The sequence below is a fragment of the Blastococcus colisei genome (assembly GCF_006717095.1).
Taxonomy (GTDB): Bacteria; Actinomycetota; Actinomycetes; order Mycobacteriales; family Geodermatophilaceae; genus Blastococcus_B; species Blastococcus_B colisei.
On record NZ_VFQE01000001.1, the window covers coordinates 3,600,161 to 3,714,344 of the forward strand.

A 114,184-nucleotide genomic window follows, 5' to 3' on the forward strand; every position below is an offset into this window, starting at 1 on the left:
CGAGCCACACGCTGCAGCGGCGGATGGAGACCGACGACGGCGAGTGGCTGGTCGAGATCGCCTCGCCGGTGCTCGGCGAGCTCTCCCAGCGGCTGCAGTGGCCGTCGGTCATCTCGGTGCCGCGGCTGGACTACATGGAGACGCTGGAGACCAACAGCTCGCGCACCTACTTCGACGCCCTCCCGCCTCGGCCGCACGGATTCCGGGTGAACATGCTCGGGTCGGCGTCCGGCCGGGCCTACCTGGCCTTCTGCCCCCAGCAGGAACTGGAGGCGGTGCTGGCCCGGCTGCGCCTGAAGAAGGACCCCGCGTACCGGCTGGCACAGGACGACGCCGCCGTCCGCCGGATGGTCGAGACCACGCGGCGGCGGGGCTACAGCGTCCGGGCGCCCGACTTCGGCGGGGACCACGACCGGCCGCGGTCGGAGGTCGACGACGGCCGGGAGTCGATCGCGATGCCCGTCCGGGTCGACGGTCGGGTCGTCGGGTGCATCAACCTCACCTGGCGCCGGCAAGCCCTGTCGTTGCCGACGGCGGTGCAGCGCCACCTCGAGGACCTGCGCACCGCCGTCCGGACGGTCGAGGAGCGGGCCCGGGAGGCAGGCCTCGGACACGGCTAACCTCCGGCGGTGGGGTACTTCGGAAAGCTCGCCTACAGCGACGGCCGGTGGAGCGCAGGCGGTCCGACCGCGGTGCCCTTCCTGCTGGTCGACGTGCACGACAGCGACATCGCGACCGTCGACTACCGCGCGGCCGACGCCTCGGGCGGACGCTTCTACCTGGGCTACGAGCCGCGGATCTACTTCGAGGAGCCCGACGCCGGCGACCCGGTGGACACGGCGGCCGAGGCGGCGGGGTTCGCCCGCTGGGCCCGGGAGGCGGCCGGTACGGACGTCGCCCCGGACGACGTGCAGCGGCTCATGGCCGCACCGGACGGCTCCCCACCCGCCGACGACGTCGTGGAGGAGACGGTCGAGCGGCTCCTGGCCCTGGTGGGGCTCCCGGCACCGGACTGGCCTACCGACGACGACGCGCCCGCCGGCTAGGAGGTAGGAAGGGACCCGTGCGCGCCATCTCCTACACGCAGCCCGGTGGTCCCGACGTCCTCCAGCTATCCGAGCACCCGATCCCCGAACCCGGCCCCGGCGAGGTCCGCGTCCGCGTCGCCTTCTCCGGGGTCAACCCGACCGACTGGAAGTCGCGCAGCAAGACCCCGCCCGGCCCGGAGGGGCAGATCCCGAACCAGGACGGCTCCGGCACCGTCGACGCCGTCGGCCAGGGCGTCGACCCGGTGCTGGTCGGTGAGCGGGTGTGGATCTGGGAGGCGGCCTGGCAACGGCCGTACGGCACGGCGGCCGAGTTCACCGTCGTCCCCGTTCGGCAGACCGTGCTCCTCGGACCGGACGGGACCTTCGAGCTGGGCGCGGCGCTCGGCATCCCGTTCCTCACCGCGCACCGCTGCCTGACCGTCGCGGAGTCGCTGCCCGATCGCATCGGCCCCGGCACGCTGACCGGCCGCACGGTGCTCGTGCAGGGCGGGGCCGGCGCGGTCGGCAACGCCGCCATCCAGCTGGCCCGCTGGGCCGACGCCACGGTCGTCGCGACGGTGAGCAGCCCGGAGAAGGCACAGCTGGCCGCCGCGGCCGGCGCCGACCACGTCGTGGACTACCGCCGGCAGGACGTCGTCACCGAGGTCCGCAAGATCGCGCCGAAGGGCATCGACACGATCGTCGAGGTCTCGGCCGCCGTGAACGCAGGCGTCGACGCACAGGTCATCGGCATGCACGGGGCCGTCGCCATGTACGCCGACGACGGCGGGGCCGAGGTGACCGTGCCGGTGCGGCTGCAGATGGGCCCGAACGCCCGCTGGCAGTTCGTCCTCGTCTACACCGAGCCGGCCCGGGCCAAGGAGATCGGCGTCGAGGACGTGAACGCCGCCGTCCTCGACGGCGCGATCCGCGTCGGCCGGGAGGCCGGGCTGCCGCTGCACGTCTTCCCGCTGGAGCACACCGCGCAGGCGCACCAGGCGGTGCAGGACGGCGCCGTCGGGAAGGTGCTGATCGACGTCACGGCGTGACGGGCGCCCCTAGGCTCCGCCCATGAGCACCGTGGACGTGCGCCAGCTCTCCGCCGAACTGATCGACCGCGCCGCCCGGGGGTCGGCGCACCGCGCGGCCAGCACCCTGCCGCACCCGGTGGACGGGCTGCGGCAGACGCTGATCGCGCTGCTGGCCGGCGCCGAGCTCGGCGAGCACGAGAGCCCCGGCCCGGCCAGCCTGCTGGTGCTCCGCGGCCGGGTGCGGCTGCTCGCCGGGGACGAGACCGTCGAGGTGGCCGCGCACGAGTTCAGCCCGATCCCCGACCGGCGGCACAGCCTGCACGCCGACGAGGACAGCGTGGTCCTGCTCAGCGTCGCCATCCCCGACCGCGCTCCGCTGACCGACTGAGCGAGGCGCAGTGCGCCCGAGCCGGCATCGCCGCCGGGCGCCTCACCCCACCGCGACCACGCTGACGCCGCTGCGCGCGAAATCGGCGACGGTCTCGGCGTCGACACCCGCATCGGTGAGGACGGTCCACGAGGTACCGATGGTCGTCCAGGCGGGGGCGTTGGCCGGGACGAACTTGGACGAGTCGGCGAGCAGGACCACCTGGCCGGACCGCCCCGCGACCAGTTCCTTGACGTAGGTCTCCTCGACGGTGGGTTCTCCCAGGCCCTTGCCCGCGTCGAGGGTGTCGGCGCCGAGGAATGCGACGTCGAACGCGAGGCGCGCCAGCGCGACCTCCGAGAGCGCCCCGGCGACGCCGTGGCTCAGCGACTGCACCTGCCCGCCGATGATGATCACCCGCACGTCGGGGGCCCGGGCGAGCAGGAGGGCCGTCTCGAGGCCGCGGGTCACCACGGTCAGCGGTCCCCGATCGGCGAGGACCCGCGCGAGTGCCAGGCACGTCGTCCCGGCGTCGAGGAAGACGCTGCCCTCGGCCGGCACCAATTCTGCCGCGGCCATGGCGATCGCCGCCTTCGCCTCGGCGTGCAACCGGGCACTCTCGCCGAACGATCGCTCGTGGAAGACGTCGCGCACCAGCGCACCGCCGTAGGTGCGGGCGATGCGCCCCTCCCGCTGCAGCCGGGTCAGGTCACGACGCACCGTGGACGGGGAGACGCCGGCCCGCTCGGCCAGCGTCTCCACCGCGTCGATGCCGCTGCGCAGCAGCGTCACCAGCGCCTCGTGCCGCTCCTCCGTCGCCCGCCGCCTCCGCGCCCCGCTCATGGACGCCGTGTTCTCAGGATCCGTAGGTGCGTCGGATGTTGTCGACGAAGGGCGCGTAGTCGACGGCGGCGAGGTAGGCCGACAGCATCGTCCCGTGCCCGGCCTTGCCGGTGCCGGCGATGTCGAACGCCGTGCCGTGGTCGACCGAGGTCCGCAGGATCGGCAGGCCGACCGTGACGGAGATCGTGCCGTCGAAGTCGAACGTCTTCGCCGGGATGTGCCCCTGGTCGTGGTACTGGGAGAGCACGCCGTCGAACCGGCCGACCAGGCCCTGGTGGAAGACGGAATCGGCGGGGATCGGTCCGCTCACGTCCAGGCCCTCGGCCCGCGCCGCCTCGCAGGCGGGCGCGATGTGCACGATCTCCTCGTCCCCGAAGTTGCCGTTCTCACCCCCGTGCGGGTTCAGCGCGGCGACGGCCAACCGGGGCTGGTCCACGCCGAAGACCTGCAGCGCGGTGTGCGCCTTGCGGATCGAGTCCTGGATCCGCTCCTTGGTCAGCTGGTCGATCGCCTTGCGCAGCGAGACGTGCCGCGTCGCGAAGAAGATCCGCAGGTGGTGACCGGCCGCCGCGGAGTTGCGGACGACGAACATCGTGTCCTGCTGGGTGACCCCCGTCAGCTCGCCCAGCATCTCGGTGTGGCCCAGGTGCTCGGAGCCGGCGGCCCAGATGGCCTCCTTGTTGATCGGTCCGGTGACGATCCCGGCCACCTTGCGCTCCATGGCGGCACGGGTCGCGGTCTCGATCGCGGCGACCGCGGCCCGGCCGGCGCGCTCGTCGACCTTGCCCCACTCGGGCACGTCGTCGCCGAGCACCCCGGTGTCGACGATGTCGATGACCCCGTCGGCCGGTTCGGTGTCGAAGCCGTCGACGGTGCGCACCTCGACGTCCAGGCCCATCGCCTCGACCCCGCGCCGCAGCGCCGCGGCATCACCGACGGCGACGCCGTGGTGGTCGGTCGCCCCGGCCTGCTCGGCCAGCGTGCGCGCCGTGATCTCGGGCCCGATCCCCACCGGGTCGCCGAGGGTCAGTGCGAGTACGTGTCGGGTCATGTGCGTCTCCCTTGATTCTGGTGAGCGTCGGTCAGGGGGATTGCCGCGTCTGGGCCGAGGCGACGTGGCGGCGCTCGAGCTCGACGGTCTGGCGGAGGTGGTCGAGGCAGGCGACGGTCGTGCCCACGTCACCGACGAGGCCTCCCTTGGTGGCGATGTGCAGCCCGTCCCACGGCCCGCCGACGAGGGTGCCTGCGACGGCCAGGGGGACGACTTCCCCGGAGATCTCCAGCCCGTGCGAGCCGAGTTCACTCAGGACGGCCGCCGTGACGTCACCTCCGGTGGTGAACAACCCTTCCACGACATGGTTCTCCATCGCGCGGCGCACCGCGGCCGCCAGTTCACGGGGGATCCGATCGGCGTCCTCCGCCGATGTCGGCCGCACGTCGGAGTCCTCGATCACCGTCGCGAAGACGACGATGTCGTCGGCGCCGGCGGCGGCCAGGGCTCCGTCGAGCACGGCCGTGGCTGCCTCGAGGTCGGGCACCGCGCTGTGGGGAAGGGGCGGCACCCGGTGCACCGTGGCACCTCGCTCGGCGGCCAGTTGCTGGAGCTGCTTGCGGGTGAGCTCCGTCGCCGAGCCCGAGACGACCAGCAGCGGCGCGCCACGCGTCGTGCGGTTCAGCCCGAGCGCCCGGGCCATGGCCACCGATCCCGGTCCCGGGTCGCTGGTCACCCAGACGAGGTCCAGACCCTCCGACGCCGTCACGGCGGCGGCGGTGATCCGGTCCAGGTGCTCCTCCGTGGTGGCGTCCGCGACGAGCAGGGCGACGCCCGCCTCGAGCGCCGCCCTGATCTCGGCCACCAGCGCCTCCGGGCGGCCGGTCACCGTGGCCATGGGCAGCAGATGGGTGGTCAGCCCGGTCTGCTGACGGAGGATCTCGACGACCTCCGAGGTGTGCATCGGCGTGCGGGCGTCCCGGGCGACCTCCGTCTCCTCCAGCCGGCGCCCGTCCAGCAACTGGGTGCCGCCGATGGTGTGCCGTCCTGCCGCCGGGTGCGCGGGGGCGCACAGTCCCACGACCCGGGCGCCCGCGAGGGTGTGGACCTCGTCGACCAGGGCTTCCGTCGTCGCCCCGACGTTGCCGCGCAGCGTGGTGTCGATCCGGTTGCAGACCAGCCGGGCCGGCCAGCCGGCCCGGACGACGGAGCGGACCCGGGCAGCAGCGACGTCCGGCGGGAGGTGCCGGCTGTCCGTCGTCGCCACCACCACGTCGAAGCGGGAGACCATCCCGGTGATCACCTCGGCCCCGGAGGCGGCGCTCGCCGTCGCCGCCCGGAGACCGGCGGCGGCGAACCCCGCGGCGGTGGCGTTCGCCCCGGTCAGGTCGTCGGCGACGACGAGCACCTCAGCCATGATCCCGGCCCAGCGATCCGGCGCCGGATCAGAGGAAGAGGCTGGCGATCAGCAGCAGCGGCAGCGAGGCCGCCCAGACCGCCGTCGTGATGCCCGACCAGCCCTTGAGCGCGGCGGTGCCCTCCAGCCCGGTGAAGCGGGTGACGACCCAGAAGTAGGAGTCGTTGAAGTAGCTGAAGACCATCGACCCCGCGGTGCAGGCCAGGGCCGCCAGCAGCGCCGACAGCCCGAGGGTGTCCACCAGCGGAGCCGTGACCGACGCGGCGGTGATCATGGCCACCGTGCCCGAGCCCTGCGCGATGCGGACCAGCGAGGCGATCAGGAAGGGCACCAGGACGCTGGGCAGCGACACGGCGGCGATCGCCTCGGCCAGCGCGTCGCCGACACCGGTGTCGCGCAGCACCTGGCCGAGGGCACCACCGGCACCGGTGATCAGGATGATCAGTCCGGCGGAGGCCGCGGCGTCGGCGAGCCAGCCGTGCACCCGGTTGCGCGGCGTCCAGCGGGGCAGCAGCAGGTAGACCGCCAGGACGATGCCGATGATCAGCGCGACGACCGGGTTGCCGATGAACGACATGACGCCGGCGAAGGCGGAGGGCGTGTACTCGTCGGTCGGCGAGAGAACGCCCTGGGCGTTCCGGTCGATCGCCGTCGTCACCGTGTTGAGGACGATCAGCAGCAGCGGCACGAGCAGCGGCACGGCGGCCAACCCGAAGCCGACCTTGTGCGGCTCGGCCCCGGCGGGTGCCTCGCCCAGCTCGGAGGCGGGCTCCTCCCGCAGCGGCTCACCGAGGTCGTCGGTCCCCGCGCCGACGCTGCCGGTTCCGCCGACGCCCGTGCTGGCCGGCACGCCGTGGTAGACGGCCTCCCGGACCTGCGGGGTGATCTCGCTCTCCAGCTTCGGGCCGATCCAGACCGCATAGCCGATGACGACCGGGAGGAGCAACAGGGTGAAGACCAGACCGGCGAGGATGAGCGCGCCGAGATCGGCACCCAGGATGCCGGCGACCCCCAGCGGGCCGGGGGTGGGCGGGACCAGGTGGTGGGTCAGGGTCATGCCACAGCCGAGGGCCAGGGCGAGCGTCACGTAGCGGCCGCGGATCCGGCGCGCGATCGACCGCGCGAGCGGGTTCATGATCACGTAGCCGGAGTCGCAGAACACCGGGATGGAGACGACCGCACCGGTTCCCGCCATCGCCCAGTGCTCGCGGCCCTTGCCGAGGAGCTTGACGAACTTCTGGGCCAGCGCGTCGGCCGCACCGGAGACCTCGAGGATCTTGCCGATGGCCACGCCCAGCCCGATGACGATGCCGATCGAGGCGAGCGTGTTCCCGAAGCCCGTCGTGATCGAGGAGATGATCTCGCCGGCCGGGGCGCCGGCGACGAAGCCGGTGACCAGGGCCGCGATCAGGAGCGCCACGAACGCGTCGAGGCGGGTGCTCAGCACGAGCACGACGATCGTCGCGATGCCGAGCACGAGTGCGAGGAGCAGCTGTACGTCCACCCGGAACCTCCCTGCCACTCCCCCACCGCTGGGGGAGAACCAAGGGAATCGTGAGGTAGGCAACTGCGCAAAGCAAGCGCAACCGAGCGGTAACTTGCGCAAAACGCGCAACTAGGCCGCCGACGGCTCGCCCCTCGACCGGAGCCGGGTCCCGCGGGCGGACGGCGGCACGCTCAGGGTGCGCCTCCGTCGCGCCGCCCGCCCGTCGGTGCACCGTGCGGACGTAGGCGGTGCTCCCCAGGCCTCTGGCCGCTTCAGCGAACGTTCAGCCGCACCGTGGCGCGGCTTCACGTCAGGCGAGGCGGTCAGACCGCAGGGAGGGTGCGGCTCTCAGCCGACGCCGAGGTCGCGGGCGATGAGCATCCGCTGCACCTCGCTGGTGCCCTCGCCGATCTCGAGGATTTTCGCGTCGCGGTAGAAGCGGCCCACCGGGAACTCGTTCATGAACCCGTACCCACCGTGCACCTGGGTGGCGTAGCGCGCGTTGTCCATCGCGACCTCGGAGCTGTACAGCTTCGCGATCGAGGCCTCGCGCTTGAACGGCTCACCCCGCAGCATCTTCTCCGCCGCCCGGTAGTAGGCCAGCCGCGCGGTCGAGGCGCGCACCTCCATGTCGGCGATCATGAACTGGATGGCCTGGTTCTTCCCGATCGGCTGCCCGAACGCCTCGCGCTCACCGGCGTACTTCACCGACTCGTCCACGCACCCCTGGGCCAGCCCCACCGACAGCGCCGAGATCGCGATCCGCCCCTCGTCGAGGATGGAGAGGAACTGCGCGTAGCCGCGGCCCCGCTCCCCCACCAGGTTCTCCTCGGGCACGCGGACGTCGGTGAACGACAGCTCGCGGGTGTCGGAGGCGTTCCAGCCGACCTTCGAGTACCGCTGCCCGACGACGAAGCCCGGCGTCCCGGACGGCACGATGATCGCCGAGATCTCCTTGCCGCCGTCGGGGCGCGTGCCGGTGACGGCGGTGACGGTGACCAGCTGGGTGAGGTCGGTACCGGCGTTGGTGATGAACGCCTTCGACCCGTTGATCACCCAGTGCCCGTCCTCCAGCCGCGCGGTCGTGCGGGTCGCCCCGGCGTCGGAGCCGCCGCCGGGCTCGGTCAGCCCGAACGCACCGAGCGCCTCGCCGGCGCACAGCCGCGGCAGCCACTCCTTCTTCTGCTCGTCTGTGCCGAACCGGTAGATCGGCATGGCTCCGAGAGAGACGCCGGCCTCGACGGTGATCGCCATCGACGAGTCGACCCGCGCCAGCTCCTCGAGGGCGACGCAGAGGTCGAAATAGGTGCCGCCCGCCCCGCCGTACTCCTCGGGGAACGGCAGCCCGAACAGCCCGAGCTCGCCCATCTGGCGCACGATCTCCGTCGGGAACTCGTCCCGCTCGTAGAACTCGCCGATCTGCGGGGCGATCACCTCTCGCGCGAACTCCCGCACGGTCGTGCGGAGGGCCTCGGTCTCGGTGTCGAGCCGGTAGTCCAGCATCAGTTCTCCTGCTCCTCGGGAGCGGCGGCGGCCGGGGTCACCAGCGCCACCCGCTCGTCCAGCGCGACCGTCTGGCCGGCTGTCACACCGAGCTCGGTGACCGTCCCCGCGACGGGGGCGGTCAGCACGTGCTCCATCTTCATCGCCTCGACGACCAGCAGCGGGGTCCCCGCCGCCACCTCGTCACCGACCGCGGCCTGCACCACGGTCACGGTCCCCGGCATGGGCGCGGTCACCACGCCGTCGGCGCCGGCGCCCTCGGCGTGCGCCGTCAGCCGCTCCTGCTCGCGCAGCGCCGTCACCCGCCCCTCGGCGGCCAGCCACACCGTGCCGCCCTCGTGGACGACGGTGTAGGAGGTGGTGCGGTCGCCGACGGTCACGGTCAGCCGGTCGCCGGCCCGCGAGGCCCGGGCCGGCACCCGTTCGCCGTCCCCGAGGCGCACCTCGGCGGCGGCCGCCCGGCCCCGGACGGCCACCTCCACCGGCTCCCCGCCGGCCGCCTGCAGCCGGCGGACCGTCCAGGCCGGCTCACCCAGCCGCCAGCCGTCCGGCACGTCCCAGCGGTCGACCACCGGCCCGGCCGGCTCGGTCTCCAGCAGCAGGGCCAGCGCCGCGGCCGCGTACACGGGAAACGGCACCTCGCCCACCGCGGTCAGGGCGTCCCCGCGGCGCTCGATCAACCCCGTGTCCAGCTTCCCGGCGACGACGTCGGGGTCGGTGAGCAGCGCCCGCAGGAACGCGGCGTTCGTCGTCACCCCGAGGACGGCGCTGTGCCCGAGCGCGCCGACCAGCCGGGCGCGCGCGGTCTCCCGGGTCGGCGCCCAGGCGACGACCTTGGCCAGCATCGGGTCGTAGTCGGAGCCGACGACGGTGCCGACGGCCAGCGAGCTGTCGAACCGGATGCCGGGGCCCGACGGCTCGACCAGGCCCAGCACCGTGCCCGCCTGCGGGAGGAAACCGCGCGAGGGGTCCTCGGCGTAGAGCCGGGCCTCGATCGCGTGCCCGTCCAGCGTCACGTCGCTCTGGTCGATCGGCAGCCGCTCCCCCGCCGCGACTCGGATCTGCTGCTCGACGAGGTCCAGGCCGGTGATGCACTCGGTCACCGGGTGCTCCACCTGCAGGCGGGTGTTCATCTCCAGGAAGAAGAAGTCGCGGGGCCGGTCGGCGTCGACGATGAACTCGACCGTGCCGGCACCGGTGTAGCCGACCGCCCTGGCGGCCTCCACGGCCGCCCGGCCCATGGAGGCGCGCATCGACGTGTCCAGGAGCGGGGACGGCGCCTCCTCGATCACCTTCTGGTGCCGGCGCTGCAGGCTGCACTCGCGCTCGCCGAGGTGGATGACGGTGCCGTGCGCGTCGCCGAGGACCTGCACCTCGATGTGCCGGGAGTTCCCGACGTACCGCTCGACCAGCAGGGTGTCGTCGCCGAATGAACTGGCCGCCTCGCGCCGGGCTCCCGCGATGGCCTCGGGCAGCTCCTCCGTCGAGCGCACCACCCGCATGCCCTTGCCTCCGCCACCGGCGCTGGGCTTGAGCAGCACCGGGAAGCCGACGGCGACGGCGGCGTCGGTGACCTGGTCGTCGGTCATGCCGGGCTCGGTCCGGCCCGGGACGACGGGGACGCCGGCGGCCATCACGGTCTGCTTGGCGCGGATCTTGTCGCCCATGGCCTCGATCGCCGCCACCGGTGGGCCGATGAAGACGATGCCGGCCTTCTCGCACGCCCGGGCGAACTCGACGTTCTCCGAGAGGAACCCGTAGCCGGGGTGGATCGCCTGGGCGCCGGTGCCGACGGCCGCCTCGAGCACCCGCTCGATCGACAGGTAGCTCTGGGCGGCGGGCGCGGGGCCGATCGGGACGGCGACGTCGGCCAACCGGGTGTGCAGGGCGCCGGCGTCCGCGTCGCTGTAGACGGCGACGGAGCGGATGCCCATCTCGCGGAGCGTGCGGATCACCCGGACGGCGATCTCACCCCGGTTCGCCACGAGCACGGTGCCGAACATCCCGCTCACCGCCGTCCCCCGACCCGGCCCGCGCGGCATTTATGGCCATAACTGCCGCTCTTCCCCGAGCCCGCGCGGCGTTTATGGCCATAACTGCCGGTCTCACATGCGGAAGACGCCATAGCCGACCTCCTCGAGTGGCGCGTTGGCACAGGCGGAGAGGGCCAGGCCGAGGACGGTGCGGGTGTGCGCGGGGTCGATGACGCCGTCGTCCCAGAGGCGGGCCGTGGCGTAGTAGGGGTGACCCTGAGCCTCGTACTGCTCGCGGATGGGCGCCTTGAACGCCTCTTCCTCCTCCGCCGGCCACTCCTCGCCACGGGCCTCCAGGCCGTCGCGGCGGACCTGCGCCAGCACCGACGCCGCCTGCTCACCGCCCATCACCGAGATGCGGGCGTTGGGCCAGGTGAAGAGGAAGCGGGGCGAGTAGGCCCGGCCGCACATCGAGTAGTTGCCGGCCCCGAACGAGCCACCGATGACCACGGTCAGCTTCGGTACCCGGGCGCAGGCGACCGCAGTGACCATCTTGGCGCCGTGCTTGGCGATGCCACCGGCCTCGTAGTCGCGGCCGACCATGAACCCGGAGATGTTCTGCAGGAACAGCAGCGGGATCTTGCGGCGGTCGCAGAGCTCGATGAAGTGCGCGCCCTTGAGCGCCGACTCGGCGAACAGCACGCCGTTGTTGGCGACGATCCCCACCGGGTGGCCGTGCAACCGGGCGAAGCCGGTGACCAGGGTCGGGCCGTACAGCGGCTTGAACTCGGCGAAACGGCTCCCGTCGACCAGCCGGGCGATCACCTCGCGGACGTCGTAGGGCGTGCGCGGATCCGGCGGCACGACGTCGTACATCGACTCCGGCGCGTGCACCGGCTCCTCGACCGGCTCGACGCCCCAGGGCCGGGGCTCGCGCGGACCCAGCGTCCCGATGATCTGCCGGACGAGCTGCAGGGCATGCGCGTCGTCGTCGGCCAGGTGGTCGGTGACCCCGCTGACCCGGCTGTGCAGGTCTCCCCCGCCGAGGTCCTCGGCGGTGACCACCTCACCGGTCGCGGCCTTCACCAGGGGCGGCCCACCCAGGAAGATCGTGCCCTGCTCCCGGACGATCACGGCCTCGTCGCTCATCGCCGGCACGTACGCGCCACCGGCGGTGCACGAGCCGAGGACGGCGGCGATCTGCGGGATGCCCGCCTTCGACATCGTCGCCTGGTTGAAGAAGATGCGGCCGAAGTGCTCGCGGTCGGGGAAGACCTCGTCCTGCATCGGCAGGAACGCCCCGCCGGAGTCGACCAGGTAGACGCAGGGCAGCCGGTTGTGCAGCGCCACCTCCTGGGCGCGCAGGTGCTTCTTCACCGTCATGGGGTAGTAGGTGCCGCCCTTGACGGTGGCGTCGTTGGCGACGACCACGCACTCGCGGCCGGCGATCCGGCCGATGCCGGTGATGATCCCGGCGGCCGGCGCGTCGCCGTCGTAGAGGCCGTGCGCGGCCAGCGGGGAGAGCTCGAGGAACGGGCTGCCCGGGTCGAGCAGTGTGTCCACCCGCTCCCGGGGCAGCAGCTTGCCGCGGTCGACGTGCCGCTGCCGGGCCCGTTCACCCCCGCCGAGCGCCACCCTGCTCAGCTGGGTGGCGAGATCGGCCGCGAGTTCGGCGTGCGCGGCGGCGTTGCGGGCGACGCTCGCCGCGTCCGCCGCGACGACTGGGGAGAGCACGGGCGCGTCCACGCCAGTGAGGTTAACCGCCGTTCACTCCGACGGTCCACCTCACACCCCGGAGCGGTTAACGCCGGTTCACTGCGGCGCTAGCATCGGGCTCGTGACCTCGACGCGCCCGGCACGAGACGCGGCGTTGCACGCCGACGTCGACCGCCCCTCGCGTCGTGAGCAGATCCTGCAGGCCGCGGCGCAGCTGTTCGCGGAGCGGGGCTCACGGGCCGTGGGGGTGGACGACGTCGGCGCGGCCGTCGGCGTCACCGGGCCGGCGATCTACCGGCACTTCGCCAGCAAGGACGCGATGCTCGCCGAGATGCTGCTGCGCATCAGCGAGCGGCTGCTGGCCGGCGGCAGCGAGGTCGTGGCGCGGGCCGGCGACGACGTCCACGGCCAGCTCCGCGCGCTGATCGCCTTCCAGGTCGACTTCGCCCTGGACAACCCGGCGCTGATCACGGTGCAGGACCGCGACTTGGGCACGCTCGCCGACGCCGACGCCGCCCAGGTGCGCCGGCTGCAGCGCCGTTACGTCGAGGTGTGGGTGGCCGTGCTGGCACGGCTGCATCCCGCCGCCGATGCGGCCGCCTGCCGCGCCCGGGCGCACGCCGTCTTCGGGCTGATCAACTCCACTCCGCACAGCGCCGGCCGGCTGAGCCGTCCGGCGATGGCGGCGCTGCTGAGCGACATGGCCTGGGCCGCCGCCACCGCCTGAGGCCCCGGAAAGGACCCCCGCAAGGTCCCCGGCCGGGGACGGGGTCCTCTCTCACTCGGCCGGGAACGGCGGGACCGGGAGTGCCAGTCCGGCGTCGGCGATCGCGTCGATGGCCGGGGAGCCGCCCGGGGCGTCCTCGTCGACCCAGTCGCTCTCCACGATCGTCACCGCCGATCCCGATACCGCGCTGGCGTACTCGGCCCCGGAGAGCTCCGCGGGGCTGCCCGGGTACCGGACCCCCTCGCGCAACAGGTCGCTGACGTTGCCGCTCCCGTTGCGGTCGGTCAGCGTCTGGAGCTCCCGCGCCACCCCCGTGTCGGGCATCCGCACGCGGACGACCGAGACCACCACCGGGGCCCCCTCGACCTCCGCGGAGTACAGGGCGCGGGACAGCCCGGTGCAGTCGGTGGCGGCGAGGAAGGCCGCGGTGTCGCCGTAGGCGTGACCGGCGCAGGTGTCGTCGACCTGCACCGCCTCGACGGTGAACGACGTTCCGCCCACCAGCTGGGTGTCACCGACCTCCGGCCCGGCCTCCTGTGTCTGCGCCGTGGACGGCGCGGCGTCGGTACCCGATCCGCCGCCGTCCCCGTCCCGCAGGAGCAGCCAGCCACCCACGCCGAGGAGGGCGAGGACCAGCACGCCGACCAGGGTCACGAGGGCGACCCTGCCGCGCGGCCCGCTCCGTTCCTCGGGTTCTTCGGGTTGCTGGGTCTGGTTCCAGTAGAGCGGAGGCATCGCCGGGGGCGCCGCCGGAGGGGGCTGCTGGAACACCGAGGTGGCGGGGGGCGCAGCGGTCCGCGGGGGGACGACGGTTCCCCTCGGCGCCTGATCCGGCTGGGCGCCGGCGAACAGCCCGCCGATGCCGTCACCGTCGTCGGGCGCCGGGGCGGGATCGTCGATGGCGACCGTGTCGCGCGGCGGCGTCGATGTGGCTGCCTCCTGCGCGACGGCGGCGTGCGCGGCCGCCGCGGAGGCTGCGACGGCCTGGGCGATCGCGTCCGGGCTCGGCTGGTCGCGGACCGGCGGCTCGGAACCCTCGGGCGCCTGGGCGGCGGGCCCGGCGGTAGGCCCCGCGGCGGCCGGGGAGGCCGCCATCGCCGCCGGGGTCAGGAGTTCCGGGCGGCGCAGGACGTACGGCGAGTACGGGAAGCCCTCACCGTTGAGCTCCTCGACGGACGGCCCGCGCCCGGAGAGCTCGAGCGCCTCCAGAGCGGCCCGCACGTCGGCCGTCGTCCAGAGCCGGGGGTTGTCGACGCCGGCGTACCTGCTGGACCGCGCGATCCCGAGCAGCAGCGACCGCGGCTCGAGCCGGGCGACCAGGTCGCCCTCGCCGAGGTCGCCGTCACTGGGGATCAGCCCGGTGACGTCGCCGACCAGCACCGTCAGCCGCGCGATCCGGCCGGGCTCCAGCCCGGCCCGCCGCAGTTTCATGGCGACGTCCATGCCCGCCCGCATCAGCCCGTCCAGCGGGGTGGATCCGCCGCCGGAGAGCTGCAGGGCCTGCCCCGGCCCGGACTCGGGGGCGATCGTCCACGCCCCCTCGGGAACGGCCTTCACGACGCCGGACTGCCGCAGCACCTCGGCGATGCGGATGACGGCGATGCCCTCGGGCACGAACAGGACCGCGTCGGAGATGCGGCGCCCCAGGGGGCCGTCGATCATCGGGATGCTGGCGACGACGGCGGCACGGACGGACCCCCCGGTGTCCCAGCGGGTCAGCTCACCGAAGAGCGCTCTCTCCCCCGCGGTCTGCAGCGGCGCCGGGGTCAGGGCCAGCACGTCGGGTGTCCTCCGGGGCGGTCGGTGGGGCTCTGTGGGCGCAGCGGACGCCGTGGGATCGAGAGCAGGGCGCCCCCCGGCGCGCACTGCCCGTGGGCGATCGGCCCGGCGCCGGCAGCTACCCCCGACGCTACGTCATCGGGAGGAACGCAGCGTGCGCCCGCGCCGAGGGCAGGCCTCAGACGCGGACGGGCTCCTCGGCGGCGACGGCCTCCTCGGCCGTCGTCCACCCGACCAGCCATCGACTGCGATCCAGCGCGTCCACGCCGGCCCACAGCAGCGCGAAGCCGACCGCGACGGGCAGCACCGACCACCAGTTCCACGGCGGGAGCAGCCCCACCGCGTCTTGACCGACGGCGACGGCGTACACGGCCCCGACGACGACCGGAGCGGCGAGCCAGCCGGGCACGCGGCGGGTGACGGCGACGTCGACCAGCACCGCCCCGACGAGGAGCACGAAGGGCAGCACCGAGGGCGGGAAGTCCATGCCGACCAGGAGCAGCCACATGACCGCCCGGTAGGCGAGGTAGGTCGCGGCGATGACGGTCGCCGTCCAGCGCAGGCCGATGATCTTGCGGGCCAGCACGAGGGACAGCAGCCCGGCGCAGATCAGCCAGGCCGGGTGCACCCAGGAGGGCACGGGCAGCATGAACATCGCCGGGGTCTGCCCCTGGGAGGCGGCGAAGTCCAGCAGCTGCGGCTCGGCCGTCGTCCGCCCGGCGTCGTAGGCCTCCAGGGACAGAACGCCGTACTCCTGGTGCTGGTTCGGGAAGAGCACGTTCTCGACGAAGAACAGCCACAGGCCCAGGGCGACGAGGTCTCGGACCCGACCGGGTGCGGCGTAGAGCCACCACCCGCGGATGGCGCCGGCCAGCATGATGGCCGTGCCGATGTAGAGCAGCGCGTGGCTCGGGCTCCAGCTGGTGATGTCCAGGCCGTTGATGCGGTGGTTGAGGATGTCGATCGGGACGGCGATCAGGAACGCGCCGATGCCCCACTGCATGAGCCGCAGGGCGCGCCGGTCGACGCCGTAGCCGCTGTAGCTGTGGAAGACGACCAGGGCCACGACGACGACGGTGCCCGCGGAGTTCAGCAGGTGCGGGGGCGCCAGGTCGTCGCGCAGCCAGCGGAAGTGCCAGGAGACGTCCCACGACGAGCCGAGCATCTTGAGCAGGAACGCACCCAGCCAGGCGGTGTAGATCCAGCGCAGCTCGGACTGGGTCGTGGCCCGGCCCGGCTGCCCGGGGGTCATGTAGGCCAGCCAGAGCCAGCGGAGCGTGGCGATCGGGTGGGCGATCCCGGCGCGCAGCGTTCCCGGCGCCGGCGGGACCGCCGGACGGACGGGGGCGGGTGCAGCAGGAGGGGGCACGGAACTTCCTCGGCTCGGTGGACTGGCCCCGACCCTAACGGCGCGGGACGACGATTCCGAGGCTCCGATTGGCGCGGTCGCAACACGTGCGCTATTGCCCGGACGGACGGGGCGGGCGATGCGCACGGTGCGTACTGTCGGGCGACGTGGCAGACAGCGCAGGGCACCTGGTCTGGATCGACTGCGAGATGACCGGGCTCGACATCGTCAAGGACAAGCTGATCGAGGTCGCCGTCGTCGTGACCGACTCCGAGCTCAACGTACTCGACCCGGGTCTGGACCTGATCATCACTGCGGACGACGCCGACCTCGACGGCATGGACGAGGTCGTCGTCGAGATGCACCGGAAGTCCGGCCTCACCGACGCCGTCCGCGCCTCGACGCTGACCGTGGCCGAGGCCGAGCAGCAGCTGCTCGCCTACATCAAGCGCTGGGTGCCGGAGCGCCGGACCGCCCCGCTGTGCGGCAACTCGATCGGCACCGACCGGGGATTCCTGGCCCGCGACATGCCCGAGCTCGACGACCACCTGCACTACCGGATGGTCGACGTCTCCTCGATCAAGGAACTCGCCCGCCGATGGTTCCCGCGGGTGTACTTCGCCCAGCCTCCGAAGGGCCTCGCTCACCGGGCACTGGCCGACATCATCGAGTCGATCCGCGAGCTGGCCTACTACCGCCGGACGCTGTTCGTGCCCGCTCCCGGACCGAGCAGCGACCAGGCCAAGGGCGCTGCCGACGACGTCGTGGGCTCGTTCGCCGCAGTCCTGGCGGCCGGCGACGCGACCCCTCGGGTCGGTGTCGACGACAGCCTGGACGACGAGGCACCCCCGGCCGCGTCGGGGAGCTGACCGGCTCCGGTATCGTTGCTCCGGTTCCCCTCCTGGCGCGTGCGCCCGCCGGGGAGCGACGGTGGGTGTAGCTCAGTTGGTAGAGCACCAGGTTGTGATCCTGGGTGTCGCGGGTTCGAGCCCCGTCACTCACCCCACGTGGAGAGGCCCTGGTCAGTTCGCTGACCAGGGCCTTCATCCGTTCCGGCGCTGCCAACGGCGGCCATCGGATCCCGCCGCCCCCTCATCTGGGCGGCAGATCGGTAGGCGGTGACGGGGCGACTGCGCAGCGCAGGCAAGCCCCGATGTCTGTGTCGCCTCCAGGCCGAGCGCCGCAGGACCTCCGTCGACTCCTGAACCCTTTCGACCGCCCAGGTGTCGTGGGGACCGCCCATGACGGGAGCGCCCTCGCGGCGACGGACCCGACCTCCTACGTCGCCGTCGACCTGCACGCCGTGAGAAGCCGGCCGCCGCGTCAGGTGGCAGACCCGATCGGTTTCGGAGCCTCGGCGGCGGCCTCCTGGCCTGAGCCTCGGCTTCTCGCCAGCCCACAGCCGTAGGGCAGTCGCCGCGCGGCCTCGCTGGGCGCACTGGCGAGGTAGGTGGCGCACTCCCCGGTGCCTTCGATGTAGGCCGCGGTCCGCTCGCCCCATTCGGACGCATCCGGCCGAGCCCGCAACCTGCGAGCGGTGTCGGCATGAACAGCAGCGACATCCGCCCACCGCGACCACCTCGCGGCAACCCCGTCCACCTCCGGGTCGCGGTCCTCACCTCGGTGGCCACGCCGACGTGGTGCCCCCAGCCCCCGACACGCTGACGATCGATGGAGAAGCGCGGCCTCCAGCACCGCGTCTACGTCATGTCTCCTTGCCGTCGCGGCCGCCTGGCCGCCCTGGGTCGATCATGGACGCATGCCTCGCGGGATCCTGCGCATCTACCTCGGCGCCGCGCCTGGTGTCGGGAAGACCTACGCCATGCTCGGTGAGGCGCACCGTCGACTGTCCCGGGGTGCCGACGTCGTGGTCGGACTGGCCGAAACCCACGGCCGCGCCCACACCGCCGAGCAGCTAGCCGGGCTGGAGGTCCTCTCCCGCAGCGAGGTCACCGACGGCTCAACGTCCGTGGCGGAGCTCGATGTCGACGGGGTGCTCGCGCGCCGCCCGGAAGTGGTCGTCATCGACGAGCTCGCCCACACCAACGCTCCCGGTTGCTGCCACGCCAAGCGCTGGCAGGACGTCGAGCAGGTGCTGGACGCGGGCATCAGCGTGCTCACCACGGTGAACGTGCAGCAGGTGGAAAGCCTCATCGACGTGGCTGAACAGATCACGGGCGTTCCACAGCTGGAAACGGTGCCCGACGCGGTCGTACGCCGAGCCGACCAGATCGAACTGGTCGACATGTCCCCCGAGGCGCTGCGCCGCCGCTTAGCCCACGGCAACGTCTACCCGGCCGAGATGATCGACGCCGCAATGGGCAACTACTTCCGGATCGGCAACCTCACCGCCCTGCGGGAGCTGGCGCTGCTGTGGCTGGCCGACCGCGTCGATGAAGGCCTGCGGCGGTACAAGACCGAGCACGCCATCGACCACGTGTGGGAGGCACGCGAGCGGGTCGTGGTCGCCCTGACCGGCGGACCGGAGGACGAGACTCTCATTCGGCGCGCCGCCAGGATCGCCGCTCGTTCCGCGCGGGGCAGCGAGATCGACCTCCTGGCGGTGCACGTCCTCACCGGCGGAGAGCGGGATGAGACGGCGACTTCCGGTCTGCAAGGGCAGAGGCAGCTGGTGGAGGATCTCGGGGGCAGCTACCACCAGGTAGTCGGGAACGACGTCCCGAAGGCGCTGTTGGAGTTCGCGAGCAGCGCAGAGGCCACCCAGCTGGTCATCGGCACCAGCCGCCGCTCTCGCTGGGCCCGGGCGCTCCGCTCAGGGATCGGCGCGGAGGTTGTGGCGCAGTCCGGCGAGATCGACGTCCACCTCGTCACCCACCCTGCGGCCGGCGGGCACGGGTTCCGGTTGCCGCCCCTGACGGGCGCGCTCGATTCCCGTCGCCGATGGTGGGGACTGGCCCTGACCGTGGTGGGCGTCCCGGTGTTGACCAAAGGCGGCCTGGCCGCCTCCGCCGCCCTCTCGCTGGCCAGCGTCATGCTCGTGTTCCTGCTGCTGGTGATCGCCGTCGCGTTGATCGGCGGTCTGTGGCCTGGGCTGCCCGCCGCGGTCGTGAGCGCGACGGCCGTGAACTGGTTCTTCACGCCACCCACCGGTCGGCTGCACGTCGACCGATTCGAGAACCTGCTGGCCCTCGGCGTCTACCTGATTACCGCGATCGCGGTCGCCACCGTCGTGGACCGGTCGGCTCGCCGCGCCGCTGACGCCGCTCGGTCGCGCGCCGAGACGGCGATGCTCGCATCCCTGTCCCGGTCCGTGCTGGCCGGCGACCAGGGCCTGCCCCGACTGCTGGAGCAGATCCGGGAGGCGTTCGGCCTGGTGTCGGTGACGATGGTGGAGTGCACACACGGCGAGGAGCGCACGGTCGGCTCCTGCGGTGAGCCGGCCGCGCAGGTCACCGACGAGGTCGCCGTCACCGATGCCCTTGCCCTGCGGCTGTGGGGGCGGCCCCTGTCCACGAGCGACCGCCGGGTGCTCGTCTCCTTCGCCGAACAGGCCGCGGTAGCGCTCCAGCAGGGCCGGTTGGCCGCGCAGGCCGCCGAGGCCGCACGGCTCGCCGCCGCCAACAGCATGCGAACCGCGCTGCTCGCCGCGGTGAGCCACGACCTGCGCACCCCCCTGGCGGGGATCAAGGCGGCGTCCTCGGCGCTGCGCTCGACGGAGCTGCGCCTCTCCGTGGCCGACCGGACGGAACTGGTGGAGACGGTGGACACGTCCGCCGACCGGCTGTCCGCACTGGTGGACAACCTGCTGGACATGAGCCGGTTGCAGGCCGGCGCAGTCACCCCGGCGCTGAACCCCTCGGACCTGCCCGATGTCGTCGCCCGGGCGCTGTCCTGGCTGGACGCCGACGATCAGCACCGTGTGCGGCTCAACTGGCCGAACGAACTGCCTGCGGTCGTTGCCGACCCCGGCCTCCTCGAACGCGTGGTCGCCAACCTGCTCAGCAACGCCGCCCGGCATGCCCCGAACGTGCCGATCCTCCTGTCCGCCGGCGCCGTCGGCGGAACGATGGAGCTGCGGGTGGCCGACCGTGGCCCGGGGATCCCTACCGCTGACCGCGAGCGGGTGTTCGTCGCCTTCCAACGACTGGGCGACTCCCCGTCCGGCCAGGGGGTCGGGCTGGGGCTGGCTGTCGCCCGAGGCCTGACCGAGGCGATGGGCGGCACACTCACCGCCGAGGACACCCCCGGCGGCGGGCTCACGATGGTGGTGTCCCTGGCAGTGGCCACCACCGCTCCCCCGACCACCGTGCCGGCGCCGGCGCCGGTCCCGGCCACAGCCCCATGAGCCGAGTCCTGGTGGTCGACGACGATCCGCAGCTGTTGCGGGCGCTGCGGATAACCCTGCGCGCGGCTGGCCACGACGTCGACACCGCGCCCGACGGGCGGACAGCACTGCAGCGCGCCGCCGCGGCCCCCGATGTCATCGTGCTGGACCTGGGCCTGCCCGATCTCGACGGCACAGAGGTGCTCGCCGGCCTCCGTCCCTCGTACTCCGGCCCGGTACTCGTGCTCTCCGCTCGCACGGACAGCCAGGACAAGGTGCGCGCGTTGGACGCCGGTGCCGACGACTACGTGACCAAGCCCTTCGACATGAGCGAGCTGCTCGCCCGACTCCGCGCCGCACTGCGCCGCGGACCCGGCGAACCCGTCGACCGCGTCGTCACCACCGAGCACTTCACCGTCGACCTGACCGACCGCCAGGTCACGGTCGACGGCGCCCCGGTGCGCCTGACCCCGACCGAATGGGGACTGCTGGAGACGCTCGTCCGCCAGCCCGGCAGATTGGTCGGCCAGCGTCAGCTGCTGCAGTCGGTGTGGGGTCCCGCCTACGCCAAGGAGACCAACTACCTGCGCGTCTACATGGCGCAGCTCCGGCGCAAGCTGGAGCCCGACCCCGCCCACCCGCGCTACCTGCAGACCGAACCCGGGATGGGCTACCGGTTCACTCCCTGACGCGGCATGGGATGACCGGCGGCCCGCGGACTCCTCGGGGTTCCGGGCCACTGAGCCGACCATCTCTCTGAGCGCCCGGTCGGTCATGCCCGGGAAACCTGACGGCTGGCCATAGAGCAAGTGTTGGGCGCTAAGAAACCGTCAAGATCCGGCCTGGCGCCAGCGCCGACGTCCTCTGCGGCGCATCGTGGGCAGGCCGTCCGCTTCTGACGCCTCGCGCTCCCTGCGGGGACACGTGCGGACGTCCAGGCGGTCTGACATTCGACCGGCGGAGTGGTCGGCCATCGAGGTGAGAAGGGACGGTTGCCGTGGGCTCGCTCGGAGCGGTCGCCGACGCGGGCCCTCTTTCGTGCGGCGAGGGGGGTCGGGAGCCGACGCCTGCAGTGCCCGCCATCCATGCGCCCGGCCCAGGTACCGGAGGCCAAGCACACTCGACTCGCTGGCCGGAGGACGAGCTCGGGTGACGAGCACCGTCCGCGACACAGCCAGCCGCTCGAGTGCGACCAAGGGCTTTCGGCATCCTGGTCGGGTCATCGCAGCCGCCTTCGCCACGGCGATCGTCGTCGGCACCGCGCTGCTGTCCTTGCCGATCGCCACTGCCGGGGAGGGCCGCGCCTCCCTTCTGCAAGCTCTGTTCCACGCGACCTCGGCCGTCTGCGTGACGGGGCTGGTGACCGTCGACACCGGCACGTACTGGTCCGGGTTCGGCCAGGCGGTCATCCTGCTGCTGATCCAGGCCGGCGGCCTGGGCATCATGACGCTGGCCACCCTGGTCGCGTTGTTGCTGTCCCGGCGCCTGGGCCTACGGGCACGCCTGATCGCGCAGACCGAGACGAAGGCGATTTCGGCCGCAGACGTCCGCCGTGTGGTCCGCGCCGTCGTCGTCTTCAGCCTGGCCAGCGAGGCCGTGATCGCGACCGTGCTGACGATCCGGTTCGCCACCGGCTACGACCAGCCGCCGTCGTCGGCGCTCTACAGCGGCGTGTTCCACGCGATCTCGGCGTTCAACAACGCCGGGTTCGGCCTGCACCCCGACAGCCTGATGCGCTACGTCGCCGACCCGTGGATCAGCCTCACCGTCGCCGCCGCGGTCATCGTCGGCGGTTTGGGCTTCCCGGTGGTGTTCGAACTGGCCCGAGAGTGGCGGGCACCGAAGACCTGGTCGGTGCTCACCCGGATCACCGTCATCGTCACCGCCGCGCTGCTGGCCGCCGGCACGATCGGCTACCTCATCGCCGAGGCCGACAACCCCGACACCCTCGGTCCGCTGGGGCCGGGTACCACGGTGATGGCCGCGTTCGTCGCAGCGGCCATGCCGCGCACCGCCGGGTTCAACAACCTCGACATCGCCGCCCTGGACCCCGAGACGTTGTTCCTCACCGACGTGCTCATGTTCATCGGCGGCGGGTCCGCCGGCACCGCCGGCGGGATCAAGGTCACCACCTTCGGCCTGCTGGCCTACGTCCTGTGGGCCGAGATGCGCGGCGACCCCGACGTCGAGGTCGGCCGCCGCCGGGTCCCGGGCGCCAACCAGCGCCAGGCGCTGGCGATCGCGCTGCTCGCCATCGGGGTCATCGCCGTCTCCACCTTCGTGCTGGAGGCGCTGACCGACTTCAGCTTCGACCAGGTGCTGTTCGAGGTCATCTCCGCCTTCTCGACCGTGGGCCTGTCCACCGGCATCACCGCCGACGTCCCGGCGGCCGGGCAGGTGCTGCTCGTGCTGCTCATGTACATCGGCCGGATCGGGCCGCTCACCCTGGCGTCGGGGCTGGCGCTACGCGAGCGCGCCCGCCGCCATCAGCTCCCCGAGGAGAGGACCATCGTTGGCTAGCCACAAGGATCCCGTCGCCGTCATCGGCCTGGGCCGGTTCGGCACCGCACTCGCCCTGGAACTGGCCCGCGGCGGCACCGAGGTGCTCGCCGTGGACAACCGGCCCGACATCGTGCAGCGCCTGTCCGGCCAGCTGGGCCAGGTCGTCATCGCCGACTCCACCGACCTCGACGCGCTGACCGAGATCGGCATCGCCGACTTCAGCCGCGTCGTGGTCGCGATCGGCAACGACCTGGAGGCCAGCATCCTCACCACCGCCCTGCTGTCCGAGCTGGAGATCCGCGACATCTGGGCCAAGGCCATCAACCGGCAGCAGGCCACCATTCTCAGCCGCATCGGCGCCCACCACGTCGTTTTCCCCGAGCAGGACATGGGCGAACGGATCGCCCACCTGGTGGCCGGCCGGCTGCTGGACTGGGTGGAGCTGGACCCGCAGTGGGTGTTCGCCAAGACCAAGCCGCCGAAGGAGATCGTCGGCGTCCCGCTCGGCGACACCGGACTGCGCAAGAAGCACCACGTCACCGTGGTGTCGGTCAAGCCGGAGAACACGACCACCTACACCCACGCCGACTACGACACCGTGCTGACCTACGGCGCCGAGATCGTCATCGCCGGCCGCCCCGACGATGTCGAGCGCTTCGTGGACGTGCAGTGAACCGCGGCCCGCGGAGCAGTCGCCATGGGTGAGAGCCTGCGCGCCGCCCTCCCGATGGTGATGTTGATCGGCGGCATTGCGCTGATCGTCTACGCCGCCTACCTGCACTACGCCGCCCTGCCCGAGGAACACACCACGAGGCATGTCGCCACCAGGGCAGCCATCGCAGTTGTCGGGCTCGCTCTCATCTTGCTGGGAGCCGGGTCCTTCCACTGAGCCCGCTGCCGTCGCCAGGGCAGTCGTGCCGCTCATCCCGCCATGTGGAGTCGCATGAACCTCGAAAGGGTCGTCTTCGGATTCTTCGTGCTGCTCGCCGCGACGTTGAACTTCGGCTTCTTCGTCGGTGACATCTCCGACCCCGCTATCCACAATGAATACGAACTGTTCGCGGCCGTGTTGATCAACCTGATCGCCACAGTGCTCAAGTTCGGTGACCGAACTCATCTCGGTGCAGTGCACCTGGCGACCAGCCTTGTGGCGGACCTTCAGTTGATCGCGGCCACCTGCGTATGGCTGTACGCCTCACAGATCTCGTCCGAGGGACTCACCGGCGGCGCCACGGCCAGCGTCGTGTCGCTCTCCGGAGGGGCACTGCTCGCCAATCTCATCTCCGTGGGGCTGCTGGTGACCGAAACCGTGTCCTTTCGCGCCTCCCGGCCGGGGCACAGTCGGGAGCAGAGCGGCATGACTGATGGTCCGGCACCGGGCGAGGAGAGTGGAAGTCGCGACTCCTGTGGCCGTGATGCGGATGGCCCCGGTCAGGAAACCTGACCGGGCCTCGTCGGCCTGTGGCTCGAGCCGCTCGACGTCGCCGCCGCAGCCGGCCTCGTCAGCTACTTCCTCGGCGCGGTCGGCGGCCACCTGCGCGTCCGCGACACCAAGAACCTCGCGATGCCGCTGCCGCCGCTCCTGCTCGCCATCGCCGTGCTCGCCCCTACGCCTTCTGACCCTCTGATGAGAACGGCGTCGTCCCCCACGGCTACCAAGCAGCTCGGGCTCATCTCGGTGCGGGCGGGCTTGGGGGGCAGATTGGGGGGGCAACTGCCAGCCACAGGAGGGCTCGTGAAGGCTCAGGGACGCAGAAGGACGCTCATCAACCGGCTAACCTGGGCATTCGCCGGGCCACCAGGCCCGGGACCAGCCTTCGTCGCGGTTCGAGCCCCGTCACTCACCCCACCCAGAAGGGCTCTGGTCACTTCGCTGATCAGAGCCCTTCTCGTTATCAGGCCAGCACTGAGGGGCGATCGGCCCGCACTGCGAGCTGCCCGCGGGCCGTTGAGCGCGATGTCGGTGCCGGCGTCGCACCGCTCGAACTCCGCGTGCAGGTCACCGGCACGCATCAGACGCGTAGGACCTGAGCTGGCTCCGTGCGATGGCGAGCGCATTGCGCATGGGGCGTACGTCGCGCTTCGTCGAGGAGAGCAGGTATCCGCCCTGCAGTACGGCGATCGTCGTCTCAGCGAGGGTGTCGGGGTCGGCGTCGTCGCGTAGCAGCCCGCTGGACTGCATGGCCTGCAGTCCGTCGCTCAGGACGGACTCCCAGTGGGCGAAGGCGTCGGCGGCCTGGGTGCGGAGCAGGTCACCGTGGTCCAGCAGCTGGCTGGTGATCGAGCCGAGTGGGCAGCCGCGGTAGTCGCGCTGGTTCTGCTGCATGTCGACCATGGCTCCGAACCAGGCGGAGATGCCCTCCCAGGTGTCGAGCGGGAACCGGCTCTGCTCCCGCAGGACCTGCTGGAGCTGGTGGCGGAGCACCTCGGCGACGAGCTGCTCCTTGCTGGAGAAGTAGTGATAGAACTGGCTCTTGCCCGTCCCGGAGGCGGCCAGGATGTCCTCGATGCTGGTGGAGCTGACGCCCCGCTCGTACATCAGCGCGGCCGCCGACTCGACGATCCGGCCCTTGGTGTCTTTTCCGCGGCGGGTGGTCGGTTCCGGCATCGGCTGCGGCCTCGGTCGGCAGGTGGCGGCGGGGTGTTCGGTCAGCGCGGGTCCTACCCGATGTGGGCGTTCCACATGTGAGACGTCACCCACGCGCAACCCGGAGCCGTGAGGGGCGGGCCGGATAGAGGGCCGGCCGCGGTGAGCGGGGTGCCACGGAACCCCGGGAACGGCGTGATCGCCGGGCGTCTGGGCGGATTCGGACTGTACCGAGGGGTACAGGCGCTGCGGTCGGGTAGAGCCCCAGCGGCGGCCAGTTCATGTCGCCGGCGGACGCACCGGGTCCCGTTCCGCACCGATCGGTCGAGGAGGCCAGATGAGGGCACTGACATGGCAGGGCACGCAGAAGGTGTCGGTGGAGACGGTTCCGGACCCGCGGATCCAGGAGCCGACGGACGCGATCGTGCGGATGACCTCGACGGCGATCTGCGGGTCGGACCTGCACCTCTACGACGTGCTGGGGATGTACCTCGAGCCCGGCGACATCATCGGTCACGAGCCCATGGGCATCGTGGAGGAGGTCGGGCCGGAGGTCAGCCACATCCAGCCCGGAGACCGGGTGGTCGTGCCGTTCAACATCTCGTGCGGGCACTGCTGGATGTGCACCCGCGGCTTCTTCGCGCAGTGCGAGACCACCCAGGTCACCGAGCAGGGCAAGGGCGCGCGGCTGTTCGGCTACACCGCCCTGTACGGGTCGATGCCCGGCGCGCAGGCCGAGTTCCTGCGGGTGCCGCAGGCCCAGTTCGGGCCGATCAAGGTTCCCCACGAGCACCCCGACGAACGGTTCCTGTTCCTCTCCGACGTGCTCACCACGTCCTGGCAAGCGGTGAAGTACGCCGACATCGAGGCCGGCAGCACCTGCGCGGTCATCGGGCTGGGACCGATCGGGCAGATGTGCGCCCGCGTCGCCAAGTACCTCGGCGCGGAGCAGGTCATCGCCGTCGACAGCGTCCCCGAGCGGCTGGAACTCGCCCGACGCCACGGCATCGAGGTCATCGACCAGAGCACGGTCGACGACGTCCCCGGCGCGATCATGGAGATGACTCACGGGCGGGGTGTCGACGGCGTCGTGGACGCGGTCGGGATGGAAGCCCACGGCTCCCCCGTCCAGGCAGCCCTGCTCGGGGCCGCCGGCAAGCTGCCCGGCCCACTGGCCCGCAAGGCGGCCGAGACGATCGGTGTGGACCGGATGGCTGCCATGCGCACCGCGTTCGGGTCGGTCCGCCGGGCCGGGACGATCTCGCTGATCGGGGTGTACGGCGGGCAGGCCGACCCGCTCCCGATGATGGACCTGTTCGACAAGGGCGTGACCATCCGCATGGGACAGGCGCACGTCAAGCGCTGGGTCGAGGAGATCATGCCCGCGCTCACCGGTGACGGCGACCCGCTGGGCACCGAAGACCTCACCACCCACGCGCTGCCGCTGGAGCAGGCGCCGCACGGCTACGAGATCTTCCAGAAGAAGCAGGACGGCTGCATCAAGGTCGTCCTCAAGCCCTGAGAACCCCTGCCGGCCACCACCCCTGGCGCCGGCCGAGCACGCCCAGCCGCAACCACCTCGGAGGAACAGACATGCAGCAGACCAACGAACCGTCGACCGGGGCCGTGCTGGCCCGAGGGGTGCTCGCCGGACTGGCCGGAACCGTGGTGATGACCGCTTTCCAGAAGCTCGTCGAGATGCCCCTCACCCAGCGCCAGGAGAGCTACGCCCCGGCGGACTTCGCCGAGAAGGTCCTGCCCGTGCACCCGACGACCCCCGAGGGGCGCCGGCGGCTGAACTACACCACCCACTTCGCCCTCGGCGGCATGTGGGGCACCGCGTACGGCGTCGCGGCCGCCAACGGGCTGCGCGGGCAGAAGGCGGTCAACACCGTGTTCGCGGTCGTCTACACCGGCGACGTCCTGCTCAACACCGCGCTCGGGCTCTACCAGCCGAGCAAGTGGACGGCCCAGGACTGGGCGGTCGACATCGTGGACAAGTACGTGCAGGCCCAGGCCACCGGCGCCGTCTTCGATCACGTGCTGGACCCGGCCCGCCCGTCCTGACCGTGCCACCGGAGCCGCCGCATCCCATGCCGTGCGAGCAGAGGAGGCCAGGCGTGGACGCGACCAGCCAGCGGGTCGTGGTGATCACCGGGGCGTCGTCGGGCATCGCTCGGGAGACCGCCCGGCAGTTCGCCACCCAGGGCGCAGCGGTCGTGCCGGCCGCCCGCGGCGAGCCGGCGCTGCACGCCACCGCCGAGGAGGTCACCCAGGCCGGCGGCACGGCGCTGGTCGCGCCCACCGACGTCGCGGGTGTGCCGCAGGTGCAGCACCTCGCGCAGCGCGCCCGGCAGCGTTTCGGCCGGATCGACGTCTGGGTGAACAACGCCGCGGCCTCCGGCTACGGGGAGCTCAACACGCTGCCCGTCGAGGCGATCGACCGAATTCTGGACGTCGACCTGCGCGGTCAGGTGTACGGGGTCAAGGCGGTCCTCCCGATCATGCGCGAGCAGGGGCACGGGACGATCATCGGCGTCAGCTCCGGGGGTCACCGGGCCGCCGGGATCGGCGACTCGCCTCCCTCGAGGTCGCCCTCGGTGTCCAGGTACGCCTGCTGGAGCTCGGCCAGCAGCGCCGGATCGGGCTCCGCCCACATCTTCCGGTCCACCGCCTCCAGCAGCCGCTCGGCGATGCCGTGGAGCGCCCACGGGTTCGACCTCTCCATGAACTCGCGGTTCTCCGCGTCGAGCACGTACGTCTGCGCGAGCTTCTCGTACATCCAGTCGGCGACGACGCCGGTGGTGGCGTCGTAGCCGAACAGGTAGTCGACGGTCGCGGCGAGCTCGAAGGCGCCTTTGTAGCCGTGCCTGCGCATCGCCGCCAGCCACTTCGGGTTGACCACCCGGGCGCGGAACACCCGAGCGGTTTCCTCGCTCAGCGAGCGGGTCCGCACGGACTCGGGCCGGGTCGAGTCGCCGATGTAGGCCGCCGGGGCACGACCGGTCAAGGCGCGGACACTCGCGACCATCCCGCCGTGGTACTGGAAGTAGTCATCGGAGTCGGCGATGTCGTGCTCGCGGGTGTCGACGTTCTTGGCCGCCACCGCGATCCGCTTGTAGGCGGCCTCCATGTCGGGCCTGGCCTGCACCCCGTCCAGGTCACGGCCGTAGGCGTAGCCGCCCCAGACCGCGTAGACCTCGGCGAGGTCGGCGTCCCCGCGCCAGTTGCGGCTGTCGATCAGCGGCAGCAACCCGGCCCCGTAGGCGCCCGGCTTCGATCCGAACACACGGGTCGTGGCCCGTCGCCGGTCGCCGTGGGTCGCCTCGTCGGCGTCCACGTGCGCCTTCACGTAGTTCTGCTCGCGCGGCTCGTCCAGCGCGGCCACCACCGTCACTGCGTCGTCCAGCATCGTGACCACGTGCGGGAAGGCATCCCGGAAGAACCCGCTGATGCGCACGGTGACGTCGATCCGCGGTCGGCCGAGCTCGGCGAGGGGGATCGGTTCCAGGCCGGTGACCCGTCGGGAGGCGTCGTCCCACAGCGGGCGGACGCCGAGCAGGGCGAGCACCTCGGCGATGTCGTCGCCCGAGGTCCGCATCGCCGAGGTACCCCACACCGAGAGGCCGACCGAGCGCGGGTACTCCCCGGTGTCGGCCCGATAGCGGTCGACCAAGGACTCGGCCATCGCCTGCCCGGTCCCCCAGGCCAGCCGCGAGGGCACCGCACGAGGGTCGACGGAGTAGAAGTTGCGGCCCGTGGGCAGCACGTTGACCAGCCCGCGGAGCGGCGAACCCGACGGCCCGGCCGGCACGTAGCCGCCCTCGAGCGCGTGCAGCGTGGCGTCGAGCTCGTCGGTGGTGCGCGCCAGCCGGGGCACGATCTCGTCGACGGCGAAGCGCAGGACGGCGACGACGGCGTCGTCGTCCCGGCCGAGCACCTCCGCCACCACCTCGGCGACGGCGACGGCGGTCCAACCGCGCTCCTCCATGGCTGCGACGAGGGCCTCCGCCTGCGCCTCCACGGCGTCGGTTGCGGTCAACCCGGCCGTGCCGTCCTCGGTCAGCCCGAGCGCTTCGCGCAGCCCGGGGAGCGCGACCGAGCCGCCCCAGATCTGCCGGGCGCGCAGCATGGCGAGCACCAGGTCGACCCGGTCCTGTCCGCTGGGCGGTGTTCCCAGCACGTGCAGGCCGTCGCGGATCTGCGAGTCCTTGATCTCGCAGAGCCAGCCGTCGACGTGCAGGATCATCTCGTCGAAGTGGTCGTCCTCCGGCCGGTCCTTCAGGCCCAGGTCGTGGTCGAGCTTGGCGGCCTGCAGCAGGGTCCAGATCTGCGCGCGGACGGCGGGCAGCTTGGCCGGGTCCATCGCGGCGACGTTGGCGTGCTCGTCGAGCAGCTGCTCCAGCCGGGCGATGTCGCCGTAGGAGTCGGCTCGCGCCATCGGCGGCACCATGTGGTCGACCAGGGTTGCGTGCGCGCGGCGCTTGGCCTGGCTCCCCTCCCCCGGGTCGTTGACCAGGAAGGGGTAGACCAGCGGCAGGTCGCCGAGCGCGGCGTCGGGCCCGCACGAGGCCGACATGCCGACCGTCTTGCCGGGCAGCCACTCCAGGTTGCCGTGCTTGCCCACGTGGACCAGCGCGTGCGCCCCGAAGACCGCTCGCAGCCACCAGTAGGCCGCCAGGTAGTGATGGGACGGTGGCAGGTCGGGGTCGTGGTAGATCGCGATCGGGTTCTCCCCGAAGCCGCGGGGCGGCTGGACCATCACGACGACGTTGCCAGCCCGCAGCGCCGCGAAGACGATGGCACCGTCGGCCTCGTCGACGAACAGCGAGCCCGGTGCCGGTCCCCAGTGCTCCTCCATCGCCTGCCGCAGGTCGGCCGGGAGAGTGTCGAAGAAGGCGCGGTACTCGGCGGCGGGGATGCGGACCGGATTGCCGCTCAGCTGCTCCTCGGTGAGCCAGTCGGCGTCCTGCCCGCCCGCGGCGATCAGCGCGTGCACCAGGGTGTCGCCGTCGAGGTCTGCGACGCCGGGCAACGCGTCCGGCCCGTCGAACGGGCCGATGTCGTACCCCTGCCCCGCCATCGCGGCCAGCAGCCGGACGACCGACGCCGGAGTGTCCAGGCCGACGGCGTTCCCGATCCGCGCGTGCTTGGTCGGATAGGCGCTGAGCATCACCACGACGCGGCGCTCCTCCGGCGGCGTGTGCCGCAGCCGGGCATGGGCGACGGCGGTGCCGGCGACGCGGGCCGCGCGTTCGGGGTCGGCGACGTAGGAGGTCAGCCCGTCGGCGTCGGTCTCCTTGAAGGAGAACGGCACGCTGATCAGCCGGCCGTCGAACTCCGGGATGGCGACCTGGTTGCCGACGTCGAGAGGCGAGAGCCCGTCGTCGTCGGCGGCCCACTCCTCCCGCGACCGTGTGAGGCACAGGCCCTGGATCACCGGGATGTCGAGCGCCGCGAGCTCGCCGACGTCCCAGGCGCCGTCGTCACCACCGGCCTGCGCCGTCGCCGGCCGTGAGCCGCCGGCAGCGAGGACCGTGACGACCATCGCGTCTGCGCCTCGAAGGGTCTCCAGCAGTCCTGGGTCGACCGACCGCAGGGACGAGGTGAACACCGGCAGCGCGCGGCCACCGGCGTCCTCGATCGCCCGGCAGAGGGACTCGACGAAGTCGGTGTTGCCGGCCAGGTGGTGGGCCCGGTAGTAGAGGACGGCGACCGTCGGGCCGCTCGTCGTCCTGACCGCGCGGTCGAGCCGTCCCCAGTCGGGTGCGACCGCCGGCGGGTCGAACCCCTCACCGGTCAGCAGCACGGTGTCGGACAGGAACCGGCGCAGCTGGACCAGGTTCTCCGGCCCGCCCTGTGCGAGGTAGCCGTGCGCCTCGGTGGCCACCCCCATCGGCACCGTCGAGAGCTCCATCAGCTCGGCGTCGGGGACCTGCTCCCCGCCGAGGATCACGACCGGCGCCGGACCGGCCAGCAGCGGGGCGAGCATCTCCTCGTACTGCCGCCGCACGCCCAGGATGCGGACGACCACCAGCGCGCTGCCCTCGACCAGCGCGGCGATGCCGGCGTCCCCCAGGCGGGCCGGGTTGCCCAGGCGCCATCCCGCACCGCTGGCGCGGGCGGAGAGCAGGTCGGTGTCGCTGGTGGACAGCAAGGTGAAGCCGGGGACGCTCACAGCGCTACCTCACTCGGGGTCCGCGCCCCGGGTCGTCGGGCACGGCAGCCGGAGTGTCTGGCTCCCCCGGTCTCCCGGGCTCACAGTGGCGGGACCGCGCCGGATTCTCACCGGCTTCCTCGCTGACTGACGTGATGACGCCGACCGTACCCGGCGACTGCGATCACCGGAGCCCGGGCCCGAGCTGCCCTCGGCGCGAGGCAGTAACCTCGCCGGCGCGATGACATCCGGACCGGCCGAGGATCGCCCTCCCCGCGCTCGCCCCGACGCCTGCCCCGGTGCCCTGCAGGTGCACCGGGCGGCCGACGGCGGCCTGGCCCGGATTCGCGTCCCGGGCGGGGTTCTGACCGCGGTGCAGCTCCGGGTGCTCGGCGCTGCTGCCCGGGATCTCGGCGACGGCGCCCTGGAACTCACCAGCCGCGGCAATCTGCAGCTGCGCGGGCTGCCCCCGGGCGCGGAGCGCGAGCTGGGTGGCCGCCTCGCCGCCGCGGGTCTGCTCCCCAGCGAGACGCACGAGCGGGTGCGCAACGTGCTGGCCAGCGTGCTGAGCGGCCGCACCGGCGGGCTGCTCGACGTCCGCCCCTGGGTTTCCGACTTCGATGCCCGGCTGTGCGCCGATCCAGAACTCGCCGAGCTGCCCGGCCGGTACCTCGCCGCCTTCGACGACGGCCGCGGGGACGTCGCCGGGCTCGGCGCCGACGTCGGCCTGCTGGGCCTGGACGACAGCACCGTGGCCCTGCTCCTGGCCGGCGTCGACAGCGGGGTGCGCACGACACCGGACGGCGCCGTCGGTCTCGCGCTCGCCGCGACCCGTGCCTTCCACCGCGAGCGCGCTGTCCAGGGCGCCACCGCGTGGCGCCTGGTGGAACTGGCCGAGGGGCCGGTGCGGGTCGCCGCCACCCTCGGTGACTCGACGAGCGCTCGGGTGGCGGTCGCGCCGGCGCCTCCGACCGGCCCGGCCGGTGCCGTTCCCCAGGACGACGGGCGCACCGCGCTCGTCGCCGTCGTCCCGCTCGGCCGGCTCACCGCACACCAGGCGGAACTGCTCGCCGACACGGCCGTCACGGAACTACAGGTGACGCCGTGGCGCAGCGTCGTCGTGCCGGACCTGACCGGTGCCGCAGCGGCCGCCAGCTTGTCGGCCGCCGGTCTCGTCCTCGACCCCGCCAGCCCGTGGCTCGCGGTGACCGCGTGCGCCGGGCGACCCGGATGCGCGAAGTCGCTGGCCGACGTCCGCGGTGACGCGGCGCGGGCCGTCGCGACCGGCACGCTGCCTCTACGGGACGTGCGCCAGCACTGGTCGGGGTGCGAGCGGCGCTGCGGGCGCCCGCAGAGGGACGTCGTGGACGTCGTCGCGACGGGTGACGGGTACCGGATCGCCGCGACGTAGCCTCGCCCCGCACGGCGCTCCTCCGCGCCGCCACCGAGTCGACGGAGACGCGCGCACGTGATCCACGAGTACGAGAAGGACGGCGCCGAGATCTACCGGCAGTCGTTCGCCACCATCCGCGCCGAGGCGGACCTCGCCGGGCTGCCCGACGACGTCACCCGGGTCGCCGTCCGGATGATCCATGCCTGCGGGCAGGTCGACCTGGTACGGGACCTGGCCTTCTCCCCCGACGTGGTGCACCGCGGGCGCCAGGCCCTGGACGCCGGTGCCCCGGTGCTGTGCGACGCCGAGATGGTCGCCTCGGGGGTCACCCGCCGCCGGCTGCCCCGGGACAACGACGTCGTCTGCACGCTGAACGACCCACGAACACCCGGACTCGCTGCCGAGCTGGGCACCACCCGGACCGCTGCGGCCCTGGAGCTGTGGCGCGACCGGCTCGACGGCGCCGTCGTCGCCATCGGCAACGCCCCCACCGCGCTGTTCCACCTCCTGGAGATGGTCGCGGCGGGCGCGCCCCGACCGGCCGCCGTCCTGGGCATCCCGGTCGGCTTCATCGGCGCCGCCGAATCCAAGGACGCCCTCGCCGCCTCGGACCTCGAGTTCCTCGTCGTCCGCGGGCGTCGGGGCGGCAGCGCCATCACGGCGGCGGCGGTCAACGCGATCGCGAGCGACGCCGAATGAGCACCGGCCGGCTGTACGGCGTGGGGCTGGGCCCCGGCGACCCTGAGCTGCTCACGATCAGAGCCGCCCGGTTGATCGGCGCAGCCGACGTAGTGGCGTTCCACGCCGCGCAGCACGGACGGTCGGTCGCGCGCGGCGTGGCAGCGCCCTACCTCCGCGAGGGCCAGATCGAGGAGCTCCTCGTCTACCCGGTGACCACCGAGACCACCGACCACCCCGGGGGCTATCAGGGCGCCATCGACGAGTTCTACGAGTCCGCGGCCGCACGGCTGGCCGCCCACCTGGACGCCGGACGGGACGTCGTCGTCCTGGCCGAGGGCGACCCGTTCTTCTACGGCTCGTACATGCACATGCACAAGCGACTCGCGCACCGCTACCCCACCGAGGTCGTGCCCGGCGTGACCAGCGTGAGCGGCGCCGCGGCGGCGGTCGGCCGGCCCCTGGTCGAGCGAGACGAGGTGCTCACCGTGCTCCCCGGCACCCTGGGTGCCGATGCGCTGGCCGAGCGGCTGGCCGCCACGGACTCCGCAGCGGTGCTGAAGCTCGGCCGGACCTTCCCCGAGGTCCGCGAGGCCTTCGACCGCGCCGGGTTGCTCGACCGCGCCCTCTACGTCGAGCGGGCCACGACCGGCCGGCAGCGCACGATGCCGCTCGCCGACGTCGATCCGGCGAGCGTGCCGTACTTCTCCCTCGCGCTGCTGCCCAGTCCGCTGACCTCCGGCGCTCCGCCTCTCTACCGACCGGGGGCGGGTGACGGCCACGGCGGCGAGGTGGTCGTCGTCGGGCTCGGCCCCGGCTCGCGCAACTGGACCACGCCGGAGGCGGCCGACGCCCTCGCCGCCGCCGACGTGCTCGTCGGATACGGCCCCTACCTGGACCGGGTGCCCCCGAACCCCCGGCAGGAGCGCCACCCCAGCGACAACCGGGTCGAGGCCGAGCGCGCCGCCCACGCCCTGCGGCTGGCGCATTCCGGACGGCGCGTCGCGGTCGTCTCCAGCGGCGACCCGGGCGTCTTCGCGATGGCCGCCGCGGTGCTGGAGGTCGCCGGCCGGCCCGAGTTCGCCGGCGTCCGCGTTCGCGTCGTGCCCGGCCTGACCGCCGCCCAGGCCGTGGCCGCCCGGGTCGGGGCCCCACTCGGCCACGACTTCTGCGTGCTGTCGCTGTCCGACGTCCTCAAGCCGTGGGACGTCGTCGTGGACCGGCTCCGCCACGCCTCGGCAGCCGACCTGGTCATCGCGATCTACAACCCCCGCTCGAAGCACCGCCCGCACCAGCTGGGCGAGGCGCAGAAGGTGCTGCTCGAGAACCGCTCTGCGGACACGGTCGTCGTCGTCGGCCGGGACGTCGGGGGCCCGGAGGAACAGCTGACCGTGACGACACTGGGCGACCTCGACCCCGCGACCGTCGACATGCGCTGCCTCGTGCTGGTCGGCTCGTCGCAGACCCGGGTCGGACCGGCCGGCGCGGTGTGGACGCCGCGCACCTACCCTGCCTGAGACCCCACCCAGGCGAGCGCCTCGTCGACGGTCCCGACCACGGCCAGCCCGGCCGGCAGCGGAGGGCGGCGGACCAGCACGACCGGAAGGCCGAGCTGGCGGGCGGCGGTGAGCTTCGCGGCCGTCATGGCTCCGCCGCTGTCCTTGGTGACGACGACGTCCACCTCGTGCTGCCGCATCAGCGCCAGCTCGTCCTCCACGGTGAAGGGCCCGCGCGCCAGCACCACCGTCGTCCGCGGGGGCAGCGGCGGGGCCGGTGGGTCCACCGACCGGACGAGACACGGGCCGTTCAGTCCCGCGAACGCGCCCACGCCGTGCCGGCCCGTGGTGAGGAAGACCGAGCCGAACCCACCGACGGCCGCCGCGGCGGCTTCGAGCGAGTCGACCCACCGCCAGTCGTCGCCGTGTTGCGCCACCCAGCCCGGTCGCTGCAGTCGTAGCAGCGGGACGCCGGTGAGGCGTGCGGCCTCCGCCGCGGAGTCCGTCATCGTGGCCGCGAACGGGTGCGTAGCGTCGACGACCGCGGCCATCGGTGCAGCTCGCAGCCAGCCGACGAGGCCCGCGACGCCACCGAAGCCGCCGATGCGGACATCACCCTCCGGGATCATCGGATCTGCCACCCGCCCGGCCAGCGAGCTCACGACGTCGACGCCCGCGGTGACCAGCGCGGCGGCCAGCCGCCGGGCCTCACCGGTGCCCCCGAGCACCAGCACCCGCCCGGTCATCGGGCACCGGCCCCGCCGATGTGCGCATGGCGGCGGGTATGGATCGCCCGGATACCGCCGTCGTGCGCATATCGGCGCTCTGCAGGCGGTCGAGGGCCGGCGTGCAAACTGGCTGGGTGACGACCGCGGGCAGGGAGGGCAGCACCGGCCTGCGCTACGGCTGGACGACGGGCGCCTGCGCGACCGCCGCCACCACCGCGGCGTACACCGCGCTGCTCACCGGCGACTTCCCCGACCCGGTCACCGTCGACCTGCCGAACGGCAAGCACCCGTCGTTCGCCCTGGCGACCGAGCTCATCGAGGACGGCGCCGCGAGCGCGGGCATCGTCAAGGACGCCGGCGACGACCCCGACGTCACGCACGGTGCACTGGTCTCGGCCCGTGTCACCCACGGCGCGGCGGGCACCGGCGTCACGTTCCGGGCCGGCGCCGGGGTCGGCACCGTGACCAAGCCAGGTCTGCCGCTGCCGGTCGGCGAGCCCGCGATCAACCCGATGCCGCGGCAGTTCATCCGGGAGCACGTCGAGGCCGTCGCCGCCCGGCACGGCGGAACCGGCGACCTCGTCGTCGAGATCTCGGTGCAGAACGGCGAGGAGCTGGCCCGCCGGACCTGGAATCCGCGGCTGGGCATCCTCGGCGGGCTGTCGATCCTCGGCACGACGGGCGTCGTCGTCCCGTACTCGTGCTCGTCCTGGATCGACTCGATCCGCCGCGGTATCGACGTCGCGCGCGCCGCCGGACACCGGCACGTGGCCGGGTGCACGGGCAGCACCAGCGAGCGGGTGGTGAGCGAGCTGCACGGCCTGCCCGAGGACGCGCTGCTCGACATGGGCGACTTCGCCGGTGCGGTCCTGAAGTACCTGCGCCGGCACCCGGTGCCCCGGCTGACGATCGCTGGTGGCATCGGCAAGCTGGCCAAGCTCGCCGACGGCCACCTCGACCTGCACTCCGCCCGCTCGCAGGTGTCGCCGGACGCGCTCGCCACGATGGTGCGCGACGCCGGCGGCTCCCTGGAACTGGTCGAGGGCGTGCGGGGTGCCAACACCGCGCTCGACGCGCTGCAGCAGTGTCAGGCCGTCGGGCTGCCGCTGGGCGATCTGGTCGCGACCGGTGCCCGGGATACCGCGCTCGGCGTGCTCCGCGGCGCGCCGGTCGAGGTCGACGTCGTGGTGATCGACCGCTCCGGGACCGTCGTCGGCCGGGCCTAACGGCATCTCGTCGTCGAGTACAGGTGGCTGTCGGGGAACGACCCCGCCGCCAGAACCGAGCCGACGATGACGACCGCCGTGCGCCTCACCCCGGCGGCCTCCACCTGCTCGGCGATGTCGGCCAGCGTGCCGCGCAGGACCAGCTCGTCGTCCCGGCTGGCACGGGCGACCACGGCCACCGGACAGTTCGCTCCGTAGTTCGGCACCAGCTCGGGCACGAGCTCGGCGATCCGTTGCACAGCCAGGTGCAGGACCAGGGTGGCGCGCGACGCTCCGAGCGTGGCCAGGTCCTCCCCCGGCGGCATCGGGGTGGATCGGGCCGACGTGCGGGTCAGGATCACCGTCTGCCCCACCCCGGGGACGGTCAGCTCCCGCTTGAGCGAGGCGGCGGCCGCGGCGAACGCGGGGACGCCCGGGACGACGTCGTAGGGCACGTCGAGGGCGTCCAGCCGGCGCATCTGCTCGGCCATCGCGCTGTAGATGGACGGGTCGCCGGAGTGCAGCCGGGCGACGTCGAGCCCCGCCTGGTGGGCCGCCACGAGTTCCGCGGTGATCTGGTCGAGGTCGAGGTCGGCGGTGTCGACCAGCCTCGCACCCTCCGGCGCCGTCTCCAGCAGCTCGCGGGGCACCAGGGCGCCGGCGTAGAGGCAGACCGGCGCGCCGGCGATGATGCGGGCAGCCCGGACGGTGACGAGATCGGGGGCTCCCGGGCCTGCTCCGATGAAGTGCACGGTCATGGCCTCACCGAACCACGGACCAGATCGTGACAGGCATCGACGGCTTCCAGCCGGTGAAGCTCCCCACGGGTCCCGCCCGCTGGACACCGAGACGCACCAGATCGCCACCGATCCGGGAGTACCAGCCGGCGAGGACCGCCTCGCTCTCGACGGTGACGGCGTTGACCACGAGGCGGCCACCTGCCGGCAGCGCCGCCCAGCAGGTCTCGAGCAGCGACGGCGTCGTGGCCCCACCTCCCACGAAGACCGCATCCGGCGCGGGCAGGCCCCTCAGCGCACCGGGGGCCCGCCCCTCGACGACCTGCAGGCCCGGCACTCCGAGACGGGTGGCGTTCTGCCCGATGCGACGCACGCGATCAGACTGCGACTCGACCGCGATCGCCCGGCACGACGGATGGATCCGCATCCACTCGATGCCGATCGAGCCGGCGCCCGCGCCGACGTCCCACAGCAGCTGTCCAGGCAGGGGCACGAGCTGGGCCAGGGTGACGGCACGGACCTCGCGCTTGGTCAGCTGGCCGTCGTCCTCGAACGTGGCGTCGGGCAGCCCGGGCACGGTCGGGAGCGGCACGGTGCCCGGATCCGCCACGGCCTCCACGGCGGTCACCACCAGCGGATCGATCACTCCGTGCGGCCAGTCCGCGGCCGATCCGATGACCGCACGCTCCGCCGGCCCTCCCAGTTGGGCGAGTGCGATGACGCGGCTGGAGCCGTAGCCGTGGCGGGTCAGGAACCCGGCGACCTCGGCCGGGGTGGCGCCGTCGGAGCCCAGCACGAGCAGCCGCCTCCCGGGAGTCACGTGCGGCGTGAGCAGGTCCAGCGACCGTCCGACGACGGAGACGACGGTGGTCTCCTCGACCGCCCAGCCCAGCCGCGCGCAGGCCAGCGAGACGGATGAGGGATGCGGGAGGACGTCGACCGAGCCCGGTCCGTGGAGCCGCACGAGAGAGGCACCGACCCCGGACAGCATCGGGTCACCGCTGGCCAGCACCACGACCCGGCGACCGGGATGCGCGTCGGTCAACGTCGCCAGCGCGTGACCCATCGGCGATGGCCAGGGAACCCGCTCGGCGCCGACGTCGTCGGGAATCAGGCCCAGTTGGCGGGCACTGCCGCGCAGCACGTCGGACCGCGCGATCACGCGCCGCGCGGCGGGGGACAGGCCGTCCCAGCCGTCGGCGCCGACGCCCACGACGGTTACGGGCGCCCGCTCGTCCCGCTCGTCTGCACGCACGTCGGGCGATCCTAGGCACCCGGCCTGGCAGACCGGTTGACACGATGACCGGCGATGGACGCCCCGATCGGGGCCGGCCTTCTCCTCGGCGCCGCCGCCATGCTGCTGGCCGATCGGCGACGCGGCCACCCCGTGGCCGGTTCGGCACCCTTGCCGCTGCCTGCACTGCTGCCACCGGGGCCGGGGTGACGACGGCCGGGCCGGCGTGGTGTCATAGCCGGGCCACACGCGACGGCAGTGGAGGAAGCCCGGTGAGATTCCGGCGCGGTCCCGCCACTGTGACCGGGGAGTCCGTCCCCATGTTCGGCCACTGCTCGGCACGGGTCCTGCCCGGTGCGGAGCGGGAAGGTCGGGGACGGGCGTAGATCCGGGAGCCAGGAAACTCCAGCCGTCGTCCCTGCCACCTCCGGGCGTGGACACCCGGGGAGAGGACGCGTGCCATGCGCGGATACCCCGCGTGACCTACCCCTTCGGCGCCGTCGTCGGCATGGACGACATGCGGCTGGCCCTCTTGCTCAACGCGGTCTCCCCCGCCGTCGGCGGCGTGCTGGTGCGCGGCGAGAAGGGCACGGCGAAGTCGACCACGGTGCGCGCTCTGGCCGCGGTCCTGCCGGCGGTTGCGGTCGTCCCCGGTTGCCGGTTCGCCTGCGACCCGGCTGCGCCGGACCTGGACTGCCCGGACGGACCGCACGATGCCGACGCGGCGGGACGGACGCGCCCGGCCCGGCTGGTGGAGCTTCCGGTCGGCGCCTCCGAGGACCGGGTCGTCGGGGCCCTCGACCTCGAGCGGGCGCTCACAGAGGGCGTCAAGGCCTTCGAGCCCGGCCTGCTCGCCGCCGCCCACCGCGGCGTCCTCTACGTGGACGAGGTCAACCTCCTCCACGACCACCTGGTCGACCTGCTCCTGGACGCGGCCGCGCTGGGCCGGGCCTACGTCGAGCGCGAGGGCGTCTCGGTGCGGCACGCGGCCCGCTTCCTGCTCGTCGGGACGATGAACCCCGAGGAGGGCGAGCTCCGCCCCCAGCTGCTGGACCGGTTCGGGCTCACCGTCGAGGTGATCGCACCGCGGGACCCGGCGCAGCGAGCCGAGGTCGTGCGTCGGCGGTTCGCCTACGACGCCGACCCCTCCGGCTTCGCGGACACGTGGGCGACGCAGGAGGCGGAGTTGGCCGCACGCATCGCCGACGCCCGCGACCGCCTCCCGCACGTCGCCCTCTCCGACGACGCGCTGCGCCAGGTGACGGCGGTCTGCGCCGCATTCGACGTGGACGGCCTGCGCGCCGACATCGTCACCGCCCGCGCGGCCATCGCGCACGCCGCCTGGAGCGGTCGGGATGCGGTCACCGAGGAGGACGTCCGGGTCGCCGCTCGGCTGGCACTGCCCCACCGTCGACGCAGGAACCCGTTCGACGCGCCGGGTCTGGACGACGACACGCTGGAGCAGGCCCTGTCCGATGCCCGCCCGGACGGCGACGATCCCGACGACAGTGGCCCCGACGACAGCGGCCCGGATGGCGACGGTCCCGACGGTGGTGCCGACGGCGGTGCCCCGCGCTCGCCCTCCGGTCCGTCCGGGGACACCGGGACGACGGAGCCTCCGGGCGCCGACAGCGGTACCGAGGCGCACCCTCCCTCGTCCGCACCCCGCGGTGAGGGAGCCGGCTCCACGGAGGCCGGCGCCGCGCCCGAGCGCGCCGCGGTCACGCCGTCCGACCCGTTCCGCGCCCGGCGGCTGGAGGTCCCGGGCATCGGTTCCGGCGCGGCCGGCCGCCGCTCGCGCGCCCGTTCCGAGCGTGGCCGGGTCGTGGGCTCGACCCACCCCTCTGGCACGGTCACGAAGCTGCACCTGACCGACACCGTGCTCGCCGCCGCCCCGCACCAGCGGGCCCGCGGTCGCACCGGCCCGGGGCTGCAGGTTCGCCGGGAGGACCTCCGCCAGGCCACGCTCGAGGGACGGGAAGGCAACCTCGTCCTCTTCGTCGTCGACGCCAGCGGCTCGATGGGCGCCCGGGCGCGGATGGGCGCGGTGAAGGGCGCCGTCCTCTCCCTGCTGCTCGACGCCTACCAGCGGCGGGACAAGGTCGGACTGGTCACCTTCCGGGGAGCGGGCGCCGACCTGGCGCTGCCACCCACCTGGTCCGTGGACGCCGCTGCCGCCCGGCTCACCGGCCTGACCACCGGTGGCCGTACCCCGCTGGCGGCCGGACTCCTGCGAGCCCATGAGGTGCTGCGGGTGGAGCGCGTCCGGGACCCGCAGCGCCGGCCGCTGCTCGTCGTCGTCACCGACGGCCGCGCCACCGGCCCTCGGGGCGGCGCCTCACTGGCCGACGCCCACGCCGCCGCGGGACTGCTGGCCGCGGCCGGGGTCGCGAGTGTCGTGGTCGACTGCGAGACCGGCCCCGTCCGGCTCGGCCTCGCCGCCACGCTGGGCGCCGTCCTCGGTGGCCCGACGCTCTCCATGGCGGAGCTGGCCGCCGAGACCCTCGCAGCGACGGTCCGCAGCACACGAAAGGCGGCCTGACGTGCCGAAGGGACAGGTCGAGTCCGTTCCCGCCGACGGACTGACCACGCGACAGCGACGGAACCGTCCCCTGCTGGTCGTCCACACCGGTGAGATGAAGGGAAAATCCACCGCCGCGTTCGGCATGGCGATGCGCGCCTGGAACCAGGGCTGGCCGGTCGCGGTCTACCAGTTCGTCAAGAGCGCCAAGTGGAAGGTCGGCGAGGAGAGCGCGCTGACCGCACTGGGCCGGGTGCACGAGCAGACCGGCGAGGGGGGACCGGTCGTCTGGCACAAGATGGGCAGCGGCTGGAGCTGGTCGCGCCGCCAGGGCACCGAAACCGACCACGCCGCCGACGCCGCCGAGGGCTGGGCGCAGATCAAGCGCGACCTGGCTGCGGAGGCGCACCGCTTCTACGTCCTCGACGAGTTCACCTACCCCATGACGTGGGGCTGGGTGGACGTGGACGACGTGGTGGCGACGCTGCGCGACCGTCCCGGCACCCAGCACGTGGTGATCACCGGCCGGAGCGCGGATCCCGCATTGGTCGAGGCCGCAGACCTGGTGGTCGAGATGACCAAGGTCAAGCACCCGATGGACGCCGGTCAGAAGGGCCAGCGGGGGATCGAGTGGTGACCGGGGTCAGGCGGGTTCCACGGATCGTGCTCGCCGCACCGTCCAGCAACGCGGGGAAGACATCGATCGCCACCGGACTGGTCGCGGCGCTCACGGCACGTGGGCTCGCCGTCTCCCCCCACAAGGTCGGTCCGGACTACATCGACCCCGGCTACGCGGGCCTGGCCGCCGGGCGACCGGGCCGCAACCTCGATCCGTGGCTCGTCGGGGAGGAGCGGATCGTCCCGCTGTTCCTCCGAGGCGCGCTGCATCCCCGCCCGGCCGACGTGGCCGTGATCGAGGGCGTCATGGGCCTGTTCGACGGGGCAGCGCACCCCTCGGTCAAGCCCGGCTTCGCCTCCACCGCGCACGTCGCGGCGCTGCTCCAGGCCCCCGTCGTCCTCGTCGTCGACGCCGCCTCCCAGGCTCGCTCGGTTGCCGCCCTGGTGCACGGTTTCGCCACTTTCGACCCGGCGGTGCGCCTCGGCGGGGTGGTTCTCAACCGGGTCGGCAGCGACCGGCACGAGGAGATCCTCCGGGAGGCGCTCGGCGCCTCGGGAGTGCCCGTCCTGGGCGCGATCCACCGGCTCGACCAGCTGCGCACCCCGTCCCGGCACCTGGGCCTGGTCCCGGCCGCGGAGCGCTCGACAGAGGCGCTCGCGACCGTCGACCGGCTCCGGCACGTCGTCGCAGACGGGGTCGACCTGGAGGCCGTCCTGGCCCTGGCACGCACCGCTCCTCCGCTCGACGCCACGCCGTGGGACCCGGCCGCGGAGGTGCGCACCGTCCCGGGCCGGCCACGGATCGCCGTCGCCGGCGGGCCGGCCTTCACCTTCAGCTACGCCGAGAACGCCGAGCTCTTGGCCGCCGCAGGTGCTGACGTGGTGACCGTCGACCCGCTGCGCGACGAAGCCCTTCCCGCCGGGACGGCGGGCCTGGTCGTCGGCGGCGGTTTTCCCGAGGTCCACGCCGCCGAGCTGTCGGCCAACGAGACCCTGCGCGCCGACGTCGCCGCGCTCGCCGCCCGCGGGGCGCCGATCGCCGCGGAGTGCGCGGGGCTGCTGTACCTGGCCCGCGAGCTCGACGGCGTCCCGATGTGCGGGGTCCTGGACGTCCGGACGGCGATGTCCCCGCGGCTCACCCTTGGCTACCGCGCGGCCGTGGCGCCGGCCGACTCGGTGCTCGCCCCGGCGGGCACGCGGGTGCGCGGCCACGAATTCCATCGCACCCACGCTCAGCCGGCCGCGAGCGCGACGCCCGCCTGGCAGTGGCCGGAAGGTGGCCAGGGCCCCGCCCGGCCCGAGGGTTTCGTGGCCGGTGGGGTGCACGCCTCTTACCTGCACCTGCACTGGGCCGGCTCCCCGAGGATGGCCTCCCGGTTCGTCGCCGCGGCCGTGCGGCTCACGGAGGGGCTGCAGCATGCACATCGCTGAGGGATTCCTGCCTGCGTCCCACGCCGTCGGCTGGACCGTGGCCGCCGCGCCGTTCGTGGTCCACGGCGCCCGGGCTGTGGTCAAGGAGGTGCGTGAGAACCCGGAGTCCACACTGCTGCTGGGCGCGGCCGGTGCGTTCGTCTTCGTGCTCAGCGCCATCAAGCTCCCGTCCGTCACCGGCAGCTCCAGCCACCCGACCGGCACCGGGGTGGGCGCGATCCTGTTCCGGCCGCCGGTGATGGCGTTGCTCGGCACCGTCGTCCTGCTCTTCCAGGCGCTGCTGCTGGCGCACGGCGGGCTCACCACGCTGGGGGCGAACGCGTTCGCCTTCGCCGTCGTCGGGCCCTGGGCCGGGTACGGCGCCTACCGGCTCATCCGGGCATTCGGCGGCGGGCTCCTGCCGGGCGTGTTCGCCGGCATGGTGCTGGCCGACCTGACCACCTACGTCACCACGTCGCTGCAGCTGGCGCTGGCCTTCCCCGACGCGAGCAGCGGCCTGGCGGGTGCCGCGGCGAAGTTCCTGGGCATCTTCGCCGTCACCCAGATCCCGCTCGCCATCGGCGAGGGGCTGCTCGGCGTCCTGCTGTTCCGGGTCCTGACGGTCAACGCCCGGCCGGAGCTGGAAAGGCTCGGCCTGCTGCAGCCCGCGCCGACGACGACCGCCGGTGATGCCGCATGAGCCGCCGCCCCCTCGTCAACGCCCTTCTCGTCGTCGCGGTCGTGGCGCTGTTCGCGGTCCCGCTGCTCCTCGACGGTGGCACGTCCGAGTACGGAGGCACCGACGCCGCCGTCACCGCGGACCTCGAGGCCGACGGCCACACGCCCTGGTTCGAGTCCGTCTTCAGCCCCGCCGGCGAGGTGGAGTCGGGGCTGTTCGCCCTCCAGGCGGCGATCGGCGGCGGCGTGCTCGGCTACGTCCTCGGCCGGTTGCGCGGCCGGCGGCTCGCGCAGGAGAAGCCAGGGCCGGGGAGCCCGGCGCCGTGACGGGACTGGCGGTCGACGACGCCGCCTGGACCAGCGCCTGGCGACACCGCTCCCCTGGCGACAAGCTGCTGCTCTGCGGCGGTCTGGTCGTATGTGCCCTCCTCCTGCCGGCCTGGCCCGGCAGCGTGCTCGTCGGACTCGTCGCGGTCGGGCTGGCGCTCGGCCCGGCCCGGGTCCCGGCCCGCACCTTCGGCCGGGCGGTCCGCCTGCCGCTGGCCTTCGTCACCGTCGGCGCGCTGACCGCGGTCGTGGCGGTGGACGGCGACGGGATCGGCTGGGCGCCCGACGCCGCGGCCCGGGCCGGATCGCTGGCCGGGCACGCGCTCGCCGGCAGCGCCGCCGTGCTCCTGCTCGCGACGACCACGCCGATGTCGGACCTGCTGCCCGCGCTGCGCCGGATGCGGGTGCCCGAGGCGGTCGTCGAGGTGGCGTCGGTCGTCTACCGGCTGCTGTTCGTGCTGCTGGACAGCCTTCGCACGATCCGCGAGGCGCAGACCGCGCGCATGGGTTATTCGTCGCTGCGCCGCTCGTACCGCTCCTCCGGCGTGCTCGCCGCCGCGGTGCTCACCCGCTCCTGGGACCGCGCCCGCCGCATGCAGGCGGGGCTGGCCGGCCGGGGTCTCGAGACCGGCCTGCGGGTGCTGCCCGAGGCGCTGCCCTCCTCGCGCGCCTTCCTCGTCACCACCGGCGCCGGCCTGGCCGGTATTGTCGCGGCCTCGCTGGCGATCGCATGAGTCACCGGTCGCTGGCCGCCCAGGGGCTGGTTGTCGGCTACGAGCGCGGCGCGCGGGTCCTCGACGGTGCGTCGCTCACGGTGCCTGCCGGGCGCAGGTTGGCCGTGCTCGGCGCCAATGGTTCCGGCAAGACCACGCTCCTGCGTTGTCTCTCCGGCGCGCTGCGCCCCACAGCCGGCGCCGTCACCGTGGACGGCACACAGTTGGAGCACTCCCGCCGAGGGCTGCGCGCGCACCGCCAGACCGTGCAGCTCGTGCTGCAGGACCCGGACGATCAGCTGTTCAGCGCCTCGGTCGCACAGGACGTCTCGTTCGGCCCCCTGAACCTGGGGCTCGACGAGGCGGAGGTCCGCGCCCGCGTGGCCGAAGCCCTGGACCTGCTTGCCGTCGATCACCTGGGCGACCGGCCCACCCACCAGCTGTCCTACGGGGAGCGCAAACGGGTGGCGATCGCAGGCGCCGTGGCGATGCGCCCCTGCGTGCTCCTCCTGGACGAGCCGACCGCCGGCCTCGACCCGTCCGCTGTCACGGAGACGCTCGCGGCGTTGGCGCGGCTGCAGGATCACGACTCCACCGTGGTCATGAGCACCCACGACGTCGACCTCGCGCTGCGGTGGGCCGACGAGGTCGCCGTAGTGGTGGACCGGACCGTCGTGCAAGGACGACCGGACGACGTGCTGGACGACCGTCCGCTGTTGGGGCGCGCCCGGCTCGACCGGCCGTGGGCGCTGGCCGTCGGTGCCCGGCTTCGTGCGCTCGGGCTGCTGCCCGTCGACGCGATACCCCGGGACGCCGCCGGCCTGCTGGCCGCCCTCCCGGAGTCCCCGGCCGTGCGCAGGTGATCACCGTCGGGGTGGGCACGTCGACCGGGGTGAGCGCGGATGAGGTGCTCGCCGCCGTGGACGCGGTGCTGCCCGACGGAGTGACCCGGGTCCGGCTGGCGACCCTCGACGTGCGGGCAGGTGAACCGGGACTGCAGGACGCGGCAGCCCGGCGGGGATGGGAGCTGGTCGGCCATCCGGCCACCGCCCTGGCCGACGTCCGGGTGCCCACGCCGTCCGACCGGGTGGCCACAGCCGTGGGTAGTCCGTCCGTGGCGGAGGCCGCGGCTCTTCTGCACGGCGACACGCTCGCCGTGCGAAAAACGGTGCACGGCCGGGTGACTGTCGCGGTGGCCGTGAGCGGACAGCTGCGTGAGCGTCGCAGGGAGGCGGTCGCCGACAGGGAGGGAGCATCGCAGCGAGGATCGAGCGAGGAGCGGAGCGCACCGCAGGAGCGATCCGTGGACGCCGTGACGGACCTGCGCCACCACGGCGATGCCGAACTGGCTCCTGGCCTCATCGATCTCGCCGTCAACGTGCGGGCCGATGCCCCTCCGGACTGGCTGCGCACCGTCCTGCATGCGGCCATCGACGCCTCGGCGGCCTATCCCGATCCAGCGCCGGCACGCGTCGCGGTCGCCGCCGCCCACGGTCGCCCCCCTGACGAGGTGCTGCTCACCGCCGGCGCCGCCGAGACGTTCGTCCTCGTCGCCCGGGCCGTGCAGCCGCGCCTCGCCGCCGTCGTCCATCCCTCGTTCACCGAGCCGGAGGCCGCACTGCGGGCCGCCGGGCACCCGGTCACCCGCGTCGTCCTCGGGTCCAGGGATGGCTGGCGGCTCGATCCGTCCGCTGTGCCCGAGGACGCCGACCTCGTCGTTCTCGGCAACCCGACGAACCCCACGTCCGTGCTCCACCGGGCGGCCGACGTCGCCGCCCTGGCCCGGCCTGGTCGGGTGCTCGTGGTGGACGAGGCCTTCGCCGACACGGTTCCCGGCGAACCGGAGTCCCTCGCGACCCGGCGGGACCTCCCCGGGCTGGTGGTCGTCCGCAGCCTGACCAAGACCTGGGGACTGGCCGGCCTGCGGGTCGGCTACGCGCTCGGCCCGGCACATCTGATGGCGCTGTTCGCGGCGCAGCAACCGCACTGGCCGGTCTCGACACCCGCCCTCGCGGCGCTCGTCGCGTGCACGACGCCGACCGCTCGCGCCGAGGCCCACGACGCTGCCCGGCAGCTCGACCGCTGGCGGAAGGTCCTGCTGGAGACCCTGCCCTCCTCCGTGATGGTGGAGGGACACCCGCGGTCGTCGTTCGTCCTTCTCCGCGCCCCCGATGGGCTGCGGGTGCGGGAGGAGCTCCGGCGACGGGGCTGGGCGGTGCGCCGCGGGGACACCTTCCCCGGCCTGACGAGTGACCACCTGCGCGTGGCCGTCCGTGAGCCCGCCGTCTCGCGAGCCTTCGCCGCCGCCCTCACCGAGATCCTGCATCCCGTCCCGACATGCGAGGAGACCATGTGACAACCGCTCCTCAGGCACGGAGCTCCACGGCCGTCCTCCCGGTGGGGCTCCGGCTGCTCGGGAGGCGCGTGGTCGTCGTCGGCGGCGGACCGACCGCGCACCGGGAGACAGCCGGGCTCCTGGCAGTGGGTGCCGACGTGGCCGTCGTGAGTCCCGCACTCACCCCTGCGCTGGACGCGCTGGCGATCTCCGGGGGCGTGTCGTGGATCCGCCGGACCTTCACCGAGGGAGATCTCGACGGCGCCTGGTACGCCGTAGCGGCCACCGGCGACGCAGGCGTCGACGCGAAGGTCGCAGCGGAGGCCGACTCCAGGCACATCTTCTGCACGCGCACCGAATCCCACGAACTGTCCAGCGCCGTCGTCCAGGCCACCGCCGGACGCGACCGGCACTGCGAGGAGCAGGGTGCCGCAGAGGGCCTCACCGGCTGCGTCGTGCTCGTCGGTGGTGGTCCGGGCGACCCCGGATTGATCACCGTGCGCGGACAGCAGGCTCTGTCGCAGGCCGACGTGGTCGTCGTCGACCACCTGGCCCCGTGGCCACTGCTGGGCGTTCTGCGGCCGGGAGCCGAGGTCGTGGACGCCTCCAAGCTGCCACGCGGGCGCTCGATGGCCCAGGAGGAGATCAACGCTCTGCTGGTCTCCCGCGCGCGTGCCGGCAAGTACGTTGTCCGGCTCAAGGGCGGCGACCCGTTCGTGTTCGGCCGCGGGATGGAAGAGCTCCTCGCGTGCGCCGCCGCGGAAATCCCGGTCGAGGTGGTCCCCGGTGTCACCAGCGCGGTAGGGGTACCGGCGGTCGCCGGGATACCCGTGACCCACCGCGGGCTGACGCACGAATTCGTCGTCATCTCCGGGCACCTTCCGCCGGGGCATCCGCAGTCCCTGGTCGACTGGTCCTCGATCGGCCGCCTGCGGGGCACCGTCGTCGTCCTCATGGGGGTCGAGAACGCCGCCGCCATCGCGGCCACGCTGATCGACCACGGCCGGCCGACCGCGACGCCCGTCGCGGTCGTGACCGACGGGACGACGGCGAGCCAGCGCACGGTGCGGACGACCCTCGAGCACCTCGGGACGACGATCCGCGACGAGCACATCCGCCCACCTGCCGTCTGGGTGGTCGGCGAGGTCGTCCAGCTGGCCGCCGAGACCGTCGCGCGGACGTCGGCCGGTGCGCCTCGAGCCGATGAAGGGCGGTCTGGTGCGTCCACCAGACGCGGTGCGGGGGGCGATCGTGACGTCGAGGGACGGTCGGTGACCGTGATCGTGCCGCAGGTGTAGGTGAGGCAGCCGCCCTCGGCCGGTGACTCGGCGACCTCGCTCACCGAGGCTGTTCCTCGCGCAGCGAACCCACCCCGCACTGGCCTCGACCGCCGCAGCAGGCGATGCCGGAGGCGATCACCTAGAGTGTCGGAGCGTCCGCTCGTCGGACGCCCCGAGTCCGGAGCGGAGGGCATGAGCCAGACGTTGTGGGCGCGCCGGCCACCACCGCAGCGGGCCACCACCTCGGCCGCGGATCGCTGGGAAGGCGCGCCGGCCACCGCGGCGGACCTGACCGCCCTGCGCGTGCGCTTGCACGCCGCGCTGCTCGACGGTGCGCGTCCGCCCGGCGCCACGGACGACGACGTCGAGCGGCTGCTGCTGGCCTTCGAGGAGCTGACGTCCAACGGGCTGCGGCACGGGCAGGCGCCGGTGCGGGTCACCGTCGTGGACACCGGCACCGGCTGGCTGATCGACGTCACCGACGCCGCCGTCGACCGGCCGCCCGTCCCGGCCGTCGGCCGGGATGCTGCCGAGGGAGGGCTCGGCCTCTACCTGGTCGCCCGGTTGTGCGCGGCCCACGGCTGGACGGCCGAGAACGACCGCAAGCATGTGTGGGCGCGCATCGACTACACCGCCACGGGCGAGGACGACGCCTCTCCGCCACCCTCGACGCTGCCCCGCCCCCGGAGACCGCGCGGTTGACCGGCGGGGCCACCGCGGGTATCCCGCGCCTCCGCCCGCACAGCAGCCATCCCCCGTCAGGACCCGAAGTGGACGGGCGTGCAGATCTCGCGGGTCAGACCCCGTGGACGATGCTCTGCAGGTCGGCGGCCATCCGGGTCGCCTCGCGCGAGGCCCCGACGATCGCGTCCTGCGCCTGGGCCGTGGACGCACTCTGCTCCTCCACGGCGAGCGGCGCAGGTCCCAGGAGGTCCTCGGCAGGTCATCGTCGGCGAACCGCCGTCCGGCCTCCAGCACCGTGACCTGGTAGCCCTTCTCGGTCAGCCGCAGGGCGGCGGTGCTGCCACCGAAGCCGCTGCCGACGACCACGACAACGGTGTGCTCGGCCTCAGGCACGGGCCCCTCCGGTCATCGCCGGGGGTGCCGGCTCGAACTGCTCGAGCCGGAGCCGCCGCAGCCGGCGACGGAAGGTGAGCGTGGAGGCCGGCCAGTTCTGCGTGTTGCGGCCGCTCTCGGTCAGGTACCAGCTGCGGCAGCCGCCGGCGAAGACTGTGTGCCCCGCCCGCTCCTGCACCCAGGAGTCGAACGTCTCGGCGACGTCGCGCCGGATCTCCAGCCACCGGGCCCGGCCGTCGGCCAGCGCGCGGACGCCCTGCACGACCCAGCCGATCTGCGCCTCGAGCATCACGAGGATCGAGTTGTGCCCGAGGTTCGTGTTCGGGCCGTAGAGGACGAAGAGGTTGGGGAACCCGGGGACGACGGTGCCGAGGTAGGCGCTGGCGCCGTCCTTCCACTGCTCGTGCAGGTCGCGGCCGTCGCGGCCGGTGATCTGCATCGGCGCGAGGAACTCGGTCGCGGCGAAACCGGTGCCGAGCACGATCGTGTCGACCTCCCGCTCGGTGCCGTCGGCGGTGACGATCGAGTGCGGCCGCACCTCGGCGATCCGGTCGGTGACGACGTCGACGTGCGGCAACTGCAGGGCGTCGTACCAGTCGTTGGACAGGAGGATGCGCTTGCAGCCCATCGGGTCGGTGGGCGTTAGCTTCTCCCGCAGCACCGGATCGGGCACCGACGCGTGCAGGTGCCTGCGGTACCGGGCCTTGTGCGCCGACAGCAGCCGCGGCTCGGTGTTGAAGCCCAGGGAGCGCAGCTCGTTGGAGAGGTAGTTGCCCTCGCGGGACAGCCGCAGCAGCCCGGGCACGCGTGCGTAGGCCTGCTTCGCCCGCCCGCGGTAGGCCCGGTCGGGCTTGGCCAGCACGTACGGCGCGGAGCGCTGGTAGACCGTCAGGCTCGCCGTCCGGGGCGCGATGGCGGGCACGAACTGGACGGCGCTGGCCCCGGTCCCGAGGACGGCGACCCGCTCGTCGGTGAGGTCGTGGTCGTGGTCCCACTGCGCCGAGTGGAACATGGTCCCCTCGAACCGGTCTCGCCCGACGATCGCCGGCGTGCTCGGGCGGCTCAGCTGCCCGGTCGCCGTGATGAGGACGTCGGCTTCGTGCTCGGCTCCGCCGGCAAGGGACAGCCGCCAGGTGCCGGTGGTCTCGTCGAAGGCGGCGGACAGCACCTCGGTGCCGAATCGGATGTGCCGGAGGACGTCGAAGTCGCGGGCGACGTCGCGCAGGTACTGGTGTATCTCCGCCTGCGGCGCGAACCGGCGCGACCAGTCCGCCTTCGGCGCGAACGACAGGGAGTAGAGGTGCGACGGCACGTCGCAGGCGGCGCCGGGATAGGTGTTCTCGCGCCAGACGCCGCCGACGTCGTCGCTCTTCTCGAACAGCACGACGTCGGAGACCCCGGCCTGCTCGAGGCGTACGGCGGCGGCGATCCCGCCGAAGCCGGAACCGATGATCGCGACCCTGGTCACCGCGCGCACCCTGCGGTTGCCAGCTCGCGGTCCACGAGGGCTCGGCGCTGCTCGGCGGACACCAGGGCACCGGGCTGGTCGGTCATGCGACATCTCCGGGGACGGTGACGACGGGCCGGCCGTCGCGCAGGGACAGCCGCACGGTGCGGCCCACGTGGGTGGTCGTGCCCTCCGGCAGGGCGGCGAGGGAGAACGCCGCGGCCGCCTCGGTGTCGCCCGGCGCGGTCGGGACGGCGACGCGCGCGCCGTCCGGCGTCCGGCCGACGACGAAGGCCTGCTCGGGGCCGCCGGACCGGCCGTGCTCGACCGTCAGCGTCTCGACCACGAGGTCGGTGCCGTCGGCGGCGAGCGGGGCGGCGTCGGCCAGGACCGGCGCGTCGGGGTGTGCGATCCGCTCCGGCTCCGGATCCCCGACGTAGCCCTCCGGATGAGGGCGGCCGGCCAGCACGATGGCGTGCTGGTAGCTGAGGTAGCCACCGTTGGCGTGCACCAGGCCGGTCGCGTCCGTCCCGCGCAGCCGCTGGGCCAGCGTGGCGATCGCGTGCAGCGAGTAGGTGTTCAGCGGACCGCCGAACGACGAGTGCCCGCCCGCGACGCTGAGGACGGCGTGCCGGTCGAGCCCCAGGTGCAGGCCCGCCAGCTTGGGCACCACCGGGAAGCAGCTGTAGACGTCGATCGCGTCGAGGTCCGATGCCTTCGTCCCCGTCCGCTCGAGCGCCCGGTCCAGCGCCACGCCGAGCGCCTCGGACCGGCCGAAGCCGGTGCGCCGCAGCGGGTCGGGCAGGTCGTCGGCCCCGGCGCCGCCCCACACGTAGGTGAGCCGCTCCTCCGGGATACCGGCCGCGCGCGCGACTGCCAGCGAGGTGACGACGACGGCGACGGGCTGGTCGACGTGCGGCATGGCGTTCATCGCCAGCGGATAGGGCTCGCAGATCATCCGGTTCCCCACGCCGGCAGTACCCACCTGTGCGGGCGCCAGCTCCTCGCGGTTCCAGGCCACCGGGTGCGCCGCCGCGACCCGGCTGTAGTCGCTGTAGAGCCGCGCCGACCACGCCGCGCCCTCCTGCGGGGTCAGCCCGAGATCGGCCTGCAGCCGGTTCTCGTAGAGCGGGTACACCCGGGTCGGCAGGAACAAGCCGGCCGCGAGCTGCTCGGCGGTGCCCAGCTCGCCGGGATTGAGTTCCGGCGCGCCGCCCGGCTCCGCCGACCAGCCCAGCTCCGCGACCGGGTCGACCCCCGCCCTGCCGAGGACACCGACCGAGGCCTGCGCCTCGCCGCCGACGATCACCGCCACTTCGCTGTCCCCGGCGGCGATCGCCGCGGCCGCCCGCTCGAGCAGCCGGGCGGGGGGGTGTCCGCCCAGGGCGGTGTTCTCCGAGACGCGGGGCCGTGCACCGATCCGCCTCGCGACAGCTGCGGCGAGGTCGGCGTAGGACCAGCTGGCCACCCGGACGGCGAGGACCGCATCCGCCCGGCGCAGCAGACCGGGGACGCCTGCGTCGCGCTCGGCGGCCTCCAGCGCCTCGGTCATCAGCGCCAGCGGCTCGCGCGCGTCGGCGACGGCGCGTTCACGGTTGGCACGCAGCTGCCCCGACCCGGCCAGGACAGGGATGCGCGACTCGTCGGGCAACGGATCTCCGCGCACGGGGGTCAGAGCCGCGCGGCGGCGGCGTAGAGGGCGGTGAGCTGGTCGAGCAGGTCGTCCATCGGCACGCGGGCCGGCATCGAGGCGTAGGCGATGATCAGCTCGACCAGTCCGCCGGTCAGCACGGCGGCACGCACCTCCAGGCCGGGCGCGGTGCCCCCGTCGTCCCGGAGCGAGCGCATGAGGCGCGCGGCGAGACTGCTGAAGGACTCCAGCAGGTGTCGGCGGTGCGCGCGGAACTGCTCGGTGGCGAGGGACTCCATGAGCGCGACGCGCACGGTCCGGGGATCGGCGGTGAAGTGGACGGCGAGGGCGCCGAGCACGGCGCGGGCCCGCGCCTGCGCGTCGGGCGCGGGTGCCGCGACGGCGGTGCGCACGGTGCCCTCTACCTGCTCGGCGATCCGGCCGGTGACGGCCAGGAAGAGGTCCTCGCGGCCGCCGAAGAGCTCGTAGAAGTACCGCGGGCTGAGCGTCGCGGCCCTGCACACGTCGGAGACGGTGCTGGCCGCCCAGCCGCGGTCGGCGAAGACCTCGAGGCCGGCGGCGAGGAACTGCTCGCGACGACGGGCGGTGCGTTCCTCCGCGCTCATCCCGGCGTACACGCGCTGCACGCTCATGGCCGCACCTTCCGTCGCCGGAAATCTTGAGCGATACCGTACAAGATGAAACGCACCGATCACGATGTGGAGTCGACACATCGACGTGTCGACACCCGGCAGCGAGGGAGAGACGTGACCGCCTGGGACACCGACGAGCGCCGGGCTCTGCGGGCGTCGGCCCGCCGCTTCACCGTGACCGAGATCGCCCCGCACCTGACCGAGTGGGAGGAGGCCGGCGCGCTCCCCCGCGAGCTGCACGGAAAGGCAGCGGCCGCCGGGCTGCTCGGCGTCGGGTTCCCCGAGGAGGTCGGCGGCCAGGGCGGCAGCCCGATCGACACGTGGGTGATCGCCGAGGAGATCATCGGCAACGGCGGGTCCAGCGGCGTGGTCGCGAGCCTGTTCACCCACGGCATCGGCCTGCCCCACCTCGTCGAGACCGGGAACCCGGAGCTGATCGACAGGGTCGCCCGCCCGGTCCTGGCCGGCGAGAAGATCGTGTCGCTGGCGATCACCGAGCCCGACGGCGGCTCCGACGTCGCCGGGATCACCACCCGCGCGGTCCGCGACGGGAACGAGTACGTCGTCGACGGCGCGAAGCTCTACATCACCTCGGCCACCCGGGCCGACTTCTTCACCGTCGCCGTCCGCACCGGTGGCGACGGCGCCGGCGGGGTGTCGCTGCTGCTGCTCGAACGCGGCATGCCCGGCCTGACCGTGTCGGCGCCGCTGGAGAAGATGGGCTGGCTGTGCTCGGACACCGCTGAGATCGCCTTCTCCGAGGTCCGGGTGCCGGTGGGCAACCTGATCGGCAGGGAGAACGAGGGCTTCTACGCGATCATGGGCCAGTTCGCCGCCGAGCGGCTGAGCCTGGCCGTGCAGGCCTACGCGACCGCCCAGCGCTGCCTGGACCTCACGCTCTCGTGGGTCAAGGAGCGGAAGACCTTCGGCCGCCCGTTGTCCAGCCGCCAGGTGGTCCAGCACAAGGTCGCGGAGATGGCGCGGCAGACCGACGTGGCCCGCGTCTACACCCGCGCGGTGATCGACTCCTGGCTGGCCGGCGAGAACGTGTTCAGCCAGGTGGCGATGGCGAAGAACACCGCCGTCGCCGCCTGCGACGTCGTCGTCGACGCGGCCGTCCAGTTGCACGGCGGGCTGGGCTACATGCGCGAGTCGGAGGTCGAGCGGCACTACCGCGACAGCCGGATCCTCGGCATCGGCGGCGGGACGAACGAGATCATGACCGAGATCGTCGCCAAGCTGCTGCTCGCCTGATCCGGAGCGTCGCTCCCCTTCTCGACGATATGCGCATGAATGCGGTTATCGGTGCGGCAGAACCGCGTTCATGCGCATCAGCGCGTCGGCGGTCAGGGGTCCTCGGGCGGCCGGCTGCCCGGCGGGAACGGCGCGTTCACGTCGAAGTGGACGCCGACCATCCGGATGGCGAAGCACACGGCGGCGGCACCGATGGCGGCGACCGCCCCCCGGGCGCCGAGCACGTCGGCGACGACGACCACGGTTGCCCCGACGAGCGCCGGGACGGCGTAGAGCCCACTGCTGAGCACCGACGGCACCTGGCGGATGAGCACATCGCGGATCGTGCCGCCCCCGACGCCGGTGAGCACGCCGACGATGACCGCCTGCGCGGGGCCGAAGCCGAGGTCGACCGCCTTGAGGGCGCCGGTGACGGCGAACAGGCTCAGCCCGGCGGCGTCCAGGACGTTGATCGGCCCGTTGAGCCGTTCCAGGTGGCGACCGGAGAAGAACGCGATCAGCCCCCCGCCGGCGGCCACGGCCAGGTATCGCCAGTCGAGGAACGTGGCCGGGGGCAAGCTGTCCAGGAAGACGTCGCGGATGGTGCCGCCCCCCAGGGCGGTGATCATGCCCAGGGTGACCACCCCGACGATGTCGAGCCGGGTGGCGCGCAGCGCGGTCAGGGCGCCGTTGAGGGCGAAGGCGAACGTGCCGACGAGGTCGAGCACGAGCAGCGCCGTGGTTGCCATGGCCCGACCCGCTCCTCGCCCCTCTGACGCCGATGTGCGGACGTCACCTTCCCAGAAGGGCCGGACCCCGCGGTCAGGAGGAGGACGGCGGCGTGAAGGCCTCGACGATCGTGCCCCAGTGCTGCAGGTACGGGCCGGTGCGAGGCGCGTCGGGCTGCAGCGCAAAGGTCATCGCCTGGCCGCGCATCGAGGTGAGCAGCACCTGGTAGAGCGCCTCGGCCGACGGGTGCCCGGCCACCTCCCCGCCGAACACCTCGACGGCCAGGCGGCGCAGCTGCGTGCCCAGCCGCCGCTCGTGGGGCAGCAGCGCCGCCCGCAGCTCGGGGTCGGTGCGCGCCGCCGTCCACAGCTCCATGGCGGCGACGAACAGCGGCCCGTGGAAGCGCTGCCAGACCAGCTCGATGCCCTGGCGCACCCGCGCGGCCGGCTCCTCGGGGAGGTCGACGGCGGCTTCCCGGACGCTGCGGCTGAACTCCTCGTAGAGCTCGTCCATGGCTGCGAGCACCAGGTCGGACTTGGTGGCGAAGTGGTGGGTCAGCGCCCCGCGGGAGACGCCGGCGCGGCGCTGCACCTCCTGCGTCGTCGTCCCGGCGTGGCCGAGCTCGACCAGGCACTCCACCGCGGCCCGGACCAGGGCAGCCCGGGTGGCCGCCCGCCGCTCCGCCTGCGTGCGGCGGATCGGCGGGCGGGTCTCCGGGGTCGCGGACGAGGTCAGCTCGCCACCGCTGCGCGGAGGCTGCCGGCCGGCACCGCGCGCTCCAGCAGGATCGCCGGCGGGCGGAACCGCTCGCCGTAGGCGGCGGCCAGCTCGTCGGCCCGTGCCACGAACCCGGCGACGCCGCCCGCGTACTGGTCGACGTACTGGAGCACTCCCCCGTAGAGCGGCGGGAAGCCGATGCCCATGATCGAGCCGATGTTGGCGTCCTCGACGGAGTTGAGCACCTTCTCCTCGACGCAGCGGGCCGTCTCGACGGCCATGGCGAACAGCAGCCGCTCCTGCGCATCTCGGAACGGCACGGCGTCGGTCGTCGGGAACAGCTCGGTCAGCCCCGGCCACACCCGCTTCTCCGGCTCCCAGTCGAAGAACCCCTCGCCGGCGGACCTGCCGGTGCGGCTTTGCTCGACCAGCGCCCTCAACACGGCCACCCCCGGGTGGTCGTCGGTCGCCCCTGCCTTGGCGGCCTCGTCGCGGATCTTCAGCGGCAGGGTGAGCGTCACCTCGTCGAGCAGGGTGAGCGGCCCGGCCGGGAAGCCGGCCTGCAGCGCGGCCCGCTCGACGCTCATCGGCGCCAGGCCCTCGGCGAGCAGCGCCGCGCCCTCGAGCACCATCGTGCCGAAGACGCGGCTGGTGAAGAAGCCGCGGCTGTCCTGGACGACGATCGGCGTCTTGCCGATCTGCCGGACGACGTCGTAGGCGCGGGCGAGTGCGGCGTCCGACGTCCGCTCTCCCACGATCAGCTCGACCAGCGGCATCTTGTCCACCGGCGAGAAGAAGTGCATGCCCACGACGTCGTCCGGCCGCTGCACGCCCTCGGCGAGGCCGGTGATCGGCAGCGTGCTCGTGTTGGAGGCGAGCAGCGCGTCCGGCAGGGCATTGGCCTCCGCCTCGCTCAGCACCCGGTGCTTGAGCGCCTGGTCCTCGAAGACCGCCTCGACGATGACGTCGCAGCCGGTCAGGTCGGCGGCGTCGCCGGTCGGCGTGATGCGGGCCAGGACGGCGTCCGCCTTCTCCTGCGACATGCGACCGCGGGACACCTGCTTGCCCACCGACGAGGCGACGTGCGCCCTGCCCTTCTCGGCGGCCTCGGTGCTCACGTCCTTGAGGACGACGTCGACGCCGACCTTGGCGAAGGCGTGCGCGATGCCTGCACCCATCATCCCGGCGCCCAGGACGCCGACCTTGCGCGCGGCGTACGGGTCCACGCCGTCGGGTCGGGAGGACCCGCCGTTGATGCGGTTCAGGTCGAACCACAGCGCCTGGATCATGTTGGTCGAGATCTGGCCGACGACGAGATCGACGAAGTACCGGCCCTCGACGGTGAACGCGGTGTCGACGTCGACCTGCAGGCTTTCCACCGCCGCCGACAGGATCGCGTACGGCGCCGGGTAGGGCGCGCCCTTGAGCTGCTTGGTGAGGTTGGCCGGGAACGCCGGCAGGGTCGACGCCAGCGACGGCGACGACGGCGTGCCGCCGGGCACCTTGTAGCCCGTGACGTCGTAGGGCTGCTGCGCGGTCTCGTTGTCCAGGACCCACGTGCGCGCCTTGGCGAGCAGCTCGTCGGGGTCGGCGGCCAGGTCGTGCACCAGCCCGAGCTCCATCGCCTTCGAAGGGCGGATCTGCTGGCCCTGGAGCAGCAGCTCGAGCAGCGCCGTCGTCAGGCCGAGCAGCCGCACCGAGCGCACGATCCCGCCGCCACCGGGCAGGAGCCCGAGGGTGACCTCGGGAAAGCCGAGCCTGACCTTCGGGTCGTCGAGGACGATGCGGTGGTGGCAGGCCAGCGCGATCTCCAGGCCACCGCCGAGGGCAGCGCCGTTGATCGCCGCGGCGACCGGGATGCCGAGGGTCTCCAGCCGGCGCAGCTGGCGCTTCACCAGCGTGACCTGCGCCAGCACCTCGTCACTGCGCTCCGGCGTCGCCTGGATCAGGCTGCCGAGGTTGCCGCCGGCGAAAAAGGTCTTCTTGGCGCTGGTCAGGACGACGCCGCGGACGGACTCCTTCTCGCGCTCGAGCCGGTCGACGGTCTCGCCCATCGAGGTCACGTACGCGTCGTTCATGGTGTTCGCCGACGACGAGGGGTCGTCGAGGGTGAGCGTGACGACGCCGTCGGCGTCCTGCTCCCAGCGGATGGTGCTGTCGCTCATCAGAAGACTCCTCAGACTCGCTCGACGACGGTGGCGATGCCCATGCCGCCGCCGACGCACAGGGTGGCCAGGCCGTAGCGCAGGTCGCGCCGCTCGAGCTCGTCGACGAGCGAGCCCAGGATCATCGCGCCGGTGGCGCCCAGCGGGTGCCCCATCGAGATGGCGCCGCCGTTGACGTTGACCTGCTCGTGGTCGAAGCCGGTGTCGGCCATGAAGCGCAGGACGACGGCGGCGAACGCCTCGTTCATCTCGACGAGGTCGATGTCGCCGACGGTCAGCCCGGCCTTGGCCAGCGCCTTGTGGGTGGCCGGAGCGGGGCCGGTCAGCATGATCACCGGGTCGGCCCCGGACACGGCGGTGCTCAGGATGCGGGCGCGCGGGATGAGCCCGTTGCGGGTTCCGGCCTCCTCGGTGCCGACGACGACCAGCGCGGCGCCGTCGACGATGCCGCTGGAGTTGCCGGCCGTGTGCACGTGGTCGATCCGCTCGACCCAGTGGTACTTCTGCAGCGCGACGGCGTCGAAGCCGCCCATGTCACCGATGCCGGCGAACGCCGAGGGCAGCCCGGACAGGGACTCGACCGTGGTGCCGGGGCGCACCAGCTCGTCGGTGTCGAGGACGACGGTGCCGTTCTTGTCGACGACCGGGACGACCGAGCGGTCGAAGTAGCCGTTCGACCAGGCCTTGGCGGCGCGGGCGTGCGACTCGGCGGCGTAGGCGTCGACGTCCTGACGGCTCCACCCGGCGAGGGTGGCGATCAGGTCAGCGCCGATGCCTTGGGGAACGAATCCGGTGGCCGCGGCGGTCTCGGGGTCCATCGGCCACGCACCGCCGTCGGAACCCATGGGCACCCGCGACATCGACTCGACGCCGCCGGCGAAGACGAGGTCCTCGAAGCCCGAGCGCACCTTCTGCGCGGCCAGGTTGACCGCCTCCAGGCCGCTGGCGCAGAACCGGTTGATCTGGACGCCGGCCACGGTGTCGGGCAGGCCGGCGGCGAGCGCCGCCGTCCGGGCGATGACGGCGCCCTGCTCGCCCACCGGAGAGACGACGCCGAGCACGATGTCGTCGACCAGCGCCGGGTCCAGGCCCGGATTGCGGTCCCTCACCGCGTCGATGAGCCCGGTGGTCAGGCTGATCGGCTTGACCGAGTGCAGCCCTCCGGTGTTCTTGCCCTTGCCGCGCGGGGTGCGCACGGCGTCGTAGATGAACGCCTCGGCGGTCATGCCGGTCCTCTCGTGCGTGGGTGATGGTGCAGAAATGGCCATAACTGCACCTGGGTCAGACGCCGAGCGAGCGGCCGACGATCTCCTTCATGATCTCGGTCGTCCCGCCGTAGATCGTCTGGATGCGCGAGTCGAGGTAGGCCTTCGCGACCGGGTACTCGAGCATGTAGCCGTAGCCGCCGTGCAGCTGCAGGCACCGGTCGACGACGCGCTTCTGCAGCTCCGTCGTCCACCACTTGGCCATGGCGGCGTCCTCGACGGTGAACCGGCCGGCGTTGTGCTCACCGATCGCCTTCTCCAGGTAGGTCTCGGCGATCGAGACCTCGGTGTGCATCTCGGCCAGCTCGAAGCGGGTGTTCTGGAAGCTCCCGATCGGCTTGCCGAACGCGGTGCGGTCCTTGCAGTACTGGACGGTCAGGTCGAGGACGATCCTGGCGGAGGCGACGGCGCCGGCGGCGATGGAGAGCCGCTCCTGCGGCAGGTTCTCCATGAGGTGGAAGAAGCCGTGCCCCTCGGTGCCGAGCAGGTTGGCCGCCGGCACGCGCACGTCGGAGAAGAAGAGTTCGGCGGTGTCCTGCGCCTTGAGGCCGACCTTGTCGAGGTTCCGCCCGCGCTCGAAGCCCGGCATGCCGCGCTCGACGACGAGCAGGGAGAAGCCGCGGGCGCCGGCTTCGGGATCGGTTCGGGCGACCACGATGACCAGATCGGCGTTGATGCCGTTGGTGATGAACGTCTTGGACCCGTTGAGCACCCACTCGTCGCCGTCCCGGCGGGCCGTCGTCGTCAGGCCCTGCAGGTCCGAGCCGGCGCCCGGCTCGGTCATGGCGATGGCCGTGATGCTCTCGCCGCTGACGAGCCCGGGCAGCCAGCGCCGCTTCTGCTCGTCGGTGGTGAGCCCGATCAGGTACGGCGCGACGACGTCGTTCTGCAGCGCGAAGCCGAGTCCGCTGGCCCCCACCCGGCTGATCTCGGCGGAGAGGATGGCGTTGTAGCGGAAGTCCTTCACCCCGCCGCCGCCGTACTCCTCGCTCACGTCCATGCCGAGCAGCCCCTGCGCGCCGGCCTTCGTCCAGACCGAGCGGTCGACCACGCCGGCCTCCTCCCACGCCGCGTGGTGCGGCACGACCTCCTTGGCCAGGAACTCGCGGACCGTCGCGCGGAACGCTTCGTGGTCGGCCTCGTAGAGCGCGGACTGCACAGGGGACCCCCCGGGGGTGATCATTTCGGTCTGGTGACGATGTCGCGCAGGTCAACATACAGACCAATCGTTCTGTATGTTTGCGTTCCACGTCACACCGCCGTGTCACCCACAGGAGCCCACGTGCAGGAGTACTCCACCCCCACCGCGTTCGAGATCCCGGCCACCGCGGCCCTGCCCGACGCGGTCACCGACCACGCCACGGCCACCCCGGAGCACGTCGCCTTCAGCCGCAGCGTCGACGGTCGGTGGGTTCCCGTGACGAGCAGGGAGTTCGCCGAGCAGGTGTCGGCACTGGCCCGCGGCATGATCGCCGCCGGCGTCCAGGCCGGTGACCGGGTCGGCATCCTCAGCAAGACGCGCTACGAGTGGAGCCTCGCCGACTACGCCGTCTGGACCGCCGGCGGTGTCGCCGTCCCCATCTACGAGACCTCGTCGGCCGAGCAGGCCCAGTGGATCCTGTCGGACTCCGGCGCCGTGGCCGTCGTCGTCGAGACCGCGACCCACCAGGAGATGGTCGACTCCGTCCGCGACCGCCTGCCGGAGCTCCGCGACGTATGGCAGATCGAGGCCGGCGACCTGGACGGCCTGGCCGTCCGCGGCGCCGACGTCCCGGTCGACCAGCTGACCGAGCGGCGCACGACGCTGTCCACCGGCACGCTCGCCACGATCATCTACACCTCCGGCACGACCGGGCGACCCAAGGGCTGCGAGCTCACCCACGGCAACCTGCTCTACGTCGCCGAGCTGGCGGGCACCGTCATCCCGGCCATGCGGGCCGACGACGCCAGCTCCCTGCTGTTCCTTCCCCTCGCGCACGTCTTCGCCCGGATCATCCAGGTCAGCTGCGTGCAGAACGGCGCCCGCCTGGGCCACACCGGCGACCTCACCCAGCTGCTGGCCGACCTCGGCACCTTCCAGCCGACGTTCCTCGTGGCGGTTCCGCGGGTCTTCGAGAAGGTCTACAACGGCGCCCGGCAGAAGGCACACGCCGGCGGCAAGGGCGCGATCTTCGACCGCGCCGAGCGCGTGGCGGTCGCCTGGTCCAAGGCGCAGGACACCGGCGGCCCCGGTCTCGGCCTCAACCTGCAGCACAAGCTGTTCGACACCCTCGTCTACGGCAAGCTCCGGGCGGCGATGGGCGGCAAGGTCGAGTACGCGCTGTCCGGCGGCGCCCCGCTCGGCGAGCGGCTCGGCCACTTCTTCCGGGGCATCGGCGTCACGATCCTGGAGGGCTACGGGCTCACCGAGACCACCGGCCCGGCGACCGTCAGCGGCCCGGACGCCCTGAAGGTGGGCACGGTGGGCCGGCCGGCACCGGGGTCGGCCGTCCGCATAGCGGAGTACGGTGAGATCCAGGTGCGTGGCCCACAGGTGTTCACCGGCTACTGGAACAACCCGTCGGCCACGGCCGAGACGATGCGCGACGGCTGGTTCGCCACCGGGGACATCGGCGAGATCGACGCCGAGGGCTACGTGACGATCACCGGGCGGATCAAGGAGCTGATCGTGACCTCGGGCGGCAAGAACGTCTCCCCCGCGATCCTCGAGGACAAGATCCGAGCCCACCCCCTGATCAGCCAGTGCATGGTCGTCGGCGACAACCGGCCCTTCATCGGCTGCCTGATCACCCTCGACGTCGAGGCGCTGCCGGGCTGGCTGGAGAGCAAGGGCCGCCCGAGCGACACCCCGATGGCCGACCTGGTGGACGACCCCGAGGTGCTCGCCGAGATCCAGGCCGCTGTCGACGGCGCCAACAAGCAGGTGTCGAAGGCAGAGTCGATCCGCTCCTTCGAGATCCTCCCCGTCGAGTGGACGGTGGAGGGCGGCCAGCTGACGCCGTCCCTGAAGCTGAAGCGCTCGGTGGTCATGAAGGAGTTCGCCGGCGAGGTGGAGAAGATCTACGCCGGGTGACCCCTGCTGCTCCGCCCGAGAGCCCCCGTCCGTACCGCCGAATGGGGGCTTCGGCGCATTTCTCCTGCTTCTCGCAACGGGTGGGACCCGTGTGACGGCTGCGGACGACACGTGACCGGCGGTGCTGGCGTGACGGCCGGAAGCCTCGGACTCTGTCGGACATGACCAGCGTCTACGCGTACGGAACAGCCCACGCGGTCGTGATGGTCGGCTCCTTCGGTGCGGAGGGCCTGAAGCCGCGGCAGATCGGCCCGGCGCACGCCACCATCGGCCGGGTCAACGGGCAGAGCCGCAAGGCGCTCTGCGGGGCGTACGTCTCCATCGACGAGCAGCAGCCCTGGCCGCCCGAGGGGTACGAGGACCAGCAGCTCTGCGAGAACTGCGCCACCCTCGCCGCGCTCTGACAGCGCAGCCCTCCGAGGGTAAAGGAACCTATACCTGCGGAATCGGCGCGATACCGCAGGTATAGGTTCCTATGCCTGGGTCAGCCGCCGGCGACTGACGGCAGCACCTGCACTTCAGCGCCGTCCCGCACGGGCGTGGTGAGCCCGCCCTGGAACCGGACGTCGTCCCCGTCGACGTAGATGTTCACGAACCGCCGCACGTGACCGGTCTCGTCCCTGATCCGCCGGCCGAGCATCGGGTAGGCCACGGCCAGGGTGTCCAGCAGATCGGCCAGGGTGCCGCCCGCCGGGTCGACGTCCAGATGCCTGGCGCCTCCGGCGAGGGACGCGAGGACGCCGGGCAGCAGCACCTGCACCGTCACTTCTCCTCCTCGCTGGCGCTCGTCGGACCCGTGCCGGACCGTGCTCTACCTCCGCGCGACCTCGCAAGCTCGGTCACGTCAACCGGGCCGCGCGGACGGTCAGGACGTCGGGCAGGTGGTCGGCGACCAGGGTGAACGCGTCCCCCTCGTCGGCGCTGGCGTAGACGCAGCCGTCACGGGTGCCGAAGTAGAGGCCGGTCGGGTCGTGGGCGTCAGCGCAGAACGCGTCCCGCATGACGGCGCTCCAGTTCCCGTCGGGCAGGCCCGCCCCCAGCTCGGTCCACGTCTCCCCCGCATCGCGCGTCCGGTGCACGCGCAGCCGGCCCCCCGGGGGAACCCGCTGCATGTCCGCGACGAGCGGGATCACCCACGCGGTGCCCGGGGCGTGCGGGGAGGAGACGATCGGGAAGCCGAAGTCGGCGGGCAGCCCCTCGGCGATCGACGTCCAGGACCCGCCGGCGTCGTCGCTGCGGAAGACGCCGAAGTGGTTCTGCGCGTAGAGCCGGTCGGGGCCGCTCGCGTCGACGGCGACCTTGTGCACGCACTGCCCGTACTCGGGCAGCTCGTCGGGGAGGAAGACCGCGGTGATCCCGCGGTTGCGGGGTGCCCAGTCACCGCCGCCGTCCTCGCTGACGTAGACGCCGCCGGTGCTCATCGCGACCGTGACGCGGTCCGACGCCGCGTCCGGCAGCACCGTGTGCACCGCGCCTCCCCCGCCGCCGGGCTCCCACGTCTTCCGGTGCGGGTGGTCCCACAGGCCGCGGACCAGGTCGAACGAGCAGCCACCGTCGGTGCTGCGCCACAGCGAGTGCGGCTCGCAGCCGGCCCACACCACGTCGGGGCGGTCGGCGCTGTCCGGCCGCAGCTGCCAGACGCGGGCCAGCGCCGCGTCCTCGCCCTCGGGGAACCGGATGGCGCCGTGGTCGGTCTCGTTCCAGGTCGCGCCGACGTCGTCGCTCCACATGACGGTGGGCCCCCAGTGGCCGTACTGGATACCGGCCAGGATCCGTGGTGTCGGTCGCCGGGTGTCGATCGAGACGGCGGCGACCTCCTGGGCGAGGAGGTTCGGCTCCCCGAGCGTCCAGGTGCGTCGGCCGTCGTCACTGCGGGCGAGCCACAGTCCCTTTCGCGTACCGATGGCCAGCAGGTCTGTCATGGCGCCCCTCCGGTGTCGACGGATCGACGTGAGGGCGACCGTAGGGGCGGGAGCCGACCGGGTCGACGGCTCCCGGCGCGGTCCTGGTGCCCGCGGACGGCGACCTCACAGGAGGTGTGACCGTCCGGGGCGCCAGAACTCAGCGGCGGGTCGCGCCGCTACCTCCGGGCTCGTCCGGGTCCACCGTCCGTTGCGGACTGGTGGAGACGTCGCGGTGCGCGGCCCGGTCGTCGTGCGCGGCCGGACCGGGGTGGGCGGTCTGGTCGGTGCCGTGTCGACCGTGCCCGTCGGCGACCACGTCCGGAGCCAGCTTCTCGGCCTTGGCCCGGAGAGAGTCGGCTTCCGACCGGTGCTCGCCGGCGCGAGCGGCGCGTTCGCGCGCCTCCTGCTCGGCCAGTGCGGTGCGCTCTTCGACCTCGGCGCGCTCACGCCTGGCGCGGGCGGCCTGCTCCTCGGCGAGCGCCTGCTCCTTCTCCGCCTGGGCGCCCCGCACGTGGGCCTCCTGCAGATGCTCCCGCGCCTGCTCCCGCGTTTGCTCCCGCTTGCGAGCCTTCGCTCCCTGCCCGCGCTTCGAGATGGCCAGCGCCGCCAGCACCAGCAGGACGATGACGACGGCGACGATCAGGATGATGAGCCAGGTGTCCACAGCGATCCCTCCTCAGAACCAGGGATCTTGTGCCCGACCGCTGCGGAACGGAAACGCCTCGGTGGCTCGGACGATCACTTCAGCGCGCTGCCGGCCTGCCACTGGTCCCACGGGATCGCCCAGTCGTAGATGTCTCCGTCGGCGGCCGAGAGCGTCGGCCCGATCGAGTTCCTGATCTCCACGATGTCGCCGGGCTGGGAGAAGTCGAAGAACCAGGCCGCCCGCTCGGTGGAGAGGTTGATGCAGCCGTGCGACACGTTGGTGTTCCCCTGCTGGGCCACCGACCACGGTGCCGCGTGCACGAACTCGCCGTTGTTGTTGAGCCGGACCGCGTACTCGACGGGGGTCCGGTAGCCGTTCGGGCTGTCGACCGGCACGCCGTAGGTGCTGGAGTCCATGACCCGGTCGCGGTTGAGCTCGGTGACCACGTGCGGGCCGTTCCGGCTCGGGAACTCGGGGCCACCGGCGCTCATGGGGAAGGTCTGCACCAGCTGGTCACCGTCGTAGACCTCGAGGGTGTGCGTCGCCGCATCGGCGATCGAGACGTGCTTGGCGCCGATCGAGAAGCTGATGCTGCGGTTCTTCTCGCCCCACACCCCCTCGCCGAAGTCGACGCCGTAGAGGTTGGCGTCGAGCGTGACCTCGGTGTTCGCCGGCCAGTAGGTCGAGGGCCGGAAGTGCACCTCGGCGTCGCCCAGCCAGCTCCAGACGCCGTCGGTCGGGGTGGAGCTGGTGACCTTCAGGTGCCTCTCGACGGCGGCCTTGTCGGCGACCGGGTCGTCGAAGTAGACGCGGATCGGCATGCCCACCCCGACGGTCTGCCCGTCGAGGGGCCCGATGGACGGCGTGGACAGCGTCTCGGGGGTGACCGTGGTGAAGGTGGAGGACGCCGTCGTCGCCTCGTCGTCCTCGTTCACGGCGGACGCGGTCAGCGTGTACTGGGTTCCGTAGGCCAGTGGCGTCTCCGGCGCCCAGACGGCGCCGTCCGGGCCGGCCTCCTGCCCGACCGCACCGGGGATCTCGGTCCCGGCGCCGTCGACCAGCGTGACGTCGCCCAGCTTCCCGTCGGTCACCGAGATCTCGAGCGGGACCACGGGCGAGACGCCGGCCGAACCGTCGGCCAGGGCCAGCTGCACCTGCGCCTCGGGCGCCTCGGCGACCGGGGCGGCCGTCGACCCGCCCACGTCGCCCCCGCTGCACCCCGCCAGGACGATCATCGCCCCTGCGGTGATCATGGCTGCTGTCCTGCGCACCCTCGCCCGTCCTCTCCCGTGGAACCCCGGCCCGGCGGCGCCCGGACCGTGGACCAGCCTCCCAGTGTCCACGTCCGGAGGGCGGAACGACCGAGTCGAGCATCACGCTGGGTGCCGGCCGTCCGGCGTCGGGGCGCTGGTATCGTTCTCCCTCGTCGCCCAGCAGGCCGGGGCGACACGCGCCATTAGCTCAATTGGCAGAGCAGCTGACTCTTAATCAGCGGGTTCGGGGTTCGAGTCCCTGATGGCGCACCACAAGGCTATATCTTCCCTGGTCAGAAGCCCGTCGGCATCGGGCCACAGCACGCCGTGGGGCATCGTGCCCATAGAAAACCCATACTTTACGTCGGCGACATCGAGTGTCGCCCACACCGGAGAGCACCCACACCTACCGCTTCCGAGCTCCACCGCCTTGCCTCCCGTCCAGTGAGGCCGCCGGTCAGTGCCGGGGCGCCTGCGACCGGCTCCCGGCGGAACGGGTCAGCGACTCACGGCCTCGATGGTCACCCCGTGGTTTCCGAAGCGGGCGACCAGTGGCTTCGTGGGTGTGACTCCTTGGCGGCAGCTCCACCACCGTGACGTGCGGACTCATGTCGGCGGTACAGGGGAGGGCCGGGCTGGGCATGTGGACACGATCGCACGTGGCGTCCCTACTGGGAGGGGTGCCCAGAGAAGGCATGTTCGGTGCAGCGGCACTGGGTGTCGGAACCCGACAGTGCCACCGCCCGCAAAATGAAACCCGCTACGGCAACTCTGCAGGCGGCCGAAGCCACCGTGTCCCGCACGGGGATCCTTGACCTGTCAGCAACCTTGGTCAGGAAGAGGCGTGGGGAGTCGGACGGATGACCCGACGGCCCTTCTGCCACCAGCAAGGCGACCACCGTCCCGTACGGCGACTCTTACCTGCTCACCCGGTCATGGATGCCAACGCGGTCGCCTAAGCTCCTCCGGCAATCGCTTCGAGCGCGGCGCGGTGTCGGCCGAAGGCGGCTTGACCCTCACCCGTCGCATGAATCCAAGTGCGCGCCTGGCGGCCATCAGCAACTTTACTCACCCGCACGTAGCCGGCTTCTTCCAGCGTAGTCAGCTGCTTGCTGAGAACGGACTTGCTGACCTGAAGCTCGTCGCACACATAGGAGAAGGCGATCTCGCCAACGCTAACCGCGATAGCCAGCACGGAGAATCGCACGCCGTGGAGCAGCAACGGGTCGAGATCGTGGCGTGGATGCGGAGCGCTCGGCGCCCCAGCAGTATCCGTGCTGCTCATCGGAGGGAGCGATAGATGGTCCACGCGGCGACGGCCAGCGGGATGGCTACCACTATCGAGGCGATCACCCATCCCCACAGCGGCCAACCGAGCAAGATTCCCGCTACCAGTGCTGCGGCGTAGAGGAGGCCGGTGCCTATCCAGCCAGCACGGTAGACCCGCCGAGAGAAGCCGCCCCGCACCGGCCGCGAGTAGGCGCAGGCGACGGTCGCGATCGCTAAGGTGACGATCCCGCTGATGGGGGCGACGATGTCGTGGGGGCGAGCTGCCGAGCCGATCAGGAGAGTCAGCGCGCCGATGGCAACCGCGAACCCGGCCATGTACGTGGGCACCCAGCGAGCCTGCCGCGCTGCACGCGCGGTCAACTCGTCCGCCCGCTGGAGTGAGTCCCGAGCGTCAGCTGGGTCCGAGATGAGGCGAGAGGCGTTGTCGTCCATACCGGGATTCTGGCATCTAGTTGCCGATTTGGCAACCAGGTGCTGGAACAGCGCCCTTTGCCAAGCGCCACCAGCCGGAAGCCGCTCGACCACGGCCAGCGACGTCCGTCCTCCCATAAGACCAATCCGCTACGGCGACGATCCAGGCCGTCGCCGACGTCGACTCACCCTGTCCCGCCAAGGGATCCTCAATGCGCCGGGACGGCGTTAGATCCAGCCGTGCCGGCGGGCGACGTGGACGGCTGCGTGCCGGTTCGCCGCGCCCAGTTTTGCGGCTGCCGACGACAGGTAGTTGCGCACCGTTCCAGGTGAGAGGTGGACGCGCGCGGCGATCTCCTCGACCGGAGCGCCACTGGCTGCCAGTTCGAGCACGTCGGCCTCACGAGGTGTCAAGGGGTTGTCACCGGCGCTGATCGCCTCAGCAGCGAGTTCCGGGTCGACGTAACGGCCACCGCGGTGCACGGTGCGGACGACGTCGCTGAGCACGGCGGCGTTCACCGTCTTGGGCAGGAAGCCGCGGACGCCGACCTCCAGCGCGCGCTTGAGGTGTCCCGCCCGTCCGTGGCCGGTGACGATCACCATGGCGCAGCCGGGCACGAGCCTCGCCAGCTCAGCGGCCAGCGAGATGCCGTCCCCGTCGGGCAGTTGCAAGTCGAGGATGGCAACGTCGGGAGTGTGCGCCCGTGCCATGACCATGGCCTCCTCGGCCGAGGCGGCCTGGGCAACGACATCGAGGTCGTCATCGAGTGCCAGCAGCGCAGCCAGTGCGGAGCGAATCAGGTTCTCATCATCGACAAGCAGCAGACGGATCATGCGTTCGCCCCGATCGGCACGCGCGCGGCAAGCTGGAACTGCTCGCCCTCCCGGTGAGCCTCCAGCCGGCCACCGGCGTCTGCCAGCCGTTCAGCGAGACCGGTCAGGCCGCTACCCGGCGCCCCGTCCACGGCTTTGACCATCTTTTCGCCGGCCACGCCGTCGTTGACCACCCGCAAGTGTGCCGTCCCGCCCTCCGCGCGCAGGGTGACCGTGCACCCGGTTGCCTGGCTGTGCCGCAGCACGTTAGTCACCGCTTCCCGTACCACCCAGCCGAGCGCGGTCTGCACCGCGGCCGGCAACGCGGCGGCGTCCTGCTCGGCCAGCACCGTGCAGGCCACCCCCGCGGCGCGGAGCACCGAGCGGGCACCGGCGAGCTCACTGGCCAGGTCCGCGCGGCGGTAGCCCCGGACCACGTCACGCAGCTCACGCAGCGACTCCTCGGCGATCCGGCTGATGTCGACGACCTCATCGACCGCCTCGGACCGTTGCCGGCGCATCAGCTCTCCGGCCAGCTGACCCTTCACCGAGATCACCGACAGATTGCGACCCATCACGTCGTGCAGGTCGCGGGAGAACCGCAACCGCTCCTCGGCGACGGCCAGCTGCAGTTGCACGCCACGGCTGCGCTCCATCTCCTGAACCACGTCCAGCACCCACACCGTGAAACGGAAGGCCAGCACGATGCCGACCGCCGCAGCGGCGAAGGACGCGGCAGAGCCCAGCGCAACCCGGATCGAGGCGCCGTCGGCCAGGAGAACCAGCCCGCCGAGCACACCGAGCCCGACAGCCAGTGGAGTGAGAACGCGGGTGGCCCACACGGTCGAGCAGGCGGTGAGCACCATGCCCAGGGGGAGAACCACTGACCAGCCCAGGGACGGGGAACCGCCGTCCCCGGACGCGAGCGCCACCACGCCGGCGGCCGCGGTCATCAGCCCGGCCGCCGATGCAATGGCGACCGGACGGCCGGGCAGTGGGTCGCCACGCCTATGCGCGGCCAAACCCGCTCGTGTGACCCAGATACCGGCCACGGCCACCGCGACACCCCCGGCCACGAAGGCAACGCCCCACACCGGTGAACCGAGCCGGTCGGCGCCACCGATCACGACCCCGGCGAGCACCGGTGTGAGGGCGATCCAGCTGTAGAACGACCAGCGGGTGTAGACGTCGATGCGCTCGGGGCCCGAGCGGCTCCCCCACCAGCGTGCGACGGTCGGCACGGCGCTCATGTTGCCTGACCGTCCGTGGCTGGCCGCGCCTGTGCCCTCACTCGGGGCCCAACAGGGCGAACACCTCCCGGCGAATACCTCGAAGGAGATCCCCCGACCGCCGCGAAATCGCCATACCGGCGGCACAGATCCACGACCTCGACCGCCGGAGACGCGCCCTCCGGGGTCTTCTCCAAGCGGGCAGACACGTCACTCGGATGCATGCCCGAGTGAATGTCGTTCATGAGGGGTCCCCCGTCGTCTTCACCCGAACCAGGTGAGGACGCGGTCTCCAAAGAACCCGAAGGCGATGCCCCAGACGATGATGGCGATACCCATCCACAGGTACACAGCACCTTTGCGCGCGCCGAGAGCGACCAGAGTCGGCGCGGTGATCTGGGTGGGCAGAATGATCGCTCCCAGCAAGGAGACGCCAGGAACACCGAGACGTTCAAAGTACTTGGCAACCCTCCGCTTGCCCTTGGACATCGGCTTGCCCTCTCGGCCCCGGGTGACAGCACCCCGAACAACGCTGGCGAGGGCGATCATCAGGAAGGTGCACACGATGTTGCCAATGACGGCGGCGGGTACGGCGAGGAACGGGTCGATGCCGACGATGGTGCCGATGAAGCTGCCGAGGTAGGACTCGATGAACGGGATCATGCCGAAGATAAATAGTGCGCCGACCTGCTGCCAGGGCTCCAGTCCGGCGGCGAACTGAGTTAGCTGGATGAAAAGGTCTCCGACAAATTCGAAGTTCATGCACCCATCCCACCGGGTCAGGGAGTCACGGCGTAGTGCGTGATGTCACCCCTTCCTCATGATGAAGTCATCCCTGCCTCGTGATGCGGCGTCACTACTGGCGGGACCTCTGCACGGATTGAGTAGGCACCGCCGCCACTCCACGGTCCGGGGACGACGAGCGGCAGCGCTCATGCGCTTGGACTCGCCCTATCAGGCCGGCCCCGCATGCGCTTCAGGAGGGCGAGCAGCGATCGCGCAGGACGGAAGCCCCCGAGCCGGTGAGGTCGTCGCAGTAGACGCGGCGGCCGGCCATGACCATGGTCAGGGCGAGCGTGCTACCGGTGACGAGAGGGCCTGTGCCAGTCGTGAAAGGGCCGTCGGTCGCTTCCAGGCGCAGCCCGACCGCGGTGCTGCGGCTGGGGACGGTGAAGTCTCGACTAGCGTAGAAGCGGGCGACCTCGGTGACCGCCTCGGTCGGCGGGGTGCGGGGGAGCCCGAGGGGACGGCGCACGTCCTGGGCGTGCACGACGACCTCGCCGAGCCAGGCCGCGGTGTGACCCGACGCCGCGGTGGTGCTGGTGACGACGCGACGGAGCCGCTCGAGGGTCTCCGCAGGTGTGGCACCGCGATGCTCGGCCAGACGGCGATCGTTGTGCACGTCGAAGTCGAACCGCGCGCCCAGGACGCTCGCCAGCCCGCCGCGGGCAGCCGCGGTCAGGTGCGTGATGACCTCCTCGACCGTCCAGCGCCCGCACAGCGACGGCTGCGCCCACTGGGTGTCTTCGACGTCGGCGAGGTCGTCGGCGAGGGCGGCGCGCTCGGCGTGGACGGCTGCCCACAGAGTGCCGCGCGTGGTGGTCGAGCTGGCCAGCTCCTCCGCCGAGCAGCTTCGTGCCGCGGAAGCGACGACCCGTCGTGTCAGGAGCGGATGGGTCAGCGGGACGCCGGCGACGAGGCTGTTCAGCGCCTACTCGTTGCGTTGCGTCGGCAGAGTGAGGGCGGATACGGCCAAACCGAGGCCTACGGGGATTCTCGACGTGGCAGCGTCTGCTTGCGCCTGCTGAATGTCTGGCGAGTCGAGCCAGCCAAACCTGCTCAGGGGCCAAACGATCAACGACGCCTTCCCAATGACATCGTCTACCGCGATGGTCCCGCCGTACCGGTCATTGATGTGAATCGACGAGTCGCTAGACGCACTACGGTGGTCACCCATCACAAAGAGCCGCCCCTCCGGCACGGTCACCGGCCCGAAAGCACGACTTTGGGGCGGCTTTGGCTCGAAGATGTAGGGCTCATCGAGCGAATTCCCGTCGACTGTGACCCGGCCCTCCGCGTCGCAACACTGCACTGTCTGGCCGCCGACGGCGATCACTCGCTTGACAAAGTCGTCGTCAGCGGGCGGAGCAACCCCCACAGTCCGACCCAGCCAAGTGAGCGCGCCCGTGAACCAGTTCGATGCAGGTTCGGTCTCCACTTCGGGGCTCCATGTGTCCGGCCCCTTGAATACGACGATGTCACCGGGCTGCGGATCAGAGAACCAGTAGGGCGGCTTCGTGACCAGGAGGCGATCGCCCGTGCAGCCGGTACAGCCGTGCAAGGTCTGCTCCATCGAGCCAGACGGGATGAAGAACGCCTGAGCAAGAAAGGTCTTCACGAGCAATGCCAGTACAAACGCGACAACGAGCAGGATCGGAAGTTCGCGGAGCAGCGATCGCCGCGTGTCCTGCTTGGGCCTCGGCTTCCGGCGCCTGTGCCAGAGGCGCGATTTCGATTTCCGTTCGTCACTCACTCGGCCATGGTCTCAGGTGCATCGGACATGTCGCGAACGTACGGCTGGACGGCGTGCCTTCATCCCGCGCAAGGTGCCCGCACACTGGAGCGGGCCTCGTTAACGCACGACGGGCAAAGCTCCTCGCGCTCCTGTCCGTAATCTGGAACCGTGCAGGGTCACCAAGCCAAAAGGGCTTGTTGTCGCTCAGTAGCCGGTGATCCGCGACAAGCTTCACCCGCCGGGAGTCGGCAAGAACGCATTCGATCGGGTCGCACACCTTCATGTCAGCCCATGCGCAATAGCGCCAAGCCGTAGACGGCGCTGCCCCCCGAGGGAGTAACATTTACCCCATGCCACGAGGCGCATCTAGTACCAGAGAGTTCCTATTCGCACTCGGACTCGGGCTCGGACTCCTCGCACTCGCAGGATGTGCTAGTCCGGGCCGCCCGGCGCAGGAACCACGAGAAGTGCAGGTGACTGTCTTCGGCGAAGGGGGCGCAGCAGGACGGGACGAAGAATCTCAAGCAGCAGACGCAATCATCAATGAACTCGGTTCACAACCAGAATTCCTCTCTGTCGAGGCACCAGAGACCTCTGACGGGCTGCGGCTATATTGGGACGGAGACCCGCCCGCCAGCGCGCTCACGACGCTCCTTAGAGAATATCCCAACGTCATGGTGGAGGTTGCCAGCACGGCCTACTCCGTTCAGGATCTCCGGGAGATTGCTAGTCAGCTCCTCAAGACAGAACCTGGAGTAGGGGCCTCGTATGCTTATGGCGACGGTTCAGGCATAAGGGTGGAGGTTTTTCCTGACGAGATATCAGGAACACCTGAACAGCTGGCCGAACGCCTCACTCGCCAGTTCGGCATTCCAGTAGACGTTGGAACAGGTCCCCCCGTCCCCGCAAACTGACCCGAATCGTCGGTACTCCCGCCGCGTCGGCCACAGACGTCCCGAGTCCTGTCCCGTAGGCCGAACCATGAGGGGAGCACGACAGCGGCGCCATGGCGCCGGATCTTCTGGCATGACGTCGTGTCCCAGAAGCCCCGCCCGGTAAAGATTCTCGTTGAGGCACGTCAACCGGCACAGGTTTGCGGCGCTGCTTCTACACGCTCCTCACCCGTTCTTCACAACCGCCTAGCCTCCGCTGCGGCCGCCACCCTTGGCCGGCTGTGGAGCGGCGTCTCCGCCTCAGAACCGGCGTTGACGGGCTGGCCGCCGCAGCCTTACGCGCCCTGGGCAGCGGCACGCCGGCCGACGGGTTCGCCTTGATGATCCGGTCGACGACAGCGGCCCGCAGCACCATGTGGACGTAGTTCTACCTGGTTCGGATCGCGCTGGGGGCGAGGCCGGACTTTCGGCCACCGGCGGGCTGGGACATGGCCTTGACCCACCGCTGCACGTGCGAGGGCCGGATCTGGCGCATGGGCGCGTCAGCGAACGTCACCGAATCTGCGCCTGCTGAGCCGCGAGCGTCGTTCCCCGCTCCCACACCTGCCGACCCGACCACGCCTTGAACCAGACCCTGAAGGGGACCTTCCCAGCAGCGGGGTCGACGTAGTCGCCGGTGACTTTCGACGCGGTCACCTCATCGAGCCACCGCTGCGCGTCCACCTTTCGCTTGAAGTGGCTGGCGTGTTCCTTGCCGTTCTCGTCCCGGTACCGCGGCCGATACGTGCCGTCAGGCCTCTTCGTGATCGACGCCACCGATTATCGCCTCCATGTCCCAGAGCCACGGAGCCCTCATCGCTACAAGGCACATCCCCTTCCGTAGCCATTCGCGTCGCCATACGTGCATCACTGTGGAACCAGCACCCCGGTGACTCCCCCCACTACGGAATCGATCAGATACCGGGCGCCGTGCCCTCTTGGGGCCGTGGCCTCGACTGGAAGGGCATCCGGCTCGCGGCCAGGGCGTGCTCGACGTCGCGGGCCTGACGGACGAGATCTTCTGGCGCTCCCGGGGCGCGGATGCGAGCGGCGTAGGCAGCAGCCAGCTTCGGCTGCATCGGCGGACCTGCTGGCCCAGCATGATTGAGCGCATCCGCCAGTGCGGTCGACAGTGAGCCGGCCCGGCTGATGGACCTGGTCAGCGGATCGAGGTCCTGGCCGGAGGCGATGACGCGATGCCCGGCGATGACGTCACGGACTCGCTGCTCGGGCATGTCCTCCATCTGGGGCAGGTCTCTGGCAGAGGCACTGAGCCGTCCCTCCTTCGCCCAGCGCAGGGTGGTTGCTGCCAGCTGGTCGGCCACGACGGGGATCTGGTTGGCGACCTGCTGGCAGGCGGTTACGAGTTCCTGCAGATCGCCGCGCGCGCGGAGGCTCGATGCGTCAATGCCGGCCGCTGGGCCCAGGTCGCGGTGGAGTGCGTCGGGGACGAGGTTCGCCCAGTTGGTCACCTCGGTTCGGGGAGCTCCATGACCGTCCTCGAACAGGTAAGTCGCACGGCCGGCCACCTGCCATGCGATGGCCGCGGACCGCCAGGGTTGACCATTGTCGCCACCCGGGAGTGCCGCGGCTACGGCGGCGATGTTGCGGACGCTGAGTTCGGCGGCCGCAGTCACGGCCCGGAACTCTCGAAGGGCGAGACCGCCCTGGCCATCCGCCCGGTCGATGGCGGCGACAAGGGTCGCGGCTGCTTCGGCGGCGACCTGCGCACCGGTGAAGCTCACCGGAACTCTGGTTACCGGAATCAGCCGATCCAGCACTGCGCCGGCAGCACGCCCGGGAGGATTGGCCAGAGTGTCCCGCTCGACCGCTGCGGCCAGCCGCCGAACCTCGTCGAATTCGTAGACCGTCGCCTGCGGTACCAGGCGTTGAGCCAGGTGCGCGCACTGGTCGGCCGCGGCGGCGAACTCCGCGCAAACTGCGCGGCGCTCTGCGCGACCCACCGGTGGCCGTTCGCGGCCGGCCAGGTCGGCTGCGGCACCCATCAGGTCGGTGAGCGGCCCGCCGGTTGCCGGCCACAGAGTGGCGACGGCCTGGCAGGACGCGCCGAGATGCGCGACCAGCAGTCCCCGACGCGAGGCGGCCTGCGCGTCCAGGCCGTCGCCGGCCAGTCGCCGGAGCGCCCTTCCGGCATGCCCGAGCGCTCCGACGGTGTCCTCGATCGTGAGGGAGGGCGTCCCCGAGGCGTCGGCTGCGCGGGCTGTGACGTCGTCCAGCAGCCGCTGAAGTGAGGTGGCCATCGCTAGTCGAGCAATCTCAGTGCCCGGCGGGCGGCGCGGGCGGCGTCGAGCACCGGTTCCCTGCTGAACACCGCTTCGTCCAGCTCTGACAGGGCAGCCATGGCGGCCCGGATCGTGGTTCGCGGGTCGCCGTGGAGAAGCGGGACGCGGGCCGCCCGCCCGCCGGCGGATTCCAGCAGGGCAGCAGCGAACAGACACTTCAGGGCGACCTCGGCGTCGACCTGAGTCCGGTCGGCGCCGACCGAGTCGAGCAGCGATGCGGCCCGGCTGAGGATCGTGATTGCCGGGGCGGTCGGTGCGGCTTCCGTCATGGGGAGACATCCCTTCGGGATCGCGCGGCGGGGTGCGTTCTCGACTCTGCCGTCGGGAGCCGGACATCCGGCGGCTCGGGACGGATCAGTGGACAGCCGCTGTGCTGTGGACACGTGGCAGCGGGCGCGATCGCCGGGGAGGCGGCACATTGGGCTCCGGCCACCAGCGGGCACCGAGGATGGCGCCGCCGCAGACCGTGATCATGTCGACGACGGAGTAGCGCCGTTCGACGCGTCCCGTAGCGGAAGCCGAACTCTCGTGGGTCCGAAACGCAGAGAGGCGCCGACCTCGTCGGCGGCCAGCTCGATGACGGTCCGCTTCTCCCCTCCAGGAGTCTCGAAGGAGCGCTGGCGGAGCCGGCCGGTGACGATGACCCTTGCCCCCCGAAGCAGCGAGGCGGCGGCGTGTTCGGCCGGGGTGTGCCACAGCGAGCAGCGCAGGAACAACGGGTCGCCGTCCTTCCACTCCCCCGAAGTCCGGTCCAGAACGCGGGCGGCGGCGGCCACGGTGAAGCTGACGACGGGCCCGACGGGGGTGTGGTGGAGCTCGGGGTCGTCGGTGAGATTGCCAACGACGGTGGTGGTGGTTTCGCCGGACATGGGGCGCTCCTTCTGCGGATGAACCCGGCCGGGATCGGCTCGGGTTGTTCGGTGAGTCCTCAGCGGTCTGGGCCAGCGGCGTGATCGCCGCCGGGGCCGGTGGCGGGCGGCAGGGCGAGCGGGGGGCCGACCGGTGCCGGCCCGCCGGTGCTCGGCTCGTTCGAAGGCAGTGGTCCGGCGGCGGCCGGACAGTCGTCGAGCAGCCGCCAGTGCAGCTCGCGGGCCGGATGCCGCTCGGGCAGGGGGGCGACCGCGGCCAGCACGGGGAGGCGGACCGCGACTTCGTACCCGGTGGCGGCGGCTCGGGTCAGCGCCGAGGCCAGCGGGGGCCAGTCCGGGCCCTCGGTCAACCGCCGGTCTATCCGCTCGGCGGCTGCCTGCCACGCCCGCGCGTCGGGCAGCTCGACTTCCGGTGGTGGCTCGCTCTCGGCGTAGGCCGCCAGTCGCAGGATCCGGGCGGCGACGGTGCGCCGGTACTCCGGGGTGTCAGCGTCCCGCCATGCGGCGTACAGCTGCGGGGTGTGCTCGATCAGCCAGCGGTGGGGGCACTGGATACCGTCGATCAGGGTGACCCACTCGCCGTCACCGGCGGGCTCTCGGTGGGCGCTGCTCATCAGGAGGCTCCTTCCTTGTCGGGATCGGGGAACGCCGGCCGGTCCCGGCGGTGCCCGCCGTGGGCGACGGCGTCCGGGTGGGCCGGCCACGGCGTTGGCGTCGAGCCGGATGCGCCGGCGTCGGCTTCGAACAGCTGGCTGCGGGCGTCCGCGGCCTCGGGACTGGCGTATTCGGTGTGTCGGGAGCGGGCCGGCCAGTCGGTGTGCCGGCCCGGTGGGCAGCCGATCCCGAGCCGGTCGGTCATCCGCGCCAGGAAGCCTGGCAGGGTGTAGCGGTGCCAGTCCTCCAGCGGCTGTGGACCGGACGCCTCGGCGGCCGCGGCGCGCAGGCAGGCCAGCACCGCCAGCTCATGGACCAGGTGGGGGTGTCGGGGCCAGCAGGCCGGGATGACATGGGCGGTCTGCCAGCCGTATTCGTGGTTGACCCAGGCAGCGACGTCGTCCAGCCACGGCCAGAGCTGCCCGCGCAGCTGGGCCGGGCAGCCGGCGGGGTCCCACGGTCGGCCCGGTATCCGCGCGGTGTCCGGGCCGCGGTCGGCCCAACCCGGGGTGGCCGACTGCTCGAGGGCGTGGCGGACCCACCGCGGCGGGGGCGGAAAAACCCGCACCAGGTCAGCAGTCATCGCGAGTCTCCGGAGAGGTCGGGCGGAGTCCGACGCGGGCGGCGGCATCGTGGGCGTGGCTGGTCCGGGCGGCCAGGGTCGGGGCGGTGCTGCGGGCGGCGGCGGCCCGGTCTCGGGCGGCGGCCTGGGCGGCCAGCAGCGCGCGGCCGTTCTTGCCGGTGATGGCGCGGGACAGGTCGGCGATCAGCGGCGGGGCGTTCTCGGCGACGACGAGTGCCTGGCCGGGCGGGAGTCCGCGGATCTCCTCGGGGCGCAGCACCGGCACGTCCTCGCCGTGGGTGGATCGGCCCCACCCGCCGCGGCCGTAGGTGTAGGAGGTGCGCCGCACCCGGGTGACGCCGAGCAGGTCGGAGAGCTCGCGGTGGAAGTCGCCGTCCTTGCCGCCGCCGAACACGACGATGGTGTTGGTCAGCCCGAACAGAGCGCGGGCCTCGTCCTCGCCGTAGATGATCACCAGCTGCCGCCAGGTCTGGGCCGCGTAGACGAAGCTGATCCCTAGGGCCCGGTCGTTGGCCATCCTCGTGCGCAGAGTTGGCAGCGGCGCTGTGGAGGGCAGCTCGTCGAGGCAGGCCAGCAGCGGTGGGCACAAGCGGCCCTGCGCGGCGGCGCCGGCCAGCGTGAGGGCGGTGTCCAGGACGTGCTCGGCCAGGGCGGTCATCAGCGGCGAGGCCGATGCGTACGGGTCGTCGCGGCCGAGCAGGTACAGGGTGCCGCCGGCTTTCACTACTTCGGCGATGTCGGTGGCCGGCCGGTCGGGGCCGGGCACGCAGCGGCGTCGGATGTCGGCCTGGAAGAACAGGCTGAGGGCCTGCTGGACGGTGGTGATCGTGTTCCCGGCGGTGCGGTGGTCGCCGTGGAGCGCGCCGTGCAGCAGCCCGTCCCAGAACGGTGCGGCGTGCGGATGGCCGCGCAGGATGTCTTCGGGTTTGGTGGCCGCCTGGGGGTGCGCCGCCCACTTGAGCACGTGCTCGACGGTCCGGCCGGTGAGCGCGGCGGCGTGGAGGTAGGCCTGCAGCACCTTGGCGGCCTCGAAGGCGTAGAACCGGGCCGCGGAATCGCCGCTACCCCCATTGACCGCGCCGGCGACGGTCCCTGCGGCGAAGGCCTTGGCCCGGCGCTCGGCGACCATGGAATCGACGCAGCCGGCGACCGGGTCCCACACCAGCTCCCGCACCCCGGGAACGGTCCCGAACGGGTCCAGGACCGCGACCGGGCGACCACCTTCGGCACGCGCGTCGAGGGTGAGCAACAGGTCCTCGGCCTTGGTCAAGGTCACCAGCGCCGCGCCGGGGGCGCCCAGCAGGGCCGGGACCAGCAGGTCCAGCGTCTTGCCGGAACCCTGCGGCCCATACACGCCGGTGGTCCGGTCGTAGGGCACCCACAACTCCACCCCCTGGGGGGTGGCCGAGCGGCCCAGGCGCCAGCCGACCGCCGCCGGAGCGAAACCCGCACCCCGCCGACGGCTGCGCCACCTGACGGGGTCGGTGTGCAGGTCAGGCCGGATGAGCGCGGCGACCCCGCGCAGCCGGGAAAGTCCGAGAACCGTCTGGGCCTCGGATCGAGTGGCCATCCCCGTCCCCGCCCCGACACCCAGACGCTTGCACACCAGCCAGGCTCCGCCGGTGGCCGCGAGGAAGATCATCAGCACGGCACCGATCACCCCGTACACGACAGCCGCCCCGGGCAGCTGCAGGACCTGGACGGCGTCCAGACCGGCAGAGGTGTCGCCGGACAGCAGTCCGCCGATCGAGGCCAGCAGCGCCCCCGATTCGGCCGGCCACACCCAGCCACCGCCGAACACGGCCGCCGCGGTGCCGCGTCCGGCGGGCAGCAACAGCGCAGCTACCACCAGCCAGACCATCGCGACGGCGGCCGGGATCTCCCACGCCGAGGGGCCGACGTCGACCCGCGGCCGCGCCCCGGCGGTCACCGTCGCTCCCCCACGGTGTCGGCGGCCAGGTCGACGCCGCGATCGGCCATGAACGGCACCGGATCGACCGGGACGCCGTCGAGGCGGGTCTCGTAGTGCAGGTGCACGCCGGTGCTGTTGCCGGTGGAGCCCTGATACCCGACCAGCGCCCCGGCTGCGACCGGCTGGCCGGCGGTGACGGTGAAGCGGGACAGGTGCCCGTAGCGGGTGGCCACGCCGGCGCCGTGGTCGATCTCGACGAGGTTGCCGTAGCCGGACACATCCAGGCCGCCGTCCCGGTCGCAGAAGGCGCTGGTGCACGCGGCCGTGGTCACGGTGCCCTCGGCGGCGGCGTACACCGGGGCGTCGCGGGACCCGGCGATGTCCACCCCGGCGTGCAGCGCCCCCCAGCGGGGTCCGAAGCCGGAGGTGAGCAGCCCGTCGGTCGGCCGGGTCCAGCTCCCGGCCGGCACCACGAGTCCGGGGCAGACCCCGCCGGAGGGTCCGCCGAGGTCTGCCGCGGTGGCCTGGGCGGCCGGCCACAGCATGGCGGTCAGTTCGGCGGCAAAGGGAGCCCAGCGGGCATAGGCGTCGCCGTAGGCCGACACCTGCACAGCCTGCGCGGCCTGAGTGAGGGGAATCGTCTGCCAGTTCGGCACCTCGACCAGTCGGTCGTAGAACGCTCGGGCGGCGTACACCGGGTCCATCAGCTGCGCGACGGTGCCCCACCCGGCCATCCATCGCTGCTGGAAGGTGTTGACGCTGTCGTGGTCCGAACCCAGCCCGTCGTGCGGATACTGGAGGCTGGTCGCGGTGACCGCCGCCTGCTCGCGGATCAGTTCCGGGCTGCTGCCGTCGTTGGCCAGCATCCGGATGCGCGACTCCTGGTAGGCGGTGGCCAGGGCCACGGTGGCCGCGTACGGGCCCAGTCCGAGGGTGGCGGCGACGTCGGCGATGGTCTGCGCCTGCCCCATCTGGACCGCGTCCAGGTCGATGCCGGCGACGGTGGTGCCGGTGCCGCCGGCCGAGCAACGGAGCCCTGGGCCGGCCGCGGTGTCGGCCTCTGCGCCGGCGATGACGGCCAACGGGACAATCAACAGCGTCACCGCGGCCAGCACCGGAATGACCACCGGGGCGGCGACTTTCCACAGCCACAGCCGGGTCCGCCGCCGCACCCACCGCTCAGCAACACCTCCGCCCGCCATGCCGTCACCCCGCCTTGAGGGCGTCGTTGGTGTAGGTCAACCGCAGTTCGGGTTCGGTGAGCACGGTCTGCACCTGGAACGCCCGGTCGCCGACCAGCCACAGCGCCCGCCCCTTGCCGGCGTTCGCCCAGCCGGTGACCACCTGCTGCGCAAGAGGAGTCAGACCGAGCAGGGTGCCGAGTTCGTCGGCGACGGCCTGGTCCTGGCCGTGCAGGATCTTGCAGTCGCACAGGTGCAGCAGGTCGCGGGCGATGGCGACCGCCTGGGAGGTGGTGTCGCCGGCGGTGAGCATGTCCGAGGGCTTGTGGGCGAGCAGGATCTGCACGTCGGCGTCGCGGCGGGACAGCCGCAGGTTCGCGTCCAGGCTCTTCATCGCCTCGGGGCCCAGGCGCATCTGCCGCCAGGTCTCGTCGCGGATGACGATGCGCAGGTCGCCGGGGTCGGCGATCTCCCGCATGGCCTGCCCCCAGGAGTTCAGGCAGGTCAGCGCGATACCGACGGCCTGGTCGCCGAGCGGCTCGAGGCGGGACAGCGACAGGGACTGGATCGGTGCCCGCCAATCGACGGCGATGGTGGTGTGGTCGTCGAACAGCCCGGCGAGGGAGCCCTTGACCAGGGAACCGAGCGCGTCGCGCAGAGTGCGGGTCGCGTCCAGGAAGTGCCGGCGATCGGCGTAGCGACAGATCGCGACCAGTTGGCCGGTCGGCTGGTCAAGGGCGGCCCACAGTTGCGGGATGGTCACCTCGGTCAGTCGGGTGGCGCCGCTGCGGTAGCCGGTGAGGATCCGCAACGCCTCCCCCACCGCGGTCTCCTCCACCGGGCCGAAGGGCACGTGCTGGGAGCCGACCAGCCCGCGGATCAGCACGATCCAGCGGGCGAACATGATCGCCTCGCGGCGCTGGGCCTCGGCGGCGGCCAGGCTCGCCCAGTTGTGTCCGAGCGGGCCGAACGCCAGCGGATTGACCCGAGCGGGCAGGCCGTGCCCGACGACGAACGGCTCGACCTCGAGGGCTCGGCAGAGCGGCTCGTACTCGTCCTTGGTGTCGCCCAGGATCAGCGCGCGGTAGCCGTAGCCCAGCATGCGCAGCGCGAAGGCCTTGACCGTTGCCGACTTGCCGCGCCCCGGTTTGCCGAAGACGACGACGTTGGGGTTGGTCACGGGGATGTCGTCGTCAGTGACCCAGCCGATCGGGTCGCAGTAGAACGCCCCGCCCGAGAGCAGGTCGATGCCGATCTGGGCCCCGGTGGGCGGCAGCCCGCTGGCGGCGATCAGCGGCCACACCACCGGCGTCTGCTCCGACGTCATCCGCCACACCGACACCGGGGCCAGCGCGGCCGCGCGGCCAGGGCCGGTCGGGCCGCGGCGGGACACCAGCCGGCTGAACGGATCCGGTTCCGGCCGGGTGGCCGGTGTCGCGGCAAGGGTGGGTAGGTCGTGGCCGAAGTCGCCGAGCAGCGCCGGGATGTCACGGCCGCGGCGCGCCGGACGGCGCCCGAACCCGGTCATCGTCGTCCCCGCCGGGGTGGCAGGCCGATCCCGAGCGGAATGGCGGCGGCGGCGAACCCCGAATCCTGGGCCAGGTCCAGGCGCAGCGGCACATAACCGGCGGCCCGGATGGAGGCCGCGAGCCGGCGGCCGTGCTCGGCCACCGGCCAGCTGCAGGGGACGGTGACGCAGGCGGCGACTGCCGGGCGGACCAGCGCCCGCCCGGCGGCCAGCTTCTCGTCCGCTGCGCCGATGCGTTCGGTGTCCCGCCGTGCCCGGGCACGCTGCCGGAACCCCATCCGGGCCTTCAGTTCGTTGCCGGTGGTGGCGCTCATCTCCTCCCGGCCGACCAGCCGGGTGGCCTTGGCGAGGGGCAGCGGGCACATGAAGACGGTGACGCTGCGCCGCTCCCCCGCCGTGGTCGGCACCAGCACCGGCGCCAGGGCCCCGAGCACGGCGCCCTGGTCGGGCAGCAGGATCGTGTCGGTGACCGACGTCCACGCGTCGTGGACGTAGTGCCGCACCTCCGCCCGGGCCTGCGTGGGCCCGGCGGCGGCCATCGGCACCCCGGTGGCGATGCGTTCATCATCGGCGGCGGCCAGGTCGGCGGCGCTGAGCTGCCCGCGGTCCCCGGGGGCGAATCCCGTGCGTACCGCGACGGCCAACCCGGCTGAGTCCAGCCAGGCGACGCGCGTGCAACCGACCGGACCGCGCAGCGCGCCTTCCACCTCCGCCATTACCCCGTGCAGGACGAGGGCGCGGCCGTCCACGCCCCCGCCGCATTCCTTCGCTGCCCGCGCGATCCTGGTCTCGTCGACCACCACGGTGAGGAAGGCCTCGGTGCGGACCGCGGCCGGCGTGAGGACGTGTCCCAGCAGCACATTGACCTGTCCGGGCAGCGCCGGGGCGCCGGCCCGGACATGGGCGCGCTCCCAGGCGGTGCGCTCCGCGCCGTCGTCGGGCACGGTGCGGACCTGCAGCGCGAGGACGTCGACCAGCTCGGTGCGGGCGGCGATCTCGCACAGCTCGGCCAGCCCGGCGCCCATCCGGTCCCGCTCGTGCGCCTCGGCCAGCCCGATTCCCGGATGCTGGATGCGGGCCACCGCAGCCCAGGTTCGGGCGGCCTGGTCCTGCACGATCACCGGCCGGACCAGCAATTGCCCGTAGGGCGGCCCGTCATGGGTGCGGATTCCGGCCAGCACCCCGGGCAGGTCGGCCCGGGACAGGTCCTCGGCCACCCCTGATGCGGCGGCCGAGCGGAACGTGGTCCAGCCCATCAGTGCTCCGATCGCGTGCAGGCAGAGGTCGGTGAGCCATCGGGCAGCGGGGCGGCCGCCGACCGGCACCAGGAGCAGCGCCGCGACCAGCGCCCATACCGGCAACCACCCGAACAGCAGCCACCACGCCTGTGCGTGGAACGCCACCAGCGCGGGCAGCCCAGCAGCGGTGACCAGCGCCAGCTGTGCCCCGGACATCCCCAGAAACCAGCCTGCGGCGTCACGGGAGTAGTCGCCGTAGCGGACCCCACTCATCGCGCACCACCCGACGCGGACGGGTCGGCCGGCCGCGGGGTGGACGACGCACGGTCCGGCGGCGGTCCGCTCGGACGCGGCGGTGGCGGCGGCGGAGACGGCGGCGGAGGCGGCGGAGGCGGCGGAGACGGAGGCGGCGGAGGCTGCGGAGACTGAGGCGGCGGAGGGGCTGGTCGGCTCTCCTCTCCGGTCGGCGGCGAAGGCGCTTGCGAACGCTCGCGGCCGCCGGGGACCGCTCCCCGGCTGGGGGCGGGCTGTCCGTAGTAGGGGGCCTGGTGCCCGACCCCGGCACCGGACAGCAGATCCGAGCCCGCCGACGCGGCGCCGGCGGCGAGCTGACCCACCTGGGCCGAGCCGGTCGCCAGCGCACGCACGGCACCGGCGAAGCGGCCGCCGGTCACCCCCTCTGCCGTCGACTCCCCCTGTGCCCGTCCGCCGGTCACGCGCGCCGCCGCTCCGGACCCGGCGACGCCACCGGACACGGCATCGGTTCGTGCCCGCCCTCCTTGCAGCACGCCCAGGACGCCGCCGGAGGCAGCCAGCGACTGCCGCATCGCCGTCCCGCTGGAGGTGCCGGGGTCGACGAAGGCCAGCAACCGGAACAGGATCAGCGGGCAGACGGCGCCGATGAGAATGAGCAGGCAGCCGATCACTGCCATTCCGATCGCGGCCTCGGAGCTCGTGTTCCCGTTCCCCGAGACGACGCCCTCGGTGATGGCCACACCGACGCCCAGGATGAGCACCGCCAGCGGAGAGATCAGCAGCGCGGCGATGAACCAGCGCAGGCTCTTCCAGAACCAGGCGCTGGAGGTCTCGGCCAGCAGCCCACCCGCGGAGATGGCCGAGGTGGCCGCGAGCAGCATCAGCGCCGCTTCGCGGATCAGCATCAGCAGCAGGTAGCCGGCAGCGGCGGGGAACAGCAGGAAGACCGATGACATCCCGAGGACGGTGGCCACGGTGCCGTTGACGAGGTCGCGCTCCACACTCAGCGAGAAGTCGAAGGCGGCCAAGCTGTCGATGTCCAGCAGGCCCCGGAGCAGGCCGGTAGTCAGACCGCCGACGCCGGTGACCAGCAGTGCGGCGACGCCGACGTAGCCGGCCCACACCAGCCCGAACTGAACCAGCCCGATCAGCACCCGCCCGAGGGTCTGCCCGTCGCGGCGGACCGCGGCGGCCCCGAGCTGCACCAGTGCCATCAGCGCGGCCACGGCGGCACCGATCCCGAAGGTCACCGGATACACCTCGGCCAGCGGGCCGTCCGCGGACAGGTCCGGGGTGGTAAGGGCGTCGCTCACCGAGAACGCCAGCCCGAGCACCCACAACCCCGCCTCCCACAGCGAGGTCATCGCGCTGATCCACACGTCGGTGACGACCGCGCCGGCCAGTTCCCCGATGGCACAGAAGGGGTTGGTCGGCAGACACGGCAGTTCGTCCCCGGCCGCCGGGGTGCCGGTCGCTGGGAACGCCCACACCGCCGGCTCCGCCGACGCCGGCCCCGCCGACAGCACCCCAGCCAGCAGGAAGAGCGTCAGCCCGCCGCCCACGACGAGGGTCGCGCTTCCCGCCCGCGTCATCCGGCCGCTGGTGGTCTCATCCATAGCGCAGGTCCCGGTAGCCGACCTCGATCGCCAGGTCGGTGCCCGGCCACACCGACGGCGCCGGTGCCGGCTCCGGGCCGGGGCCGATCAGCCACCGGTCGCCGGCCCACGTCATCCGCTGGCAATCGGCGATCGCGATCCGGGACGTCGCCTCCACGGTGACGGTGAACTCGAAGTCCACGCACACCACCGCAAAGTCCGGGCCGACGGCGCCCTTGATCAGCCCCATGGCCGGGCGCACCACGATGGCCAGCTGCGGGGAGCCGGCGCCGGACAGTCCGGCCGCCGACAGCAGGCCGGCCATGCCGTGCACCCCGCTCCACGTCTCACCGGTAGGCCCACCCGGAGCAGCCCACGCCTCGATGACCCGGCGAACCCCCTCCAGGGAGCCGGACTGCATCGCCGTCACGTCGATCGACGCCAGCTGCGCGAGCGCCCCCTCCGGCGTCCGTGGAAACCCGGTGGGGACGCCCGCCGGGCCGACTCCGGTGGCCCGCGGCAGCTCGATCACCCCCGGGTCGCGGGCCGATACGGGGCCGGGCAGTGCGGCGTCCGCACCGGCGGTCGGCATCGGCTCATCGGCCAGCGCGTCCCGCTGGGCGTCCCGGTCCGACGGCCCTCGGTCGGCTGTCGGCTGTCGGGCCGGCCCGCTGTCGGCAGGGGACGGATCCGGAGAAGTCAGCGCATACGCCACAGCCAGGGCAAGGCCGGTCAACAGACCGAGGGCGGCCACCACTGCCGCGGCAAGCACCGCCAGCAACTTGCCCTGCCCCCACGCCGGCGGCGGTACCGGCGCTGTCACGGTCGTGCGTCGGGTGGCCATCACGTACACCCACTGCCGGTGATCGAGTCCAGGATCACCAAGATCACGGTGTAGGTGATCGCCACCATGATCACCACGGCGACGCCCATCGCCCCGTACCGGGAGGCGTGCGGGTGGGAGAAGATCCGGCCGACCAGAATCGAGCCCAGCGACACCACCGCGCCCAGCACGAGCAACACCAGCACGCCCCACTTCGCCCATGCAGTCACATCGTCGGCGAAGGCCTGCGTGCCGGGCGGCGCCTCGGGGCACACCGCGGCGTCCAGCTCCCGCGCCGCGGACACCGGATCGGCCAGCACGACCCGGACCACGAACATCGCCGCGACCCCCAGGACGACGGTCACGATCGCGCAACGGCGGCGAGGCACCGGTCCTCGCCGGTCCTCGGTCAACGCGCCACCCCCGGGACATCAGCGCATTCCCGGAGCGGCGTGACCGGCGGGTCGGGCACCGCAGACGGATCCAGGGCGAGCAGGCTCGCGAGCGCCCTGCCGGCCGCGGCCACGGGCCTGGGCAGCGGGTCGGGAGTGAGGCCGGCGATCGCCAACCGGCGGTCGACGGGCACCGGCACGACTCGGCCGGCCGCCCGGGCCGCCCGCAGTGCCGGCCCACAGCTGGCGGCCACCATCCCCGGCCAGCGGCCCGAGCCGACGCAGGCCACCACCGCCGGGACCTCGAGCACGCCCAGGACATGCTCGGTCTGGCGGACGGCGGGGACGGTCACCCGACAGACCACGACAAGCCGGGCGCCACCCTGCAGCGCCCTTGTCCACCCCGACCCGGACAGCATCTCCGCGACCGGCCACCCGACGTCGATCACCAGCAACCCGTCACCTTCGGATGGGTCCGTGCCGGCCGAAGGTGGAGCCGAAAGCTCGTCGACGGACCGGCGATCCGTGGCCCGCCGAGCGAGGTCGATTCGGTTGCGGCGGCCTCGGTGCCAGCCGGACTCGTCGACGCCCAGCTCACTGCTGCTCGCGGCAGCGAGGCCGGATCGGTGAGGGTCGGCGTACTCCACCAGCTGCACCGGTCGATACGCGGACAGACCCTCGGCCACCGCCAGCGCTACGGTCGAGGCGCCGGCGCCGGCGTGGGCGGGCAGCACCACCACCGCGGCTCTGTCAAGGTCACCGATCGAAGGCGGGGGAACGGTGGGGCGGGTCGCCGCGACCTGAGCCACGACGTCTGTCGCTGCCGGAGCGCCGTCGAATGCACCGGCGCGGACCGCGATCACCGCGGACCGCATCGCCTCCACCGACATCGGCCGCACCGGCCCACGCGACAGAACCCCACCCGACGGCAACGGCGTGCACGGCGTCGATCCACCGGTCATCGCACGCCGCCTCGCCGGTCAGTGCGGAAGTCTCCCCCTGGAAGTTCCATGCCGCCGACGGTGCGACCGCGACCTCCAGATCTTCTTCAGTTCCGTCAGTCGGGGGGCGCGTCTCGGCGGCGACAGAACCGAACCGGAGGCGACAACGCGCAGGTCACGGGTACCGGAGGATGGTGAGGCACGGAGTCCCCACGACAGCTGAAGCCGACTCACGGGCGGACGTGGTCTGCCCTTCCGACCGGTCGATGGTGGACTACTGGAGAATCGTTCTCCTGCCAGTGCGGCAAACCGCCGCCGCAAGCCCGGCGCGCTCGGCTGCTGGACAGGGTGGGAGCCTCCCGCGTGCCGACCCCGCACCCCTCCGATCCGACGGAACTTTCCTTTACAGTTAGACCCTGTCTGTATGGATTAGTTCCGAGGAGGTCCGATGGCCCGCGGCGACCTCCCAGCGACGTTCACCTACTCGCAGGCACGCGCGGCCGGCCTCACCAAGCACCAGCTGTACCGGCTGCGAGACCGCGGCGAGATCGAAGCGATCGGTCACGGCCTGTACCGCCTAACAAGCGCACCCCTGGCCGACCTCGACCTGCTCACGATCGCCGAACGAGCCCCCCAAGCCACCCTCTGCCTGACGTCGGCGCTAGCCGAGCACCGGCTGACCGACACCATCCCGGCCGAACACGACGTCGCGCTGCCGCGCGGCACGTGGCACCCGCACGTCGACGTCCCGGTCCGGTGGCACAGCTTTTCGACAGAGACCTTTCACATCGGCCGTGACCGACTGGCACTCGACGACGACACGCAGATCGGCCTCTACAACGCTCCGCGCACCATCGTCGACGCCTTCCGGCTCCGCGGGGCGCTCGGCCCGGACCTGGCCTACGAGGCGCTGCGCCGCTGGCTGCGTCGCGGCGGACAGCCGGTCGAACTGCTCCGCGTGGCGAAGTCCTTTCCCCGAGCGACCCCGTCGCTGCGGCAGGCCCTGGAGGTTCTGCTGTGACCGCGCCACGCCGCACCTCCGCCACCCGCGCCACCCCCGACGGCCGCGCCTACCTGGACCTGCGGTCGGAAGCCAGGAAGGCCGGCCGGGCCACCGCCGAGTACCTGCGCCTGTACGCGCTCGAAGGGTTCCTCGCCCGGCTCGCCACCTCCCCACATGTCCACGCCCTCGTCCTCAAGGGAGGTGTGCTGCTGGCCGCCTACGACCTGCGCCGACCGACCGCCGACATCGACTTCGCCGCGCTCGCCCAGTCCCGGGAGATCGAGCACATCCGCCAACTGGTCATCGACGTGGCCCAGACCGTCCTGCCCACCGACCAGGACGACGGACTCCAGTTCGACACCTCCAACGTCCACGCCGAGTCCATCCGAGACGAGGACGAGTACAGCGGGGTCCGCGTCACCCTGCGCGCCCAGCTCGCGACCGCCAACGAGACCTTCCACGTCGATGTCAACGTCGGCGACCCGATCTGGCCGCAACCGGAGACGGTGCACGTCCCGCGCCTGCTGGGCGGCCAGATCGACCTGCTCGGTTACCCGATCCCCATGGTGCTCGCCGAGAAGGTCGTCACCGCCGCCCAGCGCGGCACCGCGAACACCCGCTGGCGGGACTTCGGCGACATCTACCTGCTGACCGGCGCACACGGCTTCACCGCGCAGGCCGCACGACAGGCCATCCTCTCGGTGGCCCACCACCGCGGCACTGAGCTGCCGCCCCTGCGCGAGATCCTCGACGGGTACGCCGAACTCGCCCAGACCCGCTACCGCCGGTGGCGGGACCGCCAACACCTGCAGGACCGGCTGCCCGACCAATTCGCCGATCTGCTCGAGACCACCTTCCAGTTCGCCGATCCGCTGCTCGACGCATCCACCGTGCCGAACACCGCCACCTGGGTTCCGGCCACTCGCACCTGGACCCCGTGAGCAAGAACGGCACGAGCGACGCCTGCCGACCGCGCGCCCCGTCCCCTCACCGCCGGGCCCCGGCCGGACCACCACTACCGAGGCGCCGCGACGTCGCGGAACGCCGATTCCCCCGGAGGCGACCCGGCCGGGGGTCCAGACAGAGGAGGACCCACAACCTGCGTGTGCCACATGCGGCACTGACATGTGGGCCCAGACATGGTGAGCCGATCACCTGCGAGCCGTCGGCGCCATCAAGGTCGACTGCCCGGACTGCCCACCCAACCATGTTCGGGTGCTGCCGGCGCTCACTCCGTCGATGTCCCCACCTCCTCGCAGCGCCCGCCATGATCATCACCGATCGCGGCTAGATGTCGTACCTCGTGTCTACGGTGGCCCGGACGTCACTTTCCGATCCGCCCGGCCCCCTCTGGAGGCCCGCGCGGTCACCCGATCCACGGGAGAGCTCGATGGCAGAGATGTTGACCCAGCGCGGTGTCGTGTTCTGGCCGGTCGGCAGCGGCGACAGCATCACGATCGTGGTGGACGACCAGACCGTCGTGCAGGTCGACCTGCGCGACATGGCCAAGGCCGACCAGGACGACACACCTGAGATCGCGGTCGTGGACCGGCTCGTCGAGGCGCTGCCGCAGCGAGACGGGCGCCCGTATCTCGCGGTGTTCGTCCTGACCCACGCCGACAAGGACCACTGCTGCGGCTTCGAGGACCTGCTGTCGAGAGTCACGATCGGGGAGCTGTGGGCGACGCCGCGATTGTGGCGCGAGCTCGAGGACGATCCCTCTGCGGAGATCTGCGAGTCGGCCCAGGCGTTCCACGATGAGGCCGAGCGCCGGGTGGCCGCGACCCGGGCCGCGGTCAAGAAGGGCGAAGAACCCGAGAGCGGCGACCGGGTACGGATCGTCGGCCACGACAGGGACGGGGACTTCCACGGCTACGCCGACCTGCCGGACGAGTACCGGTCCGGTCCCGGCCAGGTGGTGACCATCCTGGACGGCGTCGACTGCACCGGCCGGTTCGAGGCGTTCTTGCACGCACCGTTCAAGGACGACCGCGCGAAGGCCCGCAACGACACCTCCGTCGCCATGCAGGTCACTCTGATCGACGGCGACGGGGTCGGGCAGTTCCTGCTGTTCGGCGACCTGGCCTACGAGACGATCGTGAAGATCTTCGACTACAGCGAGGCTGCCGGTCGGGCGGAGCGGCTCGCATGGGACGTCCTGCTCGCACCGCACCACTGCAGCAAGTCCGTCATGTACGTCGACGGCGACCTGAAGGTCGACGTCCTGGAGGCGATCGAGAAGAACGCCAAGACGTGGTCGACCATCGTCAGCAGCAGCAATCCGGTGCCGGTGACGGACACCGACGGCGCGAATCCGCCACATCGGGCCGCCGCAGATCGCTACGAGGAGATCACGGACGACTTCATCTGCACGATGGAGCACGGATCGACGGCAGCGCCGGTGCCGATCGTCTTCGAGGTCGACCCCACGGGGGCGCGCCTGCTGGACCCGGCAGTCGTCGAGGAATCCGCCCGCAGTGTGGTGAAGGCATTCGGGCCCTCGCCGAACCGCCTCGGGAAGGTCGCGGCGGCTGCGGCCCTTGCCGCGGCCGCCGCGTACGGTGCCGAGCGCTGGCGCGGGCGGGAGCGCGCTGCACCGTCGGCGCAGCCCGGAATCGCACGGGTTCGGGAGCGGGTTCAGGAGCAGCGCGGCGGCCAGACCGCACCGTCCGGAGTCGTCGGCTTCGGCCGCTGATGACCGACCCCGCCGCGTGGAGCGATGGGCAGCGCCTGGCCCTCGAGCAACTCCAGGCCCTCGCCGCCGGCCACGGCGGACCAGAGGTGCTTCGTGTCACCTACGGCCGCGCTTCCCGGCAGCTGGAGATCTTGCTGTCCATTCCGCTGGACGGTCGGGAGCCAGGCCCGGGCATCCACCTGCGCCAGCGGGAGACGTTCCTCCTCATCGTCCGGGATGACTTTCCGTTCGCGCCACCGATCGTGCAGGTCCGGCACCGCCGGTGGGCGGGCACGCCGCACGTCCAGTGGGGCTATCAGCTGTGCCTGTACGCCGCGCCGTCCACCGAGTGGGCACCCAGCGACGGCATGCGTGGTCTCGTCGACCGGTTGCTGCTGTGGCTCGAGCGCGCCGCCGCCGCCACCCTCGACGCGGACGGCGTCCCGCTGCACCCGCCCGTTGCCTACACCTCCGGCGCCTCGGGCAGCCTGGTGGTGCGGGCCGATCTCGGCGACCGGGTGCCGTGGCGCTGCCCCTCCACGGACGGGCCGGCGCTGCTGGTCGCCCTGTGCACCCAGGACAGCCGGAACGGCGAGCGGCTCGACGTCATCAACTGGATGGATGCCTCCGAGTACCGGAAGCGCGTCTCCGCCGGCGGCCCCCCGAAGGGACCGAACGGCAGGCACCTGGTCGCCGCGGCGGCCGTGGTCCTGACCGGCGACATCGGTTTCGAGTACCCCCACCATGGGGGCGACCTGCTGAGCGGACTTGAGCAGCAGGGCCTCCCTCGAGAGGAACTGCTCGCTCTGATGGCGGGCGTGGCCTACGGCAACGTCCTGGTGGCGAAGCAGCGGGGTGTTCCGACCCCGCCCGAGGGCGAGGAGTGGCCCTACGGGCCCGGGGCCGTGCCGCAGATGGTGATCGTCGGTACACCGTCGCGCGAGGTCGTACCGGGCGAACGGGTCGCTCACCTGGTCGCCTGGCGCATCGACTCGCTCACCGGAAAGCTCACCGGTCGGCTCGGCAAGCTGATGACGACGTCGCGGAAGCGCCACGACAACCGCGACCGGCTCAACCAGCTGGGTCTGGACTGGCTCGATACAGACCCGGTGCGCTGGGCCCGCGTGTTCGAGGACCGACGGGAGACGACGCGGCGCCGGGACGCGGAGAGCTCTGCCACCTGGCTGGGAGGCCAGCGTGTTCTCGTCCTCGGGTGCGGCGCGCTGGGCGCGCCCGTCGCCGAGGCGGTGGTGCGTGCCGGCGGGAGCGACGTGACCGTCATCGACAACGGAGTTATCACCCCCGGCATCCTCGTCCGACAGCCATACATGGACCGGGACATCGGCCGTCCCAAGGCCCTCGTGCTCGCCGAACGCCTGCGCCTCATCTACCCCGGCTGCTACCCCGGCTACCGGGTCACCGGGGGCAGCCAGAACGCCGTCGGCTACGTGTCGCGGCTACCAGCCGAAGGTGACGACCGCTTCGACCTGATCATCGACGCCACCGCCGATGCCGCTGTCCGTTCCGCCCTGGAACGGCGTCGAGCGACGACATCGGGCACGTGGCCAGCGCTGCTGACGGTCCTGGTCGGGCACCGCGCGCGCCGCGGAGTTATCGCCGTCTCCCGCGCCGGCGCCTCCGGCGGCGGGGATGACGTGCTGCGCCGGCTGGGCATCGCCGCACGTAGCACCCACGCGACCCAGCTCGCCGACGTGGCCACCGACCTCTACCCGTCGAGCCCACGGACCGACGTCTTCCTCCCCGAGCCCGGCTGCTCAGCGCCGACCTTCACCGGTTCCCACGTCGAGTCCACCGCGCTCGCCGCTGCCCTGCTCAGCGCGGGGCTGGATGCCCTGGCCGGCCGGCTCCCGGGGGCACCATGCCTCCCGATGGCCGCCGCGGCCATCCGGCTCGAGCCCACGGACGACGACGCGCACGGCGCGACGGGGACCACGTGGGTCGGCTGGCCCGAGGACTGCGTCCAGTCCACGGTCGACGGGGCCTTCCAGGTCCGGGTCAGCCAGACCGCGCTTGGCACCATCCGCGCAGAGGTCCGCCGTGGTGCGCGCCTCCGCGGGCCGGACATCGAAACGGGCGGGATGCTCCTCGGTCAGATCGACGAGGCGGCCGGGGTCGTGTACATCGACGACGCCACACCACCCACCCCCGACAGCCTGTGCAGCGCGGTGCACTTCCGGCACGGCATCGAGGGCTCCCAGGATCTGGTCGAGCACTACGCACGGACAACGGGCACGATCACCTCGTTCGTGGGCATGTGGCACACCCACCCTGACGGGCCGGCCGTGCCGAGCCGAACGGACGAGACGGGCATGGCGAACCTCGTCACCTCCGCGTTGGGCGGCCCACCTCGCTGCCTCATGCTGATCGTGGGCGGCTATGACCCGGCCTGGACCGGCTGGCGGGACGGCGCCGATCGGACACCGCCGCCGCAGCTGTATCTGCGCGTCGTTCACCGTGCGGACTCCAGCGGACCTCCGCCGCAGCAACCGGCCCTACCGCCGGGCAAGTACTTCCGGGTGCGGGAGTCCATCGAGCCGCACGAAGTGCCGTGGTGGCGACGGTGGCTCGGTGGGAGCCGATGACCACCGATCGGGTCGGCCTCGCCCTGTCCGGCGGCGGGTTCCGCGCTACCGCGTTCGGCCTCGGCTGCCTGCGCGCCCTGCACGACACCGGCGTCCTGTCCAAGGTGACGGTGGTCAGCGGTATCAGCGGTGGAAGCCTGCTCGCGGCGCTGTGGGCCTACGGGCCGTCAAGCTTCCAGGAGTTCGATGGTCAGGTCGTCGAACTCCTCGAGCGCGGGCTTCAGTTGGAGCTCTCCACGAGGACCCTGTCCCCGGTGCGCGTTGCGCGCAGGGGTGTCGATCTCATCGCGGCCGCCCGTCCCGACGGCCGCGGGCGGCCCAGCCGGAACCGCACCGACGTGCTCGCCGCCCTCCTGGCCGACCGCGCCTTCGGCGACAAGTACCTACCCGATGTCACGTACGCCGGGCTCTCGACGGTCCTTTCCGCCACGGACCTCATCACCTCCCGCGCGGTCCGGTTCGGCAGCGACCTCAGCTCCCTCTCCACGTACGGTCGCATCGTCGAGCCCATCCGCGTCGCGGAGGCCGTCGCCGCCAGCGCCGCATTTCCACTCGCGTTCCCAGCCGTGCAGAGGACGTACACGTTCGAGCGCGGAGGTCAGACTCAGCAGCAACGGCTCGCACTGACCGACGGCGGCGTGTACGACAACCTGGGATTGCCGGTGCTCGAGCCCGGCCGGGATCCGCGCTTCAGCGATCACGTGTACCCGCTCGACTACATCGTCGCCTGTGACGCCGGCCGCCAGGAGCGGGGGGCATCCAGGGCCAGGGTGCTGCCGTTCCGCCTGATGCGCAGCTTCGACATCACCTACCGCAAGACCCAGGACGGCACCCGGGCACGGCTGCACGCCGCTCGGAGCACCGGACAGATTCGGGGCTTCGTTCACGCCTACCTGGGCATGCGGGACCGCCGGCTGCCCATGCCGGCCCCCGGTCTGGTGCCGATGGAGCAGGTGAACCAGTACGGGACGAACTTCAAGAAGATGAGCCGCGGGAACCTCGACGCCATCACCAGCCGCGGGGAGCAGCTGACCCGACTCCTTCTGCAGCACTACTGCCCGGCCCTTCTCGGCTGATCGCGCTGCAGCGCTGCGGGGAAAGACCACCTGCCGCGACGTTATGGCTCAGGCGGGCACCACGTCCCGGACGCCGGAGGTGCGGGTCTCGGCGAGTAGGTCGATGAGGTCGCCCTCGGTAAGGACCTCGATCCGGTGGCCCTTCTCCCGCCAGTGCACCGCCTTCGCCGCCTTGCCGGTCCAGAAGTCTGCCGGGTCATGACCGGCGAACCCGTCGCCGACCACCAGCATCGTCGTCCGCTTGTTGACGCCCTTCTCCACGACGGCGCCGCAGCGGGCGACAGTGTCCCAGGCATCCTGGCGGCGAATGCTCAGCGCGCCGGTGAAGACCATGACCTGCCCGTACAGCGGGTGCTCCGGGTCGGCGTCGGCCGCGACGTCGGGCAGCTCTGGTCCCGTGTAGGACGACGTGCTCCGGCAGCCCTGCCATGCGGCGGCCTCCAGGCGCCCGGTGAGCACCTGCAGGCCGGTAAGGAGACCGCCGAGGCTGTCGGCACCCCGGCGCCGGGCGACCTCCAGGACGACATGGGCGCAGGCCAGCGCGTCCGAGCCGGCCTCATGGTGGGCGGCGAGGGCCACGCCGCACTCGGCGGCGACCATCGGCAGGCGATAGGAGATCAGATCCAGCGCCCGCCGGGCCATGATCAGCGAGCATGCGTAATCGGTGGTCGGCCACTCCCGGTCGACGGCAACGCAGGCCTCACGCAGCGCCCCAATGTCGAAGGCGGCGTTGTGCGCAACGAAGGGCAGCCCACCGGTGACTTCGAGCAGCTGGTCCAGCCGCACGGCGAAGGACGGCTGGTCGGCCACCATGTCCGGGGTGATGCCGTGCAGGGCGACGTTGATGCCATCGAAGTGATCCAGGCTCGCCGGCGGCCGGGTCAGCCACGAGTGGGTGGATACAACGGCGCCGTCGCGGACGACGGCCGCGCCGATCGCGCAGATGGAGCCGCGGCGGGCGTTCGCGGTCTCGACGTCGATCGCGACGAAGTTCAACCCGTCGGCTCCCGGACCGGTGCGGTCATCCAGCGCCGGCCGGGGCGCCGGCAGCAGCCCGGTCACGCCGCGACGCCCGGTTGCGCGTCCCGGATGACGGCCGGCAGCGCCCGCTCGGCTGGGCCACCGAGCGGACGCATGTAAGAACGCTTCAGCCGCTCGTCCTCGACGGCGTCCCAGGCCAGGCACAGGTCGTTGAGCCACCGGGCGATACCCAGGACACGCGCCGTCCGAGGATCACCCGCGGTGGCCTCCGCGGCCTCGATGTCCAACGGCTCGGGCAGCGTCGGCCACCGCGGCGGGGTCAGGTTCTTCTTGCTGGTGGCCGCCTCCTCGTAGGCGGTCTGCAGCTCGTTCCGGACGGCGACCACCGAGGTGACGGTCGCCTCGAGGTCGAGCACCCGTTCGGTGGCCCGTTCATGCTCCCTCAGTGCCTGCTCCCCGCCGACGGTGGACAGGGTCACACGGGTAGCGGTCAGCGCCTGCAGCGTCTCGGCGCGTTCGGCGCCGTCGACGACCCACGCGCCACACAGCCGGGATATGCCGGCGATCCGTGGGCCCAGGTCGACCCACCACACGACCGGAACGCCATCCATAGCGTCGACGACCGCCAGCACAGAACTGCCTTCGTTCATGTCCCCTCCCCCACGCACGGTGACGCACCGTATCGCAACGGTGACGAAGGAGCGGGACGAGCGGCCGCGGTGAATGCAGCCGGGGAAGGTGCCGTTGCGTGCTGTCCGGGGGATAGCGCGTAGACGGCCCCAGACTGTCGGTGGACTCGACCTGACGTTGATCACCAGCACCGGTGGCCGATGCCCTTGCCGCAGACCATCGTCGACGCCTTCCGGCTCCGCGGAGCGCTCGGCACCGAACCTCGCCTGCGCCGCTGGCTGCGCCGCGGCGACCTGGGCAACCGCGCCAGCCTCACACACCGACTGTCAGTCGTCGTTCGGCGCCGCTTCCGAGAGAACGACCAACTGCCGGAGGCAGTGCTCCCGCAGTGGCTCGGGGAAACCCTCGGCCAGGCGGTAGAACACGACGCGCCCCTGCTTCCGGTTGGACACCAGTCCCGCCGTGCGCAACAACCGGAGCGCGTACCCCACGGCGTCCTCGTTGGCCTCCAGAGCCAGGGCGAGGTCGCCGACGCAGAGCTCCTCGACCAGGTCGAGCGCGAACAGGACTCGGGCCCGGGTGGGATCGGCCATCAGGCTCAGCACGCTGGTCAGCTGGGCGGCCTCCTCCCGACTGGGCAGCCGGGCTCGGGCGTGCGCGACACGCTCGGGATCAACTGGATGCGCGTGGTCAGGTTCAGACATCGAGAAACACCTCCGGACCACTCATACCCGTACGGGTCTGCGGGTACCGCCGGATTCGTCGGCGCCAGATCCGGGCGGCACCCGAGCCGTCCGGCGCCGAGAATCCGAGGAGACAACCATGACCGTGGCAGCCCAGATGCTCGACACCTACCCCAAGGACCTCGGCGGAGTCGACAAGCAGAAGCTCCTCGAGTGCATCGAGGGGCCTGCTTCGAGTGCGCCCAGGCCTGCACCGCCTGCGCCGACGCCTGCCTCAGCGAGGACACGGTCGCCGAGCTGACCAAGTGCATCCGCAGCAACACCGACTGCGCCGACATCTGCGACGCCACCGGCCGGGTGCTGTCCCGGCACACCGGCTACGACGCCAACCTCACCCGGGCGGTGCTCGAAGCCTGCGCCGCCGCCTGCAAGGCGTGCGGTGACGAGTGCGAGAGCCACGCCTCCATGCACGAGCACTGCCGCGTCTGCGCCGAGGCCTGCCGGCGCTGCGAGCGGGCCTGCCGGGACCTCATCAGCTCGCTGGGCTGACCGAGGCCCACGCGGACGCCGCCGCCGGGGGCGCCACGGTCCACCGCGGCCTGGCACCCCCGCTTCGGCGTCACCGCTCCAGCAGGACCTCGAAGGTGACGCCGCCGTCGAACGACTCGACGAGGGCCTCGGTGGTCACGACGACGAGCCGCATCGCATCGCCTTCCGCTGACGCCGCCACAGCTGCGGAGCCGCGTCCAGCCGCCCCGCCTCCTGCCAGCTCTCACCCCGGTCGGCACTGGACCACACCACCCCGGAAGGGGTGACTCCGACGGCGCTGTCGCCGTCGGCCCAGTCAACCACCTGGAGGACGGGCGCCCCATCCACCGACGACCACGAGGACCCCGCGTCGACGGAACGCAGGAGCCCCTGCTGAGTGGTCGCCAGCACGTGCATGCCGTCCGGTGACGCCGCCAGCGAGTGCGGCTCGACCGGGATGTCCAGCTGTTCCCACTCTCGGCCGTCGGCGCTTCGCATCAGCGCCCCGTCGACGCCGAGCACACCGGCGTCGCTGGCGGTCAAGCCGTGGAAGTCCGACTGCCCCTGTCGAAGTCCGACTGCCCCTGTCGGGACAGCGGCGTCCAGGTGCGGCCGCCGTCGGTGGACTCGATGAGGCCGACAGGCTGCGGCAGGTCGGCGCGCCACGCTGAAGCCCATGAGGTCGATCACCGGGCCGACGGGGGTGACCCGGCCGCCGTCACCGACCTCGAGAAGACCCTCATGAGTCGCCACCAGCACGGCTCCGTCTCCGGGATCGATACCGACTCCATGGACGTGAGCCGACGGTAAGGACCCCGCGGGAATCGCTCCGGTCGCGGCAGAGGGGCTCGACTCCGGCGAGGAGCACGCGGCCATCGCCGCTACGAGTGCGGTCGACACCGAGCTGGCGATCATCGGCGTACGGAGGGGACGGCGCGGACGAGGCGGAGTGGGGCGGTGCACGGCAAACTCCAGGGATCTGTCTGAGGGCCGGGGGTGAACCCGGGAACCAGCGACGGAGACGGGGGCGGCGGACTGGCCGCCGCCCCGCGCCACCGGCTCAGCCGCCGAGCTCGTTCAGCAGCTGCTGCATCTCGTCGATCTCGTCGTTCTGGGTCTCGACGATGCGCCGCGCCAGGTCGATCGCTTCCTCGTTCGCGCCATCGTCGATCTCGATCTGCGCCATGACCACCGCGCCATCGTGGTGCTCGATCATCGACTGCAGCCACATGACGTCGAAGTCGGGACCAGCGGCCGGCATGTCCCCCATCCCTTCCGAGCCATGGTCCATGCCGCCGTCGGATCCATGATCCATACCGCCCATGCCACCGGACTCCACCGGCTCTCCCCACTCCTCCAGCCAGCCGGTCATCAGATCGATCTCCGGGCCCTGACCGGCCTGGATGCGCTCGGCCAGGTCGAGCACGCGAGGATCGCTGGCGCGCTGCAAAGCCATCTCAGCCATCACCAGGGCACCTTCGTGATGCGGGATCATCCCCTGCGCGAAGACGACGTCGGCGTCGTTGAACTCTTCGGACACGGTCGCCGAGCTGTCGGCGGAAGGGTTACTGTCGGCCGCGGTGCCGTCGACGGCACCGGAGCAGCCGCCGAGAAGGACTGCGCCGGCGAGCAGGCCACCGGCGATGCGGACGAGTCGAGCTGTTCTGCGGGTCATTGCGAGTCTCCTGTCAACGGATCTGGGCGTGCCTGATCGACCCCCGTCCAGCAGGGGCTGGCGAGATCGGGGCGGCGTTCGGCCTAGATCCGCAGGAGGCAGAGAGCGGAGAGATCCGGCGCAGGGGGCAGCCGGTAGCGCTGCCGGAGCCCACGCAGCGAGGGGGGCGGGCCTCGTACGACAAGGGCAGCTCGCCCACGGAACAGCAACGCGACGCTCACCAGCGCCAGCGCCGCGAACACCACAGCCAGGCAGATGGTCCAGAGCTCCGGTCCATACGCTGGGATGCCGACAGGAGCGGGATGGAGTGGCGCGGTCGCGTCCGCGCCGAGGGCGGCGACGTGGTGGGTCCCGTCAGGGGATGCGGTGGAGCCGCCGTCGAGCACGGTGAGAGGAACGGCTGGTGCCACGGTGACGTGGGCAGAGCCGACAGATCCGCTCATGCACTGCACCCCGTGCATGGCCAGGACCGCGGCTACGACGAGCAGCGCCCCGATCCGCCGGCCTCGCATGACACCCCCCGCTCCACACCGCCGACCCGACCGAGCCTGCAGGCTCGGCGGCGGGCACGACGCTACCTGCTCCGATTGTCCGGACGAGAGTTCCGAGCTGCTCGCGTTTGTCCGGACGACCGTACGGGCATCCGGACGTCGTTCCACGGACAGACCACCGTCTGCCACGCACAGTCCCGAACTCCCGCGCAGGCTCCCACCACGGCAGCCATGCGTCTGCGGCATGACGGATGCGGCGGGCGGGTCTCGTGGCGAAGAAGCGTACGACGTGAGGCGCCCTTGCACCCCCGACGACAGCAGAACGGAGATGGGATCCATGGCGACGAAGAAGAGCGACGAGGCGAACGAAGAGCAGGATCACGGCGGCAAGATGTCGCACGAGACCAAGATGTACCTGCGTTTCGCGGGCATGATCCTGACGGCCATCGTCCTCATGTACTGGGTCATGTTCGTCAGCTCGTGGGAGTGGAGCCACATCCGCTTCAGCCAGAGCCGCGTGTTCATGGCGATCACCATGGGCGGGGTGATGGGGCTGGTGATGCTCGGCTGGATGCTGAACATGTACAAGAACATGAAAGCCAACATCGCCATCGTCGCAGCGAGCTTCCTGCTCCTGGGGTTCGGCGTGTTTCTCGACCGCACGCAGACGACCGTGCAGGACACCGCCTGGATGCGCGCGATGATCCCCCACCACTCGATGGCCATCACCCGTTCCGAGCGGTCCGAACTCTCGGACGTGCGCGTGTGCCAGTTGGCCGTGGAGATCAGCGAGGCCCAAATGCGGGAGATCGATGAGATGGACTGGCTGATCGAGGACATCGCGGAGAACGGGATCGCCGACACGGCGCAGGAAGCCCAGGACCGACCAGTCCCCGAGTTCGAGGCCTCCGCGCTGCGGGACTGCCCGCCGTCGGACTGACCACGGCATGGCCGGCGCACCCGGGCCGGTGGGTGAGAACCCTGCCAGGGGTCACCGCCGGAGCAGAAACTAGCCGACGGTGCCGGCCGCTGCTCAGTCCGGACTCGAGGGGCTGTCTCGTGCGGGTGTGCGGCTGGCGGCGAAGCCGACGGCGGCGGCGAGAAGCAGCAGGATGCCGCCGAGGTAGTAGACGGCGCGGATGCCCACGGTGTCGGCGAGCAACCCGCCAACCCCGAGGCTGGCCAGGCGCCCGGTCTGCCACAGCAGGTCCATCAGTGCGAAGACCCGCCCGCGGGTGCGGTCGGTGACGTGCGACTGCAGCAGGCTGTTGAAGGTGACAGCGCCGGTGGAAGTTCCGATGCCGTACACGGCCAGGGTGGCGGCGGCGACCGGCAGCGAGCGGACCGACGCCAGCACTAGGTCGACCAGGCCGCGCAGCACGTAGGGGCCGAACACGTGCAGCGGACGGCGCGGATCGGGAATCAGCCGCAGCATCAGGGTGGGGCCCAGCGCGGCGCCCACGCCGATCGCGCCGACCAGGATCCCGTAGGCGTTCGCCGGCGCGCCCAGGTGCTCGGCGGCCAGCACCACCAGCAGCGCGCTGGTCGCCCCGGCCGACAGCGCGGCCAGCAGCTGCCCGATGGCCAGCGCGCGCAGCAGCCGGTCCCGGCCGACCAGCGCCACACCCTCGCGGGCCTCGGCCAGCAGCCTGCGGCGGCCGACGTCACGCGGCGGCGCGACCAGCCGCAGGCCGCGTAGCGCCAGCGCCGAGACGAGGAAGCTCGCGGCGTTGAGGCCGAACGCCCAGCCGGGGCCGACGAGGGCGACCAGCCCTCCGGCCAGCGGCGCAAGAACGATCTGTGACAACACCGCCGCGGTCCAGACGGCGCTGTTGGCCGCGACGATCTCCCGGTCGGCCACGACCGAGGGCAGCACGCTGTTGGCGGCCGGGTTGAAGAACGCCGCGCCGGCCGACAGGCCGAACGCGACCGCGTAGACGACCAGCGGGTCGTCGTGCCAGACCACCAGAACGCCGGCCAGGGCGGCGCGGAGTACGTCGGCGGCGACCATCACCTGGACGCGCGGCAGTCGGTCGACGACGACGCCGGCGATCGGCGCGATGAGCAGCACCGGGACGATCTCGGCGACGACGACGCCGGCCACGCCCAGCCCCGAGCCGGTCAGCCGGTAGATCAGGATGGCCAATGCCACGAAGCTGAAGATGTCGCCCCACTGGCTGACGGTTCGCGCCGTCCACAGCCGCCGGAAGTCCGGCTGGGCCAGCACGGAGCGCATCCCCGGCCGCCGCTGATCCTCCGCCACGCCCCTCCTCACCGGCGTTCCGCTGCCCGACCATCCGCGGCTAAGCCTCGCTCAGCCCTCGCCGGGTTGGCCGTCCTGGCGAACGTCTGCCCCTCCCCGTACTGCCTGTCCAGGCACTCCGACACTGGCACCCCAGCAGACGAAAGCGTCCCGCAGTGCCCAAGCACGATGCCTCCGCTCATGCGCAGCAGCTGGTCGGCATGTCCGTGCGGAACAGTCCGGCGGCAATCCGCAGCGCCTCGCTCATCGTGAGGTACGGCGCCCACGTGTCGGCCAGGTCGTCGACGGTCAGCCCGAACTTGATCGCGTAGGTGGCGGCAAGCATCACGTCACCGGCGCCGTCGAGCACGGCGTGCACGCCCAGCACCTGTCCGGTGTCGGCGTCGATGACCAGCTTGAGGGCGCCGCGGGTGTCCCGGTTGGCCAGCGCCCGCGGGATGTCCTGCGCGCCGAGCACCCGGCAGTCGCAAGCGTGACCGCGCGCCAGCGCCTGCTCCTCGGTGAGGCCGGCGCCGCCCAGCTGCGGCGTCGTGAACGTCACCCCGGGCAGTCCGCGGTAGTCCACGGTTGTCGGCGCACCGAGCGCTCCTGCGGCAGCGGCGTGCCCGGTCTGCGCGGCGACGTAGACGTACTGCGGCGCGCCGGACACGTCGCCGGCAGCGAAGATCCGCGGATTCGTGGTGCGCTGATGGGTGTCGACCACGACGAAGCCCCGCTCATCGGTCGTCACCCCCGCCGCCTCCAGACCCAGGTCGCCGGTGTCGGCGTACCGACCGGTGGCCACCAGAAGTCGCTGCCCTGTCGCCTCCCGTCCGCCGCTTGTCGTGACCACGACGCCGTCGGCGCTGCCGGCCACGGCCACCCCGCGCTCCTCGACCACGGTGATGCCGTCGTCGGCGAACACCTCACGCAAGACCGCGGCGATTTCGGGCTCCGTGTACGGCGCGAACCGGCCTACGACGGCGACCTGCACACCCAGGTGCGCGAAGAGTTGCGCCTGCTCCAGCCCGACGTAGCCGCCGCCCAGCACGACCAGCGACTCCGGCAGCCGGGTCAGCTCCATCGCCGTGGTGGAGGTCAGGTGGTCGACGCCGGCCAGGCCAGGCAGGTCGGGGATGTGCGAGGCCGCGCCGGTGGCCACCACGTACGCAGGCGCGCCCAGTGGCTGCCCGTCGACCTCGAGGGTCTGCTCGTCGACGAACCGGGCGTGCCCGTACCGGACGGGGAAACCGTGCGCCTCGGCGACGTCGGCGTACTTGAGCTGCCGCAGCCGGTCGATGAGCTCCTGCTTCTGCTCGGTCAGTGCGGCCATGTCCACGTCGCCGGCGCCGGTCGGTACGGCCGGGAACGGGTTGGCCTGTGCACGGTGCCGCCGGCCGGCTGCGGCGAGCAGGTTCTTGCTCGGTACGCAGCCGATGTTCAGGCAGGTCCCGCCCAGCGGTCCGTGCTCGACCAGCACGGCGGACTTGCCGCGCGAGCGCGCCTCGATGCCGGCGGCCATCGCCGCCCCGCCGGTTCCGATGACGACCAGATCGACTGCGTCCACGTGCCGCTCCTCCGCTTGGCTCGATGACCTGGTAGCCGACGGTAAGGCTTCCACTGCGCTGGAAGGTCAAGTCGTAGGGTGCGCCGGTGCGTATCGGCCAGCTCGCCGCCCGAACCGGGCTGACGACCAAGACGATCCGGTTCTACGAATCCGTCGGCGTACTTCCCGCACCGGCTCGGTGTTCCTCCGGCTACCGGGACTATGACGAGGGCGCCGTCGACCGGTTGGCATTCGTCAAAGCGGCCCAAGCCGCCGGGCTCAGCCTGGCCGAGATCCGCGAGATCATCACGGTCCGGGCGAGCAGCGGAGCTCCGTGCCAGCACGTCCTCGCCCTGCTGGACAGCCACGCCGCCGACCTCGACCGGCGCATCGCCGAGTTGACCGGGTTACGTGCGGAGGTCGAACGGCTCCGCTCCCGGGCGAGCACCTTGGACCCGGCCACGTGCGACCCCGCTGTCGTCTGCCAGGTGATACCGGCCGACGTCGTTGCGCGGCCCGTGCCCACCACCTGACGCCGGGTCACGCGTGCTGGCGCTCACCGCCGTCATCTGGCACAAGACCACATCGGCGCACCACCTCCACGATCACCGACGCCTACGACCACTGACCCTTGGACCTGGTGAGGAGGCGGCGCCCGTCGACCTGACGAACCGCGAGCTGACCGTGTGTGGCGCTGGCGCCACACACCCGGCGACCCGGCAGTACCCCTGCAACCAAGGAGCCGCCATACTTCTGCGACGGGTCCCGATGCTGAGCGTTGCGGTCAGGGGGATCGCGTATCCGAGGTTGTCGCGTCGTTCAGCCGTCGGCGATGACCACTTCGCTTCCTAGGAAGCGCGGGCGACGAACTCTCGGCGAGCTCGGGCGATGGTTTCCGCCGTGCTCATGTGCAGGTCCATCTCGTCCTCACCGTCGTTGACGGCCACGATCCGGGCAACGAACGCCTCGGCCTCGGCCTGGTTGCCGTCTCGGAACGCGACCCACATCGCATCGACGAGGACCTTCTCGTCCTCGGGTGCCACGAGCAGCGCCGTCTGGCTGGCGGCGCGGGCAGTTTCCAGGTCACCGTCGGCCAGTGCGGAGGTGACGACCAGGTGCGCGACGTCGCAAACTCCCGCCGTGTAGGCCAGATCCAGCCCCTGCAGCCATTCGTAGCCCGACGGCCGCTGACCGAACGGTGGTCCCGACACCAGCTCGAGGGCTGCCGACAGATCGCGGACCCCGTCACCGCCGCGCACCCCTGCCCGGCAGCGCAGCTGGCGGAACAGCTCGGCGTCGACAAGGACGTTCCGTAGCAAGTAGGCGCCGTGGTGTCCGGAGCTCAGGTGCTTGTCCCCGGTGACTGGATCGGTTCCCAACCAGGCGCGGGCACCGGCCGTGACCCGGTGGACGTACGCGCGGGCGGTCACCGGGTCTGCCATGTCCGGGCGCAGTGCCGCGGCCGCCTCGTCCCCCGTCGCACCGTGGGTACGGATGGCGAGGTAGGCCACCACTTCCTCATACCGGCGCCGGAGGCCCGACTTGGCGACGGCTGCTTCGTCACCGCGGGCCCGCAGGGCGACCGGCCCCAGCAGCGTCAGCCGCGGCCGGCTGCAGTCGGGGTCCCACCAGTCGGCGAGGTCGCGGTCCAGCTGCTCAAGGTCACCCTCGACGCGGTCCCGCAGTTCCGTCGGGGCCCGCCGTGCCAGCGCCTCCACGTCCTCGACCGTGGCTGCCGAGGCCTGCACGTAGGTGCCGGTGTCCTGCGGCAGCACCGAGCCCTGAACGGCCGGCGTCCACTGTGCGTACGCCGCCGCGGCGGCCGCTCCGGCGGGGCCGGCCCCGTTGCGGTCGGAACCCCGCGGGAGGTTGACGTCCTCGAGCAGCGCACCGGCCGCGTCGGTGTAGGTGTGCCATGGCTGGTCGCCGGCGGCAGCGGGGATTCCCGCGTCGCCGGCGCTGCGTTCGAATGCCAGGAGTGCGGCGATGTCGGCGGCCTCCTGCGCGGTGAGCTGCCGGGCCTGCAAGCTCAGGTCCAGTTCGGGGATCAGCAGGCGACCGTCGTCGGTCAGGGTCAGCAGCCATCCCTCGGCCGGGGCGCCCGGCTCCTCGCCCAGCACCACGGCCAGGGGGGTACGGTCACCGTGCTCGTGCATGGCGGCGGTTAACGCCGCCAGATCAGGATCGCCCCGGCCGGCATCGGGGGCGACGAGGAGGATCTCGGGCATCCACCCGTCTCCGGCCGTCGCGTGCAGCCGGCCGTTCAGGACGGCGTCCCGACTCGTGTCGGCACCGTCCGTGTACTGGCGCAGCGTGGCGTGCAGGGTCGCGGCGACGGAGCCCGTGTGCTCGGCGTGGCGGAGCCGTTCAGGGTTGAGGTCGACCAGCTCGGCGCCGAAGCCGACGATCGTCACGTGCAGCAGGTCCGACCAGCTGTTGACCGCCAGCTCCGCGGCCAGGTGCCGGGTGAAGTCCGCACACCGCTCGGGTGGGCCGGTGAGCCTCAGGACGCCGATCCGCTCCAGGTCCAGCAGCCACCGCTGCCCGCCGTCGTTGCCGACGCTGACCAGCCCCGGATAGGGAGCCAGGCGGCCGTGTGCCCGGTCGGTGTCGACGGGGTTGTCCGCGGCCAGGTCCAGTGACCACCACTGCCCGGTCTCGTCGGCGATCCACGGCAGCGGTGGAGAAGCTGTCGGCGTGGCGTGCAGCCGCAGGTCCAGCCGGTGCCCGGTCAGCCGGGCGGCGACGACGTCGGGCAGCTGCCCGCCGGGCTGGTCAAACAGGGCGACGGCGAGGCTGCGCAGCGCCACGTCGAGTGCAGCGAAGTCGGCGGCGCCGGCCGACGCCGCGGCCAGGATCGACGCCTCGGCGCCGATCAGCGTCGGCGGAGTCGGGGCCAGCATGCGGCCGGCCCGGCGGCGGCGGAGCCGTTGCCGCCGCTGCACCAGCAGCGCCGCGCCGATCCCGGCGGCCAGCAGTGCCCCTCCCCCGGCCAACGTCACCGCCAGTTCGGTGGGCGACTCCTCCCCCGGGTCGGTGCTCTGCTCGGCGGTGTTGCCGGTTTGCGGTGGCGTCGCCGTGTGCTCCGTCGGCGGGGTCTCCGCCGTGGGTGGCGGCACCGACGGCTCGGCGGGAGCCGGAGCATCCGGCTCAGAGGGGGCGGGGCCTTCCTCGTCCGGTTCGGGATGGCCGGGGATGTCCAGCACCTGGCCGGGAAAGATCAGGTCCGGATCGGTGAACGAGCGCCCGCCCGGCTGCTGCTCACCGGCGTTCAGGTCGAAGATCGGCCGCCATCCCGGCAGGCCTTCGTCCTCGGCGATCTCGGAGAGTGTGTCCCCGGACTCGACCACCACCGGGCCGGCGACCGCAGCGGGCTGCGGCGTCGCGTCGGCGGGGAGGGTCAGCACCCAGCCGGGGCGGATCACTCGGGCGTCGGTCAGCTCGCGCCCATCGGGCTGGGGCCGGCCGCGGTTGAGTTCGAAGATCTCGTCGAACCGTTCCCAGTCGCCGAGGGTCCGCGCGGCGATCCGGCCCAGGGTGTCCCGCGGCTGCACGGTGTACTGCGGCCCGGGCGCTGCCGCGACGTCCGGACCGGCCTGCCCGGCGGAGCTTCCGGTTGCTGCCGGCTCGTCGACCGGGGCGGAGGGCTGCTGGGAGACGATCGGAGGGCTCGCGTAGGCCGGGGCGGCCCAGGACATCAGCGGAGCGCTGCCGACCCCGAGGACGGCGGCGACCAGCAGTCCCGCCAGCTGCTGCATGAACCCCAGCCCGGGCAGGCGGGGGGCGGGCACACCCCGCAGCTGTGCCGGGATCTCCACCGCCACCGATACCGCGAAGACCGCCCACGCGATCCAGCCGACCACCACCAGGAACCCGGAGAACACCGCCCCGGTGTCCGGACCGGACAGCGCGGCGGTGACCTGCGCCCAGGTCGGGAACTGATCGGGCAGATAGGTCCGGCTCAGGACCCACAGCGCGACCGGGATCCCGGCCACGAGAGCGAGCAGAAGCAGCAGCGAGAGGACGCGGCGGCACGCGTCCAGCACTCGAGCACTCATGCGGCTCGCCTCCTCAGTTCACGGCCGGGTCGGTGACGAGGTCGGCGGTGCCGGAGCCGTCGACGGTCATGGTGGTGATGCCGATCAGGCCGAGGAAGATCGTGGGTTCGGTGATGGTGGTGGTCACCGACAGGGTGTCGGCGTCGATCACGGTGACCGCGCCGCGGACGTCGTTGCGGTCCAGATAGGCATGCGCGGCGGCGACCGCGGCGGCGGTGTCGACCCGTACCTCGCCCGCGAGTGCCGCGGAGCGGTCGATGGCCTGCCCGCCGGCCCGGGCTGCCTCGTCAGCGAGCGCATTCGCGCGCTGCGTGGCCTGCACCTTCGCGCCGCCGTCGACGGCCAGCCCGATGATCAGCAGCAGGCCGGGAACGAGGACGGCCATCAGGACGCTCAATGAGCCGCGCTCACCACGCGGGCGGCCGCGCTGTCGGGGGCGGGTCATCGTTCGCGGTAGGCGTCGACGGGGCTGGCGAAGGAGGCGCTGACCTGAACGGAGCCGGGCAGGCCCGGGGCGAGCAGGTCGGTCATGGAAACGGTGCAGGTGATGGCCACGGTCACGTCCCCGGACTGGCCGATCGGCGCACGTAAGCCTGCGCTGTCCACCTCGACGTCCACGCGCTGGCACCGAAGGTCCTGACGGGCAAGGGTTTCCTGGGCCTGCGCGGTCGCCAGCGCCACCGCGGTGTCGGCGTCGACGGCGAGCGAGGCGGCGCGGGAGGCCGCGCGGGCCGCCTCCTGCACGCCGTTGTCGGCGATCTGTACCCGCCCGGCCCAGATCGCGAACGACAGCAGCAGCAGCACCGCGGGGGCCAACACGGCCAGCTCCACCGACACCGAACCGCGCTCACCCAGCGGCGGAAAGCGGGTCATCGGCTCGGCCTCTCCACCGGTCCGACGGCGGTCTGGGCGACCGACCAGCCGGCTACACCCGGGAACAGGCTGATCGACGTGCCGGTCACCGTCACCTCGATGGTGGTCGGCGACCCGGCGACGTCCACCGCGGCGCCGACCAGCAGGTCCTGCGCGGTCTGGGTGAGGAACTCCTCGGCCGCGGAATGGGCGCGGTCGACCGAGGCCGGCTGCACCCGCCCCTCCCGCGCCCCTTCTTCGGCCGCGCCGAGAGCTACCGACCGGGCGTAGAACCACAGGGCACCCTGGATCAGGGTCATCACGGCCAGCAGGATCACCGGAAAGATGATCGCCAGCTCCACCGCTGCCGCTCCGCGCTCCCCGGCCAGCCGCCGCCGGGCCGCCTCACCGGCGCGCGGTCGAGCGGGCACCGGGCGGCCGGACGTCGGCGGCCTCCCCCGACCGCCGATGGGCGCGCAGCTTGGCACGGCGGGTGGCTACTGGATCTGACTCGAGCGGGACGTGACCGCGTTGGCGATCACTGCCACCAGCGCCACCGCGATACCCAGCAACGCCAGGGTGATGATCACCTGCTCGATCGACACCGAGCCCCGTTCGGATTCGGCGCGCACCGCCCGATACCGGTCTCGCAGCGCGCCACCCAAGCAGAGCAGCGTAGTGATCAGTGGGGTCATGGTGAGTTCCCTTCGGGTCGCGGTCAGCTGGGTCAGCTGCCCATCAGTCGGGACAGGGCGGGATACAGGAACAGCAGCAGGAACGCGATGGACAGCAACGCCACCGGGGCGGTGAGCTTCTCGCTGGCGGTGTTGGCCAGCGCCTCCTCCTCCGCCAGCAATTCCACCCGCAGCGACTGGGCGCGGGCCCGCAGCGTCGGGGCGATCGACGCCCCCTGCTCGGCGGCGATGACCGCGATGTCGGCGATGTCGGCCAGCTCGCCGACGCCGGTGTCCGTGGCCAGCCTCCGAAGCCCGTCCCACGGCTGTTGCCCGGCCAGCCGGGCGCCGACCAGCCCATCGGTGATGCGGCGGAACACCCAGCCGGTGCCCAGCGCCGCAGCCCGTTCCAGGGCGATCGTCGGGCCCTCGCTGGCGTCGCGGCGCAGGCTCACCAGGTCCAGGTAGGAGCACAGCGCTCGCCGCATCTGTCCGCGCGCCTCCTTCGCCTGGTCCCGGACGACGAGATCCACGACGAAGAACAGGCTCACCGCGAGCAGGAGCGACCCGGCGACCGGCACCACCACCGGTAGCCGCCAGCCGGCCAGCGACAGCACCGCGGACAGCAACGGCACGAACCCGGCCCCGAACGCGGCCGTCCCGGCCTTGCGCAGCAGGAAACCCTCCGGTGTCCAGCCGATCAGGGCCAGTGCGTGGGTTGGGATCGGAACGCCGGCGGTCATCAGCCGCGCGCCGGCCCAGGCTCCGGCGCGGCCGGCCACGCGGGCCCAGGGGTCACCCGCGACCGGACCAGTCGGCACTGGCGTGACCCGGCCGTCGAGGCGGGCGAGCGCGTCGGCCAACCTCGGCTGCTCGACGACCAGCACCGCCCGCGCCAGCAGAAACACCCCGAGGCCCAGAACGGCGCCGAAGCCGATTAACGCCAGCTGCATGCCGTTCATCCGACGGTCGCCGTCTCGCGCTCGCTGCCCGCGCGCCGCCGTCCGGTGTCGACCAGGAAGCGGGGGGACGGCGCCGGCTGGGTGAGCCGGCGCATCCACAGCAGGCAGCCGGCCATCATCGCCGCGATCGCGGCCAACGCCAGCTGACCGACCGCACTGCCATAGGGGGCGATGTAGTCGCCGTTCAGGGCGGCCACCGCACAGGCGCCGAAGGTGATCATCAGCAGCCAGCGCGCGTTCGCCCGGGGCTTGGCGCGGTCGGCCTCGATCTTCCGGCGCATCGCGACGTCCTCGGACAGACTCCCGGCCAGCTCGGTCAGCACCCGGGCCAGCCCGGGGCCGCGCAGCTCGGCACCGAGCAGCAGCGCCGCGACGACCAGGTCGCCGGCGGCGTCGTCCAGGTCGTCGGCGAAGGCCAGCAGCGCCCGGCTGGTGGGCCACCGGGCCTGCAGCCGCGCCGTCAACGTCGCCACCTCGACGGCGATCGGCGCCGGCGCGGTACGCGCCGACCGGATCAGGGTCTGCTCCAGGCCACCACCGGCAGCGATCACATCGGAGGTGCGGCGCACCCACTCCTGCAGCGCCTCCAGCCGCTCCACTGCTGCGTTGCCGGCGGTGAACTGCCGCAGCAGCCACGGAAACCCGACCACCGCGAGGCCGGCGAGCGCGCCACCGACCGGCCATCCCGAACTCAGCCACACCGCCACCGCCGCGGCGACGGCCGCCGCGTACAGCCCCCGCTGCCTGGACGTGCTCCGTTCGCCGGCCGCCAGCATCGACCGCCAGCGACGGGACCGTTGCGACACGGCCGGCGGGGCCTCGGTCCCGAGCCACCCGTGGACGGCGACCGCCAGGCCACCGACGATCAGCGCCCCACACACCCCCGCCAGCAGCACCAGCCCGTTCACCGCAGGGTCTCCAGGGCGGAAGTCCAGTGCCCGCGGCCGGGGCTCAGCCACTCCGGGTCGAAGCCGACCCGCTCGTAGTCGGCCAGATCGACCGGGTCGTGCTCGGGCACCGCCCGACGATCCGGGCCGGGCGCGAACACCTCGGTGACGGCGGGGCGGCCGGCCTCACCGATGCCGTTGCACTCCAGCACCTGGCTGACGAACCGGTGCCGCCGTCCGCCGATCCACCGCTCGTCCACGGTGGCGATGTGCACGATCAGGTCGATGGCGCCCGCGCAGGAGCGGTAGGCGTGCTCCGGGGTGACCGACGCCCGGCCGCGCATGCACAGGTTGGCCAGCCGCTCGAAGGCGTGGTGGGCGGAGCGGGCGTGCAGGGTGCAGCAGGAGCCGCCCTCGCCGGCCTCCATCACCTCGATCAGCGGCCACGCCTCCTCACCGCGGACCTCCCCCAGCCACACCCGGCTGGTGTTCATCACCAGCGCCTGCTCGACCAGCTCGGTCAGCGTCACCTCACCGAGGCGGCGGCCGTCCGGACCGCGCTCGCCGGTTCCCTCCCGCGCCTCGAACGGCACCACCCGGGGGTGCCGCTCGGGCAGGTCGTGCAGCAGCAGCTCGAAGTGCTTCTCGATCGTGGCCAGGTTCTCCTGCACCGGCAGCTCATTGGCCAGCGCCCGCAGCAGCAGCGTCTTGCCGGCGCCCTGCCCGCCGGTCACGACGATGTTCTTGCGGGCCCGGATCGCCGCCCGGAGGAACTCCGCGAGCGCCCGGTCCAGGGCTCCCAGTCCGATCAGGTCGGAGAGGTCTACGTTGCGGATCCGGTGCCGGCGGATCACCAGCTGCGGGCGCGGCACGGTCTCGATCACCGCCGCCAGCCGCGAACCGTCCGGCAGCCGCATCGTCAGCAGCGGGCTGGCGGGCGTCAGGGTCCGCTCCGAGCGGCCGAGCCGGGCGGCGATGTACTGCAGCTGCCGCACCAGGTCCTCGTCGGAGTCGGCGACCGCCTCGACGCGGACGTCACGGCCGTCGGCGTAGCCGATCCACACGTTGTCGAAGCCGTGCGCCTCGATGTTCTCCACCAGCGGGTCGTCGACGTAGGGCTGCAGCCGGCCCAGGCCGAACTGGGCGGCGAACGCCGCCTCCGCGATCGCCAGCTCGTCCTCCGCGGACGGAACCGCCTGCCCGCTACGCATCCGCTCGCGCACCAGCTGGTCGATCTCGTCCTGGATCAAAGTGCGTGCCAGTTCCTGCTGCGCCGCCACCCCCAGAGACGGTCGCCGTTTGAGTTCCTCCGCCAGGGCCGTCGCCGTCGCGTCGTGCAACCGGCGAACCACCTTCCAATCCAGGGGAGCCGGCGCCGCATCCAGTCGGCCGTGCCCGTTGGGCTCGGCCGGAACGGCCGCCCTGGCGTGATCCATCTGTTCAGCGGCCACGGCTGCTCCCGGCGTTACTCGCTGGGATCGGCCGTGGCGTCGGGGCGAGCCGGTCGTGCCGGGCTGCGGCGAACTCGGCCAGGTCCGCCGCGGCCGTGCGCGCAGCGCGTAGCAACACCGACTGTGTGAACAGTCGGCTGGCCGGGGCGCCGTCGCTCAGCACCGACGCCGCCTTCGGGTCGCGCGGCAGCACACCGATGACCGGCATGCCCAGTGCATCACCGACCTCACGAGCGCTGTACGGCTCCCCCGGGCCGACCACCAGCGCGCACAACGCCCCACCGCCGCCCGGGGCCTCGGGCACCAGTGTCCGCAGGTCCGCGATCGACAGCTTTGCCGCGTGCACCGCACGCAGCGTCGACCCCGTCACCAGGACCACTGCGGCGGCCCGCTGCAACACCGGGATCGGGTACCGCTCCGACCGCAACCGCCCGCAGTCGGCCAGCACGTCGGTCCCCTGCTCGTCGAGTCCCGTCAAGGCAGCCGCGAGGCGATTCCAGTCGATGCCGCGCGCGGCGCCCGGGTCGACCAGTCCAGGCAGCAGGAGCGCTCTGCCTGCCTCGTCCAGCCGCAGCAGATGGGCGAACAGCTGCTGCTCCAGCCCGCCGCGGCGGGCGGCGAACGCCAGCTCGCCCAGCCCGCCGGCCGGCAGCTGCGCACGGCCGTAACCGGCCAGCACCTCACCGCCCGCCGGGTCCAGCTCGGCAAGGGTCGCCCGCCGCTGCCAGGACAGGACCAGCGCCAACCCCGCGGTGCTCACCCCCGGGGATCCCTTCGCCGAGGTCAGCGCGATCAGCACCGGAATCCTCGCCTACTCGC

At 72.3% G+C, this 114,184-nt stretch carries 105 protein-coding genes, 2 tRNA genes, 3 pseudogenes and 2 riboswitches (2 of these 112 cut by a window edge); of the genes and pseudogenes, 45 read left to right on the forward strand and 65 right to left on the reverse strand.

The window, feature by feature from the left end:
• The 4 genes in view from FHU33_RS17140 to FHU33_RS17155 are tightly spaced (at most 22 nt apart) and all read left to right on the forward strand, a layout consistent with a single transcriptional unit that may run on beyond the window.
• On the forward strand, window positions 1–620 hold the 3' portion of the coding sequence (locus FHU33_RS17140) for a helix-turn-helix domain-containing protein (RefSeq protein ID WP_142026415.1). The gene continues 202 nt to the left of window position 1, outside the view; the window shows 620 of its 822 coding nt (coding positions 203–822); its start codon lies off the left edge, out of view; it ends in the stop codon at window positions 618–620.
• Window positions 621–629: 9 nt separating this feature from the next.
• A complete protein-coding gene (locus FHU33_RS17145; RefSeq protein WP_142026416.1) occupies window positions 630–1,046 on the forward strand; it encodes a hypothetical protein in 417 nt (138 codons plus the stop codon).
• A gap of 17 nt (window positions 1,047–1,063) precedes the next feature.
• Window positions 1,064–2,077, forward strand: a complete 1,014-nt coding sequence (locus FHU33_RS17150) for an NADPH:quinone reductase (protein ID WP_142026417.1) — start codon at window positions 1,064–1,066, stop codon at window positions 2,075–2,077.
• A gap of 22 nt (window positions 2,078–2,099) precedes the next feature.
• The gene (locus FHU33_RS17155) at window positions 2,100–2,447 is read left to right on the forward strand and encodes a cupin domain-containing protein (protein WP_142026418.1); all 348 of its coding nucleotides are present in this window, start codon (window positions 2,100–2,102) and stop codon (window positions 2,445–2,447) included.
• Between the two features lie 42 nt (window positions 2,448–2,489).
• Here FHU33_RS17155 and FHU33_RS17160 read toward each other — a convergent pair whose 3' ends face one another.
• From FHU33_RS17160 to FHU33_RS17190, 7 genes are all read right to left on the reverse strand, one after another.
• Window positions 2,490–3,269 (reverse strand): DeoR/GlpR family DNA-binding transcription regulator, encoded by a 780-nt coding sequence (locus tag FHU33_RS17160; protein ID WP_142026419.1) that lies wholly within the window; start codon window positions 3,267–3,269, stop codon window positions 2,490–2,492.
• Window positions 3,270–3,282: 13 nt separating this feature from the next.
• On the reverse strand, window positions 3,283–4,320 hold the full coding sequence (pdxA, locus tag FHU33_RS17165) for a 4-hydroxythreonine-4-phosphate dehydrogenase PdxA (protein WP_142026420.1): 1,038 nt from the start codon (window positions 4,318–4,320) through the stop codon (window positions 3,283–3,285).
• A gap of 31 nt (window positions 4,321–4,351) precedes the next feature.
• A complete protein-coding gene (locus FHU33_RS17170) occupies window positions 4,352–5,677 on the reverse strand; it encodes a four-carbon acid sugar kinase family protein (RefSeq protein WP_142026421.1) in 1,326 nt (441 codons plus the stop codon).
• A 28-nt stretch (window positions 5,678–5,705) separates the two neighbouring features.
• Window positions 5,706–7,181: a GntP family permease gene (locus FHU33_RS17175; protein WP_142026422.1), complete on the reverse strand. Its 1,476-nt coding sequence runs from the start codon at window positions 7,179–7,181 to the stop codon at window positions 5,706–5,708.
• A 330-nt stretch (window positions 7,182–7,511) separates the two neighbouring features.
• Entirely contained in the window at window positions 7,512–8,666 is a 1,155-nt protein-coding gene (locus FHU33_RS17180; protein ID WP_142026423.1) for an acyl-CoA dehydrogenase family protein, read from the reverse strand.
• Complete coding sequence (locus FHU33_RS17185) at window positions 8,666–10,669, reverse strand: acetyl/propionyl/methylcrotonyl-CoA carboxylase subunit alpha (RefSeq protein WP_142027237.1); 2,004 nt, start codon at window positions 10,667–10,669, stop codon at window positions 8,666–8,668. Before FHU33_RS17185 ends, FHU33_RS17180 begins: the two co-directional genes overlap by 1 nt.
• A 102-nt stretch (window positions 10,670–10,771) precedes the next feature.
• Window positions 10,772–12,385: a carboxyl transferase domain-containing protein gene (locus FHU33_RS17190; protein WP_142026424.1), complete on the reverse strand. Its 1,614-nt coding sequence runs from the start codon at window positions 12,383–12,385 to the stop codon at window positions 10,772–10,774.
• A 91-nt stretch (window positions 12,386–12,476) separates the two neighbouring features.
• Here FHU33_RS17190 and FHU33_RS17195 point away from each other — a divergent pair, with 91 nt between their 5' ends.
• Window positions 12,477–13,082, forward strand: coding sequence for an SACE_7040 family transcriptional regulator (locus tag FHU33_RS17195; RefSeq protein ID WP_142026425.1), 606 nt, complete (start codon window positions 12,477–12,479; stop codon window positions 13,080–13,082).
• A gap of 51 nt (window positions 13,083–13,133) precedes the next feature.
• Here the strand turns inward: FHU33_RS17195 and FHU33_RS17200 are convergent, their stop codons facing one another.
• Window positions 13,134–14,861: a hypothetical protein gene (locus FHU33_RS17200; RefSeq protein WP_142026426.1), complete on the reverse strand. Its 1,728-nt coding sequence runs from the start codon at window positions 14,859–14,861 to the stop codon at window positions 13,134–13,136.
• A 178-nt stretch (window positions 14,862–15,039) separates the two neighbouring features.
• Window positions 15,040–16,230, reverse strand: coding sequence for a hypothetical protein (locus tag FHU33_RS17205; RefSeq protein ID WP_142026427.1), 1,191 nt, complete (start codon window positions 16,228–16,230; stop codon window positions 15,040–15,042).
• A gap of 146 nt (window positions 16,231–16,376) precedes the next feature.
• Here FHU33_RS17205 and orn point away from each other — a divergent pair, with 146 nt between their 5' ends.
• The 9 genes and pseudogenes from orn to FHU33_RS26490 form a co-directional block, all read left to right on the forward strand.
• The gene (gene orn / locus FHU33_RS17210; protein WP_142026428.1) at window positions 16,377–17,078 is read left to right on the forward strand and encodes an oligoribonuclease; all 702 of its coding nucleotides are present in this window, start codon (window positions 16,377–16,379) and stop codon (window positions 17,076–17,078) included.
• A gap of 61 nt (window positions 17,079–17,139) precedes the next feature.
• Window positions 17,140–17,215, forward strand: a tRNA-His gene (locus tag FHU33_RS17215).
• A 753-nt stretch (window positions 17,216–17,968) separates the two neighbouring features.
• Window positions 17,969–20,515 (forward strand): DUF4118 domain-containing protein, encoded by a 2,547-nt coding sequence (locus FHU33_RS17220; RefSeq protein ID WP_142026429.1) that lies wholly within the window; start codon window positions 17,969–17,971, stop codon window positions 20,513–20,515.
• Window positions 20,512–21,183, forward strand: coding sequence for a response regulator (locus FHU33_RS17225; protein ID WP_142026430.1), 672 nt, complete (start codon window positions 20,512–20,514; stop codon window positions 21,181–21,183). The genes FHU33_RS17220 and FHU33_RS17225 overlap by 4 nt, the downstream gene beginning before the upstream one ends.
• Before the next feature lie 460 nt (window positions 21,184–21,643).
• Window positions 21,644–23,014, forward strand: coding sequence for a TrkH family potassium uptake protein (locus tag FHU33_RS17230; RefSeq protein ID WP_142026431.1), 1,371 nt, complete (start codon window positions 21,644–21,646; stop codon window positions 23,012–23,014).
• Window positions 23,007–23,669, forward strand: a complete 663-nt coding sequence (locus FHU33_RS17235; protein WP_142026432.1) for a potassium channel family protein — start codon at window positions 23,007–23,009, stop codon at window positions 23,667–23,669. Before FHU33_RS17230 ends, FHU33_RS17235 begins: the two co-directional genes overlap by 8 nt.
• A gap of 24 nt (window positions 23,670–23,693) precedes the next feature.
• Window positions 23,694–23,885: a hypothetical protein gene (locus FHU33_RS17240; protein ID WP_142026433.1), complete on the forward strand. Its 192-nt coding sequence runs from the start codon at window positions 23,694–23,696 to the stop codon at window positions 23,883–23,885.
• 54 nt (window positions 23,886–23,939) lie between these two features.
• Window positions 23,940–24,440, forward strand: a complete 501-nt coding sequence (locus FHU33_RS17245; protein WP_246063759.1) for a DUF6394 family protein — start codon at window positions 23,940–23,942, stop codon at window positions 24,438–24,440.
• Between the two features lie 15 nt (window positions 24,441–24,455).
• A pseudogene (locus FHU33_RS26490) lies at window positions 24,456–24,584 on the forward strand (DoxX family protein); the annotation flags it as partial.
• Between the two features lie 411 nt (window positions 24,585–24,995).
• Here FHU33_RS26490 and FHU33_RS17255 read toward each other — a convergent pair.
• Window positions 24,996–25,604, reverse strand: coding sequence for a TetR/AcrR family transcriptional regulator (locus FHU33_RS17255; RefSeq protein ID WP_142026434.1), 609 nt, complete (start codon window positions 25,602–25,604; stop codon window positions 24,996–24,998).
• 316 nt (window positions 25,605–25,920) lie between these two features.
• Between FHU33_RS17255 and FHU33_RS17260 the strand changes: the two genes are divergently transcribed.
• The 3 genes and pseudogenes from FHU33_RS17260 to FHU33_RS25940 form a co-directional block, all read left to right on the forward strand.
• Window positions 25,921–27,105, forward strand: coding sequence for a zinc-dependent alcohol dehydrogenase (locus FHU33_RS17260; RefSeq protein WP_142026435.1), 1,185 nt, complete (start codon window positions 25,921–25,923; stop codon window positions 27,103–27,105).
• A 71-nt stretch (window positions 27,106–27,176) separates the two neighbouring features.
• Window positions 27,177–27,650 (forward strand): hypothetical protein, encoded by a 474-nt coding sequence (locus FHU33_RS17265; protein WP_142026436.1) that lies wholly within the window; start codon window positions 27,177–27,179, stop codon window positions 27,648–27,650.
• A 26-nt stretch (window positions 27,651–27,676) separates the two neighbouring features.
• A pseudogene (locus tag FHU33_RS25940) lies at window positions 27,677–28,123 on the forward strand (SDR family NAD(P)-dependent oxidoreductase); the annotation flags it as partial.
• A gap of 11 nt (window positions 28,124–28,134) precedes the next feature.
• Here the strand turns inward: FHU33_RS25940 and cobN are convergent.
• Window positions 28,135–31,761 (reverse strand): cobaltochelatase subunit CobN, encoded by a 3,627-nt coding sequence (gene cobN, locus FHU33_RS17275; protein WP_142026438.1) that lies wholly within the window; start codon window positions 31,759–31,761, stop codon window positions 28,135–28,137.
• A 26-nt stretch (window positions 31,762–31,787) separates the two neighbouring features.
• Window positions 31,788–31,925: riboswitch (cobalamin riboswitch) on the reverse strand.
• Between the two features lie 56 nt (window positions 31,926–31,981).
• Between cobN and cobG the strand changes: the two genes are divergently transcribed.
• From cobG to FHU33_RS17290, 3 genes are read left to right on the forward strand one after another with little or no spacing between them, the layout of a single operon-like run.
• Window positions 31,982–33,151, forward strand: coding sequence for a precorrin-3B synthase (gene cobG, locus FHU33_RS17280; RefSeq protein WP_142026439.1), 1,170 nt, complete (start codon window positions 31,982–31,984; stop codon window positions 33,149–33,151).
• 57 nt (window positions 33,152–33,208) lie between these two features.
• Window positions 33,209–33,832 carry a precorrin-8X methylmutase gene (locus tag FHU33_RS17285; protein WP_246063762.1) on the forward strand — a complete coding sequence of 208 codons (624 nt, stop codon included), beginning with the start codon at window positions 33,209–33,211 and terminating at the stop codon, window positions 33,830–33,832.
• On the forward strand, window positions 33,829–35,328 hold the full coding sequence (locus FHU33_RS17290; protein ID WP_142026440.1) for a precorrin-2 C(20)-methyltransferase: 1,500 nt from the start codon (window positions 33,829–33,831) through the stop codon (window positions 35,326–35,328). The genes FHU33_RS17285 and FHU33_RS17290 overlap by 4 nt, the downstream gene beginning before the upstream one ends.
• Here FHU33_RS17290 and FHU33_RS17295 read toward each other — a convergent pair.
• The gene (locus tag FHU33_RS17295) at window positions 35,316–36,053 is read right to left on the reverse strand and encodes a cobalt-precorrin-6A reductase (RefSeq protein ID WP_142026441.1); all 738 of its coding nucleotides are present in this window, start codon (window positions 36,051–36,053) and stop codon (window positions 35,316–35,318) included. The two genes, FHU33_RS17290 and FHU33_RS17295, sit on opposite strands and share 13 nt — an antisense overlap.
• 116 nt (window positions 36,054–36,169) lie before the next feature.
• On the opposite strand from FHU33_RS17295, the gene FHU33_RS17300 reads away from it, so the two are divergent.
• A complete protein-coding gene (locus FHU33_RS17300) occupies window positions 36,170–37,261 on the forward strand; it encodes a cobalt-precorrin-5B (C(1))-methyltransferase (RefSeq protein ID WP_211355165.1) in 1,092 nt (363 codons plus the stop codon).
• Here FHU33_RS17300 and cobM read toward each other — a convergent pair.
• Together cobM and cbiE are read right to left on the reverse strand one after the other, a co-directional pair.
• A complete protein-coding gene (gene cobM, locus FHU33_RS17305) occupies window positions 37,258–37,998 on the reverse strand; it encodes a precorrin-4 C(11)-methyltransferase (protein ID WP_142026443.1) in 741 nt (246 codons plus the stop codon). The two genes, FHU33_RS17300 and cobM, sit on opposite strands and share 4 nt — an antisense overlap.
• 4 nt (window positions 37,999–38,002) lie before the next feature.
• Entirely contained in the window at window positions 38,003–39,232 is a 1,230-nt protein-coding gene (cbiE, locus tag FHU33_RS17310; RefSeq protein WP_142026444.1) for a precorrin-6y C5,15-methyltransferase (decarboxylating) subunit CbiE, read from the reverse strand.
• A gap of 54 nt (window positions 39,233–39,286) precedes the next feature.
• On the opposite strand from cbiE, the gene FHU33_RS26255 reads away from it, so the two are divergent.
• The 11 genes from FHU33_RS26255 to FHU33_RS17360 all read left to right on the forward strand — a co-directional run bounded on the left by FHU33_RS26255 (window position 39,287) and on the right by FHU33_RS17360 (window position 49,795).
• Window positions 39,287–39,421 (forward strand): hypothetical protein, encoded by a 135-nt coding sequence (locus FHU33_RS26255; protein ID WP_281281657.1) that lies wholly within the window; start codon window positions 39,287–39,289, stop codon window positions 39,419–39,421.
• A 51-nt stretch (window positions 39,422–39,472) separates the two neighbouring features.
• Window positions 39,473–39,617: riboswitch (cobalamin riboswitch) on the forward strand.
• Between the two features lie 72 nt (window positions 39,618–39,689).
• The gene (locus FHU33_RS17315) at window positions 39,690–41,753 is read left to right on the forward strand and encodes a putative cobaltochelatase (protein ID WP_142026445.1); all 2,064 of its coding nucleotides are present in this window, start codon (window positions 39,690–39,692) and stop codon (window positions 41,751–41,753) included.
• Window position 41,754: 1 nt separating this feature from the next.
• Window positions 41,755–42,369, forward strand: coding sequence for a cob(I)yrinic acid a,c-diamide adenosyltransferase (gene cobO / locus FHU33_RS17320; protein ID WP_142026446.1), 615 nt, complete (start codon window positions 41,755–41,757; stop codon window positions 42,367–42,369).
• On the forward strand, window positions 42,366–43,781 hold the full coding sequence (locus FHU33_RS17325) for a cobyrinic acid a,c-diamide synthase CobB (protein WP_142026447.1): 1,416 nt from the start codon (window positions 42,366–42,368) through the stop codon (window positions 43,779–43,781). The genes cobO and FHU33_RS17325 overlap by 4 nt, the downstream gene beginning before the upstream one ends.
• On the forward strand, window positions 43,768–44,460 hold the full coding sequence (locus tag FHU33_RS17330) for an energy-coupling factor ABC transporter permease (RefSeq protein WP_142026448.1): 693 nt from the start codon (window positions 43,768–43,770) through the stop codon (window positions 44,458–44,460). Before FHU33_RS17325 ends, FHU33_RS17330 begins: the two co-directional genes overlap by 14 nt.
• Window positions 44,457–44,765 (forward strand): energy-coupling factor ABC transporter substrate-binding protein, encoded by a 309-nt coding sequence (locus tag FHU33_RS17335; RefSeq protein ID WP_142026449.1) that lies wholly within the window; start codon window positions 44,457–44,459, stop codon window positions 44,763–44,765. Before FHU33_RS17330 ends, FHU33_RS17335 begins: the two co-directional genes overlap by 4 nt.
• Entirely contained in the window at window positions 44,762–45,499 is a 738-nt protein-coding gene (gene cbiQ, locus FHU33_RS17340) for a cobalt ECF transporter T component CbiQ (RefSeq protein WP_142026450.1), read from the forward strand. Before FHU33_RS17335 ends, cbiQ begins: the two co-directional genes overlap by 4 nt.
• A complete protein-coding gene (locus tag FHU33_RS17345; protein WP_142026451.1) occupies window positions 45,496–46,341 on the forward strand; it encodes an energy-coupling factor ABC transporter ATP-binding protein in 846 nt (281 codons plus the stop codon). The genes cbiQ and FHU33_RS17345 overlap by 4 nt, the downstream gene beginning before the upstream one ends.
• The gene (gene cobC / locus FHU33_RS17350) at window positions 46,338–47,834 is read left to right on the forward strand and encodes an Rv2231c family histidinol phosphate aminotransferase CobC (protein WP_170182495.1); all 1,497 of its coding nucleotides are present in this window, start codon (window positions 46,338–46,340) and stop codon (window positions 47,832–47,834) included. Before FHU33_RS17345 ends, cobC begins: the two co-directional genes overlap by 4 nt.
• Window positions 47,831–49,111, forward strand: a complete 1,281-nt coding sequence (gene cobA / locus FHU33_RS17355; protein WP_246063764.1) for a uroporphyrinogen-III C-methyltransferase — start codon at window positions 47,831–47,833, stop codon at window positions 49,109–49,111. The genes cobC and cobA overlap by 4 nt, the downstream gene beginning before the upstream one ends.
• A 174-nt stretch (window positions 49,112–49,285) precedes the next feature.
• Complete coding sequence (locus tag FHU33_RS17360) at window positions 49,286–49,795, forward strand: ATP-binding protein (RefSeq protein ID WP_142026454.1); 510 nt, start codon at window positions 49,286–49,288, stop codon at window positions 49,793–49,795.
• A 267-nt stretch (window positions 49,796–50,062) separates the two neighbouring features.
• Here the strand turns inward: FHU33_RS17360 and FHU33_RS26260 are convergent.
• From FHU33_RS26260 to FHU33_RS17380, 4 genes and pseudogenes are all read right to left on the reverse strand, one after another.
• Window positions 50,063–50,170, reverse strand: a pseudogene (locus FHU33_RS26260) (NAD(P)-binding protein); the annotation flags it as partial.
• Window positions 50,163–51,638: a flavin-containing monooxygenase gene (locus tag FHU33_RS17370; protein WP_211355166.1), complete on the reverse strand. Its 1,476-nt coding sequence runs from the start codon at window positions 51,636–51,638 to the stop codon at window positions 50,163–50,165. The gene FHU33_RS17370 and the pseudogene FHU33_RS26260, both read right to left, overlap by 8 nt.
• Before the next feature lie 82 nt (window positions 51,639–51,720).
• Entirely contained in the window at window positions 51,721–53,268 is a 1,548-nt protein-coding gene (locus FHU33_RS17375) for an acetyl-CoA acetyltransferase (protein ID WP_142026456.1), read from the reverse strand.
• A 20-nt stretch (window positions 53,269–53,288) separates the two neighbouring features.
• The gene (locus FHU33_RS17380; protein ID WP_170182496.1) at window positions 53,289–53,900 is read right to left on the reverse strand and encodes a TetR/AcrR family transcriptional regulator; all 612 of its coding nucleotides are present in this window, start codon (window positions 53,898–53,900) and stop codon (window positions 53,289–53,291) included.
• A 114-nt stretch (window positions 53,901–54,014) separates the two neighbouring features.
• Between FHU33_RS17380 and FHU33_RS17385 the strand changes: the two genes are divergently transcribed.
• Window positions 54,015–55,154 (forward strand): acyl-CoA dehydrogenase family protein, encoded by a 1,140-nt coding sequence (locus FHU33_RS17385; RefSeq protein ID WP_211355167.1) that lies wholly within the window; start codon window positions 54,015–54,017, stop codon window positions 55,152–55,154.
• A gap of 92 nt (window positions 55,155–55,246) precedes the next feature.
• Here FHU33_RS17385 and FHU33_RS17390 read toward each other — a convergent pair whose 3' ends face one another.
• The 5 genes from FHU33_RS17390 to FHU33_RS17410 all read right to left on the reverse strand — a co-directional run bounded on the left by FHU33_RS17390 (window position 55,247) and on the right by FHU33_RS17410 (window position 61,192).
• Window positions 55,247–55,882, reverse strand: a complete 636-nt coding sequence (locus FHU33_RS17390; protein ID WP_142026459.1) for a trimeric intracellular cation channel family protein — start codon at window positions 55,880–55,882, stop codon at window positions 55,247–55,249.
• A gap of 73 nt (window positions 55,883–55,955) precedes the next feature.
• Window positions 55,956–56,597, reverse strand: a complete 642-nt coding sequence (locus tag FHU33_RS25085) for a TetR/AcrR family transcriptional regulator (RefSeq protein ID WP_342778685.1) — start codon at window positions 56,595–56,597, stop codon at window positions 55,956–55,958.
• On the reverse strand, window positions 56,594–58,744 hold the full coding sequence (locus FHU33_RS17400; RefSeq protein WP_142026461.1) for a 3-hydroxyacyl-CoA dehydrogenase NAD-binding domain-containing protein: 2,151 nt from the start codon (window positions 58,742–58,744) through the stop codon (window positions 56,594–56,596). Before FHU33_RS17400 ends, FHU33_RS25085 begins: the two co-directional genes overlap by 4 nt.
• A gap of 11 nt (window positions 58,745–58,755) precedes the next feature.
• Complete coding sequence (locus FHU33_RS17405; protein WP_142026462.1) at window positions 58,756–59,970, reverse strand: acetyl-CoA C-acetyltransferase; 1,215 nt, start codon at window positions 59,968–59,970, stop codon at window positions 58,756–58,758.
• A 55-nt stretch (window positions 59,971–60,025) separates the two neighbouring features.
• Entirely contained in the window at window positions 60,026–61,192 is a 1,167-nt protein-coding gene (locus FHU33_RS17410) for an acyl-CoA dehydrogenase family protein (protein WP_211355168.1), read from the reverse strand.
• A 99-nt stretch (window positions 61,193–61,291) separates the two neighbouring features.
• On the opposite strand from FHU33_RS17410, the gene FHU33_RS17415 reads away from it, so the two are divergent.
• Together FHU33_RS17415 and FHU33_RS17420 are read left to right on the forward strand one after the other, a co-directional pair.
• Entirely contained in the window at window positions 61,292–63,082 is a 1,791-nt protein-coding gene (locus tag FHU33_RS17415; RefSeq protein ID WP_142026463.1) for an AMP-dependent synthetase/ligase, read from the forward strand.
• A 161-nt stretch (window positions 63,083–63,243) separates the two neighbouring features.
• On the forward strand, window positions 63,244–63,486 hold the full coding sequence (locus FHU33_RS17420; protein ID WP_142026464.1) for a hypothetical protein: 243 nt from the start codon (window positions 63,244–63,246) through the stop codon (window positions 63,484–63,486).
• An 80-nt stretch (window positions 63,487–63,566) separates the two neighbouring features.
• Here the strand turns inward: FHU33_RS17420 and FHU33_RS17425 are convergent, their stop codons facing one another.
• From FHU33_RS17425 to FHU33_RS17440, 4 genes are all read right to left on the reverse strand, one after another.
• Window positions 63,567–63,848, reverse strand: coding sequence for a ubiquitin-like small modifier protein 1 (locus FHU33_RS17425; RefSeq protein WP_142026465.1), 282 nt, complete (start codon window positions 63,846–63,848; stop codon window positions 63,567–63,569).
• Between the two features lie 73 nt (window positions 63,849–63,921).
• Window positions 63,922–65,004, reverse strand: a complete 1,083-nt coding sequence (locus tag FHU33_RS17430) for a WD40/YVTN/BNR-like repeat-containing protein (protein WP_142026466.1) — start codon at window positions 65,002–65,004, stop codon at window positions 63,922–63,924.
• Window positions 65,005–65,143: 139 nt separating this feature from the next.
• Window positions 65,144–65,650 carry a hypothetical protein gene (locus FHU33_RS17435; RefSeq protein WP_142026467.1) on the reverse strand — a complete coding sequence of 169 codons (507 nt, stop codon included), beginning with the start codon at window positions 65,648–65,650 and terminating at the stop codon, window positions 65,144–65,146.
• A 74-nt stretch (window positions 65,651–65,724) separates the two neighbouring features.
• Complete coding sequence (locus tag FHU33_RS17440; protein ID WP_142026468.1) at window positions 65,725–66,885, reverse strand: L,D-transpeptidase; 1,161 nt, start codon at window positions 66,883–66,885, stop codon at window positions 65,725–65,727.
• A gap of 197 nt (window positions 66,886–67,082) precedes the next feature.
• Between FHU33_RS17440 and FHU33_RS17445 the strand changes: the two genes are divergently transcribed.
• A tRNA-Lys gene (locus FHU33_RS17445) sits at window positions 67,083–67,158 on the forward strand.
• A gap of 682 nt (window positions 67,159–67,840) precedes the next feature.
• Here FHU33_RS17445 and FHU33_RS17450 read toward each other — a convergent pair.
• The 7 genes from FHU33_RS17450 to lepB form a co-directional block, all read right to left on the reverse strand.
• Entirely contained in the window at window positions 67,841–68,170 is a 330-nt protein-coding gene (locus tag FHU33_RS17450) for a transcriptional regulator (protein WP_142026469.1), read from the reverse strand.
• Entirely contained in the window at window positions 68,167–68,502 is a 336-nt protein-coding gene (locus FHU33_RS17455) for a DUF4175 domain-containing protein (protein ID WP_142026470.1), read from the reverse strand. Before FHU33_RS17455 ends, FHU33_RS17450 begins: the two co-directional genes overlap by 4 nt.
• 312 nt (window positions 68,503–68,814) lie before the next feature.
• Entirely contained in the window at window positions 68,815–69,420 is a 606-nt protein-coding gene (locus tag FHU33_RS17460; RefSeq protein WP_142026471.1) for a response regulator transcription factor, read from the reverse strand.
• A complete protein-coding gene (locus FHU33_RS17465; RefSeq protein WP_170182498.1) occupies window positions 69,417–70,640 on the reverse strand; it encodes a sensor histidine kinase in 1,224 nt (407 codons plus the stop codon). Before FHU33_RS17465 ends, FHU33_RS17460 begins: the two co-directional genes overlap by 4 nt.
• Window positions 70,641–70,892: 252 nt before the next feature.
• On the reverse strand, window positions 70,893–71,390 hold the full coding sequence (locus FHU33_RS17470) for a hypothetical protein (RefSeq protein WP_142026473.1): 498 nt from the start codon (window positions 71,388–71,390) through the stop codon (window positions 70,893–70,895).
• Between the two features lie 214 nt (window positions 71,391–71,604).
• Window positions 71,605–72,336, reverse strand: a complete 732-nt coding sequence (locus tag FHU33_RS17475) for a maleylpyruvate isomerase family mycothiol-dependent enzyme (protein WP_342778686.1) — start codon at window positions 72,334–72,336, stop codon at window positions 71,605–71,607.
• A 3-nt stretch (window positions 72,337–72,339) separates the two neighbouring features.
• Complete coding sequence (lepB, locus tag FHU33_RS17480) at window positions 72,340–73,161, reverse strand: signal peptidase I (RefSeq protein WP_142026475.1); 822 nt, start codon at window positions 73,159–73,161, stop codon at window positions 72,340–72,342.
• A gap of 455 nt (window positions 73,162–73,616) precedes the next feature.
• Between lepB and FHU33_RS17485 the strand changes: the two genes are divergently transcribed.
• On the forward strand, window positions 73,617–74,057 hold the full coding sequence (locus FHU33_RS17485) for a hypothetical protein (RefSeq protein WP_142026476.1): 441 nt from the start codon (window positions 73,617–73,619) through the stop codon (window positions 74,055–74,057).
• A gap of 531 nt (window positions 74,058–74,588) precedes the next feature.
• On the opposite strand, the gene FHU33_RS25945 is transcribed toward FHU33_RS17485, so the two are convergent.
• From FHU33_RS25945 to FHU33_RS25500, 14 genes are all read right to left on the reverse strand, one after another.
• Window positions 74,589–74,852 carry a hypothetical protein gene (locus tag FHU33_RS25945; RefSeq protein ID WP_246063765.1) on the reverse strand — a complete coding sequence of 88 codons (264 nt, stop codon included), beginning with the start codon at window positions 74,850–74,852 and terminating at the stop codon, window positions 74,589–74,591.
• A gap of 137 nt (window positions 74,853–74,989) precedes the next feature.
• Complete coding sequence (locus FHU33_RS17495; RefSeq protein ID WP_246063767.1) at window positions 74,990–76,081, reverse strand: hypothetical protein; 1,092 nt, start codon at window positions 76,079–76,081, stop codon at window positions 74,990–74,992.
• Window positions 76,082–76,338: 257 nt separating this feature from the next.
• Window positions 76,339–76,647: a hypothetical protein gene (locus tag FHU33_RS17500; RefSeq protein WP_142026478.1), complete on the reverse strand. Its 309-nt coding sequence runs from the start codon at window positions 76,645–76,647 to the stop codon at window positions 76,339–76,341.
• A 201-nt stretch (window positions 76,648–76,848) separates the two neighbouring features.
• Entirely contained in the window at window positions 76,849–77,247 is a 399-nt protein-coding gene (gene ssb, locus FHU33_RS17505) for a single-stranded DNA-binding protein (protein WP_142026479.1), read from the reverse strand.
• Between the two features lie 59 nt (window positions 77,248–77,306).
• Complete coding sequence (locus FHU33_RS17510; protein WP_211355169.1) at window positions 77,307–77,861, reverse strand: hypothetical protein; 555 nt, start codon at window positions 77,859–77,861, stop codon at window positions 77,307–77,309.
• Window positions 77,861–78,484, reverse strand: coding sequence for a hypothetical protein (locus tag FHU33_RS17515; protein ID WP_211355170.1), 624 nt, complete (start codon window positions 78,482–78,484; stop codon window positions 77,861–77,863). Before FHU33_RS17515 ends, FHU33_RS17510 begins: the two co-directional genes overlap by 1 nt.
• Window positions 78,474–80,414, reverse strand: coding sequence for a type IV secretory system conjugative DNA transfer family protein (locus FHU33_RS17520; protein WP_246063769.1), 1,941 nt, complete (start codon window positions 80,412–80,414; stop codon window positions 78,474–78,476). Before FHU33_RS17520 ends, FHU33_RS17515 begins: the two co-directional genes overlap by 11 nt.
• Window positions 80,411–81,568: a M23 family metallopeptidase gene (locus FHU33_RS17525; protein ID WP_246063771.1), complete on the reverse strand. Its 1,158-nt coding sequence runs from the start codon at window positions 81,566–81,568 to the stop codon at window positions 80,411–80,413. Before FHU33_RS17525 ends, FHU33_RS17520 begins: the two co-directional genes overlap by 4 nt.
• 34 nt (window positions 81,569–81,602) lie before the next feature.
• Window positions 81,603–83,105, reverse strand: a complete 1,503-nt coding sequence (locus FHU33_RS17530; protein WP_142026481.1) for an ATP-binding protein — start codon at window positions 83,103–83,105, stop codon at window positions 81,603–81,605.
• Window positions 83,102–84,616: an SCO6880 family protein gene (locus tag FHU33_RS17535; protein ID WP_142026482.1), complete on the reverse strand. Its 1,515-nt coding sequence runs from the start codon at window positions 84,614–84,616 to the stop codon at window positions 83,102–83,104. Before FHU33_RS17535 ends, FHU33_RS17530 begins: the two co-directional genes overlap by 4 nt.
• The gene (locus tag FHU33_RS17540; RefSeq protein WP_246063773.1) at window positions 84,613–86,214 is read right to left on the reverse strand and encodes a hypothetical protein; all 1,602 of its coding nucleotides are present in this window, start codon (window positions 86,212–86,214) and stop codon (window positions 84,613–84,615) included. The genes FHU33_RS17535 and FHU33_RS17540 overlap by 4 nt, the downstream gene beginning before the upstream one ends.
• Entirely contained in the window at window positions 86,207–87,037 is an 831-nt protein-coding gene (locus tag FHU33_RS17545) for a hypothetical protein (RefSeq protein WP_142026483.1), read from the reverse strand. The genes FHU33_RS17540 and FHU33_RS17545 overlap by 8 nt, the downstream gene beginning before the upstream one ends.
• A complete protein-coding gene (locus FHU33_RS17550) occupies window positions 87,037–87,381 on the reverse strand; it encodes a hypothetical protein (RefSeq protein ID WP_246063775.1) in 345 nt (114 codons plus the stop codon). Before FHU33_RS17550 ends, FHU33_RS17545 begins: the two co-directional genes overlap by 1 nt.
• 44 nt (window positions 87,382–87,425) lie before the next feature.
• Window positions 87,426–87,857, reverse strand: a complete 432-nt coding sequence (locus FHU33_RS25500) for a hypothetical protein (protein ID WP_211355171.1) — start codon at window positions 87,855–87,857, stop codon at window positions 87,426–87,428.
• A gap of 940 nt (window positions 87,858–88,797) precedes the next feature.
• On the opposite strand from FHU33_RS25500, the gene FHU33_RS17560 reads away from it, so the two are divergent.
• The 5 genes from FHU33_RS17560 (at window position 88,798) to FHU33_RS17580 (ending at window position 95,705) form a co-directional block, all read left to right on the forward strand.
• A complete protein-coding gene (locus FHU33_RS17560; protein WP_142026484.1) occupies window positions 88,798–89,370 on the forward strand; it encodes a type IV toxin-antitoxin system AbiEi family antitoxin domain-containing protein in 573 nt (190 codons plus the stop codon).
• Window positions 89,367–90,293, forward strand: a complete 927-nt coding sequence (locus FHU33_RS17565) for a nucleotidyl transferase AbiEii/AbiGii toxin family protein (RefSeq protein WP_211355172.1) — start codon at window positions 89,367–89,369, stop codon at window positions 90,291–90,293. The genes FHU33_RS17560 and FHU33_RS17565 overlap by 4 nt, the downstream gene beginning before the upstream one ends.
• Before the next feature lie 449 nt (window positions 90,294–90,742).
• Window positions 90,743–92,047, forward strand: coding sequence for an anti-phage 6A-MBL system MBL-fold protein (locus FHU33_RS17570; protein ID WP_142026485.1), 1,305 nt, complete (start codon window positions 90,743–90,745; stop codon window positions 92,045–92,047).
• Window positions 92,047–94,629, forward strand: a complete 2,583-nt coding sequence (locus FHU33_RS17575) for a ThiF family adenylyltransferase (RefSeq protein WP_142026486.1) — start codon at window positions 92,047–92,049, stop codon at window positions 94,627–94,629. Before FHU33_RS17570 ends, FHU33_RS17575 begins: the two co-directional genes overlap by 1 nt.
• Window positions 94,626–95,705, forward strand: coding sequence for a patatin-like phospholipase family protein (locus FHU33_RS17580; RefSeq protein WP_142026487.1), 1,080 nt, complete (start codon window positions 94,626–94,628; stop codon window positions 95,703–95,705). The genes FHU33_RS17575 and FHU33_RS17580 overlap by 4 nt, the downstream gene beginning before the upstream one ends.
• 48 nt (window positions 95,706–95,753) lie before the next feature.
• Here the strand turns inward: FHU33_RS17580 and FHU33_RS17585 are convergent, their stop codons facing one another.
• The 3 genes from FHU33_RS17585 to FHU33_RS17595 all read right to left on the reverse strand — a co-directional run bounded on the left by FHU33_RS17585 (window position 95,754) and on the right by FHU33_RS17595 (window position 98,020).
• Window positions 95,754–96,767 (reverse strand): exonuclease domain-containing protein, encoded by a 1,014-nt coding sequence (locus tag FHU33_RS17585; RefSeq protein WP_211355173.1) that lies wholly within the window; start codon window positions 96,765–96,767, stop codon window positions 95,754–95,756.
• Window positions 96,764–97,336, reverse strand: a complete 573-nt coding sequence (locus tag FHU33_RS17590; RefSeq protein WP_142026488.1) for a hypothetical protein — start codon at window positions 97,334–97,336, stop codon at window positions 96,764–96,766. The genes FHU33_RS17585 and FHU33_RS17590 overlap by 4 nt, the downstream gene beginning before the upstream one ends.
• 306 nt (window positions 97,337–97,642) lie before the next feature.
• Window positions 97,643–98,020 carry an ArsR/SmtB family transcription factor gene (locus tag FHU33_RS17595; RefSeq protein WP_142026489.1) on the reverse strand — a complete coding sequence of 126 codons (378 nt, stop codon included), beginning with the start codon at window positions 98,018–98,020 and terminating at the stop codon, window positions 97,643–97,645.
• 192 nt (window positions 98,021–98,212) lie between these two features.
• Between FHU33_RS17595 and FHU33_RS17600 the strand changes: the two genes are divergently transcribed.
• The gene (locus tag FHU33_RS17600; protein ID WP_246063776.1) at window positions 98,213–98,548 is read left to right on the forward strand and encodes a four-helix bundle copper-binding protein; all 336 of its coding nucleotides are present in this window, start codon (window positions 98,213–98,215) and stop codon (window positions 98,546–98,548) included.
• A 135-nt stretch (window positions 98,549–98,683) separates the two neighbouring features.
• Here FHU33_RS17600 and FHU33_RS25950 read toward each other — a convergent pair whose 3' ends face one another.
• Both FHU33_RS25950 and FHU33_RS17610 read right to left on the reverse strand, forming a co-directional pair.
• The gene (locus FHU33_RS25950; protein WP_246063779.1) at window positions 98,684–99,070 is read right to left on the reverse strand and encodes a WD40/YVTN/BNR-like repeat-containing protein; all 387 of its coding nucleotides are present in this window, start codon (window positions 99,068–99,070) and stop codon (window positions 98,684–98,686) included.
• A 517-nt stretch (window positions 99,071–99,587) separates the two neighbouring features.
• Window positions 99,588–100,067 (reverse strand): DUF305 domain-containing protein, encoded by a 480-nt coding sequence (locus FHU33_RS17610; RefSeq protein WP_246063780.1) that lies wholly within the window; start codon window positions 100,065–100,067, stop codon window positions 99,588–99,590.
• A gap of 963 nt (window positions 100,068–101,030) precedes the next feature.
• On the opposite strand from FHU33_RS17610, the gene FHU33_RS17615 reads away from it, so the two are divergent.
• Window positions 101,031–101,633 (forward strand): DUF305 domain-containing protein, encoded by a 603-nt coding sequence (locus FHU33_RS17615; protein ID WP_246063782.1) that lies wholly within the window; start codon window positions 101,031–101,033, stop codon window positions 101,631–101,633.
• A 93-nt stretch (window positions 101,634–101,726) separates the two neighbouring features.
• On the opposite strand, the gene FHU33_RS17620 is transcribed toward FHU33_RS17615, so the two are convergent.
• The gene (locus FHU33_RS17620) at window positions 101,727–102,956 is read right to left on the reverse strand and encodes an MFS transporter (protein ID WP_246063784.1); all 1,230 of its coding nucleotides are present in this window, start codon (window positions 102,954–102,956) and stop codon (window positions 101,727–101,729) included.
• 178 nt (window positions 102,957–103,134) lie between these two features.
• Entirely contained in the window at window positions 103,135–104,502 is a 1,368-nt protein-coding gene (gene merA, locus FHU33_RS17625; RefSeq protein WP_142026491.1) for a mercury(II) reductase, read from the reverse strand.
• Window positions 104,503–104,588: 86 nt separating this feature from the next.
• Between merA and FHU33_RS17630 the strand changes: the two genes are divergently transcribed.
• On the forward strand, window positions 104,589–105,014 hold the full coding sequence (locus FHU33_RS17630; RefSeq protein WP_142026492.1) for a heavy metal-responsive transcriptional regulator: 426 nt from the start codon (window positions 104,589–104,591) through the stop codon (window positions 105,012–105,014).
• A 315-nt stretch (window positions 105,015–105,329) separates the two neighbouring features.
• Here FHU33_RS17630 and FHU33_RS17635 read toward each other — a convergent pair whose 3' ends face one another.
• The 10 genes from FHU33_RS17635 to FHU33_RS17680 all read right to left on the reverse strand — a co-directional run.
• Entirely contained in the window at window positions 105,330–108,539 is a 3,210-nt protein-coding gene (locus tag FHU33_RS17635) for a LysM peptidoglycan-binding domain-containing protein (protein WP_142026493.1), read from the reverse strand.
• A gap of 13 nt (window positions 108,540–108,552) precedes the next feature.
• Complete coding sequence (locus FHU33_RS17640) at window positions 108,553–108,984, reverse strand: TadE/TadG family type IV pilus assembly protein (RefSeq protein WP_142026494.1); 432 nt, start codon at window positions 108,982–108,984, stop codon at window positions 108,553–108,555.
• Window positions 108,981–109,370 (reverse strand): TadE/TadG family type IV pilus assembly protein, encoded by a 390-nt coding sequence (locus FHU33_RS17645; RefSeq protein WP_246063788.1) that lies wholly within the window; start codon window positions 109,368–109,370, stop codon window positions 108,981–108,983. Before FHU33_RS17645 ends, FHU33_RS17640 begins: the two co-directional genes overlap by 4 nt.
• 38 nt (window positions 109,371–109,408) lie before the next feature.
• A complete protein-coding gene (locus FHU33_RS17650) occupies window positions 109,409–109,822 on the reverse strand; it encodes a TadE/TadG family type IV pilus assembly protein (RefSeq protein ID WP_246063790.1) in 414 nt (137 codons plus the stop codon).
• A gap of 66 nt (window positions 109,823–109,888) precedes the next feature.
• The gene (locus FHU33_RS17655) at window positions 109,889–110,086 is read right to left on the reverse strand and encodes a hypothetical protein (RefSeq protein WP_142026496.1); all 198 of its coding nucleotides are present in this window, start codon (window positions 110,084–110,086) and stop codon (window positions 109,889–109,891) included.
• Window positions 110,087–110,118: 32 nt separating this feature from the next.
• A complete protein-coding gene (locus tag FHU33_RS17660; RefSeq protein WP_246063791.1) occupies window positions 110,119–111,018 on the reverse strand; it encodes a type II secretion system F family protein in 900 nt (299 codons plus the stop codon).
• A 5-nt stretch (window positions 111,019–111,023) separates the two neighbouring features.
• Window positions 111,024–111,935 carry a type II secretion system F family protein gene (locus FHU33_RS17665; RefSeq protein ID WP_142026498.1) on the reverse strand — a complete coding sequence of 304 codons (912 nt, stop codon included), beginning with the start codon at window positions 111,933–111,935 and terminating at the stop codon, window positions 111,024–111,026.
• The gene (locus FHU33_RS17670; RefSeq protein WP_246063793.1) at window positions 111,932–113,365 is read right to left on the reverse strand and encodes a TadA family conjugal transfer-associated ATPase; all 1,434 of its coding nucleotides are present in this window, start codon (window positions 113,363–113,365) and stop codon (window positions 111,932–111,934) included. Before FHU33_RS17670 ends, FHU33_RS17665 begins: the two co-directional genes overlap by 4 nt.
• The gene (locus FHU33_RS17675) at window positions 113,355–114,164 is read right to left on the reverse strand and encodes a CpaE/TadZ family protein (protein WP_142026499.1); all 810 of its coding nucleotides are present in this window, start codon (window positions 114,162–114,164) and stop codon (window positions 113,355–113,357) included. Before FHU33_RS17675 ends, FHU33_RS17670 begins: the two co-directional genes overlap by 11 nt.
• 12 nt (window positions 114,165–114,176) lie before the next feature.
• Window positions 114,177–114,184, reverse strand: the final stretch of a protein-coding gene (locus FHU33_RS17680) for an SAF domain-containing protein (RefSeq protein ID WP_142026500.1). Its footprint extends 679 nt past the window's final position; the window shows 8 of its 687 coding nt (coding positions 680–687); the start codon falls outside the window, past its right edge — the gene reads right to left on this strand; it ends in the stop codon at window positions 114,177–114,179.

What these genes read in the sequence shown, in the direction of transcription:
- FHU33_RS26255 (WP_281281657.1), top strand. Translation starts at nt 39,287, where the DNA reads ATGGACGCCCCGATCGGGGCCGGCCTTCTCCTCGGCGCCGCCGCCATG.
- FHU33_RS17180 (WP_142026423.1), bottom strand. Translation starts at nt 8,666, where the DNA reads ATGCTGGACTACCGGCTCGACACCGAGACCGAGGCCCTCCGCACGACC.
- FHU33_RS17640 (WP_142026494.1), bottom strand. Translation starts at nt 108,984, where the DNA reads ATGACCCGCCCCCGACAGCGCGGCCGCCCGCGTGGTGAGCGCGGCTCA.
- FHU33_RS17295 (WP_142026441.1), bottom strand. Translation starts at nt 36,053, where the DNA reads ATGACCGGGCGGGTGCTGGTGCTCGGGGGCACCGGTGAGGCCCGGCGG.
- FHU33_RS17220 (WP_142026429.1), top strand. Translation starts at nt 17,969, where the DNA reads ATGCCTCGCGGGATCCTGCGCATCTACCTCGGCGCCGCGCCTGGTGTC.
- FHU33_RS17545 (WP_142026483.1), bottom strand. Translation starts at nt 87,037, where the DNA reads ATGGCCACCCGACGCACGACCGTGACAGCGCCGGTACCGCCGCCGGCG.
- cobM (WP_142026443.1), bottom strand. Translation starts at nt 37,998, where the DNA reads ATGACCGTGCACTTCATCGGAGCAGGCCCGGGAGCCCCCGATCTCGTC.
- FHU33_RS17330 (WP_142026448.1), top strand. Translation starts at nt 43,768, where the DNA reads ATGCACATCGCTGAGGGATTCCTGCCTGCGTCCCACGCCGTCGGCTGG.
- FHU33_RS17510 (WP_211355169.1), bottom strand. Translation starts at nt 77,861, where the DNA reads ATGAGCAGCGCCCACCGAGAGCCCGCCGGTGACGGCGAGTGGGTCACC.
- FHU33_RS17575 (WP_142026486.1), top strand. Translation starts at nt 92,047, where the DNA reads ATGACCGACCCCGCCGCGTGGAGCGATGGGCAGCGCCTGGCCCTCGAG.
- FHU33_RS17430 (WP_142026466.1), bottom strand. Translation starts at nt 65,004, where the DNA reads ATGACAGACCTGCTGGCCATCGGTACGCGAAAGGGACTGTGGCTCGCC.
- FHU33_RS17420 (WP_142026464.1), top strand. Translation starts at nt 63,244, where the DNA reads ATGACCAGCGTCTACGCGTACGGAACAGCCCACGCGGTCGTGATGGTC.
- FHU33_RS17440 (WP_142026468.1), bottom strand. Translation starts at nt 66,885, where the DNA reads ATGATCACCGCAGGGGCGATGATCGTCCTGGCGGGGTGCAGCGGGGGC.
- FHU33_RS17400 (WP_142026461.1), bottom strand. Translation starts at nt 58,744, where the DNA reads ATGAGCGACAGCACCATCCGCTGGGAGCAGGACGCCGACGGCGTCGTC.
- FHU33_RS17245 (WP_246063759.1), top strand. Translation starts at nt 23,940, where the DNA reads ATGAACCTCGAAAGGGTCGTCTTCGGATTCTTCGTGCTGCTCGCCGCG.
- FHU33_RS17155 (WP_142026418.1), top strand. Translation starts at nt 2,100, where the DNA reads ATGAGCACCGTGGACGTGCGCCAGCTCTCCGCCGAACTGATCGACCGC.
- FHU33_RS17560 (WP_142026484.1), top strand. Translation starts at nt 88,798, where the DNA reads ATGGCCCGCGGCGACCTCCCAGCGACGTTCACCTACTCGCAGGCACGC.
- FHU33_RS17160 (WP_142026419.1), bottom strand. Translation starts at nt 3,269, where the DNA reads ATGAGCGGGGCGCGGAGGCGGCGGGCGACGGAGGAGCGGCACGAGGCG.
- pdxA (WP_142026420.1), bottom strand. Translation starts at nt 4,320, where the DNA reads ATGACCCGACACGTACTCGCACTGACCCTCGGCGACCCGGTGGGGATC.
- FHU33_RS17265 (WP_142026436.1), top strand. Translation starts at nt 27,177, where the DNA reads ATGCAGCAGACCAACGAACCGTCGACCGGGGCCGTGCTGGCCCGAGGG.
- FHU33_RS17225 (WP_142026430.1), top strand. Translation starts at nt 20,512, where the DNA reads ATGAGCCGAGTCCTGGTGGTCGACGACGATCCGCAGCTGTTGCGGGCG.
- FHU33_RS17535 (WP_142026482.1), bottom strand. Translation starts at nt 84,616, where the DNA reads ATGAGTGGGGTCCGCTACGGCGACTACTCCCGTGACGCCGCAGGCTGG.
- FHU33_RS17595 (WP_142026489.1), bottom strand. Translation starts at nt 98,020, where the DNA reads ATGTCTGAACCTGACCACGCGCATCCAGTTGATCCCGAGCGTGTCGCG.
- FHU33_RS17660 (WP_246063791.1), bottom strand. Translation starts at nt 111,018, where the DNA reads ATGCAGCTGGCGTTAATCGGCTTCGGCGCCGTTCTGGGCCTCGGGGTG.
- FHU33_RS17530 (WP_142026481.1), bottom strand. Translation starts at nt 83,105, where the DNA reads ATGACCGGGTTCGGGCGCCGTCCGGCGCGCCGCGGCCGTGACATCCCG.
- FHU33_RS17240 (WP_142026433.1), top strand. Translation starts at nt 23,694, where the DNA reads ATGGGTGAGAGCCTGCGCGCCGCCCTCCCGATGGTGATGTTGATCGGC.
- FHU33_RS17590 (WP_142026488.1), bottom strand. Translation starts at nt 97,336, where the DNA reads ATGAACGAAGGCAGTTCTGTGCTGGCGGTCGTCGACGCTATGGATGGC.
- cobG (WP_142026439.1), top strand. Translation starts at nt 31,982, where the DNA reads ATGACATCCGGACCGGCCGAGGATCGCCCTCCCCGCGCTCGCCCCGAC.
- FHU33_RS17470 (WP_142026473.1), bottom strand. Translation starts at nt 71,390, where the DNA reads ATGAACTTCGAATTTGTCGGAGACCTTTTCATCCAGCTAACTCAGTTC.
- FHU33_RS17255 (WP_142026434.1), bottom strand. Translation starts at nt 25,604, where the DNA reads ATGCCGGAACCGACCACCCGCCGCGGAAAAGACACCAAGGGCCGGATC.
- FHU33_RS17615 (WP_246063782.1), top strand. Translation starts at nt 101,031, where the DNA reads ATGGCGACGAAGAAGAGCGACGAGGCGAACGAAGAGCAGGATCACGGC.
- FHU33_RS17495 (WP_246063767.1), bottom strand. Translation starts at nt 76,081, where the DNA reads ATGGGTGCCGCAGCCGACCTGGCCGGCCGCGAACGGCCACCGGTGGGT.
- FHU33_RS17515 (WP_211355170.1), bottom strand. Translation starts at nt 78,484, where the DNA reads ATGACTGCTGACCTGGTGCGGGTTTTTCCGCCCCCGCCGCGGTGGGTC.
- FHU33_RS17540 (WP_246063773.1), bottom strand. Translation starts at nt 86,214, where the DNA reads ATGGATGAGACCACCAGCGGCCGGATGACGCGGGCGGGAAGCGCGACC.
- FHU33_RS17460 (WP_142026471.1), bottom strand. Translation starts at nt 69,420, where the DNA reads ATGATCCGTCTGCTGCTTGTCGATGATGAGAACCTGATTCGCTCCGCA.
- FHU33_RS17290 (WP_142026440.1), top strand. Translation starts at nt 33,829, where the DNA reads ATGAGCACCGGCCGGCTGTACGGCGTGGGGCTGGGCCCCGGCGACCCT.
- FHU33_RS17450 (WP_142026469.1), bottom strand. Translation starts at nt 68,170, where the DNA reads ATGAGCAGCACGGATACTGCTGGGGCGCCGAGCGCTCCGCATCCACGC.
- FHU33_RS17635 (WP_142026493.1), bottom strand. Translation starts at nt 108,539, where the DNA reads ATGAGTGCTCGAGTGCTGGACGCGTGCCGCCGCGTCCTCTCGCTGCTG.
- FHU33_RS17360 (WP_142026454.1), top strand. Translation starts at nt 49,286, where the DNA reads ATGAGCCAGACGTTGTGGGCGCGCCGGCCACCACCGCAGCGGGCCACC.
- FHU33_RS17335 (WP_142026449.1), top strand. Translation starts at nt 44,457, where the DNA reads ATGAGCCGCCGCCCCCTCGTCAACGCCCTTCTCGTCGTCGCGGTCGTG.
- FHU33_RS17655 (WP_142026496.1), bottom strand. Translation starts at nt 110,086, where the DNA reads ATGACCCCACTGATCACTACGCTGCTCTGCTTGGGTGGCGCGCTGCGA.
- FHU33_RS17390 (WP_142026459.1), bottom strand. Translation starts at nt 55,882, where the DNA reads ATGGCAACCACGGCGCTGCTCGTGCTCGACCTCGTCGGCACGTTCGCC.
- FHU33_RS17410 (WP_211355168.1), bottom strand. Translation starts at nt 61,192, where the DNA reads ATGATCACCCCCGGGGGGTCCCCTGTGCAGTCCGCGCTCTACGAGGCC.
- ssb (WP_142026479.1), bottom strand. Translation starts at nt 77,247, where the DNA reads ATGTCCGGCGAAACCACCACCACCGTCGTTGGCAATCTCACCGACGAC.
- FHU33_RS17170 (WP_142026421.1), bottom strand. Translation starts at nt 5,677, where the DNA reads ATGGCTGAGGTGCTCGTCGTCGCCGACGACCTGACCGGGGCGAACGCC.
- FHU33_RS17345 (WP_142026451.1), top strand. Translation starts at nt 45,496, where the DNA reads ATGAGTCACCGGTCGCTGGCCGCCCAGGGGCTGGTTGTCGGCTACGAG.
- FHU33_RS17500 (WP_142026478.1), bottom strand. Translation starts at nt 76,647, where the DNA reads ATGACGGAAGCCGCACCGACCGCCCCGGCAATCACGATCCTCAGCCGG.
- FHU33_RS17405 (WP_142026462.1), bottom strand. Translation starts at nt 59,970, where the DNA reads ATGACCGCCGAGGCGTTCATCTACGACGCCGTGCGCACCCCGCGCGGC.
- FHU33_RS17185 (WP_142027237.1), bottom strand. Translation starts at nt 10,669, where the DNA reads ATGTTCGGCACCGTGCTCGTGGCGAACCGGGGTGAGATCGCCGTCCGG.
- FHU33_RS17380 (WP_170182496.1), bottom strand. Translation starts at nt 53,900, where the DNA reads ATGAGCGTGCAGCGCGTGTACGCCGGGATGAGCGCGGAGGAACGCACC.
- FHU33_RS17580 (WP_142026487.1), top strand. Translation starts at nt 94,626, where the DNA reads ATGACCACCGATCGGGTCGGCCTCGCCCTGTCCGGCGGCGGGTTCCGC.
- FHU33_RS17570 (WP_142026485.1), top strand. Translation starts at nt 90,743, where the DNA reads ATGGCAGAGATGTTGACCCAGCGCGGTGTCGTGTTCTGGCCGGTCGGC.
- FHU33_RS17260 (WP_142026435.1), top strand. Translation starts at nt 25,921, where the DNA reads ATGAGGGCACTGACATGGCAGGGCACGCAGAAGGTGTCGGTGGAGACG.